Here is a 115,343-nt window from a genome sequence, read left to right on the forward strand (position 1 = left end):
CGCGATGCTTTGGACCATAAATTGTAACGCCATCTACTTCTGATAGTCTCTCTAAAGCATATTGCGCTAATTCATGTTCATGCTTTTCAATATTATGAAGACCGATTTCTTCTAGGAAATCAATTGCCGCACCAAGTCCGATTGCATTACCGATAATCGGTGTACCTGCTTCGAACTTCCACGGAAGCTCTTTCCAAGTAGACTCTTGTAAATCTACGAAATCAATCATTTCACCACCAAATTCAATTGGCTCCATATTGTTTAGCAATTCTTTCTTACCATATAATACGCCGACACCTGTTGGTCCGCACATCTTATGAGCAGATAATGCGTAGAAATCACAGTTTAAATCTTGTACATCCACTTTCATATGAGGTGCACTTTGTGCTCCATCAACGATCATGATTGCACCGTTTTCATGTGCGATTGCTCCGATTTCTTTTACAGGGTTAATCGTTCCAAGTACGTTTGACACGTGCATAATAGAAACAATTTTTGTATTCGGTGTAACTGTTTGACGAACATCTTCTAAAGAAATTGTACCGTCTGGTTGAAGCGGAAGGTATTTTAAAGTTGCGCCAGTTTTCTTCGCAACTTGTTGCCACGGAATGATGTTACTATGGTGCTCCATGTAAGAGATGACGATTTCATCGCCTTCTTTTACATTATCAAGACCATAGCTAGCTGCTACTGTATTTAATGCAGTTGTCGTTCCGCGCGTGAAAATAATCTCTTCCATTGATTTCGCATTAATAAACTTGCGAACTTTCTCACGTGCACCTTCATACGCGTCGGTAGCTTTCGTACCGAGCGTATGAACACCGCGATGCACGTTAGAATTATATTCTTTATAATAACGTTCTAACGTTTCAATGACTTGAATTGGTTTTTGAGAAGTTGCTGCACTATCGAAATAAACAAGTTGTTTGCCGTTCACTTTTTGATCAAGAATTGGAAACTGTTTGCGTATTTCATGAATATTCATTAGCGAACTTTCCTTTCAATTACCTCAACAAGCTGTGCTTTTACTCCTTCAATTGGAAGCTCATTTACTACAGGTGCTAAGAATCCATGGATGACTAAACGTTCTGCTTCGCGTTTTGGAATCCCACGGCTCATCAAGTAGTATAATTGGTATGGATCTACGCGGCCTACTGAAGCTGCGTGACCTGCCATTACATCATCTTCATCAATTAAAAGAATTGGGTTTGCATCACCGCGAGCTTTCTCATCTAACATAAGAACGCGAGAAGATTGTTGTGCATTTGATTTAGATGCACCGTGTTCAATTTTACCAATTCCATTAAAGATAGATGTTGCACTATCTTTTTGTACTCCGTGTTTTAAAATCCAACCTTCAGAGTGTTTACCGAAGTGAACAACTTTAGTTGTAAAGTTTTGTGTTTGGTTACCACGGCCAATTGTTACTGTTTTTGTATCAGCATATGAACCGTCGCCCATTAAGTTCGTAACATTCTCTGAAATTGTGTTTCCGTCATTCATAAGCCCTAAAGCCCAATCAATACGGCCGTCGCGTCCAACAATGCCGCGGCGGTTAACGTAAGTTGTTACGTCTTTTGCTAATAGATCAACCGCACCGAATTTCACTTGTGCGCCTTGTTCCACGATTACTTCTGCTACGATATTTGCAATACCTTTAGCATTTTCATTTGCAACGTAGTTTTCTACATATGTTGCAGTACTGTTCGCATCAGCTACGAATAATACGTGGTTATATACGTTAGCTTCTTCGCCGTCTACTAAGAATACAGCTTGAAGTGGAGTTTCAAGAACAACGTTTTTCGGAACATATACGAATGCACCGCCGTTGATTAATGCAGCATGAAGTGCAGTTAGACGATGCTCGTCTACTTTCACGCCGTCTTTCATTAAATACTTTTGTACTAGTTCAGCATGCTCTGTTGCAGCTGTTACGATGTCTGTAAAAATAACACCTTTTTCTTTCGCTTCGTCTGCTAAAGAAACGAACGCAGTTGTACCAGTACGTTGCACTAATACGCTGTTATTTTCATCGATTAAGTTTTTCACTGCTTCTGGAAGCTCTGTTAAAGAACTTACAGGCTCTTGCTTAGCAGCGTCGCCTTTTCCGATAAAGTCCCATTTTTCAATTTTCGTTTTATCAGGCGTTGGCATTGGAAGTTCAGTTGCTTGTGCAAGAGCTTGTAAGCGGAACTCAGTCAACCAAGCAGCTTCGTTTACTTCGCTTGCGCGCTGACGGATTGTTTCTTGATCGAAAGGTAATGTACCGATTGTCATGTTTATGCTCCTCTCTTACGCTTCTTGCTCTGCTGTTTCGTCTTCAATACCTAATTCTTTTTTAATCCAGTCATAACCTTCAGCTTCTAGACGTTGTGCAAGCTCAGGGCCACCAGATTTAACGATACGACCGTTCATCATAACGTGAACGAAGTCTGGAGTGATGTAGTTTAATAAACGTTGGTAATGCGTAATCATTAGGCAACCGAAATCTTCGCCGCGCATTTGGTTAATACCTTTAGATACAACTTTTAATGCATCGATATCAAGACCTGAGTCGATTTCATCTAAGATTGCAATTTTTGGCTCGATCATCATTAATTGAAGAATCTCATTACGTTTTTTCTCACCGCCAGAGAAACCTTCGTTTAAGTAACGTTGTGCCATTTCTGGATCCATTTCTAGGAATTCCATGTTTTTATCTAATGTACGGATAAATTTCATAAGAGAAATTTCTTCGCCTTCTTCACGACGTGCATTAATTGCAGAACGTAAGAAGTCAGCGTTTGTTACTCCGCTAATTTCACTTGGATATTGCATTGCTAAGAATAGACCTGCTTGTGCGCGCTCGTCTACTTCCATTTCTAATACATCTTCACCGTCGATGATGATGCTACCTTCTGTTACTTCATACTTTGGGTGACCCATAATTGCAGAAGATAAAGTTGATTTACCTGTTCCGTTAGGTCCCATAATTGCGTGGATTTCTCCACCTTTTACTTCAAGGTTTACACCCTTTAAAATTTCTTTGCCATCAATTGATACATGTAAGTCTTTAACCGTTAATGTAGAACCAGCCATCTCAATACCTCCATTAATCCTATATATACATTTTAAAAATTACTAAAACGTTCATATTCTCATTTTATTCTCATTCTAATCTTATATCAAATAAAATGATATCGCAAACGCTGAAAAAATGTAACAATTTTTTCACAAATGTATATAAGTATTTCCCTTGCATCCTTATATGATACACTTTTCTTCTTATATATATAAAGAAAAAAGGACTGGGAATTTCCCAATCCTTTCCTGCACTTATTCATTTACTGGAAGTACAGCACCTTTATATTCTTTATTGATAAAGTCTTGAATTTCTTTTGAATGCAATACGTCTACTAACTCTTTAATTTCTTTTTTCTTCTCGTCACCTTTACGAACTGCGATAATATTTGCATAAGGAGAGTCTGATCCTTCAATTGCAATTGCATCCTTTGTTGGATTTAATTTCGCATCAATTGCGTAGTTTGAATTAATAAATAAAGCATCACCTTCATTGTTTTCGTACAGCTTCGGTGAAAGTCCAGGTTCTACGTCTGTTTTAAACTTTAAATTTTTCGGGTTTTCTACAACATCTTTTACTGTCGCTTTAACAACATCTACACCGTCTTTTAATTTAATAACGCCGCCTTTTTGTAACAACGCTAACATACGGCCACGCTCAGCTACGTTATTACTCATAATAACCGTTCCACCATCTGGAAGATCTTTTAAGCTTTTATATTTCTTAGAATAAATGCCCATTGGCTCTAAATGAATTTTTCCTGCGTTTACAATTTTATATCCTTTTTCTTGAATTTCTTTATCTAAATACGGAATGTGTTGGAAGTAGTTCGCATCAATTTCTTTATCCGCTAACGCTTTATTCGGTAACACATAGTCCTGGAATTTTTTAATCTCTAATTTAATACCCTTTTTCTCTAATATCGGCTGTGCCTTCTCTAAAATAACAGCGTGCGGCACGTTAGAAGCTCCAACAACAAGCTTATTTTCCTCTTTCCCCCCGCAAGCAGCTAATGTAAATACAGACAGTGCTGTAACAACTGACAGTATAATCTTTTTCATATGATGTCCCCTTCTCCCCTATAGTTATGTAGTTAGAAAAAAGAGCCGGCATACACCAGCCCTTCTTCAAACGATTATTCTTTTACAGGAACAACTGCCCCTTTATATTCTTTATTAATAAAATCTTCAATTTCTTTAGAATGCAGCACTTCTATAAGAGCTTTAATCTCTTTTTTATCTTTATCACCTTTACGAACAGCTACTACGTTTGCGTATGGAGAATCATTTCCTTCAATTGCAATCGCGTCTTTTTCTGGGTTTAACTTCGCATCAATTGCATAGTTAGAATTAATTAGAACTGCATCGCCTTCTTTATTGTTATACACTTGTGGTAATAAACCAGGCTCAATATCCGTTTTGAACTTTAAATTTTTCGGATTATCTGCAATATCTTTCGGAGTCGCTTTAACTGGATCTACTCCGTCTTTAATTTTTAAAACTCCTTCTTTTTGTAAAATTGCTAAACCACGTCCATGATCAGCAACAGAATTACTCATAATAATTGTCGCCCCGTCTGGAAGTTCTTTTAAGCTTTTATATTTTTGAGAGTACACGCCAATTGGTTCTAAATGAATTTTCCCCGCTATTTCAAAATCATATTTTTTATCTTTAATTTCTTTTTCTAAATACGGAATGTGCTGGAAGTAGTTTGCATCTAATTCTTTATCCGCTAACGCTTTATTCGGTAACACGTAGTCTTGGAATTTTTTAATTTCTAACTCAATTCCTTTTTTCTCAAGTAATGGCTTTGCCTTTTCTAAAATAACCGCATGAGGTACGTTAGAGGCACCCACAACTAGTTTCTTTTCATCTTTATCTTTCCCACCACAAGCAGCTAGCCCAAAAATCGAAGTTGTAATAAGTGCTGTAAGTAATAATTTTTTCATTTGAAATACCCTCCCGTTTTCATTATCTTTTATCTATCCGAGTCGTTACGCTATCCCCAATTAACTGAATTAAAAATACAACTAGCAATACACAAATTGTCGCAACGATTGTTACATCGTTATTTCCTCGCTGGAACCCTTCTAAATAAGCAAGTGTTCCAAGGCCACCAGCACCAACAACTCCAGCCATTGCTGTATAGCCTACTAAAGCAATTGTCGTTACTGTAATACCAGATACTAATGCTGGTAACGCTTCTGGAATTAATACTTTCAAAATGATTGTGCTTGTTTTTGCTCCCATTGCTTTTGAAGCTTCAATTACACCTTTATCAATTTCACGAAGTGCGATTTCAACCATTCTCGCGTAAAATGGTGCCGCTCCAATAATTAAAGCTGGCAGCGCTGCACTCGCTCCGAGAATTGTTCCAAGAAGAATCTTTGTAAATGGGATTAATAAAATAATTAAAATGATGAATGGTATAGAGCGGAAAATATTGACGAACGCTCCAATCACCGTATTAATCGCTTTATTTTCCCATAAATTATCTTTCGCTGTCATAAAGAGTAATAGTCCTAAAATAAGTCCTAAAACAAATGTGGCAAGCGCTGCGATTGCCGTCATATATAACGTTTCACCAGTTGCTTCTAACATTTGATTCCAATCAACATTTGCGATTAACTTATCCATGTGCAATCACCTCCAGCTCTACTTGATCTTGATGAATTCCTTCTATCGCTTGCTGGATCGCTGTTTCTTCACCATTTAAATGAACGACTAAACTTCCGTAAGAGCCGTTATTCGTTTGTGCGATATTTCCTTGTAAAATGCTAACTTCTATATCACCGCGCTGCATTAACCTTTGAAGTACCGGTCTTTCTACAGCTTCACCGATAAACTGCAAACGAATTACTTTTCCATCTGGATATTTTTCAATTAAGCTTTCAATCGTTTCATTTGTATCTTCAGAATCAGTTAACTGCTGTACAAATCGTTTCGTAATATCTTGCTGTGGATTACGGAACACATCAAGTACAGGGCCACTTTCTACAATCTTCCCTTTCTCCATTACAGCAACACGATTACAAATTTTGCGAATAACGTGCATCTCATGCGTAATCAATACAATTGTTAAGCCGAGACGCTTATTAATATCTAATAATAAATCTAAAATTTGATCTGTCGTTTCCGGATCAAGAGCTGACGTTGCTTCATCACATAAAAGTACTTGTGGATTATTAGCTAACGCTCTTGCAATCCCGACGCGCTGCTTTTGTCCACCACTTAGCTGAGATGGGTACGCATCGCCTCTTCCTTCTAATCCAACAAGATGAATTAACTCATCGACACGTTTTCTTCTCTCCGCCTTATCGACACCTGCAATTTCAAGTGGGAAAGCGATATTTTCACGTACAGTTCGTGACCAAAGTAAGTTGAAATGTTGAAAAATCATTCCGATTTCTTGTCTCGCCTTACGAAGTTCACTTCCAGTAATCGCTGAAATCACACGATTCGCAATTGTAATTTGGCCAGAAGTTGGTTTCTCTAACTGATTAAACAATCGGATTAACGAACTTTTCCCAGCGCCACTATATCCGATAACACCAAATATTTCGCCTTTCTCTATTTGTAAGTTGGCGTTATCTACAGCAGTGACATCACCGCTTTTTGCCTTATATATTTTCTTTACATTCTCTAATAGAATCATGGTGTATCACCCCTTTTTGATTAAAAAGCGCAAGCGGCTCGTTTAGAACAAGAGGGCGTTGGAATCCCAGACGTAGAGGCGCTTTTTGCCTCATAGGAAGGGATGAAACGACCGACTGTTCTAGCCGCTGGAGCTGGATTTCATAAAGATTTTGGATAGACTCCGCATTTTTTTATTTTTGATACGTGTAGTCCATCGTTATAGCTCCTCTTATTATTTGAATGTCCTCCGCATTCAAACAACAAAAAACCTTTCCGCTTCTAGAGAAGCAGAAAGGTTTATATGCGTATATAACAACATTATCCCTCTCTCTCATCTCTCAAAGCATTTGCTTTGCAGGAATTGGCACCATTTCAACATAAGTTGACGGTTGCCGGGCTTCACAGGGCACAGTCCCTCCACCTCTCTTAATAAGAGAAATCAGATTAAATTTTCGTCTGATTTAAAATTTATGAAATTGTCTATATTTTATGAATTGAATTGTATCAATATCCACACGCCGTGTCAACAGAAATTTTCGCAAAAAAAGAAACTTCAGAATTTTAAGCCCCGACTGACATCGGTTTACATATATGAAACATCGATTCAACTAATAACATCGTTCGATACGTTCCAGAATATTGTACCCGTCCATCACTCATTAACGTTTGCAACCTCATATTTCCAGTCACTAATTTTTGTACATCCTCTTCCTCTAAACAAACGATTTGTTCCGTTCCTCTCGCCTCTTTCAAAAGTTCTATATAATCTCTTGAAATTTGTAACGAACAGCATTCATCTCCAAAACGAAAATTAACAGTTCTTTCTCCTTGCCTTAAAAGCGGTTCTAAATGATATTGACCATTAGCGTAATTTACAAATGATTGAAGCAAAGAATATAATTTCATCCTAAATCACATCCCTCATATCACTTTCTATTACATACCATTCCCTCTTATTAAAGAGCAATCCTGTTACTTTCGCTCGACAAATACTGTATCTATCACGCATGTCGACATATTTCCCAAGAAATATGTCGAGGCGGCAAAAACTTTGCCGCCTACTTTAATTCCGTATATAAATATTCAACCGAATGAAATGCATATATTTTCTTCATCAGTGTCCCATTTTCAAAAACAAGTAAACACGGTACACTTTCTATCCCATACTCTTTCGCTAAATGCGGGGCATAATTTAAATCTAACATCCCAATTTTCAAATCTTCAATCGTCATCTCGACGACCGTTAACATCTTCTTTGCTAACTGGCATGTTCCACACATTGGTGTATACACATATAACACTGTTTTTTCTTCATTTCCTATTAGGTCTGTAGCTTCGGCACCTGTCCAATCAATCACTTCTATCATTCCTTACCGTAAATATTCTGTATAAACGTCAATGTCAGCTCCCCATAATACATTTGCTAAATGTGAAGAAGGTGCAGTCGCCACCTCGCGATACGAGCGATCAATATAAATATGCTCTGCTTGCGGAAATTCTTTTCGGAATTGTTTCCTTAACTTTTCTCCTGCATCATCAGCATCCACTAGCACATATACGTCCTTATCAAAAAGTTGATCAATGAGCTCATCCATTTTCGACAAACCAATTGTACCATTTGTACAAACAATTTCCACTGGTTCACGAATAATAGATTCAATCTTTCTTCTATCCGATTTACCTTCTACAATAATGACTTTTTCCACATAAATCATATGTCATCACCCGATCACCATATACTATACAACCTTTAACTTAGTATATAGTATATTCGTTATTTTCATGTTGTTTCCTGTTTATTTTTGCAAAAGAAAAGCGCAAGCGGCTCGTTCAGAACAGGAGGGCATTGGAACTCCTGAACTGGAGGCGCTTTTTGCCTCAAGTGAAGGCGTGAAATGACCGACTGTTCTAGCCGCTGGAGCTAGACAACGAAAAGCGCAAGCGGCTCGCTCAGAACAGGAGAGCATTGGAACTCCTGAACTAGAGGCGCCTTTTGCCTCAAGTGAAGGCGTGAACTGATCGACTGTTCTAGCCGCTGGAGCTAGACAATGAAAAAAGTTTTTTCAAAAACGTTCTCCTATATAATAATTAATATATATGTTTTTAAATTCATTATGTACACAACATAAAAAAGGACAGCACAAAGGCTGTCCTTTTTCTTCGACTATAATTAGTCTTGGTTTGTCATTTCTGCATATTTTTCTGCAGTTAATAACTTCTCAACTTGGCTTGCATCAGAAAGTTCAACTTTAACCATCCATGCACCCTCGTATGGAGATTCGTTAACTAGTTCTGGTTGGTCACTTAATTCTTCGTTTACTGCTACAACTTTACCACTTACAGGTGCGTATAATTCAGAAACTGTTTTAACAGATTCTACGCTTCCGAATGGCTCGTCAGCTTGGATTGTTGCACCTACTTCAGGAAGTTCAACGAATACGATATCGCCTAACTCACCTTGTGCAAAATGAGTAATACCGATAACAACCGCATTACCTTCTGTTTTTACCCATTCGTGTTCTTCAGAGTAACGTAAATTATTTGGAATGCTCATGACTGTACCTCCAGTGAATGTATTAATTATGTAAAAATACCTTATTGGTATTTTTTCCACACACTTTCAAACTGCTCTTCGTTAAAACCAAGTGTCACACTCGTTCCATCTGTTACAATTGGACGTTTAATTAACATGCCATCAGATGCTAAAAGCTCGTACATTTCGTCTTCGCTTGCATCCTTTAACTTATCTTTTAAACCAAGTTCGCGGTAACGCATTCCACTTGTATTAAAGAATTTTTTTAATGGTAATTCACTTTTCTCATGTAAATTACGTAAATCTTCTTTTGACGGTGGATTTTCAACAATATGAATCATCTCATATGCTACATCGTTTGCCTCAAACCATTTCTTTGCTTTTTGACATGTGCCACACTTTGGATATGAATAAAATGTTACTGTCATAAATTCACCTACTTTTTTACTAACCTTTACCTTTATCATATAGAAAACATTTTATTATTTCAAACGATTATTCGCTAAACTTTTACTTATTTCGTGATAATTTTTAATAATCCTGCTAATTTTTCTTATTTTTCCGCCATTTATTAAGAAAAAATAAATATATAATTTTTTAAAACTTTTTTCTCATCCCACGCCGAACATATATCTTAAACAAACGTTTATTTAATTTCATATTTTTCTACCTCAGCCTTTGGAATACGTAGATTCTTTCATACCGAACATATACCTTAAACAAACGTTTGATTAATTTCATGTTTTTCTACCTCAACCTTTGGAATACATGAATTCTTCCATACCGAACATACCTCTTAAACGAACGTTTGATTAATTTCATGTTTTTCTATATCACCGTTGGAAAACATGATTTTCTATACCGAACATATATCTTAAACAAACGTTTATTTAAAAAATAAGAAGCCCTTTTACAGGCTCCTTCATCATCGACTTAAATAGTCCGAAATGGTTTGAAATACTACTATATACATATTATGAATATTTTGATTGGAAACCGTATCATTATATAACCCTATACCCCAATATTGTCCTTCGGGTCTTTCCATATTCACAAAACCTTGCGTATACATCATTGCCCTATCCCTTGGAGCATTGTCAAAATCTAAATCTTTTTCAGTAAAAATCAAATACGGTCTATCTTGTAAACCAATAAAAAACACCGGCTTCTTTAACGATAAAAATAAGTCCGTATACTGTTCCTTTGATGCTTCTTGAAAATATTCTTTCATGACGAGAAAACCATCAACTTTTTCGGATTTCTCCTGCATCTCTTCTAACTTCACGTTTTCAAACTTTATATTTCTAAATGTATCTTTCGGCTTTTCACCAACAACTCCAATGGCGAGCGCTCTCCCGTTATATTCTAATGTATCTCCTTCATTATCCTTGGCACATCCAGTACCCACTAGGCATAACAATATAAAAACTAAGAAATAAAATGAACGCTTCATTTAGCACCCGCCCCCTCTTTTAAGTCAAGTGACAAAAATGTAAGGTGAATTCAAGAAAATGTAAGTAAAATCGATAGCCCAATTGGATTTTCTATATTATAATCAATTGAATTTATTTACATTACTAAAACATAGGAGATTATCATGAAGAAATTTAAACTTTCATCTCTTCTTCCGTTAAGTTATATACTTCTACTCGTACTCGTAAGTCCCCTTTACGATGTATTAAATAAATCTACTGTTCACGCAGTAGATGTCACAACTGTAGTAGATGATTGGATTCCATTTGTGAAAGCATTTATTATTCCTTACTTACTTTGGTTTCCATACTTATACGGTGCACTTATTTATTACTGTTTTGCTGATCGAAAGCAATATTATGTCACTTTAAGTAGTGTAATTCTTGGAAAACTTGCTTGTTTTTCGATTTACTTTTTTTGGCAGACAACTGTACCACGCCCAACCGTTGTTGGAACAGATGTATTTTCCGAACTAGTCCGCTATATTTATAGTATTGATCAACCAGTAAACTGTTTCCCAAGCATTCATGTCCTTACGACATTTGTAATTATGTTAGCTGCCTTTAAGCGTAGAGAACAGCATGCTTTTGAATATTACATTCTTACTTTCTTCGGTACACTTATCATTTTATCAACGCTATTTACGAAGCAACATGCATTTGTAGACGCCATTTCTGGAATGACGCTTGCAAGCGTACTATACTTCGGTGTTCAGCTATTATTAGCAAAAGAAACAGTACGCGTTCCAGTAAAACGAAATCATAAAATGTAAAAAAGCAGACTGTGGCTTCTTCAGTCTGCTTTTCTCTATATTAAGGAGATTTTCAAATTAAGATTGCGGTACAGTCATATCACCAGAGTGAATACGACCTGCTTTTTTAAGAGCGATGTAAAGTATATAAGAAACAGCTACTGGAATGATGACATAAGTGATTATCATCGCTGGGACAACTTCCCATCCTTGGCTGGAAATTAAATTAATTGGTGCGATAAGAGAGCTTAATCCAAGGCCTGCAATTTCTTTCCCTGCTTCCAGGTGGAAAATTAATGCTGATACTGGGCCTACTATAGCGCTGGCGACGACAGTTGGGACGAGAATCATTGGATTTTTAGTAATGTTCGGCAACTGTACTTTTGGAGTACAAAGTGCCTGAGCTAATATGCCACCTAAATTATTTTCTTTCGCTGAAATAACAGAGAATCCGATAAACTGAGCAACACATCCTGCAAGTGCTGCACCACCTGCAACACCATCTAAGCTAAGTGCTATCGCTAAAGCAGCTGATGAAGCTGGAGAGATAAGTAATAGTCCCCAAACTACAGCAATCACGATAGAAGCGATGAACGGGCTACCAGCTGAACTATCTTTAATGAATGCTCCAACTGTATTTAAAACTGGGCTAATATTTTGAGCTAACCAAATACCGACTAAACCAGAACCGAGTATTGCTGCAAATGGAACGAGCATCATATCTAAAGCAGTTTTTCCACTTAATCGTTTACCAATATAAACTGCTAAAGTCGCTGTTAATAATGCACCGATTGGTTCACCTGTTTTAATGATGAGACCAGCTTCAGTAATTGAAATTGAACCGGCTCCAATTGCTCCAGCTACCATCGCTGAGAAAATTACGAGTCCGTTTGCACCGAGCATAAAAGCAATCCCGGCTCCAATTGCTGGTGCCATAAGTGATTTTGCAACAACTCCGATTGTAATAAGTAATGGGATATCAACAATTCTTCCTATATTTTCAATCAGCAAACCAATTCCAAGGGATACGAAAATACCCTGTGCGATTCCGGCTGAAGCTTTAAACACACGAGACATTATATATTCTTTCATTTGTTTCACCTTCTCCTATAATTTAGTAACCAATTGTTTTCATATAATCGCGTAAAACATCGTTTGATTTTGCAAAGCGGCTTTCTTCATCTTCTAATAAGTTCAGTTCTACCACTTCTCTTATACCGTCTCTAGTAATAATTGCTGGTACTCCTGTACAAATATCGTATTCGCCATATTCACCATCTAAAATAGCTGAAACAGCGATAACACGGTGATCATCATTGAAAATTGAGCGAGCAATATAAGCTAGAGAATTTCCGATTCCATAATAAGTAGTTCCTTTACGCTTATAAATTTCCCATCCAGCTTTCGCAGTCTTCTCAACAATTTCATCTAAATCTATTTCACCAAAACGTTCTTTTTGTTCCTCTAAAATTTGCAGAATTGGCTTACCACCAACAGTTACGTGAGACCAAGCAACCATTTGAGAATCCCCATGTTCTCCTAATGAATACCCATGAATACTACGAGGATCTACATGTAACATTTCAGATAAAATTGTTCTTAAGCGAGAAGAATCTAGTGATGTACCTGTACCAATCACACGATTTCTAGGTAATCCAGATACCTTCCACACTTGATATGTAATAATGTCAACTGGGTTCGATGCGAGTAAGAAAATGCCATCAAATCCACTTTCCATTACACCATTTACAACACTTTCCATAATCTTAGCGCTTGCTCCTAAAGTGTCTAAGCGACTTTGTCCAGGCTTCGGCGCTGGTCCTGCTGTAATAATAACAATGTCCATATCTTTGCAGTCTTCATAACTTCCTGCATATACTTTTGTTCTTGTATTTGTAAAGTTAATGCAGTGCGATAAATCCATCGCTTCTCCAACTGCACGTTCATGATTTATATCAATTAACAATAGCTCTTCGCAAATCCCTTGGTTTACAATGGAATACGCACAGCTTGATCCAACTAATCCAGTACCGATAATTGCAATTTTTCTTGTGTTTCTTCTCATAGCAATCTCTCCTAATTGATCATATAATCTATTTTTTTGTTCTTTACACTCTTAATTATAGAGATTCCTACGATAGAAACCATGGATACTTTGTGAATCATTGAACAAACTTTTGTCCTTTTTGTGAATTGTCATATTCAATTTTCGTCATATTTGTTACAACTGGAAAAATATTTATTATGTATTTATTGACATATACAAAACAAAAACGAGCGAATCCATTCGCTCGTTTCATTCATCACACTATTCCGCACTTAATTGACTTTTCAATTGCTCTACAATCATTGGATTCGCAGGTGCTGCCGGTTTGTAATAACTCTTTTGCTTTGCGTATTCATACATATTACGTTGACGCGCCTCATCTTGATTACGAATTTGAATTAACGTTTGATGTAACTGTTCATTATCAGATTGAGAAATATAATTTGCATAACTTGTTAAACTTGAATTTAACCCTGCTAAATAATCATTTACCATATCTTTTTCATTCATTTCTCTCTTCCTCCTATCCTAAAAAAGTCATTAACTGCTGTTTCGTATTTCGTGCATCTTGCGCATCCTTTTGTAGCATTTGTTTCAACTCTGGATCTGTACAAGCCTGTGCATACTGGTCCAATTTGTTAATAATCGTCGCATGACCACCAATTAAATGACGTAAATTTTCTACTTCAAGCTCTGTTAAATTTTGCATAGAACATACCCACCTTTCTTTTTTCATTCGTCATTAGTATTTGGGGTTTTTTGGATTGTATGCATAAAAAAAGTCGCAGTATACAAAGCCTAATTTTCATTTTTTTACACGCTTGTTCGAATATGCAAAATTACATATTTTTAACTTTTATTTTCACATTAAAATATAGGCATATACTATAAAATAATTAACATGAAAATCCCTTTAAAATACTTCTCATTCTTTGCAATTCCACCATTTTTCTTATTCATCATCTCTCGTCTTCTTTTACACCAAATAATAAATTATTAATGAAAGGAGAAATGAACATGAAAACACATGACTTCCTTACAGAAATCCAGAAGGGCTCTGAACCTAATCCATATCAAGATCCTATCGCATTTATTTTCCTTTGTTTTTCCTTAGCCATATACACATTTTTAAAACCAGCAAAATAATATCATCTAGCAAAAAGAGCCTCAAAATTATTTGAGGCTCTTTCTTGTTAAATTCCTTTCCGCTTCTTCAATCGCCCGTTGCATTTGCACTAACGGATCTTTAATCATCTTCCCATGCCCTGTCGCTAATATAGACGGCTTATACTCCAGCAATTTCTGAGCACTCGTTAATGAAACTTCTGCATCCCACGTACCAAACATAGGAAATGGAAAAAGCCAATTTAATTGCCCTGCTACCGCTATCCCGCCTCTCGTTTGAAATGCATCTCCAACAATGAGTGCATCATTTCTCGTGTCTAAAAACGCCATTGATCCCGGTGTATGACCTGGAGCTGCAATCGCTACAAGGGAACCTATTTGATCTCCCTCTTGAAGAAGAATATCTGGAATCGTCTTTATCCTTTTTGACACACTTACTTTTACCTGCGTGTCTGGTTCCCCTAGTTGCAGTGACAAATCCCCTTCAAGTAAACTTGCATCTCTTTTAGAAATATAGACCGGAACATTCGGCAATTCTTGTTTTATAGCATCGAGTGCCCCTATATGGTCATCATGCGCATGTGTAATAACGATATTCGTAATCGGTTTTCCTATTTTTCGAGCCGCTTCTAAAATCTTCTTTGCACAAAATGGTAAAGCAGCATCAATTAAAGTTAATCCTGTTTCTTCTTCAACAAAGTAACAGTTAATCGGAAATAGACGCGGTAAAAATGCGATTTGGTGAACTGTTCCTACTCTTATTAACTTCATCTCCTTTACCTCCATTAAAAAAAGCCGTTTACAAATACATATGTAAAACAGCCCTTTTCAAGAATCCATCGATAAAAAAACCAGCAGCCAAACGGCCACTGGTTCCCCATCATATATTAAACTGTGTAACGCTCATCTTCTAAAATTTTCGCAGCAATTTCACGCTTCTTCGGAATTACGTTAAGTGGCGTGTGGCGAGTTAATTTACGTAATGATGATAACATCATGCGCAGCATGTCGCCGTTTTCAACTGCGATAAGTGTTTCTTTCGCATCTGCTTCGATTTCGTTGAATGCTTCTTGGCAAAATACTTCAGTGTATAACACTTTTTGTTTATTCTTTTCAAGACCAGTTGTTTTAATTGCTTTTTCTGTACGAAGAAGAGCTGATTCCATTGCGTAAAGGTTGCTTACGATGTCAGCGATATTCACAAGAATTTCTTGCTCTTTATCTAATGCTTTACCGTATTTTTGAGCAGCTAATCCAGCTACCATTAAACCGATTTTCTTCGCGTTCTTTACTAAATATTTTTGAAGTGCTAATGGCTCATCGCCTACTTCTTCTGGCATCATCATCATTAACTCTTCTTGTAATTTTTGTGCTTTTTGTAGTAATGGTAATTCACCTTTCATCGCTTTACGTAAGAACGTACCTGGTACGATTAGGCGGTTAATTTCGTTCGTTCCTTCGAAAATACGGTTAATACGAGAATCGCGGTACATTCTTTCAATCTCGTACTCTGCCATAAATCCGTAACCACCGTGAATTTGAACACCTTCATCTACCGTATAATCTAACACTTCAGAACCGAACACTTTATTTAAAGAGCACTCGATTGCATATTCAGCGATAGAAGCTGCTACTGCTTTACCGTCTTTTACTTCTTCTTCAGATAATGTGCTCATGCGGCTTTCGAATAAACCTACTGTACGATATACAGAGCTTTCAGCTGCATATGTTTTCGCTGCCATATTCGCAAGTTTTTCTTGAATTAATGGGAAACGAGCGATTGGTTGTTTGAACTGTTGACGTTGATTTGCATATTGTGCTGAAATTTCTACTGCACGTTTTGCAGATCCAACTGTACCAACACCTAATTTATAACGACCGATATTTAAAATGTTGAACGCGATAATATGACCTTTACCGATTTCACCAAGTAAGTTTTCTTTCGGTACTAATGCATCTTCTAAAATTAATGTACGAGTTGAAGAACATTTAATACCCATCTTCTTCTCTTCAGGCCCTGTAGATACGCCAGCATACTCTTTCTCTACGATAAATGCTGAGAAGTGCTCGCCGTCTACTTTTGCATATACAACAAATACATCAGCAAATGCAGAGTTTGTAATCCATTGTTTTTCACCGTTTAATACGTAATGTGTACCTTCTGCATTTAAACGTGCAGTTGTTTTTGCACCTAATGCGTCAGATCCTGAACCTGGCTCAGTTAATGCATATGCAGCTAATTTTTCACCAGTTGCAAGTAATGGTAAATATTTTTTCTTTTGCTCTTCGTTACCGAATAATACGATTGGTAAAGATCCGATACCAACGTGAGCACCGTGAGTGATTGCAAAACCACCAGCGCGAGAGAATTTCTCTGCGATTAACGCTGAGCTTACTTTATCAAGACCAATTCCGCCGTACTCTTCTGGTACGTCAGCGCCTAATAAACCAAGTTCACCAGCTTCTTTTAAAAGACGCACAGAACGATCAAACTCATGTTGCTCTAAATATTCAAGCTCCGGAAGAACTTCATTTACGATAAATTCCTCTGTCGTTTTTGCAATCATTTTATGCTCAGATGAAAAATCTTCTGGCGTAAACACTTGATCAATTGTAATCTCATCTACTAAAAAGCTACCGCCTTTAACCGCACTTCCTACTGTTTTTTCCATGAAAATTTCCTCCTTCATATTTTCATGAGCCGCTTCTCTCATTTTGAAAGAAGCTGGCTCTCAATTTTTTTTATACCCCTTTGTTGCTTCCATTCTTTGCTTTAGCGTCCTCTTGTTTTGAGCGAGCCACTTCCACTTTTTATCTAATCCAGTTCCAGCGGCTAGAACGTTCGGTGGCTTCACTTCTTCCTACGAGGCAAAAAGCGCCTCTTCGTCTGAAGCTCCATCCCCCTCACATTCTGAGCGAGCCGCCTGCACTTTTTTTATAATCTAGTTCCGGTGGCTAGAACAGTCGGTCGTTTCACCCCTTCCTGTGAGGCAAAAAGCGCCTCTTCGTCAGGGCTTCCAACGCCCTCCTGTTCTGAGCGAGCCACCTGCACTTTTTTTTATAGTAATTCAAACACTCCCGCTGCTCCCATTCCGCCGCCGATACACATTGTTACGATACCGAATTGTTCGTTGCGGCGTTTCATTTCATGAATAAGAGATAGTGTTAGTTTTGCTCCTGTACAGCCTAGTGGATGTCCAAGTGCGATTGCACCGCCGTTTACGTTCACTTTTTCTTCATCTAAACCAAGTTCACGAATAACTTGAATCGATTGAGAAGCGAACGCCTCATTTAGCTCGAATAAGCCGATATCAGATAGTTCTAATCCCGCTAGTTTTAACGCTTTCGGAATTGCAGCAATTGGACCGATACCCATTATTTCTGGTGGTACACCAGCTACTGCAAATGAACGGAATTTCGCAAGTGGCTTCATGCCATCGCTCACTGCTTTTTCACGATCCATTAATAGTACAGATGCTGCTCCATCACTCATTTGTGAAGAGTTACCAGCCGTTACAGAACCACGAACGTTAAATGCTGGACGTAATTTACCTAAAATGTCTAGCGTCGTCTCCGCTCTTACACCTTCATCTTGTGCGAAAATACGTGTTTCTTCTTGCAGTTTGTTGTTTGCTCCAACAGTGCGTAACATTACATCTACAGCTACTGTTTCATCCGCAAAGTTCCCTTCAGCTAACGCTTTTGCTGCGCGCTGGTGACTTCTTACCGCAAAAGCATCTTGCTCTTCACGAGAAATTCCATATTTCACAGCAACTTGCTCTGCTGTATGTCCCATACCCATATAATATTCTGGAGCTGCTTCTACAAGGCGACTATTCGGACGAACAACGTGTCCCATCATCGGAACTAAACTCATTGATTCCGCTCCGCCTGATAATACAGCTTCCGAGTGACCAAGCATAATGCGCTCTGCTCCGTAAGCGATACTCTGTAAACCAGAAGAACAGTAACGGTTAATTGTAATAGCTGGAACATCGTAAGAAAGTCCTGCTAGCCCGCCGATATTACGAGCCATATTTAAACCTTGTTCTGCTTCTGGCATCGCACAACCGAAAATTAAATCGTCGATTGGCCCTTCATAATTCGCACGCTTTAACGTTTCCTTTACTACTAACGCCCCTAGATCGTCAGGACGAACTGTTTTTAATGAACCCCTCTTTGCTTTTCCAATTGGTGTTCTTGCTCCCGCAACAATGACAGCTTCTCTCATGAACGATATCTCCCCTCGTTATTAGTTACGTAATGGCTTTCCTTTTACAAGCATGTGCTGCATTCTTGCTTGTGATTTCATCTCACTTACTAAGCTAATAAATGCTTCACGTTCTACATCTAATAAATACTGCTCATCAACTTCTGTTCCGTACGGCACTTTTCCGCCCGCAATGACATATGCAAGTTTCTTCGCAATGTGAAGATCATGTTCAGAAATGTAACCTGATAAATGCATTGCTTCTGCACCAAGTACAAGCGTTGCATATCCTGTCTCACCAACAACTGGTATCTTTTTACGAATCGGCGCTTTATAGCCCGCTTCATATAAAGAAAGTGCTTTTTGTTTCGCATCATATAGTAAGTGATCACCATTCACACTAATACCGTCTTTATCGCCTAAGAAGTTGTTCGATACAGCTTCTTGTGCTGATGTAGAAACTTTCGCCATCGCTACAGATTCGAATACTTTATTCGCAACTTTTTGTAAGTCGAATTCTACACCGTTTGCCATTTTGTTTAAGTGTTTAATGTATAGCTCTTTGTTACCGCCTCCGCCAGGGATTAAGCCAACACCTACTTCTACTAAGCCCATATATGTTTCGCTAGAAGCTTGAATGCTCGCTGCTGGTAAACAAACTTCTGTACCGCCGCCAAGCGTCATACCATATGGCGCTGCTACAACTGGCTTAGAAGAATACTTAATTTTCGTCATTGCATCTTGGAAGTTTTTCACAACCCACTCAATTTCAAAGTAGTTGTCATCCTGTGCTTCCATTAAGATCATTGCAAGGTTCGCACCAACGCAGAAGTTCTTCGATTGGTTTCCGATAACAAGACCTTTATAATTTTTCTCTACTTCATCAACAGCGTAGTTAATCATTTGCGTAATATCCATACCGATTGCATTACTCTTCGAATGGAATTCTAAGCAAAGGATGCCGTCGCCTAAATCAATTAAGCTCGCTCCGCTATTTTTCTTTAACACACCGTTTTTCGCTTTTAATTGCTTAAGCGAAATTGCTTTTTTGTTACGTTCGATTAGCTTATATTCACCATTGTCGTAATAGTAGCTATCACCATTATCATGTTTATAGAAAGTAGCAAAACCTTTCTCTACCATTTCTTTCACCCAAGCAGGAACATTTGCGCCGTTTTCTTCCATCTTTTGAATGGACTTTTCAACGCCGATTGCATCCCAAATTTCAAATGGTCCTTGCTCCCAGCCGAAGCCCCATTTCATCGCTTGGTCAATTGCAACGATGTCGTCAGCAATTTCTTTATGAAGTTTTGCAGAGTATAAAAGAGTTGGTGTGATAATATTCCATAACAACTCTCCTGCGCGGTCTTTCGCGTATACAAGCGCTTTCAATTTATTCGATAATCCTTTTTCTTGCTTACTTAACTCGATAGATGCAGCTTTTAATTTTTTGCGCGCTTCGTATTCCATCGTTTCTGGATTTAATTCTAAAATTTCTTTTCCTTGCTTTAAGAAGAAGCCTTGACCAGTTTTACTTCCAAGCCATTTTTTATCAAGCATGTCATGCATGAAAGCTGGTACTTTAAATACGTCGCGCTCTTCTTCTTGTACATTTTCATATACGTTATTTGCAACATGTACAAATGTATCTAAACCAACAACATCTAATGTGCGGAACGTTGCGCTCTTTGGACGACCAATTAATGGACCTGTTACAGAGTCAACTTCTCCAATGCTATAACCACGCTTAATCATTTCTTGAAGCGTTACAAGCAAGCCATACGTACCGATGCGGTTTCCAATAAAGTTTGGTGTGTCTTTTGCGATAACAACGCCTTTTCCAAGAACGTCTTCGCCAAATAGTTTCATGAAGCTTAATACTTGTGGATCAGTTTCTTTCGTCGGTATTACCTCTAGAAGTTTTAAATATCGTGGTGGGTTAAAAAAGTGTGTTCCTAAGAAGTGCTTCTGGAAGTCGTCTGAACGACCTTCTGCCATTTTTTCAACGGAAATGCCTGATGTATTTGAACTCACAATTGAGCCTGGTTTACGAACAGTATCTATTTTTTCAAATAGTTTCTTCTTTATATCTAAATTTTCAACTACTACTTCAATAATCCAATCTACATCAGCAAGACGCTCAAGATCATCTTCTAAGTTACCTGCTTCGATCAGTGCTAGATTACCTTTCACTGTCAGAGGAGCTGGTTTTTGCTTTAATAGTTTTTGTACAGCCGTATTACTAAAACGATTTCTCACACTTTTATGTTCTAATGTAAGTCCCTTCGCTTCTTCTTCTTTCGTAAGCGCCGGTGGTACAATATCAAGCAATAATGTCGGAATACCAATATTAGCTAAGTGTGCCGCAATCCCTGAACCCATTACGCCTGAACCTAGAACAGCAGCCTTTTTAATTTGGAACATCCATTTCTCCCCCTATTCTTGAATGAATGCTCATTCAATTTTTCGACATAAGTCGCAATCAATGAGTGAGCCTCTACTAATAAATATATGATACAGTTTGAATTTTCGCAATATATTTATTGATAAAATTTTCTGAAATAAATACTTTTCTTTCATTTGGCTATGCTATACATGTGTATTTTCTTCACTAAAATGCACTTTTCCTTTTTATAATCTGACGAAACTGGAGGAATATATATGGCAAAACTTAAGAAAAACCCTTCAAAAGCTGGAATTAGCGCAGCAAGCGTAACTGGAAATGCAGGTCCGCATAATCACGGTGTGGAAAAAGGGCGTCAAGGTAATAACCAACAATATAAAAAGCATAATATGGGCGAAAAATAACGCTATATTTTTGGGCAGAGAACGTGGCATAATGATTAATGGCTGCTTTTTCTGCCCAATTTATTTGTACATATGGAAAACAAAAGAGGGAACGACGATGAAACGAACAATAATTATGATTGTAATGATCGCCACACTATTTACAGGGATGATTTTCTTCTCTTATGCGCATAGGCAACAAGTTGTAAGAGCAGATCAACCTAACATTACTGGGCAATACGGGATTACAATTGATGCAGACACAGGGGAAATTTTGTATGGAAAACGTGAAGATGAACGCTCTTATCCGGCTAGTATAGCCAAGATGATGACAACTCTTCTCTTACTAGAGAATGTAAAAGAAGATGAAGAAATTACGGTTACAGAGAATGCGATTAAAACAGAAAGTCAAAGTGCAAAGATTAAGCTTCGCGCGGGTGAAAAGTTAAAACGTGATGAGGCATTAAAACTTATGCTTATTATTAGTGCAGACCCAATCGCTGAGTCAATCGCTGAACATATTGCGGGATCAAAAGAAAAGTTTGTGAAAATGATGAATGCTAGAGCGAAGGAACTTGGTACAAAGCATGCGACTTTCAAAAACGCAAGTGGTGCTGATGCACTTGGAAATAAAGTATCACCTTATGACATTGCTATTATTACGAAAGAAGCATTAAAGTATCCAATTGTTTTACAATATATGAATTCAGTAAATACAACTCTACATACTTCCGAACGCTCTCCAAAAATCGCAAACTATGGACGAGAAGAACTATATGACGATCCATATGCGATTGGAAGTAAAAGCGGTTTATCGGCACTCGGAAAATACACAGTCGTAACCGTTGATGAAAAAGACGGTAAACGCGTCATTAACGTCTTGTTATCTTCTACTCGTACACAGCTATACCCTGATACGAAGAAAATGGCGAACTACGCATTTCAGCAATTAAAATAACCAAGGAGTATTTTCTCCTTGGTTATTTTTTGATCATACCTTTTAATACGAACGCAACGTTTGCTGGACGTTCTGCTAGACGACGCATGAAATAGCCATACCAGTCGTTTCCATAAGGTACGTAAACGCGCATTTTGTAGCCTTCTTTTACTAGCTCAAGTTGACGCTCTGTACGAATACCAAATAACATTTGGAATTCAAATTGATCCCTTGGAATATTGTGTTCTTCGGCAAGTTTTTTCGTATATTCAATAATCGCTTCGTCATGTGAAGCAATTGCAGTGTAATTTCCATTTAATAAGTGCATTTTAATAATCTTTTTATAATTGTCATCTACATCTTTCTTTTCCGGGAACGCTACTTCTTCAGGTTCTTTATAGGCCCCTTTTACAAGACGTAAATTAGGATTATAAGCGTTTAAATCTTCCATATCCTTTTCTGTACGATATAAGTAAGCTTGAATAACAGTACCAATATTATCGTATTCAGATTTTAATTGTTTAAAGATATCAATTGTTTTCCCGCAGCGCGTATAGTCTTCCATATCAATTGTAATAAACACACCATTTTCTTTTCCAGCTTCTAAAATACGGCGCATATTGTTCATTACGATTTCGTCAGAGATATCTAATCCCATAGAAGTCATCTTTAAAGAAAGCTGCGAATTAAGACCTTCTCTTCCAATTGCACGAATCGCTTCAATCGATTCGCTAGCCATTTCATTTGCTTCCGCTTCGTTATCAACGAATTCACCTAAATAATCGATTGTTACACAAAGACCTTGCTTATTTAATGCTTTAATTGCAGCTGTCGCTAATTCAATCGTTTCCCCTGCGACGAAGCGACCTGCACCAAAGCGTAAACCGTACTTTTTAGCCAGTTTTGTTAGCGCTTTATTTTTAGATAAGAAAAGAAACGAATTTCGCATTAATTGTTCCATGTAATTCACCCCTATGACTATAATTTATCTGTTTTTTACCCCTCTTCGAAATTATATCACTGTTTAAAATTATTTGATACAAATAATTATTTAGATAATTTATAAAATACTATCAAAACATTTAAAACCCTATATTCTCGTTTGTAAATATGAAGAAAATATTTTTCGACATTCAGAAAAAACGGGTTTACTAGGGAAAAAATGAGCATGCCGAAAATATTCGACATGCTCACAAAACCATTTATATTTCATGTAAATTATATGAGGATATTAATAGCAAAAACTTGAGGTAACATTATCTCAAGCCTCCTTACTTCTCATTTCGCTTCTCATCATTCAGCTTTTTAATATTCGTAATTAACTGTACCATCTCTTCTTTTGCATCTGGATACGTCTCATTCCAATGTTTCACTAAAGCTGGCATCGTCTTAGCCATATAAGAATAAAGTGCCCATTTCTGTACCTGCTCTTTACGCTCTTCGTTGCTCTCTCCAAGTAATAGTTCCGTGTATTTCTCTAGCAAGCCATCAAACTGCTCATTAAACTTTTCACTCATCTTATTTTCCTCCTATATGAAAAAAGCAGCGAAAATCGCTGCTTCTCCTTATAATTTTGATCGAACAGAGTTTAATTTCTTCTCCATCGTGCTTACTTTATCACGACGATCATCGATACGAATTGTTGTCGCAACGCGCTGTGCACCTTTCGTATATGGAACTTCATGCATCTGTTGAATGACTTCTAAAATGACAGGAAGATCTCCTTCAATTACTGTATTCATCGGTGTTAATTGATACTTCACGCGATCAGCATTTTTCTCTAGCACCTTTTGTACTTCTGCTACATATTCACTAACACTTGGATTACCTGTTCCTACTGGAATAATCGATACATCAACAATTGCCATAATAATCTTCCTCCTATAACTGCTTCTTATATATCCATTATCTATTTTACCGAAATCCTCATCATTTTACTAATACGTTACTCTTCTACTTTAAACTGCTCAACCACTCTCTCTAAGTCCTGCATATTCTCTGTCAAACTTTCCATCGTATGAGCTACTTTTTCTAAATGATTCACTTGTGACTCAGTTGCTGCATTTACCTCTTCAGAAACAGCCGCGCTCTCTTGACTTGTGCTAGCAATTGTTTGCATAACTTCTGTAATGTCTTCTTGCTCGTGACCTATGTTATTTACCTCTTCTACAATTTTTCCAACTGATGTACTAATTGTGCTTACAACTGACATAATTGTGCGGAATTCAGCCTCTGCCTCTGTCGTAACTTTTTTTTGTACATCCGCAATGTCTTTCAATTTACTTACAACTTCTACAACTCGTTTTACTTCTAACTGCACATCGCTAATCATTATTGCAATCTCACTCGTTGCCTCTTTTGATTGTTCAGCTAATTTCCGAACCTCTTCCGCAACAACAGCAAAGCCCTTACCTTGCTCCCCTGCACGTGCTGCTTCAATTGAAGCGTTTAAAGCCAGTAAATTCGTTTGATCCGAAAGACCTTTTATAAGTGCCACCACATTTTGAATCGATCCAACCCTTTGCTCTAACTTACCTGATGCTTCTTCCGTATGAACAACGATAGAAGATGATTGTTCTCTTGTACGAACTAAATTCCGCATCGTATTGAGTCCCTGCTTAGATGCTTCTTCCGCCTTGCCGGTCACTCCCTTTATTTCACCAACGGAACTATTCATTTCTTCCATCGACTGCGCCATATTTTCAAGTTGCGCTGAAACCTCCTCTACACTATTAGCAAGAGTAGACGCGCCTCCGCTCACATCATCCATTGCACCTGAAACTTCTCTACTAGCTGCTACAGTTTCATTCGTTAAATAATGCAGATTGTGAGTCGATTGCTGTACTGTCGATACACTATTTTTAATTTTACTTACCATTTCATTCATTTGCTCAACCATATCATTAAAGTGAGTCGTAAGCGTACCAACCTCATCTTTACTTGTCACCTTCATTTGTAGTGTTAAATCACCTTCCGCTACTTTTTGAACGTGATTTGTTAATAGTTGTAATGGTCTTGCTAATCTTCTTGAGAATATATATGATGCAACTATTCCAATTAATAAACTTATACACGCCGTTAAAATAACCGTATTTCTTGTTTCTATTAGTAAGTTATCAATGGACTCTTTCGGATATACAATCCCGATTTTCCATTTCATCTTATCAAACAATTGACTATAGGCTACTACATCTTTTCCGCCTAATGTCGCCGCTGCAAATTTCGTTTCATCTTTATTTAAACTTTTAACAAGTGGTTCTTTCGAAACATCTTTTCCTACCTTCTCTGGGTACACAATGGCAATATTTTTATCATTTATAATAAACATTTCTCCGCCATTATTATATTGAATATTATGGAGTAGCTTTTGAATCGTCCCTAGTGATACATCCATTGCTACAACACCTAACACAGAACCATCTTGCCTGACAATGGCTTTTGAAACTCCAATACTTAACTTACCTGTCGCGATTTCATATTGTGGTTGTCCCCAAATAATCGATTTTGTATCTGCTTCTGACGCTTTATACCAAGGACGACTTGTTGGATCATATCCTTCCGGTACTTTGCCTCCTTCAGCAAGATTTGCGCTCAACGTTTTTTTATCTTTCGTCCCTATGTAGACATCTAAAATATCAGGATGATTCTTTTTAAACCTTGAAAATTCCTTTAAAATAAAACTCTCCTCTTCTGGAGTAACCCCATCTTGTAGCATGTTTTGAATATCATCATGAGTTCCATAATGCCCCATATCTTCTTCAATTCGCTGCATAAATGCAGTTAACTGCTCTGTCACAAGATCCATCGTATTTTCAGAATACTGGTCTAAGGAGTGCGTTTCTTTCTCTTTTTGCAATTGATACACAGCTGTACCTAATATTACAAACATCATAGAAATAAGTACCGAAAATACTACTGCAATTTTTAAACGTAAACTTCTCAACATCTTCCCTCAAGCATCCCCTTCTCGATGAAATTTAATCTTACTAATCACTATATTAAGTATAATAGATAAATCAGAAAGCTCAATCCATATAGTTTAAAAAATTGAAATTTATTCTCATTTCAATTAGCTTAGTTATTATCTCGACACTTGTGTAAAAACAAATAGTTCATTATCCTTAACATATAATCTCATTCGTTCGGAGGGAACTATGCTACAAAAATTCGGTTTCTCACAATATGAAAGCCAAGCTTATGAAGTTGTCGTATCAAGCAATGACCCATTAGATGCAACGACTATCGTTAAACATTCAGGTGTTCCAAAAGCAAAAATATACGAAGTGTTAGCACGACTCATTGATAAAGGGATGGTGATGGATTCTGTTTCTGAAAAGAAAAAATTGTATACAGCATTACCACTCAAGCTAGCAATTGAAAAGTTAACGACAGAATTCCAATCTAATATTAAAGAACTTGAAAATAATATTTCTAAAAAGTCATTTACAGATGACCGCGTTTGGAGTTTAAAAATGCAGTCTTCTATTAAAGTACAAAGTAGGCAACTTATAGAAGATGCGAAAGAATCCATACGCATCTCTGCATGGAATGATACCCTTTTAGAATATCTTCCTTTACTAGAACAAAAAGCAAAACAAGGCGTCCAAGTCGAGTCCCTCATAGTTGGAAAAGTGGAAACAGACTTAGAAAACATGCATTTTTTAATCCCAGCTCAAGAACCTAACGCATTAGAGCGTTACTTACTACTCATCGTTGACGATCGTGAAATTTTATTTGCTGGTGTAGAGCAAGGATCATGGCAAGCGATGAAAACAATGTCACAACCTTTCGTGAAGTTCTTTACGGAGTTCTTCTATCATGACGTTGCACTTGCGAAGATTACAGAGAAGCACCATGATCTCTTTATGGAAGATGAGGAAATTAAGAGTTTGTTGATGAAATTGAGGTATTAATACATTCCTATAGTAATTTCTCACATAAAAAAATCTGTACCAAAAGGAGTTTTACATACTCTTTTGGTACAGGTCTTTTTTATGCCTTCGCTAATTCAATTTTATGTAGTTGGTTTTTCGGATGGTTTTGATTTGTAAATACAGAACGTTCATTTCACGACTTCTTTTGCTCCTTTATCTCCCTCAAAAGCTCAATAATCTTCTCATTTTGCTCTACTTGTTTCTCAGAATTTTGATAGATGAAACGAATCCATCTAAATACAAAAATAATAAGAAATAATGGGACTAAAGAAATTAGAAAACCAATAATTGAAAAATTAGACTCCATATACTATCACCTCGCTATATACTCCCTTCTCCATTTCTCTACTAACCCCTGCAATTTTTCACACAAAAAAGAACCTATCAAATGATAGATTCTTCTTTCGTAAGCTGATTCGAGCGTCCTCTCGTAATAGAGAAAATCGCACAAAGCAGTGCCAATATAATAAAAACGCCGCCTACCCAAGCGTTATATATAACAGATGATTTTTCAATAACAACTCCGCCCACTGTTGAGCCAAGTGCAATTCCTAAATGAAGTGCAGAGTTATTTAAACCTTGCTGAATACCAGCTGATTCTGGTGCAATTTCAATTAAATAGTTTTGCTGTGCTGGCGAAATCGCCCAGCTCAGCATACTCCAAAGCCCCATCATAATGATGAAGAGCGGGAATGAGAATGTCATCATCGGCAACATAAAGATTGCACATGCAAATACGATAATGATGGAAATAATACTTTTCTTCGATCCCCATTTATCAGCAAGCCAGCCGCCAAGGCCACCTCCAAGTACCGCTGCAATTCCGAAAATGAAGTAAAACACACTAATCCAATTTGCTTCAACATGCATCACATCTTTTAAAAACGGTGTTAAATATGCGTATAGCGTTAAATGTCCTGTTAAAAATAAAAATGATGTTAACTGTGCACTTACAATTTTTTTATCCTTTAACGTAGCAATTTGTTCTCTTATTGATAATACCGATGTCGCTGGTACTTTCGTTAAGAACAACGAAATACAAGCAATCGCCATAACCGTTAATATTGAAATTAATACAAATGGTGCACGCCATCCATATGCATTTCCGAGCACAAGACCTAGCGGTACTCCAAGTACGAGTGATCCGCTAATCCCCATAAAAATGATCCCAATTGCACGCGCACGGAAATGTGGCTCTACTACACTAGAAGCAAGTGTTACCGATAGTGCAATAATAAGCGATCCACTCGCCGCACAAATTACCCTTGAAAACATTAACATCTCATAATTCACACTAAATGCCGAAACAATATTTCCAACTAAGAAAATTGATAATGCCATAACATACAATTTTTTTCTTTCAAACTTCCCTGTTAATGCTAATAAAACTGGCCCTGATAGAGCGAATACTACTGAAAATATTGTAATAAGCTGACCAGCTGCGCTAATAGATACTCCTAAATCATTGGCAACTAAATCAAGCGTTCCTCCTATAATTAGCTCAACCGTTCCGACTACGAAAGCCGCAATAGCTAAAATATATACACGAAAATTCAAGTCTTCCCCCACACTTTCTCTTTTGGTTACTACTATTATAGTAACCAAAAGAGAAAGTGGACGCAAGTATAATTTTTTTACAGCAAAAAAGGCAGGCGTATTATACGCCTGCCCTTCAATCATTAAACTCCAGTTTCTTTCTTCTTATTTAAGTACCAATACACCGGAAGTCCAGTAAATACAATTCCAATTGATAAGAAACAACTTACCGGATCATTAATAATCGCACTTCCAAGTACAAATAATGATCCTAAAATCGCAATGATTGGTACAATCGGGAATAACGGTACACTGTATGCACGCTCTTTATTCTTGTTACGCTTTCTTAAAATGAAGACACCAATAAACGTCATTACATAGAAAATATAAATAATGAATACGGAAATCTCAGATAGCTTATTCGGATCACTAATAAGCATTAAAATAATTCCTAATATGATTTCAACAGTAATCGCATTCGCTGGTGTTTTAAACTTCTCATGTGCCTTTGCGATAAACTTAGAAAACGGAAGGTGTCCACGCTCTGCCATCGACATCGGAATACGTGGGAACGTTAAAATCTTTCCATTTAAACAGCCGAAAATAGAAATGATAATACCGATACTAATAATTTTCCCGCCATATTCTCCAAGTAACATGCCTGCAGCTGTCGCTGTTGCATTTTCTCCAAGGTCCACAATTTTCGTTGCTGGTAATACATTTAATAACGCTAAGTTAATTAATACGTAAGCAGCTGTTACAATTAAAATACCAACTGTCATTGCCTTCGGTAATAACTTTGTTGGATTCTTCATTTCTCCGCCAATAGAAGCGAGTAAAATCCAACCATCATAAGCGAATAAAGTTGCTAAAATTGCCATCCCGATACTTTGATTTTCTGATATCGGTACAACTACGTTGAAGATATCACTATTCCCTTTCCAAAACCCTAGCACAACAATTAATATAATCGGAATCATCTTTCCAACTGTCGTAACCGTTTGGACGATGCCCCCATATTTTGTTCCCAAACTATTTATAACGCCTAGGAACACAACTGTTCCAATTGCGATTGGTAAATTCCATACTTTATCTAAATAGAAAAAATTAATCATTAAAGAACTAAAATACAAACCTAACGTTCCAATAATAGCTGGACCATATACAATCGTTTGCATCCAGCCAGATAAATACCCCCAAAAACTTCCGTAAATCTCCTCTAAATACGTATACAACCCACCATTTTTCGGAATTTGCGCCCCAATTTCGGCTACTGTTAAACCACTTGCTAACGTCAACAGACCACCAATTACCCAAGCAAGGATTGCCATATTAGAACTCCCCGAGTAATCTAATACGCTCCCTGGTTTCATAAACACACCAGACCCAATAATAGTTCCTACTACGATAGAAAGTGCTACTGTTAAACCAATTTTGTTTTTCTCATCATGATGCATGCTGCGTATCCTCCTTCCAATTCTAGTGTGATGCAAAAATGAAATAAAAAAACACTCCTCCCTAAAAAAGGGACGAGTGTTGTATTCGTGGTTCCACCCTTGTTTCAATTAGTAAAGTGACACACTTCACCAATTTCTCAAGTCTAAATAACGGTTTTTGCCGGCAAGCAATTACTAGATATCCGTTCACTGCTGCAGTTCAGAGGTGGTAATCGATTTTCCCGTATTAGGAAGCTCACAGCCAAAGGCCTCCCTCTCTGAGAATCGTAAAAAATTGATCATGTCCTCATCATCACTTCTTGATGTCGAATTTTGTAGTTATTGTTCATTATATTGAATTGTTAGAAAAAATCAATATATATTTTATATAACAAAAAAATTTTTCTCTTCTTATATTATAACAGAAGCTATTATATTTCCAATCAAAAGGACCGATTTCCAAATTAAGAAATCGGTCCTAAATATGTACCTTTCGGTTGCCCACACGAAAGATACTACATAATTCAATTATTTATCTTCGCTTTTCATGAACAATTTATGATGTGGCAGATCAACATTCAATTCCGCTAGTTGTTTCTTTTCATTTTCTAGAATCGCTTTCGCTTTTTCTTTCGCCTGGTCATCTAAGTTCGCAAAGATGTCTTCATGCTTTTCTTTCTCAGGAAGTTTCACACCTAATTTTGTTAATTCCTCTTTTGCTTGCTCACGTGTTAGTTTCCCGGATTTTTTTTGCTCTAAAATCGACTTCGCTTTTTCCTTTGTTGCCTCATCTAACCCTGCAAACATATCCTTGTGCTTACCCTTCTCTGGGAATTTCACACCTAATTTTGTTAATTCTTCTTTTCCTTGCTCACGTGTTAGTTTCCCGGATTTTTCTTGCTCTAAAATCGACTTCGCTTTTTCCTTTGTTGCCTCATCTAACCCTGCAAACATATCCTTGTGCTTACCCTTCTCTGGGAATTTCACACCTAGTTTTGTCAATTCTTCTTTTGCTTGCTCATGCGTTAATTTCCCAGATTTCTCTTGCTCTAAAATCGACTTCGCTTTTTCCTTTGTTGCCTCATCTAACCCTGCAAACATATCTTTGTGATTACCCTTTTCTGGGGATTTCACGCCTAGTTTTGTTAATTCTTCTTTCGCTTGCTCACGTGTTAGTTTCCCGGATTTTTCTTGTTCTAGAATCGACTTCGCTTTTTCTTTTGTTGCCTCATCTAGATTCGCAAACATATCTTTACGTTTCTCTTTCTCTGGAAGCTTTACACCTAGTTTCTCTAATTGTTTCTTTGTATCATCCATAATCGTTTTTACTTTTTGTTTTGTAGCGGCATCTAAATCTTTTTTCGCCGTTTTTGTAGGTTGATCCGCTGCTGGAGTATTCGTTGCCGCAAATGCTGGCACACCAATTCCTCCTATAATTCCAAATGATAAAGCACCTGCAATTGCTAAATACCCAACTGTTTTCTTCTTCATAGGAAATTTCCTCCTTCATCTGTCTAAAGCATGTACACTTTCGTATACAATGCCTATAGTAATGCTGGTTTCTTAAAATTTCCTTAACGAGTTAAATAAAATGGAACTTTAATTAGTGGGGGTGTGCATCCTACACTACTCGGATTGGGCTTTTACGGGACAAAAAAACACCGCTCATCACGAGCGGCGTTTATCTAAGCTTTTTGTAATTGTAATTCTTCACGTTCCATTACTTTTCTTAATACAATTGTTTGTGTCATTGTAAATAAGTTACCTGTAATCCAATACAATACAAGTCCTGACGGTGCCGCAATTCCCATAAACAAAATCATCGCTGGCATCATTATTTGCTGTATTTTCAGCATTTGTACTTGCTCTCCAGGCGTTATATTTGATTGGAACACCTTCATTTGAATAAATGTTGTTAACGCTGCGATAATCGGTAATATATGATATGGATCTGCATGTCCTAGGTTCACCCATAAAAATGAAGATGTACGAATCTCTTCAGTTCGGCTAATCGCATAATACAAAGCAGAGAAAATCGGCATTTGTATAAAGATTGGCCAGCACCCAGCTAACGGATTCCAACCGCCTGATTTCATTAGTTCTGACATTTCTTTTTGATACTGCTTTTGTTTTTCAAGATCTTTACCCACATCACCGTATTTCTGTTTCAGCTTCTGTAATTCAGGTTGCATTTTTTTCATTTTCGCTTGGCTACGATATTGCGAAACAGCTAATGGAATCATCGCTGAACGAACAACAAGCGTAATTATAATGATTGCAATCCCGAAGCTAGCTCCAGGTATATGATGAGCAACAAATTGAATCATAAATGAGATTGGATATACGAAATAATGGTTCCAAATTCCCGTACTATGTGAATCAATTGTACCTGCATTACTGCAGCCAGATAAAACAAAAACAAGTAATAATGATAAACTAATGAGCCTAGCTCGGTATGATTTTAACATGTTCATTCCTCCAATGTTTCGTAATTAATTAGCGAAACATTGGTGTATACGGACCTACCTCGTCACTCTCTCCACTCGATTCTTGTCTGCGGACAGAACGAATCATTCCATATTTATAAAAAATAGAAAATAGCGGTACATTTCTTGTACCCTCTTCACACGTATCAACTAGTTTAAACGCTCTCTGTCTACCGTTCGATGCTTGCTGACGCACAAAGCGAGAAACGTTAGCAAGAAAAAAGACTTCTAATAAACAAAGCGCCGTCGTTACAAACGATATATATAGAATTGCATCCTGCAATAAAAATTCCATCGCTTCACATCCTTAATAAAGTCATTTTAGCACATTCAACAAACATTCTCTATTTCCTTTTATTTTCAAAAAAGAATTTTGCATATTTTCTCAAAAAATTATGCTAGAAAACCAATGTATTCGCTTTCTTTAGTATATTCACACGTACCTTTGAATAGGTTTGATTTTTTAGAAATTTATAAAATTTTTGCATTATAATAAAACTATTGCCAGTTTTTGAAAAAAGCTTTATTCTCTTCTTGTAATCAAAAATGAATATGGAGATGAAACATACTATGGGTCAACTAGGAGACGCCGATTACGTTCCCGACACCGCCTTTTTATCCTTCCCAGCAGCTAAAACATTTCACTTAGAATTTATCATACAGTTAGTTGTTATTTTTATAGCTTCTATTTTGTATGCAATTTCTATGAATATGTTTTTTATCCCGCATAATATGATTAGCGGTGGGTTCGCTGGTGTAGGGATGATTATCGGTTATTTAATGCACTACAATATCGGAGCACTTATCTTTTTACTAAACATTCCACTTCTTATTTTAAGTCACTTTTACTTAGGAAAGAAGACAACCTTTTTAACGGCATACTTTGTAGCTGTATCATCTTTAGCGATGAACATTATCCCAGTACACCAAGTTTCAGATGATATTTTGCTGTCTTCTGTATTCGGTGGTGTCATCTGCGGTGCTGCCTCAGGAATCATATTCCGATTTGCTTCTTCAACAGGTGGTTTTGATGTTGTTGGATTGATTGTAGCGAAACATCGCGATGTTTCAATTGGAGCAATCATCTTTGGATTCAACTTAATCTTACTTGTTGCAGCAGGATTTATTTTCGGATGGGATATTACGCTTTATACGTTAATTAGTCGGTTTGTAGTCAGCAAAGTAATTGATGCCGTGCACACAAAACATATTAAATTAACGATAATGACAATTACAGAAAAAGGTGAGGAAATAAAAAGCTCACTATTACATCACGGCATACGTGGCGTAACAATGGTAGATGCTGTCGGCGGCTATACAAACCATAAGAAAAAAATGATTTACACTGTCGTAACTCGCTACGAGTTGGGCGAAATGAAACGTATTATCCGCCAAGTGGATAATAAAGCATTTATGAACATTACTGAAACAGTTGAAATTGTCGGCCGTTTCAAACGTATATAAAAAAGCGCAAGGAACTACAATTCCTTGCGCTTTTTATTTTTTACACTTATTACAAAATCAGATAATTCTATAATTGTGCCCCTAAATGTGTTATAATGAAAGCAGACTTACAAAAAAGAGTATATAGACTTGGAAGTTTCTCTTATTTTTATAAGCAAAAAGAAACGAGCAGTCGGGTATATTTCAGACACCATACACGTAACGGTTTTCCAAAAGCCGTTCATCTTAGTTATTCTTCACTGATCTTTTTATAAAAAGATACGTACAACTAAAATTCACTTCAATATACTATACCTACCTTTTTGACTTCCAAATCATCTTATTACATAAGGAGATGAACATATGAATCAATATATACGATACACACTAGCTGTCCTATTTGCCATCGTCGGCGGTGCAATCTGTTTCTGGACAAACACTGAGCTTGGAGAGAATATCATTTTTAATGGAATCGAAACCCTTGTAAGCGCTTCAATTTTAGGCGGATATATTTTCTTCCTCTTCAATCCAGAAGAAAATGCTCAAAAAACAATGTTATTAACAATGATCGGAATCGTTGGCGGATGTATTTCCTACTCAATGACAAACTATACATTACCACTTCAATTAAGCTCAGCTTTCTTCCACGGTCTATGGACTTGGTTTATCGCATTCTGCCTAGCAGACGTATTCAACCTATTACAAGACCACGAAGAAGAAAATGGTCAACAAATTGAAAGCAACTCTTAAGCTGGAAGATACTCTTCCAGCTTTTTTGTTTGCTATCCCCCCCGCACATACCTATGCTGGTATTACCTGAAATATATCAGCGATTTTTCAAATATATCGACGGTTCGACACAGGATATCGACTTACCGACATCTTTCAACATCCCTAAAGTACAACATACCCTATACCCCAAGCAACTTACTACCGAACTCCACAATCAAAAAGATAACTAAAAGAATCGCAAGTATCTTTAATGCTACATAAGTCACTTTAAAAACAGCATAAATGAGCAAGACTAACAAAATAATCGCTAAAATTTCCATATATAATTCCTCCAAGCTTTGCTCTTCTTATCTCATTTTACTCGCCCCGAACTTTTTATGGAACGGCAGAAGATTACATACAGAAAAGAGGATACCTCACCCATCGTAAGATACCCTCTCCTTCAACTGCTCAAACCATTCTCTCTCTAATTGTAAATATCCTATCTCACTCTTCTCAGCGCTCTTCAATTCTTTATCAGCTTTCCTCATATAAGTGCGTGAAGCTTCTAAATCACCCTCTAAATATTTAACAATTCCTTGTGTGCGGTAATACCCATTTAAGTCCATTTTTGTAATTGCCTTTGCATGTTCCTTCGCTTCTTGCAGGGAAAGATTTCCCTCCTGATACAGTACTTTATATAAAAGATACCAACTATGAAAGCTACTAACGAAAAATTTATTTTCTTTCATTACAGGTAGTTGAACAATTTGTTCTACATACGGTATCGCCCTTTCCATTCCCTCTTGATCAGCTCGGGCATAAAAGACGAGCATAAGTCCACTCATTATCTCGCTTATACTTTTATCCTCTTTTAATTTTTCCTCACTAAGTTCTATTAATCTCTCATCCCAATCTTCCGGTCTTTTGTAACTAAATAACTCACTCGATACTTGAATCGTGTATAAATGCTCTCTAGCCTTTTCATCATCTTTAATTAAAATGAGAAATTGCATACCATCGCTTAGTAGCGTTCCCTTTATTGGAATTGCTGTGACGACAAAGATTGCAAGGTGTAACACTGAAAAGTATAAAAGCATGTGGTAATAACTCACCATATATATGTAACCTGATACAATGCCAAATACGAAACTCGTTAATGGTCCGCTTAAAGTCATCCATGCCCATTTTCTTGAAAGGTTCGGTGTATGTGTGGAAGGCGGCACTAACATTGCAACGCCACCAACATACATCCATATTTTATTTTCTCGAATTCGTATTTTCCCCTTTTCTTTTTGAACAGTAATTGGTCCTACTGCCATAAACTTAAATTTCAAACCGACTATCAAACCACATATTACATGCCCTAATTCATGAATAGCTAACACTAGCAATGCAATCCCGAAAAAGGCCCATATTTCTATAATTTGCTGTACTTTTTCTATTCGAATGAATCCGTATAAAGCGGAGCAAACGAAGGCAACGAATAATGAAAAAGCAGGTCTTCTTAAAATATCCACCGTTTCTCTCCCCTTAATAAATCATCTTTTTATGCATTTCGTACATAAATTTCCCGATATGTAATATCCAAATAAACGAGATTAAGCCAAGCAACACGAAATTGATATCACTAGTCGCTGTATATATAACGGCAGCCCACCAAGCCAACGCCAGTACTGTATTTGTAAATTCATACGCTTTATATCCAGCCTCATGCACAATATGCTTTAACCCCTCATCTGCATTTTTCGTCCACATTTTCATCGATTCCATATATGTTACACCTTGTTCAGGATATAGCTTGTTATAACGATTCTTTGTTATGATCCCGATAATCACTACAATGGTTAAACAGGCAGTAGCAGCTACCAAATTCCAAACTGTAAATGAAACATTTTCGTCATGTATGAGTGCACGTCTACATGTAATAATTGCATATACAAACCATGCCTGCATCACTATATCACCTACACGTAAATACATGATTATAATGCCTAACTTTCTGCCTTGTACGCTCTCTTCTTCATCGCGTGCTTTCGCTAACATACGTGTATTCTTCCAAGTGTAATAAATCATTACTACTCCAAATATCGTACATACCCCTAGTAATATATTCGGTGATAATTTTCTCGGTTCATCCGAAAGCAAATCTAAAGCTATATAAGATGCAAAAAAGCCAAATATCATACTTAATAAAAACTTCCCCAAAATATTGAATTGTTTTTTTAGTCTACTCTCCATCTCCATCTTCATCTTCCTCTTCCCCCTCCACTAACATAAATATCTCCTCCACCGGCGCTCCAAAAATTTGTGCGATTTTTAGCGATAACACAATAGACGGCGCATAATCCCCACGCTCAATTAAACTAATGGTTTGCCGAGATGAACCAATCGCTTTACCTAACTCACCTTGTGATAAACGATGCTTTGCTCTAAATTCCCTCACTCTATTTTGAAGCTTCATGCTTTACCTCTTTTTCATTTATTTAATTAAAATTGTAAATAATATCCTTTCAAATGTCAATTATCATTGTCATTTTGACGTAGATACATGTCAAAAATGAATATATATTATACTAGACATAACGTATATAATAATTTTCAAGAACTACATAATTGAGGTCAACGTAAACTTCCTTATTACTGAAAATAGCACCTACCAAGGTTATAGCACTGGCTTTTCTAGTAAATTTAATAAAGTGAAACTTTAATCAGTGGGGGTTTTGTTCATCCCCCACTGATTATTAGCCCTCACCAATCGGGCTTTTACGGCCGGCAAATAGCGGGATAAATATGAACCTATGTCCATACTAAGCAACGATACGTACGAACTTTCACCTAGTAAAACGGGAACATATTATATAGTAGTGACCGGTTACGGTATCGAGGAAAAAATAAAAGCAAACTGGAAAACACAATAAAAAAGGCAGTGCTCAAAAGCACTGCCTTCCTAAATTTTGACATAGAATGGATTTCATATTAACTTGCGTTTTGTAACAGTACTCGTTTTAACTGTTTGCGGAAACGAATGCCTAGCGTAATTGCTACGATCACGATAACTCCAAAGATAATTTTACCGATATGACCTTCTAGCACCCCAAAAATATCCTGTAAGTTTCCACCTAACCAATAACCACCGATTAAGAAGAATGATACCCAAAACAGAGCACCTGAATAAATTGTAATCGCAAAGCGGCGAAACGGTAAGTTAATGATACCTGCAAAGTATCCTGTAAAATGACGTACACCAGGAATGAAGAAACCAATAAAGATAAGGAAATATCCATACTTATCGAACCACATTCTCGTTAAATCAATTTTTCTTTGTGTTAAAAATACGTACTTCCCGTATTTTTGAACAAAAGGCATACCAAGCTTATTTCCTAAAAAGTATTGGATTGTCATTCCTACACTTGTCCCAATAAAGGATAGGATAATTAAAATAGGTAAACTTAGATCACCCTTCTGTGCTAAAAATCCCGCATATGCTAATGTTGGCTCTCCCGGAAACGGAAGTGCAATATATTCTAACAGCAAACCTACAAGTACTACATAATACCCGTATTGCTGAAATAATTCATGAACCCATTCCATGTCATCTCCCCTTTCATCCACGTACAACTTGTTACTATTATTGTATAAAAAAATTGTCGAAATAACTATCACAATAGCTTACATTTTTATTACATTTTTGTAAGGCTCATGCTAAAGTTTTCTGTTCTTTATTTAATTATATAAATTATCGTTTTAAAACGGGATGACACCTACCTATTACAATGGCTAGAGTCATTAATATACAAATTTTATCCAGTTTTCAGCACTCGAAAATCGCCTCATTTTGTTCTCTATAAAAAACCATAACAAACTCATACTAACTTCATATTAGCTTCATATATGTATTGTAAGATTATATCGGAATTTGTTGAAAACTTTTACTACTATATTACCTAAACATTAAATTGAATAAATATAAATCGCTTTCTGAAAATGAAAAAAGGGAGAATAAGAATGGAAGCTTATAAAATGCACGATTTTATTAATACCAATATTGAATCTCATCCAAATGAAACGATTTTTAATTTACACATATGTGAAACAAATGAATTTGACGTAAGTTTAACAAAATCCACAACGCTATCTTTTGTCGTTTCTAAAAAGAATATTAAAATTGTCACGAAAAAATGGACTAATTCTAATCAAGAAAGCATGATTGGAAAAAGTTATATCATTCCAACGAAAGCGTTTCATTATTTCTTACCAATCATTTCTGAAACAGAAGATGAAATGAACATTCAAGTACAGAGCTTCGGACTATACGGTGAGCTTTTACTAAATGAAAGATTGCTCATTGATAAAAACAACAAACATAATACAAAAATCACTACTTTTTTTGAATCACTAAATGAAAACGTACATCAAGCATTACGAGTATTACAAATTCATTGTATGTAATACTACTAAAATAGTAAAAGGAGAATATCAATGAAAAAATTACTAGTAACTATTATGTTATCGTTAGTTTTTTTAACTGTTCCATATATGTCTGCAGAGGCAGCTTCAACTAACGAACAACTTATCGTTGACACGAAATTAAATAAAATGGATTTCTATCAAAATGGAAAGCTTATAAAAAGCTTCACTGTCGCTACTGGCAAAACAGCAACACCTACACCGAAAGGTACTTTTCAAGTGGTAAACAAAATTAAAAACCGTCCTTATTATACAGGCAAAATTAAAGGCGGCGACCCACGCAATCCACTTGGTGACCGTTGGCTCGGATTAAATATGGCAGGAACTTATGGAACAACTTATGCTATTCATGGAACTAACAATAATCAAGCAATCGGAAAAGCGACAACACTTGGTTGTATTCGTATGTATAACAATGATATACACTGGTTATTTGAGCGTATTCAGCAGCAAGCTACTGTCACTGTAAAATAACCTAAGAACACGATTTACGTGTAGCCAAGAATTTTATATCTTGGCTTATTTTATTTATTCAAATACAGTAGCAAAACAACTGTATTTACATATATAATGAGAATAGATTGTGTCAAATAACATCAAAACATTGATAAACATGGATATTAAAATTATACAGTTATAATATTTTATAAATTTTACAATACATACTATAATAGAACTACTGTAATTCTGAAATATTCAGTTTCTCTAAACAATTCCCCTTGCTGCTTTCATGATTATTTTATAGCGGGGGCTTATTATATGTATAAACAATTTGAGTCATCCGAAAAATGATGAATTCGAATATTTCAGTAAAAAGCGTTATTTAGGAGGTGTTACTATGACGCATATACTGGTGATTGAAGACAACCCAGATATACAAGAACTTATTCGTGAATTTCTAATGGCACAAAACTTTACCGTTGATGTCGTTGGCGCTGGCACAGAGGGTATTCTTCTTTTCCAAAAAAATTCATACGACCTTGTCCTCCTTGATGTAATGTTACCAGATATAGATGGTTATAGTATTTGTAAAATTATGCGTGGACAGTCTGATGTACCAATCATTATGTTAACAGGCTTACATAATGAAGAGAGTGAAATTAAAGGGTTTGAGTTGGGCGTTGATGACTATATTACGAAACCGTTCCATTACACGGTATTTATTAAACGCGTAGAAGCTGTATTAAGAAGGACAACAACGAAGGAAGCCGAAACTGCAACTATACTACAATTCCATGAATTGATGTTAAATTCTACAGCATATGCGGCTTATGTTCATGGTAATCAAATTGAACTAACAACTAAAGAATTTGAGATTATATATACGTTGTTACAAAATCGAGGAAAAGTATTATCAAGAAGTGATTTGTTAAATAAGGTATGGGGCTATGAACATTATGGTGATGTAAGAGTTATAGATACACATATTAAAAATTTAAGGAAAAAATTAGGGATTACTTATATTAAAACGGTGAAAGGCATTGGCTACAAAATCGAAGCATAGTAAGGATAACATCACCAAAAATATTTTCATCAAAACCCTATTGTTTTGTGTTCTTTTATCAATTTGTCTTTATCAAATCATTTATTTTCTAGCTTTAAACTATGATAAAGGGCGTTATGCGAAAAACCCTGAAACTCAAACTGCGGAACATGCGGATTCAGTTACGAAAAACGAACAAAATAAAAGAGAACAGAATAAAGCTGTTTCAGAGGGTAGCATTTCAAATTTCCAGTCATCTATTATAGATTTCAAAACACTCTCTACGGCTATTAATCATCTTTTGCAACCTAGCCAAACTACAAAAGCAAAAGAAAATATAGCAAATCTTTCGGAGGAAAGTAACAAAACTGAATCACATACTAAAGCGGAACAAATAGCCGCTAACACTGATTCCTTACATACACAAAATGCAGCAAAGAAAACAAACGAAACACATGATAATCCTAGTTTAGCAGAGATAATGCAACAATTAGCTCCAAATATTGGTGCAACAATGCTTGCATTATCTCTGCTCGGTTCTTTAGTTTATGCCAAACTAATTGCCAAACCTTTTCAATATATGAGTGATACTTTAAAAGATATTATAAATCTGGACTTTTCAGATCAACAATCACCTAACAAAAATACAGATCAAACAGATTTTAATTTGCAAGTAGCCGCTTCACAAGTCCCAACCATTGTGAAGAATCTACATGAAACAAATACAGATTTACGAAATGAGCTCAAGAAAGAACAACAATTAGAACAATCTCGCAAAGAATTTATGTCTATGGTATCCCATGAATTAAAAACACCTATCGCAGCCGTTATGGGCCAACTAGATGGCATGATTCACGGAATCGGTGCATACAAAGATAGAGACAAATACTTAAAACGTTCCTACGAGATGATGCAGGATATTAACGTATTAACGGAAAATATGTCAGAATTATCCAAAATGCAAAATCCTCAATTCAAACCGAATTTAGAAGTTATTTCGCTATCTAACATCATTGAGGACGTTATAAAGAAAGTAGATTATTTTATATCTGTAAAGCAATTAAATGTTCAATCTAATATTAAGCAAGACGTACAAATTTTAGCTGATCCTAAATTTATTCAAACTGCTATTTTTAATATTATTTCAAATGCAATTCACTATACAATCGATCATCAGCATGTATATATAAAGCTTTATGAAAAACCGAACGGTTACGCATTAGAAGTATTAAATACAGGTTCACAAATTGATGAGGACAAACTCGCTCATTTATTTGAGCCTTTCTATCGCGCTAATCCTGGAAACAACGGTTTAGTACAAGGTAGCGGTCTTGGATTATATATTGTAAAACAAATACTAGATAAACATCAGTTTCCTTATGGAATACAAAACACACCTCAAGGTGTAAAATGCTCAATTGTCTTTCCAAAAGCAATGTAAACTACTACTATAATTTCATACCCCAAACTCATACTTCGTATGAGTGGCGGAATTTTGTAGAGTCTCTGACTCTGTTTCGTTCGCCCGTTGTCCTTATTAGGATAACGGGCGTTTTTTATTTATCCCGCTATTTTGGGGCATTAAAACTCCCACCTCAAAATTCGGCTGGAGCAAAGAAGTTAGGTGGGAGTCGGGCTAATAATCAGTGGGGGATGAACAAAACCCCCACTGATTAAAGTTTCACTTTATATAAGGAGGTTTTCACATGGAGAAATTTAAGTATTCATTACTAGTTTTATTCGGCGCTTGTAGCTACGGCGTACTTTCAACTATTTTTAAACTCGGATTCATCGAAGGATTTTCATCACCCCAACTACTAGGAGGGCAATATGTCTTCGGATGGATTGGACTCCTTTTACTCGTTCTGTTCTTTTCACGTCATAAAGTATCAAAAAAACAATTCTTTTCGTTACTAACAGTCGGCACAACAATGAGTATGACAGGTATTTTCTATGCTATTTCCGTAGAAGAATTGCCAGCCTCTATCGCTGTCGTTTTACTCTTTCAGTTCACTTGGATTGGTGTAGTCATCGAAGCGCTTGCGAACCGGACATTCCCAAGCCGTGAGAAAGTTATATCTATTATTATTTTATTTACTGGTACATTGTTTGCTGGTGGAGTATTTGAAGGTCTTGGACAAAACTTTTCTACGAAAGGTATTATTTTCGGACTATTAGCTGCCGTCTCTTTCTCATTCTATGTATTTGTAAGCGGGCGCGTTGCTACAGATGTTCCGCCTTATACGAAAAGCTTTCTTATGACGACGAGTGCTACTCTTATTGTATGCTTATTTTTCCCGCCTACCTTTTTAACAGATGGTACCTTACAAGCAGGCCTATGGAAATATGCTTTCTTCCTTGGACTGTTCGGGGTTATTATACCTGTCATTTGTTTTTCAATTGGGGTACCAAAAGTAGGAACAGGACTTGGTACAATATTAGGTGCAGCTGAATTACCAACAGCCATTATCGCTTCTATTACACTTGTTCATGAAGTTGTATCGCCAATGCAGTGGATTGGGATTGTGGTTATATTACTCGGTATTTTCACACCACAACTACTTACTGCTAGGAAAGAAAAAAAACATAATCGTGTGCATAGTGCGTGAAAACATCAACTTGTATATAAATGTGAATAAAGTTACGATATGTTAAACTTTATTTCTACCTTCAAAATAACATATGATATTGCGGCTATTATTCTCGTAATCCTTGCTGTGCTTTTCTTTTTAAAAGATAAGAAAGAGGGTTATACAGCATAACAAAAGACCTTTCATTTATCCCGCATTAACGGGCATTAAGACCCCCACCTCAAAATTCAGAGAAAGCAAAGAATTTAGGTGGGGGATCAACTGCCCGTAAAAGCCCGATTGGTTCAACTAATAATCAGTGGGGGATGAACAAAACCCCCACTGATTAAAGTTTCACTTTATTTGAAAGGTCTTTTCCTTATATTTCACTTTATCGCTCCATATAACTTCTCTACCTCATGTTCAATTTGTTTTACATCGATTCGCTCAAATAATGGCTGCACATTATCAATTCGGTTTGGCAACGTATTTTGAGGTTCCCAATTTACTTTAACACTCGATAATGTATTTCTAACTCTTTCACTTGAAAACGGTAAAAATGGTTCAAGCAGTTGTGCAAAGTTTGCTATCAGGTAAACACAATTATAAATTGTTTCCTCACATGGAACTGGGTCCTCTTCTCTTTGTTTCCAAGGCTGCTTTTCATCAAAGTATTTATTTGCAAAGCGTACTGCATCAAATATTGTTTCTAGTGCCACCTTAAATTTAGTTTGTTCAATCGCCTCTCCTACACTTTTATATAGTCCTTCTACCTTATCTCTCAGCTCTATATTAATATTTGCTTTTGGCACAATGCCATCATAATACTTTTCAATGAACTTCAACGTCCGGTTCACAAAGTTCCCGTATGCGCCTAATAGTTCACTATTATGACTGTAAATGAATTCACGCCATGAAAAATCAGTATCACGATTTTCTGGTGCATTTACTGTTAAAAAGTAACGAATAGAATCTGGATTATAGCGTTCCAATATATCAGGTACCCATACTGCCCAGTTTTTACTTGTCGATAACTTTCTTTTTTCTACTGTTAGATACTCATTCGAAACGATATGACGCGGGATCGCTTCTTCTCCTATTCCAAGTAATACCGCTGGCCAAATGATTGAATGAAACGGAATATTATCCTTACCATGTACATAATATGTTTTCGCATCTCTATCCCAAAACTCTTGATCAGCTTTCTCTGTTTCTTCAGCCCAGTGTTTACTCGCTGAATAATATCCTGTCACCGCTTCAATCCATACGTAAATTTTCTTATCTTCATATCCTTTCACCGGAATTGGTACCCCAATTGGTAAATCACGTGATACTGCCCTATCTTGTAATCCTTCCTTTAAATATCTCTCTGTTAATTGAATTGCATTGTCGCGCCATGTTCCTTTCTGCTTTGCAATTTCTACAGCCTCTTTAATTTGTTGTTGAAATTTATGCAATGCAAAATAGAAATGCTCTGTTTCCTGTACTGATGGCGTACTACCACATAACTTACATTTCTTTTCTAACAAATCGAGTGGATCTAAAATAGCGGAACAGGCATCGCATTGATCGCCCCTTGCTGCTTCATGGCAATGCGGACAAATACCTTCTACATATCGATCCGGTAAAAATTGCGTACACGCTTCGCAATAAGCTTGCTCAACTACTTTTTTATAAATATAACCTTCTTCTAATAGACGTAAAAAGACTTTTTGAACAGTTTCATGATGATGCTCACTATCTGTACGTGTATAGTAATCATACGTAAAACCAAGATTATGAAAACATCGCTCGAATTCTTCATGATATTGATCAGCTATTTTCTTTACTGTAACCCCTTCTTGTTTCGCTCTAATTGCAATCGGTGTTCCATTACAATCACTTCCTGAAACATACAAAACATTCTCACCTTTAGCCCGGTAATAGCGCGCTAAAATATCTCCTGGTAATAAACTAGCGATATGCCCAAGATGCAACGAACCATTTGCATACGGCCAAGCGCCTCCAATAAAAATACTCATCTTATATTCCTCCTTTAAAATATAAAAAGCCCCACCCCTATCTTAAAAAAGATAAGGGCGGGGCTGGATAAACAGTCGCGATACCACCTTATTTCGTCAGTTATTCACATAACTAACCTTAACAAGTACGGAGCTATATGCTCTTATACTGTGGTTTTGATAACGAGTACCAACTCTCGTCGCCGCCTACTATTATCACTTGATAAGTTCAGGACGAAGCTCAAAGGCCATTGTTCAAATGAATATTCTTGCTTCTTCTCAGCTACCGAAGCTCTCTGGAAAGAATGGTTTCATTCTACTTTTCCTTTTCAATGCTTTTATGTATAACACGTATTTTACGACTTAATAACAGAAAAATCAAACTTTAATTCAAAAAGAACAGGAAATCTCATTCTCCCGCCGAATAAATATACGTTCACAAAAGGAGTGATAACATTGAATCAAAAGCAACTAAGCACGATAAATGAAAGAAGCTGGAATACAGCTGCTTATGAAGCTTGGACAAATCGCCACGGGGCGCCAGAGGATTATGCGAAAAAGCTCATGGAAGATCCCGTGCGCGAGGTAGATCATTATTTACCCTACATACAATCTCCAAAAGGAAAGCGTATTATTAATTTACTCGGATCAAAAGGAAACAAGGCGGTTGCTCTTGCTCTTTTAGGAGCCGATGTAACAGTTGTAGACATTTCAGCAAGTAATGCTAAATATGCAACCGAACTAGCCGAAGCTGCTGACGTCTCTATTCAATATATCGTTTCCGATGTACTAGATTTAAATCTATCCCAATCATTTGATATCGTATTACTGGAACTTGGCGTGCTCCATTACTTTTTAGACTTAAAGCCACTCTTTCATATAATCTCTCACTTACTAAAACAAGATGGGACATTTATACTGCGTGACTATCATCCCGTTTATACAAAATTATTAGGAGTAGATCATCCATCATTTCGAGCAAATGGAAATTATTTTGATGAGGAACTTATTGAAGATGACGTAGCTTACAGTACTCTCCTTACGGAATCACAGAAATACGCTTTACCGAGAACAAAAATTAGGCGCTGGACACTAGGAGAAGTTATTACAGCAATGGCAGAAACAAATTTCAAGGTTGAAAAATTGATTGAAGAACACGGATCTCATCAAAGGTGGGTCTTCCCTTCTACTTCACCCGAAGGAATTGAAGAACGCATACCCGGTCTATATACATTAATTGCGACAACATGCAAAAAAGGATCCCTTCACGGATAGGATCCTTTTTGTTGCATGCTTACGCATATAAGTTGAGGTTGGAGATTACCATAATTCTGTAGAATAGGACACAAGATATTTCAACATTCGTCTCTGACTTACGTCGTCAAAAAGGGGTATGACCAACATAACGAAGAGTAATGTTCAGTTGATAGTGATAATCGTTATCAACTAATTAGAAGTATACAGGATGTTATTTCGAATTACAATAGTATTTCTTATTTTTATTTAAGAATTTTTGATATATAAATATATCCATTTTAATAATATTCACTTCTACTCATCTACCTATTTCCATTATCTTCTATAATTTTTATTGACCAGATTAATACCTTCATAATAAAGAGGGATTACTTTTCAGCCCGCTTTTTTCACGTTAAAATATATCTTTCTCTCTCTTCCTCTGTCTGCTATAATGCCTAAAGGAAAGAAGAAAGCTTTGTTCCTTTAGGAGTAAGGCTTTCTTTTAATTCGTTATATGAATTAATCCTAATACTAAGATTTGAAAAAGGAGGCTTTTTTATCATATGAATTTTATTAGCATTCGAAAAAAATTAATGTTCATGATGGGAACGATTTGCGCTTTATTTGGCATCGCATTAGCTTTTATTTTATTCTTTGCTGTTGACCAATCTCATAAAGCTGAAGCACTACAAAAAGATATTTCCCCTCTTGCAACAGAATTAAAAGAACGTGGAGACGCGTATCAAGTACAACTTTCAGCTTTAAGAGGTTATTTACTGCAACACGATCAAGTCGAATTAGACAAGTTTCATGAAATGAGTAAGCTTCTTGAAGATAATAAAGCACAACTTCTTTCTAACCCTAATGTATCCCAATCTGTAAAAGATACTATGGAACTAGGTTCTACTTGGAGAAAATTTGTTGAAGAAAAAGTTTTCTCTCTTGCAAAAGAACAAAAATGGGAAGAAGCATTACAACTTGCTTCTTCAGAAAATGGTACTGTTTATAAAGTTATTGGTGACTTCACAAACTATAGCAACGAACAAGCTAAGTTACGTGAACAATCCATTGAAAAAATTGATCAATCTTCACTGCTAATTGAATATATTGTTTTCTTATCACTTGTTATATGTATTATTGTTGCACTCATTCTTGCATGGTGGTTCTCTGGCAAGCTTGTTAAACCAATTGAACAAATTGATACGAAATTAAAAGAATTAGCTTCTCAAGAAGGTGATTTAACAGCACGTCTACAAGTAAATAGCAATGATGAAATCGGTGCAATTGCCACATCATTTAATAACATGTTAGAAAACTTGCAGCATATCATTAATCGTGTTCAAAAAACTTCTGTGGAAGTACAAAATGCTTCCGAAAACATGCTAGAAAAGACCAATACATCGCGTGATGCAACAATAAAAGTTCAAAGCTCGATGTCCAATTTAAATGCCAGCATCCAATCACAAACTTCTAGTATGGAAGAAAGCTCGACTGCAATGGATGATATGGCAATGAGTGTTCAGCGCATTGCAGAATCTGCTTCTTCTGTAGCCGAACTAGCTGTAGCCACGTCAGAACACGCTAACGACGGAAGTACTGTTATTCAAAAATCTATTTCGCAAATGACGACGATTCATGAAGCAGTAAATGCTACATCAGAAGTGGTCGAACGTCTAATCACTCATACGAAATATATTGATGCAGCTGTACAATCTATTTCCAATATCGCTGAACAAACAAATCTACTTGCTTTAAATGCTTCTATTGAAGCGGCTCGTGCCGGTGAACAAGGAAAAGGATTTGCTGTCGTAGCTGATGAAGTTCGTAAACTTGCTGAACAATCAAAAACAGCGGCAACAGATATTAACCAGTTGCTACATCAAATTCAAAATGATACAAAAACTGCTAGCTCTATGATGTCTCAAGGTCGCTCTGAAGCATTTGAAGGTATTAACGTCATTCGTGAGGCAGGCTCTTCTTTCTCAACAATCGTCGGTCAAGTGAATACAGTGTCTACTCAAATCCAAGACATATCAGCAACTGCTGAAGAAATGGCCGCAAGTGCTGAAGAAATGAATGCTTCACTTAATAACATCGCTTCAATTTCTAATGAAGTTTCAAGTGAGACTGTCGCAACAGCACAATTCGCTGCACAGAAAGTCGTTGTTATGAATGAAATGACCCTAACTGCAAAACAAATGAAACAAACAGTTGAAGAATTAGATCAGCTTGTATCTCATTTTAAAACTGAATAGCTTTCCAAAAAAATATTCCTCCTTTCAAGGGAGGAATATTTTTTTGAGCTCATTTCCTGTACTTTATACGCATATCCATTATAATGAGAATCGATATCATTAATATTTAGGGGGTGCTACACATGTCACAACAAGCATTTGAAGAAAAGTTATATGCGAACTTAGAAGCTGTTATTGACCCTGAATTAGGTGTTGATATTATCAATCTCGGATTAGTTTATGACGTTACAGCAGATGAAAATAATAATGCTGTCATTACAATGACAATGACTTCTATCGGTTGTCCAATGGCTGGCCAAATCGTATCAGACGTTAAAAAAATATTATCAACGAACGTACCCGAAGTAAATGAAATAGAAGTAAAAGTTGTATGGAATCCGCCATGGACAAAAGAACGTATGTCACGTATGGCGAAAATCGCATTAGGTATTCGTGACTAAATAAGGAAAAGACCTGACAATCCAGTCAGGTCTTTTTCTCTTATTATTTTACTCCTACAGCATCATAAGCTTTCGTTACAGCTTGTACAGCTTTAGAGTTTTTACCGTATAGATCCTCTGCTGATTGAAGTGCAGCTTGACGCATCATTTTGAAATCAGAGTTTGCAGTTAAATATTTTGTAAGAGCACGATAGTAAATTTTTTCTGTTGCTTCACGGCCCACTCCAGTTACTTTCACATTGTAATGTGTGCCGCCCTCAGACACTAAATACGCCGCCTTATTGTTAATACTACTGTTAATATGAACGCCGCCATTATCAGCTGTTCCAGTATAACGTTTATTGTAATGATCTGGGTAACCTTCACCAGGTTTTAATGGGTTTGGAATAGATGCTGGATCCTTTAGAGAACGAAGTGCATCTCCAGGTTTACCAGGTGTATAAATATCAGCACCTAAATCCCAGCTCTTCTTCTCAACCATGACACCCATGATATCAGATAACGATTCATTTAACGCTCCTGATTCATTTTTATATACAAGGTTTGCTGTATGTTCAGTTACAGCATGCGTTAATTCGTGGCCAATAACATCTAGCCCTGCTGATAATGGAATAAATGTCTTACCATCTCCATCACCATACATCATTTGCACACCGTTCCACGCTGCGTTATTCCAAGATTCACCTACGTGAACAGTAGAAATAAGTCTCGCACCTTTATCATCGAAAGAGTTACGGTTAAATGTCTTTTTATAGTAATCATATACTTTTCCTGCATTCACATGCGCATCAACTGCCGCTTTATCTTCGAAGAACTTAGATTTACTTACAACTTCTTCTCCTGTATATCCAAGAATTTGTGAGAAGAAATTAAACCAGTTTTCATCCATATTCTCTGCATCAAATGTATGGACACCTTGACCTCGTGTACCATCAAATAAGTTGAACGCTCCTGTTTTCGTATCTTGAGCAATTTCAAATGATTGTCTAGCCCCTAATACTCCGTAACCAAATCCAGTAACGTGATCTACAGCATTATATTTCTCAATAACATTTCCATTTGTTGCATCAACAAAATAATGCCAATATCCTGGAGCTGGTTTCGAAACCGACGCTTTTACAAGATATGCAAGATAGTATTGACCATCTTTTTCATACACATATAAATCTTTTTTCACACCATCATAATTCTTTACTTTACCAATTTCTTTCTCAATATTAGCTTTTGCAATCGTTTCTGCTTGTTCCGCACTAATACTTGCAGATGCAGGAATATTTTTATTATCTAAATTTGGAATAACTTGTCCGAAAAATGCTTTTACATTATTCTCTTTATCAAGCGTAACCGTTTGATCTGAACCATACACAGGAATGTTATTATGCTTCTCAACTAACTTCACATGTGTTGTACCAGACTCAGCATCTTTTTCTTCACCAACGATATTGAAATGCTTATCAATATTTCCTGCTAGTTTAAACATATCCTTCTTGCTCTCTAAATATTGAAATACTGTCTCTTTTTTATCTAGACCTTCTGGCGCTTTCCATTCTTCACCTATGTAAGCTGGTGTTTTGAACTCTTGGTGATACTGGATTTTTTGCTCTTCTGCTTTCGTCGTAGTTGCTCCAAATGCCCCAAACCCACTTGCGATAACAGTTAACGCTAATGCTGATGAAATTACTTGCTTTTTCAATCTAACACTCCCCATTCCCCTAAGAATTTTTGACACACTTATTACAATTCTAAATACTTATTCGTATACCTGTTTTTAAACATTGAGAAAGTTTTTTCTGATAATTCAACTCACCAAAAAGAGGACATCGTTTTTCGATGTCCTCTTTCCTATAACTTTTCATTCCGCTATTTATATACTGAACAACCCACTGATTAAAACTTCACTTTATTGCATTTTCATTTCAATTGCTAAATAGTGAGATTTTTCTTTCGCTTGAATGCGAATATCTGCTTCTACAGCCTCCGCTGCATCACGCATTACGAGTGTTTCACCGTTTACAACGCTACTACCTTCAATTTGTACAAGGTATAATTGGCGTCCTTCTTGAACAGGGAAATGAATCTCTTTACCAGCCTCTAATGATAAAGAATATAAATTTGCATCTTGGTGAATATGAATTGGTGCATCTCCATCAGAAGGAGATACCATATGGAACCACTCATTTTCACGTTTGCTCCAATCAAATTTAAACTCACCATAGTTCGGTTTATGACCATCGCGGTCTGGTAAAATCCAAATTTGCAATAAACGTAATGTTTCACTTCCTAAGTTATGCTCACTGTGAAATACACCAGTACCTGCACTCATATATTGAACATGCCCACGCTCAATTGTCCCGCGGTTCCCCATACTATCTTCATGTGTTAATTCACCATCTATAACGTAAGAGATAATCTCCATATCACGATGCGGATGCATATCAAAACCTGTTTGTGCCGCTATTAAATCATCATTCATAACACGTACTGCTCCAAAATTCATGTTGTTTGGATTATAATAATTTGCAAAAGAAAAATGAAAATGTGTATTTAACCAACCGTGATTTGCTCTTCCCATATTTTTATGATCAACTTTTCTAAACATACCCTTCACCTCATATTATCTCGAAATCGAGATATTTATTTTTAATTTTATTACTGCAACTTCTTCAGTAATTCTAATAATTGTTTTTGTTCTTCTCTATTTAACTTATCAAATTGCTCTGCTTGAAATGTTTCTTGCGGCGGGACTATTTCTTCATATAGAACCTTTCCCTTTTCTGTTAATGAAATATATTTCGTCGTACCTTCTTGTTCACGCTGAATCCAATCTAGTTGCTCCATCTTATTTAAAAGCTGAGTAACATTTCCTTTCGTAACAAACAACTTATTTCCAAGTTCTTGCTGCGTTAAACGATCGTGTCCTCCAATTTGAACTAATACATCAAACTGAGCGGCAGATACATTCCACTTTTTCAAATGCTGATTTGTCTCACGAATACTTCTATTATAAAAGCGTGATAAACGAAACCATAATAGTAATCCAAGTTTTTCCTCTGCTTTCATTCCATCACCTCGCTCATTTGATACTATTAGTTTAGAACTAAACTTAATAAAGGTCAACAACTTATTTTTAATTAGCAACAAATAAAAAGCACAGTGATTTTTCTCCACTATGCTTCAGATTAAATTTCTATTTTTGTATTCATCTAGCTTCCTCTCCGCGAAATGCCTCGCATCTTTCTCGATCCATCTTTCTTCGTATAGTTCATGTCCAACATATAGTACATCGTCCTTATGCTGCATCGCATGCCTGAATTCATGCAATAGCGTTTTGAGCACTTGCTCATACTCTTCCCACATACAAACGAAAATTAATTGTTTTTCTTTATGATAAAAACCACCTACCGGGAATAAAAACTCCTCTTCTTCTTCTCCTAATGATAAAAGTACATTATTCGCATCACACGTATCACAAAAAATAACTGGCGTTGCACTTACTTCAATAAGAGAAAACAAATCATTTCTTAACTTTTTGACATCCCAAGGAAGCTCCGAATCCAACACATACCAATTCTCAACTTGTTGATATACATTTTGAAACTGGAGTTCCATTTCTCTATAATCCCCTTTCCAAACTCCCTTTTCCTATATGTATGCCACAATATGGTAAATATTAAACATACTCTTTCACACTTTAAAAAATGACAATAAAAAAGAATCTATGTCAGCATAGATTCTTTTTCCGTAATCACTTTTTTTTCATCATTTTTTTTAATATAAAATAACCAATTGCACAAACAATAGCAGCAAGCGCAAAATATTTCACATATGGCCCAGCTACTTTATTAATACTTTCCCACTCTGATCCTAATTTAAAGCCTAAATAGACAAATACAATTGACCATGGAATAACAGCTAATGTAGTTAGCGTAATAAACTTAGCATGTGACATTTTCGCAATACCTGCTGGTATCGAAATAGCATGACGCACAACGGGAATAAAACGTGCGGTAAAGATAACACCAGTTCCATAACGATTAAACCACGCTTCCGCATAATCAATATGTTTCTTCTGAATCAAAATATATTTTCCATATCGCTCAAGAACAGGTCTTCCTCCGTATCGACCGATCCAATAAATAAATAGCTGTGCGATTACACCGCCAATCGTACCGAACGCAACAGCACCCCAAAATGTAATGCTTCCTGTTGATACTAAATAGCCTGCATAAGACAATACGATTTCACTTGGAATAACCTCTAACATCAATCCAAGCATAATTCCCCAATAACCAAGTCCTTCTAGAAAAACTAAAACTGAATGAATCAACTCTCCTAACATCATTTACCTCGCTTTACTGTTTTCATTGCAAAAAATAAAAGTACAAGCGGTAAATATCTTGTACTTTTATTTTTTAAAATTTAGTTTGCCTTCGTATCCCACTTAAAGATTTTATTTAAAAATTTATATACATTCTTTGACTCTTTCGTTAGAAGCGGACCTAAAATAGACAGTATAAGCACGTATAGTGCTGAGAATGGTTTCAATACTGACATTAAACCACCGGCTATACCGATATTGGCCATAATGATGGAAAACTCTCCCCTTGAAACGATTGTTAATCCAATATTTGTTGAAGCTTTATGAGATAATCCAGCTTGTCGTCCTGCAATCATCCCTGCTACAAAGTTTCCGATTATCGTCAGAAGTACAGCACCTAACGTTAACCATATCGCTCCGCCCAATGAGAACGGATCTATACTTAATCCGAAACTGAAGAAGAAGATAGCTCCGAAAAAGTCTCTAAATGGAACAACAAGATGTTCAATTCGATCACTATGCTCTGTCTCAGAGAAAACTAACCCTAAAAGAAGTGCCCCGATTGCTTCTGCAACGTGAATTGTTTCTGAAAAACCAGCAATAAAGAACAACGAAGCAAATACTACAATAATAAAGATTTCATCAGAACTAATATTGAGCAATTTATTTAATAACGGCGTAGCCTTTCTAGCTACTACGAAGAATAGAAGCATATATCCTAAAGCAATTCCAATTGAAGTGAGAGCACCTAAGAACGAAGCGTGATCCCCGAGGACTAAGCCAGAAACTACTGATAAATATACAGCAAGGAATATATCTTCAAACATAATAATTCCTAAAATTAATTCGGTTTCATTATTACCAGTTCTTCTTAAATCAACTAACACTTTTGCAACGATAGCACTAGAAGAAATCGTAATAATACCCGCAATAATTAAGATTTCTAGTAACGGGAATCCCATTATAAATCCGTATAATAATCCAAGTGAAAAGTTAATTAAAATATAGATTGTTCCGCCAATAGCAATCGAACGTCCAGATTTAATTAGTTTTTTCATCGAAAACTCTAGCCCTAGATAGAACAGAAGGAACAGAACTCCAATCCTTCCAAGAAAGGAAATTACACTTGCACTTTCAATAAATTTGAGATCGATAACACCTATTGTCGGCGCATGCGGTCCTACTAACATACCAAGAACGATTAGAAAAGGAATTACTGAGAATTTAAACTTTCCAGCAATTACCGCCGCAATTGCTACTAAAACTAAAGCTGTACCAACTTCAAAAATTAAAGTATCCATCTAGTCAGTCCCCCTATTCGAAAGTAATTCATTAATAATTTTTTTAATTTCTTCTCTCTCACCTGAGACTACAAGCATATCTCCTTCTTCAATCACCGTGTCTGGCCCTGGATTAAATAGCTTTTTCATGTTCTTTTTCATAACTGCAATTATCGTTACGCTATATGTTTTTCTTATTTCAAGATCACCAATTGTTTTTCCAATTGCTGAAGCTGCATTCTCCACTTTGAACCACTCAATCGCTAAACCTTCAAAGACCATTTCAACATTTTCTAACGCCCTAGGCTTATATACCATCCCGCCTAATATTGCTGCAATTTGTCTTGCCTCTGAGTCACGCAATGAAATACTTGAGATGCTTTCTTCATGGTCTGTATCAAAATGATACATTTCTCTACGCCCATCATCATGAATGACAATCACCATTTTTTCGTTACCTTTCGTAACGATTTGAAACTTATAACCAATACCTGGAAGTTCACTTTCTCTTATATTCATACTAGTTCCTCCTCAACAATAAATAATTTTTTATTTGAATTTTCTGTTTTTCTGTCTTTTCTTCAACCAACTAATTTTAGAAATTCTAACCAGTCAGGATATCTGTGATTTGGAAATCTTTTATTGTAATAATAAGTGGCTCCTAAAAAGATACTTAAAGATGTAATGATGAAAAATAAATTACTTCTCATTTTCAAACTCTTAAGACTTACTTTCAATAAAGATTCTTCTTTCAAATTATCCCCTCTTTCTCGCTTTAAATTTAGTTTTTTAAAATGTAAATAATTCTAAAAATATTACGATGTGACATAATCATAACACGAAAAGCATTTAAGTAACATCATTTTTTAGAAAAATTGATTCTGGTATATTTTTTGCATATAATTTTCTTATTACGAAAAAAAGGAAGTGTATTATAATGGTTGATATCTTTAGCAGATTCCTTGAGGTAACGAATAATATTTTATGGTCATATATTCTTATTGCAATGCTAATCGGCTTCGGTCTTTATTTCTCTTTCAAATTAAAATTTGTCCAAATTACTCATTTCGGTGATATGGTCAGTTTAATTAGTAAAGGATTTAATCGAAAAGAAAAAAAGAAAGATAGCATCTCTCCATTCCAAGCATTTTGCTTAAGTGCAGCCGCACGCATTGGTATCGGGAACTTAGCTGGTGTAGCACTAGCAATTTCAATGGGAGGACCTGGTGCAATATTTTGGATGTGGTTTATCGCGATTCTCGGTGCAGCTACTAGTTTTGTAGAATGTACGCTCGCGCAAATTTATAAAGTAAAAGATGGTCGTGGTTTCCGTGGTGGCCCTGCTTACTATATGGAAAAAGGTTTAAATAAACGTTGGATGGGGATTTGGTTTTCACTTCTCATTACAGTTGCGTATGGATTAATTTTCAATTCAGTACAAGCAAATACAGTAACAATAGCGTTTGAAAATGCTTTTGGATTAGAGCGAACAATCGTAGGAGCTCTACTAGCTTTACTAGTTGCAGTTATTATTTTTGGCGGTATTAAGAGCATTTCACGTATTACAGAGATGATTGTTCCTCCAATGGCAATCGTGTATATTGGTGTGGCTATTTTTGTCGTTATTAAAAACTTCAATATGTTACCAAGCATTTTCCTAGAAATATTTAACGGTGCATTCGGTTTAGACCAAGCCATCGCTGGTGGTATTGGAGCAGCAATCAAGTTCGGAATTCAGCGCGGTTTATTCGCGACAGAAGCAGGTATGGGTAGCTCTCCTAACGCAGCTGCAACATCAGATGTATCTCACCCTGTAAAACAAGGGCTTGTTCAAGCATTAGGTGTTTTCGTAGATACATTCTTAGTATGTACATCAACGGCATTTATCGTATTATGTTCTGGACTTTACAAAGGATCAAATTTAGAAGGTATTGAATTAACACAACAAGCATTAAGTTCACAAATTGGACCGTGGGCAAGCACTTTCTTAGCGATTATTATTTTCCTATTTGCTTTCAGTTCTTTACTAGGAAACTACTATTATGGTGAAACAAATATCGCATTCATTAAAGAAAGCAAAACATGGTTACTGATTTATCGTGTTGCAGTTGTCGGAATGGTTTTCTTCGGATCAATCGCTGCCCTTCAAACAGTTTGGAGCTTAGCTGATTTCTTTATGGGACTAATGGTATTCACAAACTTAATTGCCATCTCATTCCTTAGCAAATTTGCCTACGCAGCATTAGTAGACTATATAAAACAAAAGAAACAAGGAAAAGATCCTGTTTTCCTTGCAAGTTCTATTCCTGGCTTAAAGAATACAGAGTGCTGGGATGGACAGGATGTAGAAGAAAAGAAACAGGCTGTGTAACAAATAAAAGCGGAGGCGGCTCGTTCAGAATCGCAGGGCACTTCAAGCTCTCGACCTTGAAGCGCTTTTTGCTTCGAGCGAGAGAGCGAAATGACCGGAGATTCTAGCCGCTGGAGCTATATATCATTAAAAACCCCCTATTACTTCACAGTAATAGGGGGTTTTTATATACAACAGTTCATAATTTGTTCAAATTAATTCCAACAAAAGGGTTGATTTATACAAATTACTAGATTATAATAATTATAAATTAGTAATTCGTATAACATAATAACTCAAGAGGAGATTGATCATAATGAATACACAAGTAATCGAAGCATTAAACAAACAAGTAGCAAACTGGAGCGTTTTATTTACAAAACTACACAACTTCCATTGGTACGTAAAAGGACCTCAATTCTTCACACTACATGAAAAATTTGAAGAGCTTTACACAGAATCAGCTACTCACATCGATGAAATTGCAGAACGCATTTTAGCAATTGGCGGCAAACCAGTAGCAACAATGAAAGAATACTTAGAACTATCTTCTATTCAAGAAGCAGCTTACGGAGAAACTGCAGAAGGAATGGTCGAAGCAATCATGAAAGACTACGAAATGATGCTAGTCGAACTAAAAAAAGGCATGGAAATCGCTCAAGAATCTGACGACGAAATGACATCTGACCTACTACTAGGCATCTACACAGAACTAGAAAAACACGCTTGGATGCTACGTGCATTCTTGAATCAATAATATATTAAAAGCGGAAGCGGCTCGTTCAGAACAGGAGGGTGTTGGAACTCCTGATTCCGAGGCGCTTTTTGCCTCGAATGAAGGAGTGAAACAACCGACTGTTCTAGCCGCTGGAGCTGGATACAATTAAAAGCGCAAGCGGCTCGTTCAGAATGTGAGGAGGATGGAGCTTTTGACGTAGAGGCGCTCTTTGCCTCGCAGGAAAAAGCGAAGCCACCGAACATTCTAGCCGCTGGAGCTGGATACAACTAAAAGCACAAGCGGCTCGTTCAGAACAGGAGGGCATTGGAGCTCCTGACGAAGAGGCGCTTTTTGCCTCACAGGAAGGCGCGAAATGACCGACTGTTCTAGCCGCTGGAGCTGGATACAACTAAAAGCGCAAGCGGCTCGTTCAGAATGTGAGGAGGATGGAGCTTTTGACGTAGAGGCGCTCTTTGCCTCGCAGGAAAAAGCGAAGCCACCGAACATTCTAGCCGCTGGAGCTGGATACAACTAAAAGCACAAGCGGCTCGTTCAGAACAGGAGGGCATTGGAGCTCCTGACGAAGAGGCGCTTTTTGCCTCACAGGAAGGCGCGAAATGACCGACTGTTCTAGCCGCTGGAGCTGGATACAACTAAAAGCGCAAGCGGCTCGTTCAGAATGTGAGGAGGATGGAGCTTTTGACGTAGAGGCGCTCTTTGCCTCGCAGGAAAAAGCGAAGCCACCGAACATTCTAGCCGCTGGAGCTGGATACAACTAAAAGCACAAGCGGCTCGCTCAGAACAGGAGGGCATTGGAGCTCCTGACGTAGAGGCGCTTTTTGCCTCACAGGAAGGCGCGAAATGACCGACTGTTCTAGCCGCTGGAGCTGGATACAACTAAAAGCACAAGCGACTCGCTCAGAGTCGCTTTTTTCTATGGGGTAATCGCACAGAAATTATATCAGCGATTCCATCAAATTTATCGGCGATTTTTGCATTATATCGGCGATTTCGTCAAATTTATCAGCGATTTTTCCAATATATCGACTTACCGACAAATCACGACAAAAATAGCACTCCCCTCCACTATTTTTATCAATATATTACAATCTCTTTTATGTTAAAATATAGGAAACACCCTTTAGTAATTAGATCCAAAAAGCTTTTCCAAGTTCATCATTTACTACTTAAATGACGGGAGTGGTTCAGTTGAAAGACTACTTAATTAGAGCATTTTTCGCGTTAATAACAGTTGGGATTCTCTTACTCATAGCTAATATTTTCAATATACGTGTCGAGGTTAAAGACTATGCTTTCCTCGTTGTTGTAGCAATTGGTGGTGGCTGGGGTGGCTGGTACCTGTATAAGAAACAAAATAATAAAAGTGATAAAGGCATTCCGAAATAATATGGAATGCCTTTATTCTATATTACATAATTAAGCTTAAACCACTAATAAAAGCAGTCCCAAAAAACATCATAAAAACCCATATTCTATGGTAAATAAAAAGAATTCATTTTGAATATAGAAATAGTCCAAAATCTTGCATAACAGAGGTATGCCCCATTTGCCGCAACATTGTGGCTATATTCCCACGGTGATATGCTCCGTGGGTGACGACGTGTAGTATTGTTTCAGAAACCGTCGTATCCAGGTGCCCAGCATATGGATTATCAACCTCAAACACTTTTTCATAATCTTGTTGACTACTTAAAAGTTCTTTATATCGTTTAGATAATTCATAAAAACTAGTTTCCATTTCCTCAATATTTTTTGTTTCCAGCTGTTCTTTCAATTGGTCTGTGTGTACCATTGCATCACTCATGCTTTTACCAGAAATAATCTCAAGCCAGGCTAAATCTGTGAGGTATATGTGAGACATTACTTTTGCCACCGAAGAAAAACCACTCTTAACTTCCTTATGGAAAATGTCTTGCGGTAGTTCTTTTAAGCGATTTAAAATAACTTCATTTGCCCATAAGTGGTAGTCATACATTTTTAATACAGAATGCCCCATGATTATTTCTCCTCCAATTTTCATTTTAATGATTAGATTATGATACATAGCTGATTAAAAATCCCCAAAGGATTACATCTATAAAATTCATTCTGATTTCGATTAAAAAAACCTCTATTAACTTCATAAAAAACATTCCCTATCTTCCACAATCTGACCCTTTAACGGAACAATTCTATGTCACTCAATAATTCCTTATTCACCTTTTATTCAGATGTTCTTTTTTTAAGTCAGCAAAACATACCTCCATCTACTTCCCCTCTTCCAACGATTTCACATCTCACTATCAATATATTTAACCAAATTAAAAACACATGTCTTTTTAAAATGAATTTACATGTTCTTCCAAAAATCTATATAAAAAACAAAGTAATCAAAATGATAAAGGCATTCCAAAGTAATATGGAATGCCTTCCTTGTTATTTCCGTTTATAGTAAATAATGAAATTTAGACCACTTATCAAAACAATCCCAATAAACATATTAGAAGACTGCAAATCTCCGCCTAAACTATACTCATCAGCAATAAATCCTAACATAACAAGTGTTATCGCCGAAACACCGATACACAATACCGAAATAAACCAAAGTGAAAACTCATTAATAAGCTCTTTCTTCTGTCTTAAAATAATTAGCATAACAAGAATAGATGCTGCTAAAATACTTTTAAAAACAGGACGTAAATACACAAACTCCTCCATCTATTTCTCCTTTTCAAAAAAACATTATATCGCAACATTAACATATTTAACCAAATTAAAAACACATGTCTTTTCAAGATAAAATGACATGTGTTTCCAAAATCCACTATAAAAATGCACTATGATAATTGCTTCCACTTAGTCCCCAAAACAGGACGCTCGTAATTTTGGATTTTATGAATTAATTCGTCAGCCGTCTCAGCTGAAACGATTAACTCTTTATTCGATGGGTTCATAAAGCCTTCTTCAGCTGCGCGTTCAACCATTTGCAGAATTGGTCCGTAAAAGTCTTTAATGTTCAATAAACCAACTGGCTTATCATGTATACCAATTTGTGACCAACATACAACTTCAAATAATTCCTCAAACGTTCCGTATCCACCTGGTAATGCAATGAAAGCATGCGCAAGCTCTGCCATTTTCGCCTTACGCTCATGCATCGTTTCTACTTCAATTAATTCTGTTAGTCCTGTATGAACAATTTCACCACGGAATAAACCACGCGGCATAACACCTGTTACACGTCCACCTAGGCGAAGAACTTCATTTGCCACTTCTCCCATTAATCCAACGCATGAACCGCCGTATACAAGCTCATAATCGTTCTCAACAAATATTTTCCCTAACTCTATTGCCTGCTCTTTAAATTCTGGTCTCTCCCCTAAATTTGAACCTGCAAACACACAAATCTTTCTCATCCCTACACCTCGAAACTATATATTGTTATGATACAATGGGTATTGTACAACATATTGAAGGGATGAGAAAGAAATGGATATCGTCGCATTTCAAAGATGGGTTGAGGAATTTTACGAAAAACGAAGCTGGTCACAGTATAATTCCTTTATTCGCTTAAATTTCTTAACTGAGGAAGTTGGGGAAGTTTCACGCGTTGTTCGCGCAATTGAAATCGGTCGTGATCGCCCTGATGAACAAACAAAAACACAAGATGAGCTAAAACAAGAACTAAAAGAAGAACTTGGTGATGTCCTATCTAATCTTATTATTCTTTCACAAAAATATGATTTGGATTTACAAGACATTATGGAAACACACGTCACAAAGCTTTCAAAAAGGTTCGAAGTATCTAAATGAGAATATTATCAATTGTGATATAATGTTCTTGTCAAAATAATAAGGGGGATTTTATGTTATCTAAAAAATTGCACGACGCACTAAATGAACAAATGAATTTTGAATTTTACTCTGCCCACGCTTATATGGCAATGGCTGCTTACTGTACAGCGGAAAGCTACGATGGATTCGCTAACTTTTTCCTTGTACAAGCTGAAGAAGAGCGTTTCCACGCAATGAAACTTTACAACTACATTAATGACCGTGGTGAGCGCGCTATTATTACTGGGTTTGATCATCCTAATAACGAATATGAGTCTGTATTGAATGCTTTTGAAGTCGCACTTGAGCACGAGCGTGAAGTAACGAAGCGCATTTACAACTTATCTGATATTGCGTGGGATGAGCGTGAACACGCAACAATTACCTTCTTAAAATGGTTCGTTGACGAGCAAGTAGAAGAAGAAGCTTCATTCGATAGCATCATCCAAAAATTAAAACGTATTACAAGCGATTCAAACGCACTGTTTATGCTAGATGCTGAATTAGAGAAACGTACTTTTACGCCTCCAGCTGAATAATATTTTGATCACCTTAATGAATGTATTAAGGTGATTTTTTTATTTTCTCTCTAGCTTAAAATCACCTTAAATTTCCTTGTATTTGACATAGTACCAATAAGGAAATGGTATTATTTTCAATATAAAGTGAAACTTTAATCAGTGGGGTTTTGTTCATCCCCCACTGATTATTAGTTGAACCAATCGGGCGTTTACGGGCAGTTGATCTCCCACCTAACTTCTTTGCTCCAGCCGAATTTTGAGGTGGGAGTCTTACTGCTCGTTAATGCGGGATAAAATAATATACGAGGAGAGAAAAAATGAATCAGCGTGTAGAAGCTGTTGATGCAATCCGTGGTTTCGCTTTGTTTGGTATTTTACTTGTCAATATGACCTTAATTCAATTTGGATTCTTCGCCAGTGAAAAACCAACTTACATATTTGGAAAACTTGATGAAGGTGCTAATTGGTTTATTCAATTTTTCGGCACCCACAATTTCATGTCCCTATTCTCTTTTTTATTTGGTCTTAGTATTATTTTGTTGCAAAAAAGTATTATTGCGAAAGGAAAAAAATTCTTCCCCACATACATAAGACGTATTATCATTCTTTTACTACTAGGCTACATTCACGGCACCTTTGTTTGGGAGGGAGATATTTTATTTGCCTACGGGGTTATCGGGATTTTCTTAATGATGTTCATCAATCGAAAACCGAAAACATTGCTCATTTGGGCATCTATTTTACTAGCACTCATTATGCTCGCATCTTACCAATCGGAATCAACATCGAACCCCTATGATGATCTCGCACCTTATACCGAAAAGGAACATAAGGTCCATGAGACTGGAAGCTATATGGATCATGTCAACTTTAGACTAACTGAAAATCCTTTTGATTATATGGGGATTAACGGTGTATTCGGATTAGTTTTCATATCAGTTTTCGCAATAATTTTTATGTCTCCACTTTTCTTACTCGGAATGTATGTGGGGAAAAAGGGCTGGCTATTTGAGGTCGATCAACATATACCTACTGTTAAAAAAATTTGGCTTATCACTGGGATTTTCTCTTTTACAATTAAAATCTTAGCTATATTCGTGAAACATCCGATTTTAATTATGTTACAAGATAGTCTTACACCAGTAACCATGACCTTCTTTTACGGAAGCACGATTATTTTATTATTCCATTACAAAAAGGTAGCGCATTTACTAGCATACATGGCGAACATGGGAAAAATGTCGGTTAGTAATTACTTAGCGCAATCTATTATCACAACAACTATTTTTTACGCATATGGATTTGGCTTATATGGTAAAATTGGCTATTTCTTTGGTATTCTTTTAACCATTGGAATTTATACGATTCAATTATTCGTTAGTACCTATTGGCTACAGAAATACCGAATGGGGCCTGTGGAATATGTGTGGAGACTGGGAACTTATTTAGAGAGACCACGGTTTAAAAAAGACTTGGATAAAGCAAGTTAAACAAAAAGTCGTTTATCCTCCCTAAGTGAGAGATAAACGACTTCTTTGTTATTTATTAAAGCATAACCCCAACGATAACCGCTGATAATATACTTACTAACGTTGCACCGTATACAAGTTTTAATCCGAATGAAGATACAACGTTTGATTGTTTTCCATCGATACTCTTCGTTGCACCTGCGATAATTCCGATAGATGAGAAGTTCGCAAATGATACAAGGAAGATTGATAAAATACCTACTGTACGAGCTGATAACTCACCAGCTACTTTTCCTAGATCAAGCATCGCAACAAATTCGTTCGTTACTAATTTCGTTGCCATAATTTGTCCTGCTGTTAGCATTTCTGATGTTGGAATGCCCATTACGAATGCTAATGGCGAGAAGATATATCCTAAAATGCTTTGGAATGTGATTCCGAAAATTGAATCGAACACACCGTTAATTGCTGTAATTAATGCTACGAAACCGATTAACATCGCCGCTACTGTTACAGCGATAGAGAACCCTAGCATAATATATTCGCCTAACATTTCAAAGAATGTTTGTTTCTTATCTTCTTGTAATTCTAAAATGTCATCTTCTTCGCTCACATCATATGGATTAATAATATGAATGATAATGAATCCACTAAATAAGTTTAGTACAAGTGCTGTTACTACATATTTTGGATCAATCATCTTCATATAAGAACCAACGATTGACATCGATACTGTTGACATTGAAGATGCACAAAGTGTGTATAAACGATTTTTTGGTAATTTACTTAATTGATCTTTTACTGTAATAAATACTTCACCTTGGCCGACAATTGCCGCTGCTACTGCGTTATATGATTCAAGTTTTCCTAAACCGTTAATTTTACTTAATACGAAACCGACTGCACGAATGATAATCGGTAAAATTTTTATATGTTGTAAGATCCCAATTAGTACTGCTAAGAAAATAATTGGTAATAATACTGTTAAGAAGAATGGTGCTTGTCCATCATTTGCTAGACCACCAAATACGAAATTAACCCCAGCTTCCGCAAATTTTAAAATAGCTCCAAATCCATCTGCAATCCCTTTTACTAATACAAATCCGACCTTTGTATTTAGTAAGAAATACGCAAGTACCAATTGAATGACAAGCATAACTGCAATTGGTTTATATTTAATTTTCTTACGATCTGAACTTATAAGAAACCCTAGTACAAATACTACAAGTAAACCGACTAGAAACATTACTAACTTCATATGTGAATCCTCCACTTCCATGAGTTATCAGTCGTATAACGAATGACGTCTGACTATTGGTGTTAAAAAAATATGAACCCTTAAAATATTTTGAACTGTCTTCTAAAATCAGTAAGCGTTTACATAAATTGCAATTTATAACAGGTAGTCTCTTCTTTTCTACCGTATTTAACGTCTGAAATGGATACCACCTACAAATCAAATTGTAAGCGTTATCTAATTGAAATGCAATATAAATTTTAAAAGATTTTTATATGTTAATATATTCCTAACTGATTGGTTTTTTTATGTAAATTCACTATAAAAAATAGCCCTAGCTATGAGCTAGGGCCATCCTTTTTATAACATAACACCAACGATAATCGCCGATAAAAGACTTACTAATGTCGCACCGTATACAAGTCGTAATCCGAATGATGAAACAACGTTTGATTGGTTTTCATCAATCCCTTTCGTTGCACCTGCAATAATTCCGATAGATGAGAAGTTTGCAAATGATACAAGGAATACAGAAAGAATACCGACTGTACGAGCTGATAAATCACTAGCTACTTTTCCTAGATCAAGCATCGCAACAAATTCGTTCGATACTAATTTCGTTGCCATAATTTGTCCCGCCGTTACCATTTCTGATTGCGGGATTCCCATTACGAATGCTAATGGAGAGAAAATATATCCTAGAATAGCTTGGAATGTAATACCGAACACTGAATCAAACAAGCTATTGATTGCTGTAATTAATGCTACGAAACCAAGTAACATTGCTGCTACCGTAATCGCAATCGTGAAACCAAGCATAATATATTCGCTTAACATTTCAAAGAACGACTGTTTTTTCTTATTTTCTAACTTCAGTGTATCTTCTTCTTCCGTAATATCGTACGGATTAATAATATGAATAATAATGAAACCACTAAATAAATTTAATACAAGTGCTGTTACTACATATTTTGGCTCAATCATTTTCATATAAGAACCAACGATCGACATCGATACTGTCGACATGGAAGATGCACATAGTGTATATAAACGATGTTTGGGGATTTTACTTAATTGATCTTTTACTGTAATAAATACTTCTGCTTGTCCAACAATTGCAGCCGCTACTGCATTATATGATTCTAATTTTCCTAAACCATTTACTTTACTTAGCATAGTACCAATAGCACGAATAAATATCGGTAAAATTTTAAAGTGTTGCAGAATTCCGATTAACACTGCAAAGAATACGATTGGTAATAAAGCTGTTAAGAAGAATGAAACCTCTCCTTTATTAACAAGACCACCAAATACGAAAACGATTCCAGATTCCGCATATCCAAGAAGTGCTCCAAATCCATCTGAAATTCCTTTTACTAAAATATAACCAATTGGCGTATTTAATAAGAAATACGTTAACGCTAGCTGAATAACAAGCATAATCGCGATTGGTTTATACTTAATCTTCTTACGATCAGAACTTATAAGAAAACCGAGTACGAATACAACAAGTAATCCTACAAGAAACATAACAAACTTCATTAATAAAATCCTCCATTTAACTCTTCTTTAATGTTGAACGTCTGACCATTAGAAATACGAAATAAACCGAACTTTCCATTTACCCCTAAAACCATAGAAATGATTATAAAAAGTCGTCTAATCTCTTATTCTAAAGCCATTAACCATTCTAACACAAATTACAACTCACATCTGCATTTTTCTTTAAAAAAATTACATTTTATTATAAAATGCTCATTAATGTTCGTCTTTTACCTCTCTCCTTATTTTATTACTACAAAAAAAACGAGCATCAAATTTCTCTGATGCTCGTTCCTTTTGTATTATACAGCTTTTTCTTTATCTGCTACTGCTGGCTTGTCCCAGCACTCTGTATTGTTTAAACCTGGAATAGACTCCGCATAAAAGACTGGATCTTTTCCTTGTTTCTTTTGCTTTACGTAATCTGATAATGCCGCGAAAGCGTACTTTGAAAGGAATACAATTGCAACTAAGTTAATAACAGCCATAATACCCATGAATAAATCTGCTAAGTCCCAAACAATTTGAATTGTTGCTACAGAACCTAACATAACCATACCAAGTACCGCAATTCGATAAACATTTAATAGAACTTTACTTCCATTTAAAAATTCAATATTTGTTTCACCATAGTAGTAGTTACCTACCAATGAACTGAATGCAAACAAGAAGATTGCAACTGCTACAAATATAGATGCCCATGGTCCGATATGCTGACTTAACGCCTGCTGCGTTAATTGAATTCCATTTAGATCAGCTGCACCCGGTACATCTGATAAAAGAATGATAAATGCTGTACAACTACAAATTAATAATGTATCTGTAAATACCCCTAAAGTTTGAATGAAACCTTGTTTAACTGGATGTGTTACGTTTGCAGTCGCAGCTGCGTTCGGCGCACTACCCATACCAGCCTCATTTGAAAATAATCCACGTTTTACTCCTAGTAAAATCGCAGCTCCTAATCCCCCGCCCACTACTTCTTTAATTCCGAAAGCATGTAAGAAAATCTCTTTAAATACATGCGGAATTGCCGTAATGTTTGTTACAACAACAAATAATGCCACTGCTACATAAATAATTGCCATTACCGGAACAATCATTTCAACCGCGCGAGCAATTCGTTTCACTCCGCCGAAAATAATGATTGCAAGTAAACCAGCCATAAACAGACCCACAAGTCTACTATCCATTTTAAATGCGCCATCAAAAGCTGCCGCTACTGTGTTTGACTGCACGGCATTGAAAATCAATCCGAAACTCACTGTTATTAGAACAGAGAAGACAACCCCTAGCCAGCGTTTCTTCAAGCCTTTTTCCATATAATACGCCGGGCCACCGCGGAATGCATTCCCATCTTTTACTTTATAAATTTGCGCTAATGTGCTCTCTACAAATGCAGAAGCACCCCCAATTACCGCGATTAACCACATCCAAAATACAGCACCTGGACCACCTGCTGAGATTGCAATAGCTACACCAGCTAAGTTACCAGTCCCTACACGAGAAGCTGTACTCATACAAAATGCTTGGAATGATGATACACCACTTTTTTCTTTTTGCGCTTTTCTTGTCTTTGAACTCGCCCCGTCCCCAAGTAGGCGAATCATTTCTCCGAAGTAACGAATTTGAACAAATTTCACACGAAACGAAAAGTAAAGTCCTAATCCAATTAACATCGCAATAATGATATATGACCAAAGGACATTATTTATATCCCCAATTACATTAGTTAAAAAATCCATACTTGTATTGCCCCCTCTTCCTAACAATAAGAAAATTATATTCTAAAAACTTTTGGTAATCAAGAATTTTCGACAAAAGATGTTAGGTTTTATTACATAGAAATGTTAACTCATGTGACATATATGTTTTTTCTATAATGTACAACGGTAACTAGCGTACGCATTATTTGGATCCAATCCATCATTTCTGCATTTAATTTCTACAAATAATGAAAAGTGATTCCTTATCACTTTTTACCCTCCAGATTCTTATTACAATAAAAAAACGAGCATCGAATTCATCTCGATGCTCGCCTTTTCATTACACTGCTTTTTCTTTATCTGTTACCGCTGGCTTATCCCAACACTCTGTGTTCGTTAAGCCAGGAATAGAATCTGCGGTGAAGACCGGATCTTTCCCTTGTTTCTTTTGTCTTACATAGTCTGCCAACGCAGCATACGCAAATCGACCAAGAAGCGTAATCGCAATTAAATTTGTGATTACCATTAATCCCATAAATAAGTCTGCCATATTCCATACAACTTGAAGTGTCGCAACAGAACCGAATAATACCATTCCCACTACCGCAATACGGTAAATTGTTAACCAAGTTTTACTTTGTTTAATGAATTCAATATTCGTTTCACCATAATAGTAGTTTCCTAGAAGTGAACTAAATGCAAATAGGAAGATAATAATCGCTAAGAAGCTACTTGCCCATGGGCCAATTTGTGAGCTTAATGCATTTTGCGTTAGTTCAATACCTTCTAAATTTGTTGCTTTATATGCACCAGAACATAGTACGATAAATGCTGTTGATGTACATACTAAAAATGTATCTACTAATACTCCAATTGTTTGAATAAATCCTTGTTTAGCTGGATGTGTTACATCCGCTGTTGCAGCCGCATTCGGTGCACTACCCATACCTGCTTCATTCGCAAATAATCCGCGCTGAATACCAAACTTCATCGCAGCACCAATACCGCCACCTACAGCTGAATCTAAACCAAATGCACCTTTAAAGATTTCTGTAAACATATCCGGTATTAAATAATAATTTTTAATAACAACGAAAATAGCTACTGCAATATAAACAATTGCCATCGGCGGAACAATCATTTCTGACATACGCGCAATACTTTTCACACCACCAAAAATAATAACCCCAACCAATACCGCAAGTACAATCCCTACAACATAACGCTCAATACCAAATGCATTTTTAAATGCTAATGTAACTGTATTTGCTTGTACTGAGTTGAAAATTAAACCGTAACTAATTGTAATAAGGATAGAGAACCAAATTCCCATCCAACGTTTATTTAAACCTTTTTCCATATAATAAGCAGGACCACCACGGAAGCCACTGCCATCTTTTATTTTATAAATTTGCGCAAGCGTACTTTCTACGAAACTTGAAGACGCCCCGATAATCGCAATAACCCACATCCAAAATACTGCTCCTGGTCCTCCCATAGAAATAGCTAACGCTACACCAGCTAAGTTCCCGATTCCAATACGAGCTGCTGAGCTCATACAAAAAGCTTGGAAAGAAGATACACTGCCCTTCTTACGTGTCTTTCCAGTTAATCCATCACTCATTAATCGAATCATTTCCCCTAAATGAGTAATTTGTACAAATTTTAATTTAATAGAAAAATAAAGACCTAAACCAATTAACATTGCAATAAGAATATATGACCAAAGAATTGTATTCGTCGATGAAACAAATTGTTCTAAAATATTCATATAATGCCCCCCCTTTTATTCATAAATCGAATTATATTCAAAAAATATTCAAAAATCAACATTTTTCGACACCTTACAACTTCCAAATATTAGGGTCCACCTGCAAATACAATGCTCTTTTCTGACTCTACTTTCACTAGCTGCGCATACTAAAATAAAAAAATAATTTCATAAACAACACCATTGACAAAACCATAAACCTGTAACTATAATGATTACATCGAGTTGTAACAATCGTAATTACACTAAATTCATTCATTTTCACATACACACTTTAACAAAACACTTTGGAGGGATTCATTATGAAAATCGGAATTATCGGAGCAAGCGGAAAAGCTGGAAGTCGTATTTTAAAAGAAGCATTAGATCGCGGTCACGAAGTAACTGCAATTGTAAGAAATGCTGCAAAAATTACAGAAGAAAACGTAGAAGTTTTAGAAAAAGATGTATTCTCTCTTACATCTAACGACCTAGGAGCATTTGATGTAGTTGTAAATGCATTCGGCGCTCCAGCAGGACAAGAACATCTTCATGTAGATGCAGGAAATGTACTAATTGAAGCTATGAAAGGTGCACCTAATACGAAATTACTTGTAGTCGGCGGCGCTGGTAGCTTATTTGTAGACGAAGAAAAAACAACACGTGTATTTGATACACCAGGTTTCCCAAATGAATACCTTGCAACTGCTCAAAACCAAGGTAAAAACTTAGAAATCTTACAACAAACAAATGATATTACTTGGACATTCATCAGCCCTTCTGCACTATTCGCATTAGGAAAACGCACTGGCTCTTACAAAGCTGGTAAGGACAACCTTCTTGTTAACGCAAAAGGTGATAGCTACGTAAGTTACGAAGATTTTGCAGTAGCAGCACTTGATGAAATCGAAAATCCAAAACATGTAAACGAACGCTTCACAGTTGTTTCTGAAGCTGAGTAATAAAAAAAGCTCGTAAACATAGTGTTTACGAGCTTTTTTCATCATCTGTTATATTGATTCGGTTTATGTGGTTCATTTGGTGTATAGGGTTTATTTGGTTTATTTGGTTTATTTGGTTTATTTGGTTTATTATCATGACCATTTGCTTTTTTCCAACTTACAGCTAATTCTGGACTTGTTTTCTCTTCACTACGCTCAAGTAATACAACCGCATTTTGAATAGTCGGTGTACCTTTATGTGCAATTCCTTGTAATTTCGTTAAATTGCCTGATACTTTAAAGCTAAATCCACCCGCTGGCGTTTGTTTCGGAATTAAAATGCGGAATTTCTCTCCTACATTAAATTCTGTTTTTGCCTCGCCTTTTTCATTTACGAACTTCGCGCCTTCTGGTGCGCCAGTTGCTTGTACTTTATAAGTTCCACTTTTAGCGTTTGTTTGCACTGTATATAAACCAGTTTCAAAAAACTCATCTTTTAATACTGCTTCTTGTTCTTCTGTAGGAGTTACACTCATCGTAATTTCTTGTAGTTCTTCACTAGCACTTGCTTTTGCAACTATATCTTTCGTTACTTTTTCTACATTTTTATTACGGAAATCTAAATCATTAATATCAATTTGTTTTAACGCATTCCACACCGCAAGCTGCGTTGCGTAATGTGCATCTCTCCAATCAGAAACACCTAATTCTTGCGGACTCTTTTGTGGGTATCCGTTTAATAGTACGCGGTACACGTTAATATCCACTTTACCCATTTCAGGTAAATCTTGACCACTTGGCGATTTTAAATCTACATTTAAGCAAAAAGCAATTTTTCCATCTGCTGTTTTAATAAGCTCTGTTCGAATTGGTTTCTTCTTTGACCTACTGTAACTCCAATCCATTTGATACTTCGTATGGTCCATAACTTCTGCGAATGCTTTTTGAAGTGGGAATAATAAGTTCGCAAATACAAATAAAACACTCAAAAAAGTGGCCATTATCTTGAACGATCGTTTTATATTCATGTCTACAACCCCTTATAAAATAACAAATTTACTACTGTTTATTATTTAGTTAGAACATTTTTTTATGCATAGACAAAATAAAAAAGAGCGCAAACTTTTTGCACTCTTTGAACTTACCTCTATTAGAAATCAAAGTTATCCGGATCTGGACCGACGCGGTGGTTTTCATTTAAAGCATCAATCTTTTCCATATCTTCTTTTGTTAGCTCAAAATTGAAAATATCTGCGTTTGCAATAATGCGGTGTTCTTTCGTTGATTTCGGAATCGTTACAACTTCATTTTGAAGATCCCAACGTAAAATGATTTGAGCTGTTGTTTTTTCGTGTTTGTCTGCAATTTCTTGTAATGTTTCATTATCTAATAACTGACCTTGCATAAGTGGTGACCATGCTTCCATTTGGATACTTTGTTCTTTACAGAAAGCTTGTAGTTCTTTCTGCGTTAAACGCGGGTGATACTCTACTTGGTTAATCATCGGCTTAATTTCCGCACCTTCCATTACATCCTTCAGATGATGGATTTGGAAGTTACTTACGCCAATTGCACGCACGCGTTCTTCTTTATAAAGTGTTTCTAACGCTCTCCACGAATCTTTATATTTCCCTTCAACAGGCCAATGAACAAGATATAAATCTAAATAATCTAGTTCTAATTTTTTTAAGCTCTCTTCATATGCAGCAAGTGTCGTTTCATATCCTTGATCTGCATTCCACACTTTTGAAGTAATGAATAAATCTTCTCGAGAAATTCCTGCTTCTTTTATACCAGCGCGAATTCCTTCACCTACTGCTTTTTCATTTCCATAAATCGCCGCTGTATCAATACTGCGGTATCCAGCTTTAATCGCCGACTTCACAGCCTCTACAAGTTCTGGTCCATCTTCTACTTTAAACACACCTAAACCGAACCAAGGCATTTCTACACCGTTATGCAATACTGTTTTACTTTGTAAATGTTTCATTTTATTTTCTCTCCTTTATTTTGCTTGATCTCTTTTTTCTAATGCCATACTCCAAGCTGTTAAAATAACAGCGCCTACTACCATAATGCCGCCTACCCAAGCTGTATGAATTAACCCTAACGAGTTCGTTACAATACCGCCTAAATAAGCACCGAGGGCAATCCCTGCGTTAAACGCTGCGATATTCATTGCTGATGCCACATCGACAGCGCTCGGTACGAATCGTTCAGCCAAAATAACGACATATACTTGTAGTCCTGGAACATTCATAAACGCGAATAACCCCATAAAAATAATTGTGATAAGCCCCGCTACTTGAAACGGCGCTGTAAATGTTAGTACGAATAATACAATTGCTTGAATAAAGAACATGTAAAATAGTGCTCGAATTGGATTATGATTCGATAATTTTCCACCGACCATATTCCCAATCGCAATTGCAATCCCGTACACTAACAAAATGATTGTAACGGTACTCGATTTAAATCCTGTTACTTCTTGTAATAGCGGAGATAAATACGTAAATGTTACGAATGTTCCTCCGTATCCTAATGCAGTAATGACGAAAACAAGTAAGAGTCTTCCGTTCGTGATAAGTTTGAATTGATCACGAAATGATACTCGTGTACCCTTTTTTAAGTTAGACGGAATTAGCATGCTGTTTGAGATTAAGGCAACGATTCCAATTACTACAATTACCATAAATGATGCTCTCCAGCCAAATTGTTGACCAATAAACGTTCCAATTGGTACACCTGTAATCGTCGCAACGGTTAAACCAGTAAACATAAATGCTATTGCACTAGCACGTTTATTCTCTGGTACAAGTGCAGCCGCAATTGTGGATCCGATCGACATAAAAACGCCATGCGCAAATGCAGAGACAACCCTCGCGATAAGTAACACAGTAAAACTCGTTGCTACCGCTGCAATTCCATTACCGATAATAAAGACAATCATAATCCACATTAATAACGTCTTTCGCGACATACTAGCAGTTAGCGAAGTTAAAACAGGAGCACCGAATGCTACTCCTAACGCGTATAAAGAAACGGTTAAACCCGCTGTTGTAACAGAAACATGTAAATCCTCCGAAATAGATGGTAATAAACCGACGCTAATAAACTCGGTTGTACCAATTCCAAACGCACTAATTGCTAGCGCTAATAAAGCAAACATACTTCTTCGATTCGTCTGAACAGCCGAAGAAGATACTGTATATGAATTCAATTGAACTCCTCCTTAATACGAGAAATCCAATCATAATAGTGTGATAAAAAGGCCTTTTTATCTTCTACAAAAATAACTTTACTGCTCATAAATGCTATTATGAATGGCTTCACTCTTTTTTTGAAGAACGCACTTTAAAGTACGATAGGTACCAAAAAGTAACATAGGCACTTTTTAGTACCGTACTACTCATTTCCCTCTTACGTATGCTATTATGAAACATATTCAACACGATAAAAAGTACGTACTTTAAAGTGCTATAGGCACTAAAAAGTAACATTTAACTTATTTAGCTTCTTTTGTTGAAGAACTGAAATTCACATTCATCAAAGGAGATTTTCATATGAAGAAATATAATATTCCTGTTGAGGCGACTTTAGAGGTTATCGGTGGCAAATGGAAAGTCGTTATTCTTTGCCACTTAACGAAAGGTACGAAGAGAACGAGTGAACTAAAACGGTTAATGCCTGGTATTACACAAAAGATGTTAACACAGCAATTACGTGAGTTAGAAGAAGACGGAGTTATTCAAAGAAAGGTATACAATCAAGTACCGCCAAAAGTAGAATATTCTCTTACTGACTACGGATGGTCTTTAGAATCCATTCTCGATTCTCTTTGTACTTGGGGCGAATGCCATCTTGAAAAAAGCGGCAACACATCAATGCTACTTACAGAGGATGAACAATAAAAAAAGGAAAAAATGAACATAAATTTGTCCGTTTTTTCCTTTTTCCATTTATATATAGGTACATTTTTAAGATAGATAAAATAATTTATGCGCTTTCATTCCTTGCCATTACTAGGTTACAGGCTCAATATCAAATAATTAGGAATCATTTTTATGTTAACATACGTGTATATAGTATATAATATAGGATATATATTATATACACTTTCCGATAAGGGAACTTTCCATTATGCGGACAAGCCATGTATCGGACAGTTCATAAATAATAGGTAAGACGTTATGGTTTTAAATTTATGTTTTCAGCCTACTTGCTGTCATAAATTTAAAGGCATTTTATTGTGTTTTGTGAAACTTTGTATAAAGTTTCATAACCGTTTACTATCTTGCCTATCAAAAATAAAAGTATTGCTATCGTAAAGGAGAATTGGAGATGCCAGAAACTATGACTCAAACAAAGCCAGAACAAGAAACTGTACAAATTTCTGCTAGCCAAGGACAACTTGATGTACTTGATCAGTTGTTAAAACCTGAGGTACAAGAATCATTAACAACACTAGTAGAGCAGCTTCCAAAATTAACTGAGCTTGTTAACATTTTAACTAAGTCTTATGACTTCGCTCAAACTGTTGCTACTGATGAAGTATTAAAAAACGACACTGTTAGTGCAATCCAAGAACTTGTAGAACCTGTAAAAGATACAGTGAAAAGCATGGCTGCAACTGCTATCGAAGCGAAAGATCGTGCTGATGAAAGCAACGAAGTTATCGGCCTGTTCGGTCTATTAAAATTACTAAAAGACCCACAAGCACAAAAAATGTTCCGCTTTGTGAACGCATACCTTCAAGTTAGTGCAGAACGTAATAATAAATAATTTAACTTATAACAACAATTAGTAAAGACGGGGGATAACATACTATGTCAAAACAAATTGTCATCTTAGGCGCTGGTTATGGCGGTCTTCTTGCCGCTTTAAACGTACGTAAATACTACAGCAAATCAGAAGCACAAGTTACAGTGATCAACCAATATCCAACACACCAAATCATCACTGAACTACACCGCCTTGCAGCTGGTAACGTTGCTGAGCAAGCAATTGCAATGCCACTTACAAAGCTTTTCAAAGGTAAAGACATCGATCTTAAAATTGCAACAGTTGAGTCATTCTCAGTTGATAGCAAAGAAATCAAACTAGCTGGTGGCACTACGCTATCTTACGATGCACTTGTAGTTGCTTTAGGAAGTAAAACTGCTTACTTCGGTATTCCAGGACTAGAAGAAAACAGCATGGTATTAAAATCTGCTGCTGATGCAAACAAAATCTACAAACACGTTGAAGACCGTATTCGTGAATACGCGAAAACGAAAAACGAAGCTGATGCTACAATCGTAATCGGTGGTGGCGGATTAACTGGCGTTGAGCTAGTTGGTGAGCTTGCTGACATTATGCCTAAACTTGCAAAAAGCCACGGCGTAAATCCAAAAGAAGTTAAACTTCTTCTTGTTGAAGCAGGTCCGAAAATCCTTCCAGTATTACCAGACCACTTAATCGAACGTGCAACTGCTAGCTTAGAAGCACGCGGTGTTACATTCTTAACAGGTCTTCCTGTAACAAACGTTGCTGGTAATGAAATCGACTTAAAAGACGGTCAAAAAATCGTTGCTAACACATTCGTTTGGACAGGCGGCGTACAAGGTAACCCATTAATTGGTGAATCAGGTCTTGAAGTAAACCGCGGTCGTGCAACAGTTGATGCGCACCTACAATCTACTTCTCACAAAGACGTATTCGTTGCTGGAGATAGCGCTGTTGTCTTCGCTGCAGACGGTCGTCCATACCCACCAACTGCACAAATCGCTTGGCAAATGGGTGAGTTAATTGGATACAACTTATACGCAGCACTAGAAGGCAAAGCATTCGAAGAGTTCGCACCTATCAACTCTGGAACACTTGCTAGTCTAGGACGTAAAGATGCTGTTGCTACAATCGGAGCAAGCAATACTCCACTTAAAGGTTTACCAGCATCATTAATGAAAGAAGCAAGTAACGTTCGTTACTTATCACACATTAAAGGTCTATTCAGCTTAGCTTACTAATCTGAATATAAGCCCGAATCATGCCCTGCATGGTTCGGGCTATTTTTATCCGTAATTTTCTCTAACTTATTTATTCGGCAAAAGAATAATATAACCCTCTTTAATTATCAAAATATACTGACTTTTTTGTGTCGAAATTGTGTATATGAAAAGAGCAGAAGTAGATATCTTCCCTACTTCCACTCTTTCACAAGAACTATTCTCCTAATTCCACTAAGCTGTAGTTCTTCTTCCCTTTGCGAATAATAATAAATCTTCCATCAAATGAATTTTCTACAGTAACATCAGCGCCTACATCCGTTACTTTTTCACCATTCATAGATATAGCCCCATTATTAATATCTTCACGCGCTTGACGTCTAGAAGGTTCAATTCCTAAATCAACTAACCACTCTACAATGTTTTTCGTCTCTTTTGAAGACTCAAATGTCGGCATCTCTTTAAATCCTTGTTCAATTTCATCAGCTGTTAACGATTTAATATCTCCGCTAAATAACGCAGCTGTAATTTTCACAGCCTGCAAAAATGCCTCTTCTCCATGAACGAATTTCGTCATTTCTTCTGCTAATACTTTTTGCGCTTCACGTTTATGAGGCTCTGTTTCTACCTTCGCTGCTAATTCATCAATTCTCTCTTTCGTTAAGAACGTAAAGTATTTCAAGTATTTAATTACATCACGGTCATCTGTATTCACCCAGAACTGGTAAAATTCAAACGCTGTTGTCTTTTCCGGATCAAGCCAAATAGCACCACCTGCTGATTTACCAAACTTCGTACCATCTGATTTTAATAATAATGGAATCGTTAATCCGAATACTTTCGCCTCATGACCTTCTAATTTACGAATTAAATCTAAACCGCTCGTAATATTTCCCCATTGATCACTACCACCGATTTGTAATTGAACATCTTCTTCTTTGTATAAATGATGGAAGTCCATTGCTTGCAAAATTTGGTACGTGAACTCTGTAAATGAAATTCCTGTATCTAAACGACTTGCGACAATATCTTTTGCTAACATGCTATTTATGCTAAAGTTTTTTCCGTAATCACGTAAAAACTCGATAATGTTTATTTTATGTGTCCAGTCATAGTTATTTACCATCTTCACTTCGCTATTCCCGCCGAAATCAAATAGCTTTTTCATTTGCGCTGTTAACGCATCTACATTATGCTGGACTACTTCTAACGTTTGCAATTGGCGCTCTGATTGACGACCACTCGGATCACCAATTGTTCCTGTTGCCCCGCCGATTAAAATAACAGGATGATGGCCAGCTAATTGGAATCTCTTCATCATCATAAAAGGAATCAAATGTCCGATATGCATACTATCGCCAGTCGGATCCACTCCGCAGTATAGTGAAATCTTTTTCTCTTCTACTAACTTACGTAAACCTTCTTCATCTGTCTGTTGATTCACAGCACCGCGCCATTCTAATTCATCAATAATATTCATCTTTTGTCATCCCCCTTATTTTTTAAAAACAAAAAGTCCCTATGTCTACGATAGACATAGGGACGATTATTCACCGTGTTACCACCCAGTTTGCATAAATAGCATAGCTATTCATACCACTCTTAGCAATAATATCGATTGCTATTCCGCTTAGCATTACCTAAGATACTCCAGAGTGTAATTCACAAGTTTGTTTGTGCTAGGTTCCACCAACCCCTAGCTCTCTTTGATAACAGTGACAAACTGCTACTGGGCTCTTTCAACGTATATTTTATTTGTTAAATTATTAGCCATTATATTGAATCGAAAACAAATTGTCAACAATATCCAAATGTTATTTCGAAATAATTCATACTTTTATACGTTTTTTTCTTCAAAGGTTACTGTAGATCTTCTCCAATAATCCTTACTTCTCGCTCTAATTTCACACCGAATTTTTCTTCAACTGTCTTTTGTACGAAATGAATTAAATCAATGTAATCTTGCGCAGTTCCGTTATCAACATTCACCATAAATCCAGCGTGTTTTAAAGAAACTTCCACTCCTCCAATTCGCTTACCCTGCAGTCCTGATTCTTGAATAAGCTTACCCGCAAAATTATTTGGTGGACGCTTAAATACACTACCACATGAAGGATACTCTAACGGTTGTTTTGATTCACGCTTAAACGTTAAATCATCCATTTTTTCTTTGATTTCTTCACGCACACCTTCTTCAAGTTCAAACTTCGCTTCAAGAATAATGTAATGATTGTTCGCAAATACACTCTTACGATATCCAAATTCAAATGCATCTTTCGTTAAAGTGCATAGCTCTCCATCACCTGTCATTACAACTGCTTCTGTTAATACATAAGCTACTTCACCGCCATATGCACCAGCATTCATATATAACGCTCCACCAACTGAACCTGGAATACCACAAGCAAACTCAAGTCCTGTTAAATTGTGATCCAATGCAATTCGTGACACATCAATAATCGCTGCACCACACCCCGCAACAATCGTTGTCCCCGTTACAGTAACACCTGTAATATGAATTAAACTTACTGTAATCCCGCGAAGACCACCGTCTTTAATAATGACATTCGAACCGTTTCCTAAAAACGTAACTGGAATATTATGTTGATTCGCATACTTGATAACTTCTTGAATTTCAACATAATTTGTAGGCGCAACGAACACATCTGCTTTTCCGCCAACTTTAATATGCGTATGATTCTTCAGCATTTCATCTTGCTTCACATGACCTTCAGGCAATACTGTACTTAAATATTTATAAACCTCTTGCATATTCATTTTACGATTCCTCTATTTCTATAATCTTTTTATCCCGCTATCCACGGGCCCATAATATCCCCACATACATGAAATAAACCTAAAGTGGTGGATACAGTGTACCTAAAATCAATTCGAGACACCTATAAACCTCTTACATTATAAGAGGTGCCACTCATATTAAAATATATATCGCGTAATAAAGCAACCCAAATAGGCTACTAAACTTGACATGTAACTATATAGACAACAAATTGTAAAATATATAACTTTTACAAAACACTATCCCTCATTATCTTACTATACCATACGAAAGAAAAATGGTATTATTTTGTAATCTTTACTTTACTCACATCCATAAAAAAAGAGCACATCCCACAGAATGTGCCCTTTCTATACTCATTAAATTATTTTTCGTTCTCTTCTTTTTCCTTATCAAACCATAATAGCTCATCGTCATCAACTTCACCATTATAATTGATTAGAATCTCTTCTCCCGCTTTTATATCTTTGTAAGCAAAGAAGTTAAACGTATGATTCTCAAAGACAATATCATACGTTGCATTCGGATTATATGCATGATTAAATAACATGCCGTATCCTAAAAGGAATGCCGTATGATTTACCCCATACTCAAATGCGTAGTCAGCAAGTAACGTTTTCTCAATGTGTTCATGCTGTTCATTCGGATAAGAGATAACTGGTGCTGAGTGTATCAACTCACCCTTTTTAATATCACGAGTTGCAAATACACCTCTATTAAATTCTCCATCACTAAGTTCAGAAGTCTTAACTTCAATCATATGTGTCACCTATATATTTCTTTCTTCGAAGTATTTTTCTCCTTAAGCTTGGCAGAAAACGCGGAGAAAAGCAATTAAATTCCTACCAAGTATAAAAAGGGCACATTATTGTGCTCTTTTTAGGTGATATTCTATGAAGCCCCGCGCATCAATTATTTCAATTTAAATACCGCACTAACTGGGTTATGATCACTATTTTCAAACTTTAAGTCTTTCCCTTGTACATTTACAATTTCAACATTCGGTGAAACCATAAATCCATCAATAATAGTGACAAAGTTTTCATCTTCCACATATTTCTTCACATCATCCCTTACCGTCATAACAGATGGATCTACAGCCCATTGAAATCCTCCATCCGCAAAGTCCTTTGGTAACTCTACTAGCCATTCAGGGCGCTCTTTCACAAACTTAGGATCACTTAATTGAACATTAGAAAGTAACTGGTTCCAATCCCCACCTAATATTACGTAATCACCATTTTGATAACACTTGTTCATATATTCTTTTAAATACTCTGCTTGTTGCTTTCTAATTTTTCCGCCCTCATCATAAGCAGATAAATGTACATTTACGAGCCTAACATACTTCCCATTATTAACAGGGATTTTATGTTCAACAATCGCTCGATCTAAATCGAATAAACGCTTCGGCCAAGGCTCCATTCCGGGTAGTTGGAACCGCGTTGCTGTTTGAACTGTATATTTAGAAAATGTACTTAATCCGCCCTCAGCATATCCCAGCGGTTTTGTGACTGGGACAGGAACCCACTTAGTATCGTAGTTCTTCCCAAATGACGAAGCATAATCAGATAATCCTTTTTTCAAAAACTCATGCTCATTTACATCAAATGATCGGTGGGATTTTATATCAACTTCTTGTAACAATGTAAAATCGCTATTCTCATTTTGTAAAAATGAAAGCATATTTTTTAAGTTTATTTCAGTCTGTTCTTTACTACTCGAACCAGAACCTTTTCCACCGTCCATAAAGAAGTCTTGATCCTTATCTAATCCAGCATATCCAATATTAAATGTTGTAACTTTAAATTCATTTCCTTGCTGCAGTACACGCTCTTTGTTATTTTCAACCTTTACGTCTAAAACATTCGCTGGCTGCTCTTTTGTAAGTGTCATATAAGCTAAAAATCCACCTAGAATACCAGCTACTATTAAAATAAATATTAATACTATTTTTAAAAATTTCTTCAAAACACATGACCCCTTTTTTTGTAAAATAACATTTTATTTTTCTGTATTTTCAGTTAAATAAAGATAGATTAAAGACACAAGAAATATTTTACCATAAAGAAAAATTCATATCATTATATTTAGCTAACAAATAATCGTTGTTTCTCTCACTGCAATTATCTTGAAATTCAATCATAACATTTAAGAAGACAAGACTGTAAAGCAATTACAATCCACAACAGAGAAATTCCAACTTCAAAGAATATACAGATCCTACTTTTCGTTAACATATTTATTGGTAATCCAAAATAATATTTAGTACACTATAAATAGAACTTATAGGCGATGGAGTTCGCCGTAAATGCGAATTAGCTAATGACTCCTACCAGTATGACTACTGGTAGGAGTCTATTTTTTTTGAGTAAACTATTAGAGAGGTGAAGAAATTGAAATATATTATTGTTGGCATAGCTGGTATATTCGGAGCTCTTTCCCGTTATTATTTAGGTTTTACTATCGATACGCTTTGGCATCATGTATTACCACTCGCTACATTAACGATTAACTTAATTGGCTGTTTCTTACTTGCTTTGCTAACCACCTATATCGCTCGGTTAAACATCTTATCCTCCGAGGTTATTACCGGAATTGGAACCGGGTTTATCGGTTCATTTACGACATTTTCAACATTCAGCGTAGAAACTATACAGTTAATCAATCATTCATATTTTGGTATCGCATTTTTATATGTATCATGCAGTATGCTAGGCGGTCTAATTATGTCTGGTCTTGGCTATAAACTTGGAGATTTTTTACTACAAAAACACCTTGAGGAAGGTGAAATATCATGATTAACGCTTTATTAGTAGCAACAGGAGGATTCTTCGGTGCCATTACACGATTTGCAATTAGTAATTGGTTTAAAGAAAGAAATAAAACTTCATTTCCAATTGCTACATTCCTCGTTAATATAACCGGAGCATTTTTACTCGGATATATAATTGGCAAAGGGATAACTACAAGCTGGCAATTATTATTAGGCACAGGATTTATGGGCGCCTTCACTACATTTTCAACGTTTAAATTAGAATCTGTTCAGCTTTTCAGCCGCAAAAAATTTGGCGTACTATTTCTATATTTAAGTGCTACTTATATGATTGGTATCATCTTCGCATTCCTTGGGATGAAGTTAGGTGGAATATAAAAAAAGCGACTCTTTTACCGGTCGCTTTCTTTCATAAAAAGTATGTTGCACCATATGGAATTGAAAACAAACCAGCTGGATACACATCATAATGTATACTTTGCACAGGAAGCTGTGAATACGACATATACTGGCTCTGCATCATTTGCGCTACTTGTGCTTGTTGTTGCATTTGAATGGCCTGATGCACTGCCTGAATTGTCATCTGTGCCCCGGCCACTGTAATAGCTGGTCCTACTTGTCTTCCAATGTAAAAATAATGGTTCATCATTATTCAGCTCACTTTTTATTTTTCTTCCATATCATATGTCTCTATTTCATAGTAAGTGTTTTATCGCTCTTGCTTTTTTCGAAACATCGAGAAAAGTACTACAAATAAGATCGCAATAATCCCACTAAAGGCAAACAAATACGCTAATGGAATTAAGTAAAATGGTTCCACTAAAGTTCCATCTGGCTTCACTTCAGAACCAATTATATTAAACATAATTATACATAACACTCCTAGAAATATCGGACTAGACGCCAATAAATACTTTTTCTTCATCATAACTCCTCCTTTTTATACTCTAAAATGTCACCTGGCTGACACTCTAAAGCTTCACATATCTTCTCTAAAGTTGAGAATTTAATTGCTTTTGCTTTTCCATTTTTTAATATCGAGACATTCGCCATTGTAATTCCTAATTTCTCAGATAGCTCTGTCACACTCATTTTTCTTTTCGCTAACATTACATCGAGATTTACTACAATCGTCATAACAGAGCACCTCAAATCGTTAAGTCATTATCATCTTTTATTTCACTTGCTTTTCTAATTAAATGAGAAAGTAAGGAAGTAAAAATAGATATAACGACCGAGAAGAATAAAATAAGTAACAGAATAACTAAAACGCTCGTATGATACCTTCCAGCTACAAAAATATATAGTAATGCTCCGATATATAAAACCCCTTCAGTCATCGATAAAATACTAATCCTCTTTAATCGATTCGCATTTTTCACAGTAAAGGATTTGTCTGAAGCAATCTCTGAACATATTTTCCACCCTAAAAATAAAGCGCTGAAAAATGGAATTCCTGTGATCCAAATGAACAGTACGAATGGCTTATATAGTCCCTTCAAACTTTCTGAAGATAACAATACCGCTCTTCCCGTTTCTGGCCCAATATATATGCAGAACAATAAACCAAAACATCCGCAAAGAATGATAATTAACTTTAACCATAATGACAATTCGTTTTGTTTCACAAAAATCCCCTCCTGAACTAACAGCATTTATCTATCGCTGTTTTTTCAGCTTTGAAGTGATAAATCCAACTAGCAACATACCAATACCACTAAAGAACAATAGGTAGCTTACCGGTACTAGGAAAAAGAAAGGTTCTACTAGAAGCCCATTATCCGCCACTTTACTAGTTGTACCGTGTATTAATAAACAGGTAACTCCTAACGATATTAGTACGATAGCTAATAAAAAGTTATTTTTCATAATATATTCTCCTTTAATTTCATAATTAATTTTTCCGCATTCCTTTTGCTACCCTCATAATAAGCCCGACCACATTATAAGTCAACAACTATTTATCGTTTTGCAATAAATAGTTGTTGTTTTGAACAACAACAACAAAAAAAAAGACTATAGACAATCATTATCTATAGCCTCTTCACTCTAAAATATTCTTTTTGGAACATACACATTCTTATCGCATTATGATAGTTGCCATCAACGAAGAACTCATCTTGAAGCTCACCTTCTACTATAAATCCGACCTTTTTATAAACGTGTACAGCTTTTTCATTCTCTTTATCGACAACTAAATATATTTTATGCATATTTAATACGGAAAAAGCGTAATCCATTGCTAAACGCGTTGCATCAGCTGCATAACCGTAACCTTGGTAACTCGGGTCAATAATAATTTGGAATTCAGTTCTACGGTGAATATAATCGATTTCTACTAATTCGACCAATCCAACCATCTCATTATCTTTCTCAACGATAAATCGGCGCTCACTTTGATCATGTATATGTTTATCGTATAAATCCTGCAGCTCCACAAATGCCTCATATGGCTCTTCAAACCAATACGACATAATATGCGCGTTATTATTAAGTTCGTGTACAAACTTTAAATCTTCCCGTTCTAAAGGACGTAATTTTAATTCCTGACTCATTTCCATAACCTCCAAAGTAAAAGAAACCTCTTCACTTAATTTCTCAATTTTTTTCGATTTCAAACGTCCTACTTACATTGTAAACTTTCAAGTAACTTGAAGGTCAAGGTGTAAAAAATAGTGCAAACTTATGCCTGCACTACTACTCTTTCTTCAAATCCCTCATATTGGATATGTATAAAGCAATAACTAAAACGAGAATAGACCCTGCATATAACAACGTCTCAACCGGTTCATCGTGAGACACGATAATTAATCGAATTAAAGCCGTAATCCCGATATAAATAAAATAACGTAACGGGAAATGATAATTTGATTTAAAATACTTAATAATTAATGCGATAAACTCGAAGTATAAGAAGTAGACAATGATGCTTTCAACTAACTTATACGGTGTGTATTTCTTCGCTGAAAATATGTATTGAATAAACGTGATTGTCTCATTAATTAAAAAGATAGATAAAACAATGGATAATATAATTAGAGCTATATTTAATATCCATTGTAAAACACTCGCAATAAAATGATCGATGTTAAATGATTTCATTTTCTCTTTAAACTCCCCTTCGTATAAGTACTTGTTCATTATAACAAACTTACAATTATAGGAGTGTTAAATCAAATATGATCGTCCTCTTTCACTAGCACTTCACCATTAGGATATCTTTGCTTAATATAGTCGCTTCCCCAATCGCAAAGTACTTTTAAAACTTCTTTTAATGATTGTCCCTGTTTCGTAAGAGAATACTCAACTTTCGGTGGTACTTGATTGTATACTTTTCTAGACACAAGCCCATCTTTTTCAAGCTCTTTCAATTGCTCAGTAAGCATTTTTTGCGTAATACCAGTGACCAATCGTTTTAACTCGCCCGTTAATGCGGGATAAAAATCAAACGACTTTATTATCTCTATACAAATAGAGATTAGCAAATAATGTTACTATAACCTCAAAAAAAGAAATCTTATTTTAACTTTCCTATCGATAGGTTAACACGATAATTCCCGTACTTTAATAGTCGTCCTAGAAAGTTATCCAATTCTTCATTAGAAGCGAAATGTGTTTTTAATAAATAACACCCCTCACCACTTATACGGTGTACTTCAGAAATTCCTTCTTCTCCTTGAAAGAAATTCATAAACTCTTGATGATTAGCTGTTGTTACGAACAAAGTAACAAATGCAGTCACTACTTGTCCTAATTTGATTCGGTTTATTGCGATTGTGTATTGCTCAATAATCCCTAAATCCTCTAACCTTCGAATTCGATTTCCTACAGCCTGCCCCGTCATATGTATTTTCTGACCAAGTTCTTTCCATTGTATTCTTGAGTTTTCTCCTAATAATTTTAGTATCTCAAAATCTGTTTGATCAATGATATAAACCAATCCTTTCACCGTGAAAGTAGAAAGCCAGAAAGTGTTTCGCCAGCTTATTCTGCTTATCGATACAATTCACTATACTTAGTTTATCCTCTTACATCACATTATTTATCAGTTATATTCACTTATAACATAGAGGACGCAACAAAAAAATACATCTAGATTTAAAGGAGGTTACAAATATGTTATTACAAGAAATCCTATCGTTCAATGAACAATTTGTAGAAAATAAGGAATACGCTCCTTGTGAAGCGACAAAAATGCCTAAAAAACGTATGGTTGTTGTTTCTTGCATGGATGCTCGTTTAATTGAGCTACTTCCAAAAGCTTTAGATATACACGATGGTGATGCAAAAGTTATCAGAAATGCAGGTGGTAAAATTGCTTCTCCTTTCGATAGTGTTATGCAAAGTGTTGTAGCATCAGTATATGATCTAAATGCAGATGAAATATTTCTTATCGGACACCATAGATGTGGTGCAAGCCAAACTAATCCAAAAGGAACACTTCAAAAAATATTAGATCGCGGAGTAGCTTCACCAGAAATTTTATCAGCAATTGAATATGCTGGTGTTGACCTTGAAAAATGGTTATTTGGATTCGATGATGTCTGTGACTCAACTCAAGCTAATGTTGATTTAGTAAGAAATCATCCACTTATTCCAAAAGATGTTCCTGTACATGGTCTAGTTATTGATCCTCACACAGGCAAATTAGATTTAGTAGTTGATGGATATAAAAAATTAAATGGTATGGAACATTAATTATTACTTAAATGAAGGGAAGTTATTAGATATGAATAGACAAGAAGCTACGCAAAAAATTATGGAAGCAAAAATCGCAAAAGGTTTAACATGGGAAGAAATTTCAAAAGTAAGTGAAAACTCTGAGACTTGGGTTGTAACAGCATTATTAGGACAAGCTACAATGACACGTCCGGAAGCAGAAAAAATTGGTAAACTATTAGAATTAGATGAAGAAGTAGTTCAGGCATTAACAGTAGTTCCACTTCGAGGTCAAGTAATGCAAATGCCTCCTACTGACCCAATCTTATATCGATTATATGAAATGATGTTACAATACGCACCAACTCTTAGAGAATTAATCTTAGAAAAAGCTGGCGAAGGTGTAATGAGTGCAATTAACTTCAATCTAGGTGTGGATACACAAGAAGATCCAAAAGGTGGCGATCCTCGTATCGTTATTACACTTAACGGGAAATTCTTACCGTTCCGTACATGGTAATTAATTAAAAATCTATCTATATAACTAAAATGATTTTATAGATTTACAAAATCCATCCTTTTTAATCTAACTATATAGAAAGGGTGGATTTTTACTATGAGATTCTTTTTCGGCAAAGGAGACTAATATGAATAAAAAACACTTTAATACGAGCTTTAGTATTCTACAGTGGTTTGTGTTTCTATTAGCAAATGCAATTGCATTGCCTATCATTATTGGTGGCATATTCCATTTATCAATAGAAGATATTTCAACATTAATGCAACGAACTTTTTTAGTTGTAGGAGTAAGTTCATTTATACAAGCATGGTTTGGGCATCGCTATCCCATAGCGGATGGGCCAGCCGGTTCATGGGTAAGTATATTTGTCATATTGGGACAAGTCGCTATGCATCAGGGACAAAGTGCAAAGGATGTATTACAACTTTTAGAAGGCGGATTAATTATTGCAGGTATATTACTCTTCGTCCTTGGTATAACAGGGCTTGTGCATCGAATCTTACATTTATTTACCCCTTTAGTTACAGGAACTTTTCTTTTAATATTATCTCTTCAGCTTAGTGGTGTGTTACTAAAAGGAATGATGGGATTACAAGGAGCTGTAACTCATCCTGATTATACAACGGCTACTATTGCGCTCTTTGTTTTTGCCCTTATTACTTTCTTATCAATTAAAGGGAAAGGATGGATGAAAAGTTACGCTGTGTTACTTGGCATTTCATTTGGTTGGCTTTTGTATGCTGTATTAGGAAAATCATCTCATATGCCTTCACACACACCGTTAGTTAAGTTACCAGAGATATTCGCTTGGGGTATGCCTAGATTCGATATTGGAATGACTCTAACTGCAACTTTATTTACATTTCTTTTAGTTGCAAATACGATTACTGCTGTTTCAGCTGTAAAACAAGTGGCTCCGTTATCTAAAGAAAATGAAAAGCAAACATTGAACCGTGGTGTGTGGGCCGGAGGTATATCACATATTATCTCGTCGTTGTTCTCTACAATTGGAATTGTACCATTACCTGCATCAGCAGGATTTATTCAACTAACAGGACAAAGAAAAATGAAGTCGTTCCTTATAGCAAGTCTTATATTAGCAGGAATTTCTTTTATTCCTTCAATTGTAAACTTTATATCATTGCTACCAGGTCCTATTGCTAATGCCGCACTTTTAGCAACATTTGTCCAAGTAATAGGCATTTCATTTCAATCCATTTTACGTGAAGAATTAAATCAACGCCGATTAACTATATTAGGAATTTCATTATTAATCAGTTTGGGAATAATGTTTCTTCCAGAAAGTACATTTAGCGGAATTCCTTCTTCCTTACAATATGTTTTAAGTAATGGATTACTTGTGGGTACCATGCTTGTCATTCTATTGGAACAGTTTTGGAAAGAGTAAAATTTGTGACTAAGTAAAAAAGCGCCCTGCTTACAGGGCGCCTTTTTATACCTAATGACTAATACTAGCAGTTGGGTATAATGTTGTTCCTCCAATTGAAACTTTTATTTCATTTGTTAATGGAACATTTTGTTCATTAATAATTGTTCTCCACCATTCCCATGCAAGACCAGTACATTCTCTTGCTACGATTTTTATATTTTTTGAATTTGGTGGAAGAGGGATAACTGTAGAGTAATGAGCCGTTTTGTCTTTGCCGCTACCATCCCATGTTTTATGTGTTAGTACTTCTTTACCATTTTGATCAAATGTGAATTCATCCCAAGATACATCAAATTGCGCAACGTAAGCACCGTAATGATCCAGTGTCATTTTAGCACTTGAATATTCTGTAGTTGTCGTCTCGATATAATCTGTATTGTTATGAACAGCAGCAGTTGCATTATCTTTTAAAAAAGTACTTGTATATGAAATTGGGTATGCTGGATTTTTAAGACTTAATTCAGCATTATCTTTAATGATATTTCGGATTTCATTGAAATCTTTAGTAACAACCTTGTTATGCTCTTTCGCATCTCCGCCTAATACTACAGCAGTAAAGGTACTTTCTTCAAAAATATCTTTGTACTGTCCATTCGTTTCGACGCTGTTATTCTTAAGTAAGGCTTTAAAAGCAGCTTGTACATCTTTGCTCTTAGATGTTGTTTCTAATTTTACATAAACAGTTCTACCATAAGCTACATTTGAGACCATAACAGGTGGGGCCGAATTACTTACACCTTTACGAGTTAACTCACCAAAAGTAACACTATTATCAAAAAGATCTGATGGATTGTTAGGTAGTTCAGCACTTACGGTATAAAATATTTGCTTATATGCCGCTACCATCACTTTTTTCTCTCCATTTGCAATCGCATTAAAATCAATGTTTAGACTGTTATCAAGATATTTAGCGTTAACGTTAAGGGCACTTGCGATTTGTGATTTACTATAAACCATAGATTCTGTATACTGCATTCTTGCAGGTAACGTATGTGTTTTAGAATACTTTTCATTCCAAGTAGATACTAAATCATCTACTGCTCCAGCCACATTACCATATGTCGGATTTTGGACAGTAATTGTATTTTCTTTTCTCATGCCAGGTAAGTCTATACTAATATTCAAAGGCTTTCTCTTAGCCACTAATAAACTCGGTTGATTGTCTGCAAAAGCTTTATTTGCAAGTTGTACCGCTCCTGGATACGTACGATTCACCACAGAATCAATAATCGAAATATCGACTGGTGAAGTTGTAAGTGATTTTTTCTCGCGTTCCACTACTACAAATTTACCATTTGAATTGATACTTTCTTTCGGAACAAAACTCTCTACCTTATCACCATTTACAGCTAAAACCTCTTGATTATTATATTTAAGATTTGCTATACCAGTATCAATGCCACTAGCATTTTTGGTTACATCAGTTGTATTACCTGCTTGTGTTTCTGCGAAGGAAATAGATGAATAATTAATAGTGCATAGACTAACTAATAAACACGCAAGGAACTTTCTTCTTTTAGTGTTTTTCTTAATATTCAGAAAAATCACTCCATTCTTTTTTTAGTAAGATATGATAATGATTGATAAATGATAGCTAACTAATAAACCTACATAAATGCTTTCAAAAGTTCTTGAATTAACGGGATTACGCCACCTACAAATTTCAAAACTGCCATTGCGATTTCCATATTTTTTCCTCCTTTTTTATTGCTACGAAAATGTGATTTATCTTTATGCCCTCATTATAGTGACCCCTTACACTTTTATCAATACACTCTTATATGCAATATTACATACAAAAAAAACAAGCTGAATTCTTATAAAAAGTTATACAGAGATAATTTTTTCGTTTGGTAAATACTTGAAAATACGAAGCGTTCCTTTGCATTTCATGAGTAATTTACAAGTTTATTGTTGGAAGCATCGCAGGACCGGAAGTAATGAAATACATGCAGGACTGTTACGAGCAGCCAGAAATATTAAGAGTTATCATGGGCAACCGCATTAAAAAAAGCTGCTGCCTATAAAATACAGACAGCAACTTCAACTAGAGTAGCTGGCATGATTTACACAAGCTACAGTATTTTTTTGACATACTCATTTTTCACATTTTGTAACTAATAAACAGCGATTGGCCCATAAGGACCATTGATAATTTCAATTTTCGTTTCAAAAATATCTGTTAAAATTGTTGGGTCCATAACCTCTTCTACTGTTCCAAAAGCAGCAATTTGTCCATCCTTCATAGCACAAATTTTATCCGAATATTTGGCTGCAAAATTTATGTCATGCATAACAGTCAAAATTGTTCTTCCAAATTCATTAGCTGCACGTCTCAAATGCTCCATCATTTGAACAGAACGAGCAACATCAAGGTTGTTCAGAGGCTCGTCCAAAAGTACATATTCAGTCTCTTGGCACAATACCATCGCTACATATGCCCTTTGTCTTTGACCACCAGAAAGCTCATCTAAATATCTATTCTCTAAATTAGTTAAATCTAGAAAATCGATATATTTAGAAATAATAGCTTCATCCTCTTTAGTTAATCTTCCCTTTGAATAAGGAAAGCGCCCAAATCCAACTAATTGTCTAACAGTAAGCCTAGTTACAAAATGATTCTCTTGTCGCAATATAGTCAAAACTTTTGCTAGGTCTTTTGATTTGGATTCAGAAACATCCATATTTGCTACCTGAATTTGGCCTTCATCCATATCTAAAAGTCTGCCAATCATCAAAAGTGTCGTTGACTTTCCAGCTCCATTTGGTCCAATTAAAGAAGTAAAGCCCGCTTTTGGTATTTCAATATCCAAAGGTCCTATTTTTACCTTATCAGTATAGAACTTTTTAACATTATCAATTTTTATCATAAAGCCCTCTTCCTTAAAACTATAGTTAAGAATGTTATTCCACCAAATAATTCGATAATAACTGAAACTACACCTTGAGCATGGAATACATGATACATTAAAAAGTATGCACTCGTCATTATTAAAAATCCTATTGCAAAAGCCATTGGAAAAATATATCTATGATCATACGTTGACGCCGCCTGATAACTCAAAGTTGCTACTAAAAAGCCGTAGAAAGTAAGTGGCCCAATTAGAGCTGTTGAAATGGACATCAAAATAGCAACTAATACAAGCGTATAAATTACACTAGGTTGATATTTAACTCCAAAAGAAGTAGCAACATCCTTTCCTAGTGACAAAACATTCAAATTCTTAGAATGTGCAAAAATTAATACTGCTACAATTATGATCATAGGAATTACAATAGGAAAATATGCAGGATCTGCATGATTAACAGAACCAAATAATCTCGCTTGTAAAATATCAAATTCTGAAGGCGCAAGTAGTTTCCTCATGAAAGTTGACGCAGAATTTAGCCCGGTACCAATAATAATTCCAACTAAAAGCATAAGTTGTAAATTCCCGTATTTACCGGAAAGTAACCATCCATAAAGTATCAAACTCATAAAGACCATAACAACGACTTGAAATAAAAATGATCCAATTCCATTAAAATTTATCAATGCACTAGCACCAAAGAAGAATATTGTACTCGTTTGAATTGCTGAATAAAGTGATTCGAAACCTAAAAGCGAAGGAGTAATAATCTTATTATTCGTAATAGATTGGAAAGCAACTGTCGACAAGCTATGGCAAACTGCAGCAATAATCATTGCAACAATAGCTACTATCCTTCTCTTAACAACTGGGATAAAAGAAGGTGAATCTATCGGAACTGGATTGTTATAAACTAAAAGTCCATATGAAGAAAGAAGACCTAAAGCAATCAATGTTATCAGTAAAATCCAATAACGTCTTGCTTCCTTCTTAGAACGAAAAGCACTAGCTGATCTATTTTCATTATGAAGGCTAGAATCGATTTCGACATTTTCTTTATTTTTATATTCTAATGTGATCATCGTAGCCTCCTTGGTTTTCTTTGCCTCAATAAAATAGTAATAAACACGACTGCTCCCACTGTTGCAAGTATTAAAGAAACAGGTACTTCAAAAGGCTTTATAATTGTTCGAGAAATGATGTCACAGGCAGTTATTGTCCCCATTCCGATCACGCACACCCAAGGTAAATTACTCCTAAGATCATCACCTCTAAACATTGAAACAATATTTGGAACAATTAATCCCAAGAAAGGTAAGTGTCCAATAACAGCTGCAACAATCCCAACTGCAACAGAGATAAGGCCAGTCCCAAAAAGAACAATTCTATTGTAATTAACTCCAAGGCTTGTTGCGACATCTTCTCCTAGTCCAGCTAAAGTCAATCTATTAGCATACATAAAAATAAGCAAAGTAATGATAACAATCAGCCATAAATATTCATATCTTCCAACCTGAACGTTAGCAAATGAACCTACAAACCAAGTTTCAATACTTTGCGTCATTTGAAAAAGGAGTCCCAAAAAAGTAGACACTGCAGAAATAACTGCTCCAAGCATCAATCCAATAATCGGGACAATTAAAGACGAACGAAGTTTAACTCTTCTTAAAAATAAAAAGAAAATCATAGTTCCTATAAAAGAAAAAATGATTGCACCAGTCATTCTTTGAACTAAAGTCGGGGCAGGAAATAATAAATATACAAAAAGCAGGCCTAAGCCTGACCATTCAATAGTCCCCGTTGTAGTAGGTTCAACAAAACGATTCTGTGTAATGAGTTGCATTACGAGTCCTGCCATCGCCATTGCAGCACCAGTAAGCATTAATGCAACTGTTCTCGGAACACGAGTTATGAAAAACATCTCCATTCCGTCCTCTTGTCCGCGTATATCATAAACTCCAGTAAACAGTGATATAATCCCTAAAATTATAACAACTATAATCGCTATTATAAAAGGTTTTGTCCATAATTTATTGTGATTATAAAACTGGGGTTGAGAAGTATTCTCAACCCTAGAAATTATATTTTTTGACACTGTTTCGTACTCCTTTACACTACTTAGCTAAAGTTTTTGCAATATTACCAAATAACTCTATGTAAGTCTGAATTGATTCATTTGTGTAAGTATCTTCTGGTGCATAAACAACCTGTTTTTTAGAAACAGCAGTTGTGTTTTGAAGAGCAGGTGATTTAGAAATAACATCTTTAGCAGGAGCTGAAGTAGCTGCATCAGATGTTGCAGCATCACGATCTAATACGAAAAGCCAATCAGGATTTGTTTGTGCAATAGCTTCAACAGAAACGTCATCACCTTTATGACCTGCAGTAGAATTTGAAACTTCTAGTGCTGGAACCCAACCGAAAATTTCATACATTGGTCCCCAAACACGACCAGAGTGAGGAGCAGCAAAACCAATATTCCCACCAGTAACAATAACACTCATAACTTTATCTTTTCCATTATAAGCAGATTTTGCAGTTTCAATAGATTTATCAAAATCAGCTACTAATTGTTTAGCTTCTTTATCTTTATCAAAGATTTTTCCTAAAGTAATTGTAGAACTTTTAAGTCCATCTACTAAATTTTTCCCAGGCGTAGTAGATTTCTCAGAAACATCAACATTAAGATCAATAACAGCTGCATTTGGCACTAATTTTTTGATTTCTTCGTAATGGCCAGCAAATCTTTGACCAACGATTACAAGTTCAGGGTTTGCAGCTGCTATAATTTCAAGATTTGGTTCGCGGTGATTTCCAATATTTTGAACTTTACTATCCTTTACATATGCTGAATCAGCAGGCATTACATCCTTTGGAGCTGCCGCTAATTTAATTCCCCAATCAGCTAAAGTTTCAAAAGTTCTATTATCTAAAGCAACTACATTCTTTGGATTTACAGGGACTTTAACAGTTCCATGGGCATCAGTGATTTCAACCGTCTTCGGCTTATCACTACTATTACCTTTATTAGCCTTTGAAGTTTCCTTACTTGAATCTGAGCAAGCTACTAACATTAAAGTGAAAACTGCTAGAATACTCACTAATTTTAAAAGCATAGATTTTTTCATAAATATACTCCTTATAATGTGATTTATTTCGAAAATGATAAAGTCCATAGATTGAATTAGATAGTAACTTTTATTCACCCAAATCGCTATTGATAATCATTTTCATTTGAACATCCTGTTAATTAGTATAGTCATTAATTATGTGAAAATCTTGTGAATGATGTGAGTTAATAAGATTAAACATAAATTGGATACGGCCTCAACTAATTCACGCTAGATTCGTCCCCTCCACACTAACCAATAGATGGGCACCTTATAAACCATGATTTCTCCTACAAAACACGCCCATTAATAGCTAATATTTTCATAATCCATTGCCTGATAGAAATATTCTTTTATAGTTTCCGTCTTTTAATATTTCTCAGAAACTATTTGATTATCAGATTTCATAGAAAAAACGAGTAAAACTGAATGAAATAGTTTACTCGTTTTTCTATTATGCTGGATATTGTTTATTATGACAAACTGTACTTGACCTATTATCTTATTTTTATCATTCAATCATTGAATAGCCCCTGCCATGTATCGTTTGAATATACCTGTCTTTCTTCTCGCACTTTAACTTTTTTCTTACATACCCAATATATAAGTCTACTACATTTGGATTTACTACTACGTTAAATCCCCAAACCTGATTCAAAAGCATTTCACGGCTCAATATTGTATTTTTATTCTTGATTAAAAATACAAGTAAATCATACTCGCGCTTAGTAAGCGAGAGATTTTTACCACCTTTTTTCACAATATTGCTAGATGCATCAACAAAGAGATCTTTAAACTGAAAAAAGTTTGTCTCATTTTGCTGGATACAGTCACTTCTCCTTAAAATAGCTTGAACCCTTGCTACTAATTCTTCTTTCACAAATGGTTTTCTTATATAATCATCCGCTCCTGCTTGTAACCCTGCTATGCAATCCTTACTAGAAATATTGTCGGTCACAATAATGATCGGTGTCGTTTTAACAAGTCGTATTTGTCTGCAAATTTCTGGTCCCGATATACTTAATGAATCCCAATCCAATATGATAATATCCCAATCTTGTTCATATATTATATTTAAACCTTGGTTTTCATTGTGAAGTTTTAAAATGAAATAGCCTTCTTGCGTTAGACCGCTTACGATTTTCTTTGCAAAAGACCGTTCATTCTTAATTACTAACACCTGCTTCACCGATGGTTCACCTCTACTTCAATATAACTTAGTTAGATAAAAAATTATCCCAAAAAAAATAATTTAAGATTTATAAATTTTAAATTCCTAAAAAATCCGTTATAACAGCTTATTAGGAGAACTCTATATAATCTTACAATAGATATGGATGAAAACACAAAATATATGAAGATTTAAATAAATATTATTTAATCATTAAGGAGCAGCTATAGTACCTACCTGCTTATCATCAATAACTATTTCTTCATTTTCTGTTTCAGGGGTACCGCCCCATCAACTTAAGCATTTTATAAAATCACAAAACAAAAAGAACCATAACCCCGCCAATCTGGCAAAGTTATGGTTCATATCATACAAAATAAAAAACCACCAAATATGTATTGGTGGAGACGGTGGGAGTCGAACCCACGTCCAAAAATATCGGCACTTAAGCTTCTACGAGTGTAGTCGATATATTAGCATTTCGCGAACTCTTCGGCCTATCGACAGGCTTCCAAGTTGCTAGTCTGATTGTTCTCTTCCTTCGCCCTCAGACGGCGAACTCCGGCGTAGTCCACTTAGTTTGAGTCCCTTACCCTACCACATGGACGATGGAGGGAGGAACCTTTAGTGCAATTAAGCAGCTAAAGAAAGATTGTTTTGTTTGCCAATTATAGGCTTTGACGTTTTAACGAGGCCGATCCCCTCGACTCGCAACCTAAGCTCGAACTATCCCTGTCGAATCCGTAACGTCCCCATGATAAAAATGGAGCATACGAAGAAATATCGTGATAGCTACTAAGAGCTGTTTTTCAATGTGCAACAATCTTACATAAGTTATTATATCATACGCGCGCCGTTTTACAAATGTAAATATCTGTATTACATCTTTTGACGATCACGGAACACGCGTGCAATTTCACGTTTAGCTTCTTTCTCTTTTAAATCGTGACGCTTATCATATTGCTTCTTACCTTTTGCTAAACCAAGTGCCATTTTCGCAAATCCATTTTTCAAATAGATTCTAACTGGAACTAATGCATATCCTGTTTCTTTTGCGTAACCTGCTAGCTTATCAATTTCTTTTTTATGAAGAAGTAACTTCCTTGTACGTAGCGGATCGTGATTGAAACGATTCCCTTGTTCATATGTATTAATATGCATATTATGAACCCATACTTCACCGTTATGTATACGTGCAAACGCATCTTTCAAGTTCACGCGTCCAGCGCGAATCGACTTAATTTCCGTTCCTTGAAGGACAAGCCCTACTTCGTATGTTTCTTCGATGAAATAATCATGAAATGCCTTTTTATTTTGTGCAATAACCTTACCTGTACCTTTTGGCATATAACGTCCCTCCTCTATTTTTACCATTGTAACAAATGTAAACAAAAAGCGAAAGTGGCTCGCTCAGAATGTGAGGTGGATGGAGCTTCTGACCTTGAGGCGCTCTTTGCCTCTCCGGGAAGAAGCGAAGCCACCGAACATTCTAGCCACTGTAGCTAGATTCAACAAAAAGCGAAAGTGGCTCGCTCAGAATGTGAGGTGGATGGAGCTTCTGACCTTGAGGCGTTCTTTGCCTCCTGGGAAGAAGCGAAGCCACCGAACATTCTAGCCACTGTAGCTAGATTCCAACAAAAAGCGAAAGTGGCTCGCTCAGAATGTGAGGTGGATGGAGCTTCTGACCTTGAGGCGTTCTTTGCCTCCTGGGAAGAAGCGAAGCCACCGAACATTCTAGCCACTGTAGCTGGATTCAACAAAAAGCGAAAGTGGCTCGCTCATAATGCGAGGTGAAGCCACTCTTTTCTTACTTGCGCTTTTTCTTTTTCTTCTTGAATCCTGGTACATTTTCAAAGAATCCTTTTTTCTTCTTGCCATTACTATTACTATTACTATTACTATTACTATCTTTTTTCCCTGGCTGACTAGCGGATGTGGATGCTGATGCTTTTCCTTGGCCACCACGATCAAACTTTCTTCCTGTGCCGCGTTCGCCACCGCGCTCATTACTGCGCTCGCTACGTCCACCGCGTTTCTTTCTGCCTGTTCTTGGCTGTTCAATCACAACTGGACGATCTTTGAACTTACGACGAGGTGTGCCTTTCATGCCAACGATTTCAAAGTCGATTGCGCGCTCGTCTTTATTTACGTTAATAACACGAATTGTAATTTCGTCACCGATGCGGAATACGTTACCTGTACGTTCCCCAATCATCGCAAAATGTTTTTCGTCATAACGGTAGTAATCATCTGTTAAATAGCTAACGTGTACAAGACCTTCAATTGTATTTGGAAGCTCTACGAATAAACCGAAGTTTGTTACAGAGCTAATCATACCGTCATACTCTTCACCGATCTTATCAAGCATATATTCTGCTTTTTTCAGTTCGTCTGTTTCACGCTCAGCTTCAACAGCACGGCGTTCCATATTAGAAGAGTGCTCTGCAATCTCAGGTAAGTTTTCACGCCATTTCGCTTGCGTTTCGTTGTCGACTTTACCGTTAATGATATATTCACGAATTAATCTATGAACAATCGTATCTGGATAACGACGAATTGGCGATGTAAAATGCGTGTAGAACTCAGTTGATAAACCGAAATGTCCTAAGCTCTCCGAATCGTAACGTGCTTGCTTCATAGAACGAAGCATAACTGTTGAAATGACTATTTCTTCCGGCTGACCTTGAACCATTTCAAGAATTTGTTGCAACGCACGAGGATGTATTTCATTCGCACGTCCTTTTACTGCATATCCGAAGTTTGTTACAAACTCGAAGAAACGCTCAAGCTTATCTTCTTTCGGATCTTCATGGACACGGTACATAAACGGTACGTTCATCCAGTGGAAATGCTCCGCTACTGTTTCGTTCGCAACAAGCATAAACTCTTCAATTAACTTCTCTGATACAGAACGATCACGCATGACAACATCAGTAGGTTTTCCTTCTTCATCTACTAGTACTTTCGCTTCTTTAAAGTCAAAGTCAATCGCACCACGGCGCATACGTTTTTCACGTAAAATTTGTGCTAACTGCCCCATTTCTTTAAACATTGGCACTAGCGGCTCGTAACGTTCAATTAGTGCTTCGTCTTCATCTTCTAAAATGCTTCTTACGTCAGCATACGTCATACGCTCTGTCGTTTTAATTACACTTTGGAAAATCTCGTGTTTTACAACATCACCTAGATTGTTGATTTCCATTTCACAAGATAGTGTCAGACGGTCTACTTTCGGATTTAATGAACAAATACCGTTAGATAAACGATGCGGAATCATCGGAATTACACGGTCTACAAGATATACACTCGTTGCTCTCTCCGCTGCTTCAACATCAATTGGAGAACCTTCTTGAACGTAATGACTTACATCCGCAATATGAACGCCAAGCTTATGGTTACCGTTCTCAAGCTTCGTTACTGTAACAGCGTCATCTAAGTCTTTCGCATCCGCGCCATCAATTGTAACAATCATTTGGTCACGTAAATCACGGCGATCTTTTATATCTTCTTCTGAAATCGTTTCTGGTACACTGTTTGCATGCTCCATAACTTCTTCAGGGAACGCTAAAGGTAAATGATGTTTATGAATGACAGATAAAATATCTACTCCTGGGTCATTTTTATGACCTAGAATTTGAATAACTTCACCTTCTGCGCTTAAACGGTTCTCTGGGTAGCCCGTAATTTTCACAACTACTTTATGACCTTCTACAGCGCCCATAGATGCACTTTTCAAGATAAAAATGTCACTTGTCCAGCGTTTATTATCAGGTATAACAAACCCAAAGTTCTTTGACTCTGTATATGTACCAACTAGTTCCTTCGTTCCACGCTCTAAAATACGAACAATCGCGCCTTCTTGGCGTGATCCACTTGATTGCGCGCTAACACGTGCTAATACTGTATCACCATGAAGTGCACCATTTAATTCTGTAGGCGGGATGAAAAGATCATCATCTCCTGTTTTCTTCTCTTCTGGAACAACGAACGCAAAACCACGTGCATGCCCAATTAATTTACCGCGTACTAAATTCATTTTTTCTGGAAGACCGTAGCGGTTACTACGTGTGCGGATAACAAGCCCCTTCTCTTCCATCATTACAAGTGCCTTTACAAAATCTTTAAAGCCCTCAGAGCCTTCGATTCCAAATGCCGATTCTAATTCTTGTATCGTTAACGGTTTATACGCTTCTTCCCTCATAAATAATAACAACTTATCAATATGTTCTTGCATGATTTCTTCCAAGCAGAAATACCTCCTTTAAACCCTTATATTATTTAGTGTATCCGAAAGATGGGGGATGTATAAAGTGAAACTTTAATCATCTCCCAATGATTTTTTACAGCTTTCATAAAGTGTAACTTTAATCAGTAAGGTTTTGTCCCTCCCCACTGATTATTAGCCCACACCAATTGGGATAATAAATTCCCTTATGAAAAAAAGAGGCAACTAGATCTTACCAATCTAGTTGCTCCAAGAAGTTATATACATCCTCATGTAGCACATCACGTTCTTTATCAAGTGTAATGACATGCGTAGAGTCTTCATACCATTTAATGTCTTTTAACGTAGATTCTACACCGTTATAAATAATGTTAGCACTATCTGTATTAATCATCTCATCATGACGTGCTTGTACAACGAATGTTGGAGCATAAATCATATCAACATTATTGCGTACGTCACGAATCAACTCCTGTAATGCTTTTAATGTATTCATTGGTGTCTGTTTAAATTCAAACATTTCCTGCTCAATTCGTTCTGGTGATTTTTGCTCACGCTTTTTATATTCGCGGGCATATGCCAATATACCTTGGTACATAATTTCTTCACTTTTAATGTACATCGGTGCACACATTGGTACAACACCTAAAATCGGTAATGTATAAGCAAGTTTTAATGAGAATACTCCGCCTAATGATAATCCAACCGCAGCTATTTTCTCGTAACCTTGATCTTTTAAATGCTGGTAGGCATTCATTACATCTTTCCACCAGTCTTCAGGGCCTGTATGAACAAGCTCTTGTGGTGGTACGCCGTGTCCTTTATAAATTGGCGCATGACAAGTATAGCCTTTCTTCTCTAAGAAACGCCCTAGCATGCGTACGTCAGCTGAGTTCCCTGTGAATCCATGTAATAATAAAACAGCGCGGTCTCCACCTTCAAATGTAAATGGTTTCGGAGATGCTAATTTCATCATGTACTTCTCCTCTTTCTCTTCTGTAATCTAGTCGTATTCTTTCTATTCTTAGTGTACCATATTTATAATTCTATAATCTAATTAGAAACTTTTTTTGAATAACAAATCAAAAAAAGAAGAACCATTAGCATAATCCGCTAACGCTTCTTCTTTTACTTTTATAAGTTTAAGTACGTAACAGCAATTGTTAGTACAAAGAACAACACAGCTAAAACAACTGTAACACGGTTTAATACCGCTTCGATTCCACGTGCTTTTTGCTTACCAAATAATTGCTCTGCACCGCCTGAAATTGCACCTGAAAGGCCTGAGCTATTACTAGACTGCATAAGTACCATAACAATCATTAAAATCGATACAATAATAAGTAAAACTGATAATAACGTATGCACTTGGCGTACCTCCTACAAAGATTCAGTTATTTTAAATGTAGCATAAATCCTATAGAAAAGCGAGAGCTATAGAATCACTCTCGCTTTTCTTCTATTACATGAACATCATTGCGAATAACGGTCCAAGCAAACATGTCAAAATTGCTGTTAATGTCATTGTTACCGATCCAATAACACCTTCATGCTCATTATTTTTCATCGCTCTCATAACACCCATAATATGAGACGCACATCCAAAGCCAATCCCTCTACCAACTGAGTTTGTAACACGGCTCCATTTTAATAAAATTGGTCCTGAAATCGTTCCAGTAATACCTGCGATAACGACGAAGGCAGCTGTTAAGGACGGGACACCACCAACTTGTTCAGACACACTCATCGCAACTGGCATTGTCACTGATTTTGGTAAAGAAGATAAAATTAAGCTTTTATCTGTTCCCATAAGTGTGGCGATAGCCAAATCACTTGCAATAGCAACTGTTGTACCTACTAATACCCCACCAGCAATTGGTACAACATATTTTTGCAGAACATGACGTTGTTTATAAAGCGGGATTGCAAATGCTACAACACCTGGTCCGAGTAGCTTCGCAATCCAGCCACCACCACTTTCCATATAATTTTGATATGGTATATCAAGCATTATAAATAAGAAAGCCATTAATGCTGTTGCAACAAGCATTGGAATGGTAAATGGTGTTGGAAATAATTTGTAGATTTTTTTAGATAATTGATATAATAGCACCGTAAAAAGAACCCAACCGATTCCGATTAATATTTGGCTCATTGTGTCTCTTTTTCCTTTCTATTCGCAAGATATTGTCCTGTATGTCCTGCGACAATAATAATTAAAAACGTACTCGCTACAACTGTAATGAAAAGAGAAATTCCTTTACTCATAAAAAAAGCACCGTAATTCATTAAGCCAAGCGTTGGCGGAATTAATAAAAACGGCATAATAGCAACGAGTGTTTCTGCTCCTAAATCAAACCATTTCACTGGAAGTACTTTTAGGCTAAGAAAAACAAGCAGGAGGAACATCCCAATCAAACTTCCTGGAATCGGAATATTCAACATTTCTTGCACCCAATTTCCAACCATATAAAATACATAAAGAGCAGAAATTTGGACAAGAATCTTTGTAAGTTTCATGTTCATCATCCCTCATGTTTATACGATCTTCTGTTAATATCCTTATCATAGTATAAATTGTAAAAACCTGCAATTTATCAAATCGACAACGAAAACCCACTATATTATACGCTTACACCCTTGATACGACTGCGTTTCCGAATGTATTTTACGTCAAAAACCTTGACCTAATATATAAAGTTTATATATTCTGAATTTTGGTGGTTATTATTTTAATAAAATAAAATCCTTCACTCCATTTTTATTCTGCCTTCTCTCGTCAAACCTCTATTCAATCATTACTACTATGGATATTACGAAAAAATTTTACCCCAATTAAAAGGCTGCCCTTTTCATGACACGATACCGATATTAGCTTTACTTGATAATTCTATGTTTACCTACTACAAATCACCAATTACCGTCATGACCAAATCTTACGCTCAAGGAGCAAGCATCGGTGATTTCCGCTCTTTAGTAGGATCAAGCCCATTCACCAATCGGCCCTCGCAGCAAATTGCTATCGATTTTGATTATAATCTCTTCTTTAAATACTTCATGTCACTTATGACGGACGAACAGTTTTAGCAAAAAAAAAAACAGACCGTGATTTCTCACGGTCTGTCGTTATTTTCTACAATTATCGTTTGATGTTGTAGAAAGATTGTAAACCAGCGTAAACAGCGATTTCGCCTAGCTCGTCTTCGATACGTAATAATTGGTTGTACTTAGCAATACGGTCAGTACGGCTCATAGAACCAGTTTTGATTTGGCCAGCGTTAGTTGCAACTGCGATGTCAGCGATTGTAGCATCTTCAGTTTCACCAGAACGGTGAGATACAACTGCTGTGTAACCAGCACGTTTAGCCATTTCGATTGCTTCGAAAGTCTCAGTTAAAGTACCGATTTGGTTAACTTTAATTAAGATTGAGTTAGAGATACCTTTTTCGATACCTTCAGCAAGTTTTTGAGTGTTAGTTACGAATAAATCGTCACCAACTAATTGTACTTTATCACCGATACGCTCAGTTAATAATTTGTGACCATCCCAGTCGTTTTCGTCTAGACCATCTTCAATAGAGATGATTGGGAAGTCTTTGCAAAGCTCTTCGTAGAAATCAACCATTTCTGCAGAAGTTAAGCCAGTACGGCCTTCGCCTGCAAGGTCATATTTACCAGTTTCTTTGTTGTAGAACTCAGAAGAAGCAACGTCCATTCCTAAGAATACGTTCTCGCCAGCTTTGTAACCAGCTTTTTCGATAGCTTCGATGATTACTTCTAATGCTTCACGGTTAGAACCAAGGTTTGGAGCGAATCCACCTTCGTCACCTACTGCAGTGTTAAGACCTTTGTCATGTAATACAGCTTTAAGTGCATGGAATACTTCAGCACCCATACGGATTGATTCTTTGAATGTTGGAGCACCAACTGGTAAGATCATGAACTCTTGGAAGTCAACGTTGTTATCAGCGTGAGAACCACCGTTGATGATGTTCATCATTGGAGTTGGTAATTGTTTTGCATTGAATCCACCAAGGTAACGGTATAATGGAAGACCTACGAAGTCAGCTGCTGCGTGAGCTACTGCCATAGATACACCAAGGATAGCGTTAGCGCCTAGTTTACCTTTGTTTGGAGTGCCATCTAATTCGATCATAGCACGGTCGATACCAGCTTGGTCAGTTACGTCGAAACCAACGATTTCTGGAGCGATTGCTTCGTTAACGTTGTTTACTGCGTTCATAACACCTTTACCAAGGTAACGAGATTTGTCACCGTCACGTAATTCTACTGCTTCGTGCTCACCAGTAGATGCACCACTTGGTACGATAGCGCGTCCGAATGCGCCGCTTTCTGTGTAAACTTCTACTTCTACAGTTGGGTTACCACGAGAGTCAAGGACTTCGCGAGCATAAACATCAATAATTGTTGACATAATAAATTCTCTCCTTTTTATATAAGCAAATTATTTAATAATTGTTTTACCTGTCATTTCTTTCGGTTGTTCCACATTTAAAAGTGTAAGCATTGTTGGGGCGATATCTCCTAAAATACCACCTTCACGAAGCTCTACATCATTTTTTGTAACGATGAAAGGAACCGGGTTAGTTGTATGAGCTGTCATTGGGCCACCATCAGCAGTTAACTCCTGATCAGCATTACCATGGTCAGCAGTAATAAGTGCTACACCATCTTTTGCAAGAATCGCTTCTACAACTTTTCCTAAACATTCGTCAGTTGCTTCTACTGCTTTAATTGTTGGTTCCATCATCCCAGAATGGCCAACCATATCACAGTTTGCAAAGTTAAGAATGATAACATCATGTTTATCATTTTCGATGTCATTTACTAAAGCGTCCGTTACTTCATAAATGCTCATTTCAGGCTTCAAGTCATACGTTGCAACCTTCGGTGAGTTAATTAAAATACGCTCTTCTCCTGGGAATTCAGCCTCACGGCCACCGCTAAAGAAGAATGTAACGTGCGGATACTTTTCAGTTTCCGCGATGCGAAGTTGCTTTAATCCCGCTTGCGCAACAACTTCACCTAATGTGTTATCAAGGTTCATTGGCTTGAATGCCACGTAACCATCTACAGTTTCACTGAAATGTGTCATACAAACGAATTCAGGAATGTGAGGTACTTTTTCACCACGATCGAACTCACGGAAGTCTTCGTTTGTAAATACACGAGCAATTTGAATTGCACGGTCTGGACGGAAGTTATAGAAGATAACTGCATCATCATTATTGATTGTTGCAACTGGCGTGTCATCTTCGTTAACAATTACAGACGGCAATACGAATTCATCATAGATACCATTTGCATAAGAGTCTTCTACACACTCTTCTGCTGATTTATAAGTAGGGCCTTCACCATTCACCATAGCACGGTAACATTTTTCTACGCGATCCCAACGCTTGTCACGGTCCATGGAGTAATAACGACCAGAGATAGTCGCGAATTGTCCTACTCCTGTTTCTTTAATTACTTCATTTGTTGCATCGATATAACCTTTTGCTGTTTGTGGTCCAACATCGCGGCCATCTAGGAATGCATGGATATATACTTTCTCCACACCTTCTTTTGCTGCTAAGCGAAGAAGAGCAAACATATGGTTCATGTGACTATGCACACCACCATCAGAAAGTAAACCGAATAAATGAAGAGCAGTACCTTTTTCTTTCACGCTTTTAATTGCATTTTGGAAAGTTTCGTTCTGATCGAACTCACCTTCACGAATTGCAACGTTTACGCGTGTTAAGCTTTGATATACGATGCGGCCTGCACCGATATTTAAATGACCAACCTCAGAGTTACCCATTTGACCTGCTGGAAGACCTACTTCCTCACCACAAGCTGTAAGCGTTGTGTGAGGGAATTTGTTCCAGTAACCATCAAAATTAGGTTTCTTAGCTTGTGCTACAGCATTCCCGTAAGTTTCTTCACGTAGTCCGAAACCATCAAGAATGATTAAAGCTGTTGGCTTTCTCATTTTACCGCCCCCAGAAGACCTAAGAACGAAGCAGGCTCTAAGCTAGCACCGCCAACTAAAGCGCCGTCGATGTCAGATTGTGCCATATACTCTTTAATGTTTTCTGGTTTTACGCTACCGCCGTATTGAATACGAACAGCTTCTGCAGCTTCTGGAGAAACAGCTTCTGCAACAACTTTACGGATGTGCGCACATACTTCATTTGCATCTGCAGAAGAAGAAGATTTACCTGTACCGATAGCCCAGATTGGCTCATAAGCGATAACAGTTACTTTAACTTGCTCTTCTGTTAAACCTGCAAGTGCTTTTGTTACTTGACCTGCTACTAGATCAAATGTTTTTCCGCTTTCGCGCTCTTCTAAAGTCTCACCACAACAAACGATTGGTGTTAAACCATGTTCAAATGCTGCAAGAGTCTTTTTGTTTACTGATTCGTCTGTTTCAGCAAACATTTCACGACGCTCAGAGTGGCCAAGTACTACGTAGCCTACTTTTAAGTCGCTAAGTGCTACTGGGCTAATTTCGCCAGTGAATGCACCATTTTTTTCGAAGTGCATGTTTTGTGCACCTACTTGTAAGTCAGTTCCTTCAGTATTCGCTACTAAGCGCTCTAAGAATAGAGCTGGCGAGCAAACTACTGCATCAACAGCTGAAGCTGCTGGGATTTGACCTTTAACTTCCTCTACGAAGCTAACTGCTTCAGCTAGAGTTTTATTCATTTTCCAGTTACCTGCGATAATTGGTTTACGCATGCTTTGCACCGTCCTTTTTCTTTGGCTGCTACTTATTTGTCGTTAAGACAAACTACACCTGGAAGCTCTTTGCCTTCCATGAATTCTAATGACGCACCGCCGCCAGTAGAAATGTGGCTCATTTTATCAGCCATACCGAATTTTTCAACAGCTGCTGCAGAGTCACCACCGCCGATAACAGAGTATGTATCTTCTGCATCTGCTAATGCTTGTCCTACTGCTTTTGTACCTTCTGCGAATGGAGTCATTTCGAATACACCCATTGGTCCATTCCATACAACAAGCTTAGAGTTTTTAATTACATCTGCATAAATTTCACGTGTTTTAGGACCGATGTCCACGCCTTCCCATGTAGAAGGGATAGAGTCGATACCAACGATTTGAGTTGTTGCAGTTTCAGAGAATTCCTCTGTGATTACAACATCAACTGGCATATAGAAGTTTACGCCTTTTTCTTTTGCAAGTTGCATAAATTCTTTAGCTAGTTCAATTTTGTCGTTTTCACATAGAGATAGACCAATTTCATGACCTAAAGCTTTAACGAATGTATAAGCAAGTCCGCCACCGATGATTAAGTTATCTACTTTGTCTAATAGATGACGAATTACACCGATTTTATCTTTTACTTTCGCACCACCAATGATAGCTGTAAATGGACGTTCTGGGTTAGAAAGTGCTTTACCTAATACATCTAACTCTTTTTCCATTAATAAACCAGATACTGCTGGTAGGTAGTCTGCGATTCCTGCTGTAGAAGCGTGAGCACGGTGAGCTGCACCGAATGCATCGTTTACGAAGATATCAGCAAGAGCTGCAAATTCTTTCGCAAGTTCTGCATCGTTCTTTTCTTCGCCCGCATAGAAACGTACGTTTTCAAGAACTAATACGTCGCCTTCGTTCATTGCTGCAACCATTTCTTGTGCAACTGGTCCGAATGCTTCGTCCGCTTTTTTAACATCTTTACCAAGAAGCTCGCCTAAACGTGCTGCTACTGGAGTAAGACGTAATTCTTCTACTGCTTGACCTTTTGGACGGCCTAAATGACTTGCTAAAATTACTTTCGCACCTTGCTCTACTAAATATTGAATTGTAGGAAGAGCTGCACGGATACGAGTTTCATCTGTAATTTTGCCTTCTTTCATAGGTACGTTGAAATCAACGCGGCAAAATACACGCTTACCTTTTAAATCTACGTCACGAATTGATTTTTTGTTCATTGGATTTCCCTCCGACTACTAGTTAGGATTGACAAAACCCATTCAAAAGCTTAACACATTTGCTTCTAAAACGAAAGAAGAGAGAGAGGGAACAAACCCTCTCCCTCGTTTTGTCATTGATTGCTTATATACTTAAGAATTAAAGACCTTTAGAAGTCATGTATGCAGCTAGGTCTACTACGCGGTTAGAGTAACCAGTTTCGTTATCGTACCAAGAAAGTACTTTAACCATGTTACCTTCCATTACCATTGTAGATAATGCATCGATTGTAGAAGAATCTGTGCAACCGTTATAGTCGATAGATACTAATGGCTCTTCGCTGTATCCAAGGATACCTTTTAATTCGCCTTCAGAAGCTGCTTTGAATGCTGCATTTACTTCTTCAACTGTTACTTCTTTGTCAAGTTCAACAACTAAGTCAACTAGAGAAACGTTAGCAGTTGGAACACGTACAGCGCCACCGTTTAATTTACCTTTAAGTTCTGGTAATACTAATGCTACAGCTTTAGCAGCACCAGTAGATGTTGGGATCATGTTTTCAGCTGCTGCACGAGCACGACGTAAATCTTTGTGTGGTAAGTCTAAGATTTGTTGGTCGTTAGTGTAAGAGTGAATTGTTGTCATCATTCCGCGTTTTACGCCGAATTTTTCGTTTAATACTTTAGCGAATGGAGCTAGACAGTTTGTAGTACAAGAAGCATTAGATACTACGTTGTGGTTAGCTGCATCGTATTCTTCGTGGTTAACACCCATAACTACAGTGATATCTTCGTCAGAAGCTGGAGCTGAGATGATAACTTTCTTAACTGATCCACCTAAGTGTTTCTCAGCGTCTGATTTTTTAGTGAAACGGCCAGTAGATTCTACTACTACTTCTACTCCGTAGTCGTTCCATGGTAATTGAGCTGGGTCACGCTCAGCGATAACTTTAATTTCTTTACCGTTAACAATGATGCTGTTTTCGTTAGCAGATACTTCTGCATTTAAAGTTCCGTGAACTGTATCATATTTTAAAAGGTGAGCTAATGTTTTAGCATCTGTTAAGTCGTTGATTGCTACTACTTCTACCTCAGAGTTGTTAAGAGCTGCGCGGAATACGTTACGTCCGATACGTCCAAATCCATTAATACCAATTTTAGTCATTTAAATTTCCTCCTTGGGGGATTATATTAAAGGGTATTACCCTTTGTTAATTGTTTTGCTGCACCTTCATCTGTAATTAGAATTGAAGTGTGCCCTTGCTTTATTACAGCCTGTATTGCTTTTGCTTTTGAAGAACCTCCAGCGACTGCGACAACGTGAGATACATGTTGTAAATCTTCAAGTTGCATACCAACTGTTCTTACTTTATGAACAACATTTCCTTGTTCATTAAAGTAGTAACCGAAAGCTTCGCCAACTGCTTCGCTTGCCTGAATCTTTAACCAATCTGCTTCTGAAGTATTTCTGCGACGTGCCATTGTTAACGCATCACCGATTCCATGAATGACGATATTGGAAGATCGAATCAACTCAAGAACTTCTTTCACGGAGGGCTCTGTTACAATAGACGCATATGCTTCGCTACTAACGTGATCTGGAACATACAATAAGCGATAATTACTCATCGTATTTTGTGCCATTTTGGCGCAAATGGTATTGGCTTCTAACTCAACACCTTCTCCAATTCCACCACGTGCTGGGACAAATAGCATATGTAAATCCTTGCAATCAAGTTGCATCATGTCCGCAGCAGCAGCTAGCGTAGTTCCTCCAGCCACAGCAACGATATTATTCGCTGTCAGACGGTCTTTTATACAAGTCACACAAGCACGGCCCATCTCCAGTTTGACCCAAGGTGATTCATCACTATCACCAGGGACAACGAAAACTTCATCCAAGTCTAATGTTTCCTTAAGTTGTTTTTCTAAAACCTTTAACCCGGAAATTTCTTTCATAAAGTCTTCCAAAGCGAGAACTAAAGCTGTTCCTTCTTCTGTCAAAGTCATTCCAGAAGAAGCGACGTGAACTAAGTTTTGTTCTTTCAAAACTTGAACTTCACTTCGCAATACTCGTTCTGTCATACCGAGACTTGCAGATAAGTTTCTTCTTCCAATCGGCTGCATAAGCCTAATGTACTGAAGTACTTGCATTCTCGTTTGCATAACAGGTAGCAGATCAGGTAATAATTTTTTTGTGTTCTGAATCCATGAGCGCATATCTTTTCTCCTCACTACATCGGTTCATTTCCCTTCGTGGTCACTTTATGTCCCGTAGTGACATTTTGTGTCCCACTTAGATTAAAAAAATAATCCCTGCTACGTGTATTATTGTAACAGGAGACAGAAACTTATTCAACTCTTAACTGCATTGTTTATATAGTTTATTATGACACCTTTGTGAATGTTACCATATTCTACTTGTCTCCCGCCTATTTCTACAACAGGAATCATTAGATGGTATTTCTCTAAAAGGTCATTATCTTCATATATATCTATTTCCTCAATTTGAAAAGAATATTCACATTGTACTTCCTTTAAAATTTGTTTCGCCTTCACGCAAAGACCACAATCTTTTTTTGTATATAGTACAACTTTCATCTTCTTCACCTATCCAATTGTTTTTCTTAGAGACGAAGCAGGAATATGCATTTGTTCTCTATATTTCGCAACCGTTCTGCGAGAAATAACGATCTCATGCTCTTCTTCTAATAATTTTGAAATCTTTTGATCCGAAAGTGGCTTTTTCTTATTTTCTGCTCCAACAAGCGTTTGAATGAATTGTTTCACACGCTTTGTAGAAATCGCCTCATCTTCCGTCGTAGAAATAGAATTACTAAAGAACGATTTCATCTCAAATAAACCATGCGGCGTTTGCACATATTTATTACGCGTCGCACGACTAATTGTAGACTCATGCACACCTAACTCTTCCGCCACCTCTTTTAAAGCAAGTGGTTTTAAATACTCTGGACCTTTCCAGAAGAAATCATGCTGTTTTTCCATAATAATATTCATCACTTGTAAGAGTGTTTGTTTTCTCTGTTTCAAACTGCGCATAATCCATTGCACATGCTGATACTTCTCCGATACGTAAGAAGCCACTTCACTTTCACTATTATTTAGTAACGCACTATACTCAGAGTGAATTTCAATTCTTGGCATATTTCTCTCATTCATCTGTAAAACGAGATGATCGCCATCTTTTTTTACCGCCATATCAGGCACAATATAAAGTGGTTTATCAGAAGAAAATGCAAGACCTGGTTTCGGCTGTAATGATGTAATACAGTTCACCGCATCCTGTAATTCCTCGTTAGTACACTTCAACACTTGAACGAGCTTTCGCCAATCTTTCTTAACGAAATAATTAAAATAATCATCTATAATTTCTTCCGCTAAACCATTTCTTCTTTGTAAGCGCTTCAATTGGATTGATAGACATTCCTGAATATTACGCGCACCTACCCCTGCTGGCTCTAACGATTGAACAAGCTCCACAGAACGGTCCACTACATCAATTGGCGCAGAAAGAAGCTCTGATAACTCTTCATTTGTTTCTTGTAAATAGCCATTTCCATCCATGTTCATAATAATGAAAGAAGCTGCTTTTCGCTCTTCTTCATCTATTTTATAATACTGTAGTTGATTTAATAAATGTTGCTGAATCGTTGTAGAATCCACACTGTAGATTTCCATTTGATTCTCGACTTGTTTGCCGGTACTTTTACTTGTGTTAGAGCTCTTTTTCTTCTCCCTCTCGAAACCACCTAACTCAATAAGGGGATTCTCTAACGATTGCTCATATAAAAACTCCGATAATTCTTGTACATTATACTGGAGCATTGTAATCGCTTGCCTTAACTCTTGTGTCATTGCCAAACGTAAGCTTTGTTCTTGTAAAAGACTTGCCTTCAAACTAATCTCCCCCTTGTTTCTATTGTACAATAAGTTTGGTAAAAGGAGAATCCTATCGCAGACACCCATTCCAAAATATTATTAATTTATATGTATTAATGAGATTTACATCTTACAACCGAAAAATGAATAATATTGAAAGAAAATAATAACGCATAAAAATTATTACCACATACTAATAGTAATTCTTATAACCAGATATAACAAGAGAGAAATAAAAAAAGTCCTAACCTACAAAATGTAAGTTAGGACCTTTTGACGCGCCCAGAGGGATTCGAACCCCCGACAGACGTGGTACCGGAAACCACCGCTCTATCCGACTGAGCTATGGGCGCATGATAAAATTTTATAAACCGTTTATTATCAAGGTTTTAAGCCTTCTTCTATTCCGCTTTTCCACATTTAATTTCTTGCGAAAAACCTCTAATAGAAGTGAAATACAACAAGTAAATACCTGCTTATTTTCTTCTCATAATAATAGCAATAAAATCCATCTAAATCAATAAAAATATCCCCTTAATCCTTTATATACCTTAGCTAGGAGCCTATAAAACATGTCCTTCCCCTAAATTTTCCAATCATAAATTCACCCAAACCCACAAATTATAATCTTTGAATTGATATTCCAAAGGGGGCTTCATTCAATGACTGTAATTACAAAACTAAAGCAAACTGTTTCTGGATTAAAAAGTGCACAAGCTAGCTTAGAGGGATTCGCTCTTGATACGGATAACCAACAAGCAAAGCAACTTTTCCAAACAGCTGCGCAGCAAACACAAACAATTATCGATTCTTTAAACCCGCGAGTTGAAGAAGTCCAGCAAGAAGAACCACAATACACACAGCAATAACCAAAGGTGCCATTGTATCTAATGGTACACAATTTGAGAAAAAGGGTGATATGCAATCATCCTTTTTCTCTCACATTACATAATGCAATAGAAATGGAATGATTATAATGCGAAAACTTGGAATCATAACCGCGTTATTTATGCTCCTATTCGGTTCACTTACCGGATGTGATAATAGCCCGTTAGATAAAAAGGTAAAAAAAGAAGAAGCAAAACGAACGGAAGAAGACAAGGGCCCTAAGTTAACAAAAATGAGTACAGAATCCTTTAATCAATCTATATCGCAAGAAGCTAAGAAAAAAGCTCTCGCTATGGAGGGAATTATAGAAGCTACCGCCGTTAATACAAATTTAGATCTTTACATAGCCGTCAAGCCTGAACATCACGAAAGATTTGGTTTAAAACCTTTACGAAGTAAATTAAAAAAGAAGATAAGTGATGAAAACCCTACTTTCGATATTCGTGTAAGTACAGACAAAAAGATTTTTATGCTCATAGAAGAACTTGAAAACAAAATTAAGAAAAAGAAAGTAAGTAAAGATGGCATCAAAAAACAATTGAAACTCATTCAATCAGAAATGGGATCTAATATTTAAGCTTTCTAAAAGAGAAGGAAGGATTCAAATGTCTAGTAAAGATAAAAACTTAACACCTGTACAACAAGAATATAAAAAATTCGAACAACAGCGCGAACCGAAGCGTCCCGTTTTAAAAAATTGTATTAAAGCTTTTTTCGTCGGGGGATTAATTTGTCTAATAGGCCAACTGATTTCCACTTTTTATATTACCTATTTTGATTTCACTGAACGCTCTGCCGGGAATCCTACCGTTGCAACTCTTATTTTTATCTCCATGCTACTGACTGGATTTGGCGTCTACGATCGTCTTGGGCAATTTGCTGGTGCTGGTACCTCAGTACCTGTTACTGGATTTGGTAACTCCGTTATTGCCGCATGTATTGAACATCGTACAGAAGGATTCGTTCTCGGCGTTGGGGGTAACATGTTTAAACTAGCAGGATCGGTCATCTTATTTGGCGTATTTTCAGCTTTCGTCATCGCTCTTATTAAAACGATTCTCTTTCAATGGGGAGGGCTATAAATGTTACAAGGACACCGAACATGGGTATTCGAAAACAAACCAGTTATCATTTCAACAGGTGTAGTCGGCGGCCCATTTGAGGCAAATGGAAAAATCCCTGAAGACTTTGATACCCTGCATGAAGATTTATGGCTCGGACAAGATTCCTATGAAAAAGCACATAAAATTTTGTTTGAAGAGGCTTGTAGCCGTGCTACAGAAAAAGCCAGACTTAGGAAAGATGATATTCAATTCGTACTCGCCGGAGATTTAATTAATCAAATTACTCCTACAAGCTTTGCTTGCCGTACACTTGGCACTCCTTATCTCGGATTATTTGGTGCTTGCTCTACTTCTATGGAAGGTTTAGCACTCGGTGCAAGTATCGTAAATGCAAAAGGCGCAAAATATTTATTAACCGGAGCTTCAAGCCATAACGCTGCCGTGGAAAAACAATTTCGTTATCCAACTGAATATGGTGGTCAAAAACCTCCTACGGCCCAGTGGACAGTAACCGGTGCGGGCGCAGCTATTTTAAGTGATACAGGACATGGCCCAAAAGTAACTTCCGCCACAATTGGGCGCATTGTTGATATGGGGTTAACTGATCCATTTAATATGGGAGGTGCAATGGCCCCTGCTGCTGTCGATACAATTGAAGCTCATTTAAGAGAAAGAAATCTCGATGCATCTCACTATGATTTAATCGTAACAGGCGACCTCGGACATGTTGGACGCGAAATTGCTTATGACTTACTACATAAACATGGGACAAAAGT

At 36.5% G+C, this 115,343-nt stretch carries 121 protein-coding genes, 1 tRNA gene, 1 other RNA gene, 1 pseudogene, 2 riboswitches and 3 other annotated features (2 of these 129 cut by a window edge); of the genes and pseudogenes, 35 read left to right on the forward strand and 89 right to left on the reverse strand.

Going from position 1 to position 115,343, the window contains the following annotated elements; all coding sequences use genetic code 11:
* From sufS to EXW56_RS23955, 13 genes are all read right to left on the reverse strand, one after another.
* Positions 1-985 carry the 5' portion of a cysteine desulfurase SufS gene (gene sufS, locus EXW56_RS23895; protein WP_002112661.1) on the reverse strand. Its footprint begins 236 nt before the window's first position, so the window shows 985 of its 1,221 coding nt (coding positions 1-985); it begins with the start codon at positions 983-985; the stop codon falls past the left edge of the window.
* A complete protein-coding gene (gene sufD / locus EXW56_RS23900; RefSeq protein WP_002089372.1) occupies positions 985-2,277 on the reverse strand; it encodes a Fe-S cluster assembly protein SufD in 1,293 nt (430 codons plus the stop codon). Before sufD ends, sufS begins: the two co-directional genes overlap by 1 nt.
* Positions 2,278-2,292: 15 nt before the next feature.
* On the reverse strand, positions 2,293-3,078 hold the full coding sequence (gene sufC / locus EXW56_RS23905; protein ID WP_002112662.1) for a Fe-S cluster assembly ATPase SufC: 786 nt from the start codon (positions 3,076-3,078) through the stop codon (positions 2,293-2,295).
* 237 nt (positions 3,079-3,315) lie between these two features.
* On the reverse strand, positions 3,316-4,122 hold the full coding sequence (metQ, locus tag EXW56_RS23910) for a methionine ABC transporter substrate-binding lipoprotein MetQ (RefSeq protein ID WP_002198948.1): 807 nt from the start codon (positions 4,120-4,122) through the stop codon (positions 3,316-3,318).
* A gap of 74 nt (positions 4,123-4,196) precedes the next feature.
* Positions 4,197-5,009, reverse strand: a complete 813-nt coding sequence (metQ, locus tag EXW56_RS23915; protein ID WP_002167437.1) for a methionine ABC transporter substrate-binding lipoprotein MetQ — start codon at positions 5,007-5,009, stop codon at positions 4,197-4,199.
* A gap of 22 nt (positions 5,010-5,031) precedes the next feature.
* Positions 5,032-5,697: a methionine ABC transporter permease gene (locus tag EXW56_RS23920; protein WP_002198947.1), complete on the reverse strand. Its 666-nt coding sequence runs from the start codon at positions 5,695-5,697 to the stop codon at positions 5,032-5,034.
* The gene (locus EXW56_RS23925) at positions 5,690-6,715 is read right to left on the reverse strand and encodes a methionine ABC transporter ATP-binding protein (RefSeq protein ID WP_215557666.1); all 1,026 of its coding nucleotides are present in this window, start codon (positions 6,713-6,715) and stop codon (positions 5,690-5,692) included. The genes EXW56_RS23920 and EXW56_RS23925 overlap by 8 nt, the downstream gene beginning before the upstream one ends.
* A gap of 309 nt (positions 6,716-7,024) precedes the next feature.
* Positions 7,025-7,132, reverse strand: a riboswitch (SAM riboswitch).
* A 125-nt stretch (positions 7,133-7,257) separates the two neighbouring features.
* Positions 7,258-7,602: a hypothetical protein gene (locus tag EXW56_RS23930; RefSeq protein ID WP_002068015.1), complete on the reverse strand. Its 345-nt coding sequence runs from the start codon at positions 7,600-7,602 to the stop codon at positions 7,258-7,260.
* Between the two features lie 152 nt (positions 7,603-7,754).
* Complete coding sequence (locus EXW56_RS23935) at positions 7,755-8,063, reverse strand: thioredoxin family protein (protein ID WP_087945836.1); 309 nt, start codon at positions 8,061-8,063, stop codon at positions 7,755-7,757.
* A 3-nt stretch (positions 8,064-8,066) separates the two neighbouring features.
* Positions 8,067-8,411 carry a toprim domain-containing protein gene (locus EXW56_RS23940; protein ID WP_002159991.1) on the reverse strand — a complete coding sequence of 115 codons (345 nt, stop codon included), beginning with the start codon at positions 8,409-8,411 and terminating at the stop codon, positions 8,067-8,069.
* A 455-nt stretch (positions 8,412-8,866) separates the two neighbouring features.
* Entirely contained in the window at positions 8,867-9,250 is a 384-nt protein-coding gene (gcvH, locus tag EXW56_RS23945) for a glycine cleavage system protein GcvH (protein WP_000026895.1), read from the reverse strand.
* A 41-nt stretch (positions 9,251-9,291) separates the two neighbouring features.
* Positions 9,292-9,657, reverse strand: coding sequence for an arsenate reductase family protein (locus EXW56_RS23950; RefSeq protein ID WP_002129756.1), 366 nt, complete (start codon positions 9,655-9,657; stop codon positions 9,292-9,294).
* Positions 9,658-10,154: 497 nt separating this feature from the next.
* Positions 10,155-10,682, reverse strand: a complete 528-nt coding sequence (locus tag EXW56_RS23955; protein WP_215597020.1) for a hypothetical protein — start codon at positions 10,680-10,682, stop codon at positions 10,155-10,157.
* Between the two features lie 144 nt (positions 10,683-10,826).
* On the opposite strand from EXW56_RS23955, the gene EXW56_RS23960 reads away from it, so the two are divergent.
* Entirely contained in the window at positions 10,827-11,474 is a 648-nt protein-coding gene (locus EXW56_RS23960; protein WP_002198944.1) for a phosphatase PAP2 family protein, read from the forward strand.
* A 57-nt stretch (positions 11,475-11,531) separates the two neighbouring features.
* Here EXW56_RS23960 and EXW56_RS23965 read toward each other — a convergent pair whose 3' ends face one another.
* The 4 genes from EXW56_RS23965 to EXW56_RS23980 all read right to left on the reverse strand — a co-directional run bounded on the left by EXW56_RS23965 (position 11,532) and on the right by EXW56_RS23980 (position 14,209).
* The gene (locus EXW56_RS23965) at positions 11,532-12,545 is read right to left on the reverse strand and encodes a PTS sugar transporter subunit IIC (RefSeq protein ID WP_002198943.1); all 1,014 of its coding nucleotides are present in this window, start codon (positions 12,543-12,545) and stop codon (positions 11,532-11,534) included.
* 22 nt (positions 12,546-12,567) lie between these two features.
* Positions 12,568-13,518, reverse strand: coding sequence for an L-lactate dehydrogenase (locus tag EXW56_RS23970; RefSeq protein WP_033716664.1), 951 nt, complete (start codon positions 13,516-13,518; stop codon positions 12,568-12,570).
* 243 nt (positions 13,519-13,761) lie between these two features.
* Complete coding sequence (locus EXW56_RS23975; protein WP_002198940.1) at positions 13,762-14,010, reverse strand: spore coat protein; 249 nt, start codon at positions 14,008-14,010, stop codon at positions 13,762-13,764.
* Positions 14,011-14,023: 13 nt separating this feature from the next.
* A complete protein-coding gene (locus EXW56_RS23980) occupies positions 14,024-14,209 on the reverse strand; it encodes a hypothetical protein (protein WP_002112687.1) in 186 nt (61 codons plus the stop codon).
* Between the two features lie 308 nt (positions 14,210-14,517).
* Here EXW56_RS23980 and EXW56_RS27870 point away from each other — a divergent pair, with 308 nt between their 5' ends.
* A complete protein-coding gene (locus tag EXW56_RS27870) occupies positions 14,518-14,646 on the forward strand; it encodes a hypothetical protein (protein ID WP_002112689.1) in 129 nt (42 codons plus the stop codon).
* A 27-nt stretch (positions 14,647-14,673) separates the two neighbouring features.
* Here the strand turns inward: EXW56_RS27870 and EXW56_RS23985 are convergent, their stop codons facing one another.
* The 4 genes from EXW56_RS23985 to EXW56_RS24000 all read right to left on the reverse strand — a co-directional run bounded on the left by EXW56_RS23985 (position 14,674) and on the right by EXW56_RS24000 (position 21,259).
* On the reverse strand, positions 14,674-15,396 hold the full coding sequence (locus EXW56_RS23985; RefSeq protein ID WP_002198939.1) for an MBL fold metallo-hydrolase: 723 nt from the start codon (positions 15,394-15,396) through the stop codon (positions 14,674-14,676).
* Positions 15,397-15,512: 116 nt separating this feature from the next.
* On the reverse strand, positions 15,513-17,297 hold the full coding sequence (locus tag EXW56_RS23990) for an acyl-CoA dehydrogenase family protein (RefSeq protein ID WP_088074187.1): 1,785 nt from the start codon (positions 17,295-17,297) through the stop codon (positions 15,513-15,515).
* A gap of 386 nt (positions 17,298-17,683) precedes the next feature.
* Positions 17,684-18,856 (reverse strand): acetyl-CoA C-acetyltransferase, encoded by a 1,173-nt coding sequence (locus tag EXW56_RS23995; protein ID WP_098988214.1) that lies wholly within the window; start codon positions 18,854-18,856, stop codon positions 17,684-17,686.
* Between the two features lie 21 nt (positions 18,857-18,877).
* Positions 18,878-21,259: a 3-hydroxyacyl-CoA dehydrogenase/enoyl-CoA hydratase family protein gene (locus EXW56_RS24000; RefSeq protein WP_215557668.1), complete on the reverse strand. Its 2,382-nt coding sequence runs from the start codon at positions 21,257-21,259 to the stop codon at positions 18,878-18,880.
* Between the two features lie 237 nt (positions 21,260-21,496).
* Between EXW56_RS24000 and EXW56_RS24005 the strand changes: the two genes are divergently transcribed.
* The gene (locus EXW56_RS24005) at positions 21,497-21,643 is read left to right on the forward strand and encodes a YuzL family protein (RefSeq protein WP_001096344.1); all 147 of its coding nucleotides are present in this window, start codon (positions 21,497-21,499) and stop codon (positions 21,641-21,643) included.
* Between the two features lie 97 nt (positions 21,644-21,740).
* The gene (locus EXW56_RS24010; RefSeq protein ID WP_002198936.1) at positions 21,741-22,580 is read left to right on the forward strand and encodes a D-alanyl-D-alanine carboxypeptidase family protein; all 840 of its coding nucleotides are present in this window, start codon (positions 21,741-21,743) and stop codon (positions 22,578-22,580) included.
* A 22-nt stretch (positions 22,581-22,602) separates the two neighbouring features.
* On the opposite strand, the gene EXW56_RS24015 is transcribed toward EXW56_RS24010, so the two are convergent.
* The 4 genes from EXW56_RS24015 to EXW56_RS24030 all read right to left on the reverse strand — a co-directional run bounded on the left by EXW56_RS24015 (position 22,603) and on the right by EXW56_RS24030 (position 26,505).
* Complete coding sequence (locus EXW56_RS24015; protein ID WP_002112697.1) at positions 22,603-23,520, reverse strand: proline dehydrogenase family protein; 918 nt, start codon at positions 23,518-23,520, stop codon at positions 22,603-22,605.
* Between the two features lie 310 nt (positions 23,521-23,830).
* Positions 23,831-24,076, reverse strand: a complete 246-nt coding sequence (locus EXW56_RS24020; protein ID WP_001290599.1) for a YusU family protein — start codon at positions 24,074-24,076, stop codon at positions 23,831-23,833.
* Between the two features lie 48 nt (positions 24,077-24,124).
* Positions 24,125-24,427 carry an MTH1187 family thiamine-binding protein gene (locus EXW56_RS24025; protein ID WP_001018862.1) on the reverse strand — a complete coding sequence of 101 codons (303 nt, stop codon included), beginning with the start codon at positions 24,425-24,427 and terminating at the stop codon, positions 24,125-24,127.
* Between the two features lie 77 nt (positions 24,428-24,504).
* Positions 24,505-26,505, reverse strand: a complete 2,001-nt coding sequence (locus EXW56_RS24030) for a methyl-accepting chemotaxis protein (protein WP_070129137.1) — start codon at positions 26,503-26,505, stop codon at positions 24,505-24,507.
* Positions 26,506-26,713: 208 nt separating this feature from the next.
* On the opposite strand from EXW56_RS24030, the gene EXW56_RS24035 reads away from it, so the two are divergent.
* Positions 26,714-27,472 carry a TrmB family transcriptional regulator gene (locus tag EXW56_RS24035; RefSeq protein ID WP_215597021.1) on the forward strand — a complete coding sequence of 253 codons (759 nt, stop codon included), beginning with the start codon at positions 26,714-26,716 and terminating at the stop codon, positions 27,470-27,472.
* A gap of 154 nt (positions 27,473-27,626) precedes the next feature.
* On the opposite strand, the gene EXW56_RS24040 is transcribed toward EXW56_RS24035, so the two are convergent.
* The 6 genes from EXW56_RS24040 to EXW56_RS24065 form a co-directional block, all read right to left on the reverse strand.
* Entirely contained in the window at positions 27,627-27,800 is a 174-nt protein-coding gene (locus EXW56_RS24040; protein ID WP_215597022.1) for a hypothetical protein, read from the reverse strand.
* Between the two features lie 77 nt (positions 27,801-27,877).
* Entirely contained in the window at positions 27,878-29,173 is a 1,296-nt protein-coding gene (locus EXW56_RS24045; RefSeq protein WP_098988210.1) for an MFS transporter, read from the reverse strand.
* Positions 29,173-30,486: an APC family permease gene (locus EXW56_RS24050; RefSeq protein WP_215597023.1), complete on the reverse strand. Its 1,314-nt coding sequence runs from the start codon at positions 30,484-30,486 to the stop codon at positions 29,173-29,175. Before EXW56_RS24050 ends, EXW56_RS24045 begins: the two co-directional genes overlap by 1 nt.
* A gap of 65 nt (positions 30,487-30,551) precedes the next feature.
* Positions 30,552-30,788: a binding site (T-box leader), on the reverse strand.
* 205 nt (positions 30,789-30,993) lie between these two features.
* Positions 30,994-31,956: a hypothetical protein gene (locus tag EXW56_RS24055; RefSeq protein WP_215597024.1), complete on the reverse strand. Its 963-nt coding sequence runs from the start codon at positions 31,954-31,956 to the stop codon at positions 30,994-30,996.
* A 194-nt stretch (positions 31,957-32,150) separates the two neighbouring features.
* Positions 32,151-32,933 carry a membrane protein insertase YidC gene (locus EXW56_RS24060; protein ID WP_215557673.1) on the reverse strand — a complete coding sequence of 261 codons (783 nt, stop codon included), beginning with the start codon at positions 32,931-32,933 and terminating at the stop codon, positions 32,151-32,153.
* Positions 32,934-32,961: 28 nt separating this feature from the next.
* Positions 32,962-33,246 carry a hypothetical protein gene (locus EXW56_RS24065; RefSeq protein WP_002112708.1) on the reverse strand — a complete coding sequence of 95 codons (285 nt, stop codon included), beginning with the start codon at positions 33,244-33,246 and terminating at the stop codon, positions 32,962-32,964.
* Between the two features lie 275 nt (positions 33,247-33,521).
* Here EXW56_RS24065 and EXW56_RS24070 point away from each other — a divergent pair, with 275 nt between their 5' ends.
* Both EXW56_RS24070 and EXW56_RS24075 read left to right on the forward strand, forming a co-directional pair.
* Positions 33,522-34,415: a YitT family protein gene (locus EXW56_RS24070; RefSeq protein WP_000530031.1), complete on the forward strand. Its 894-nt coding sequence runs from the start codon at positions 33,522-33,524 to the stop codon at positions 34,413-34,415.
* 342 nt (positions 34,416-34,757) lie between these two features.
* Positions 34,758-35,144 carry a DUF3938 domain-containing protein gene (locus EXW56_RS24075; RefSeq protein WP_002112709.1) on the forward strand — a complete coding sequence of 129 codons (387 nt, stop codon included), beginning with the start codon at positions 34,758-34,760 and terminating at the stop codon, positions 35,142-35,144.
* 161 nt (positions 35,145-35,305) lie between these two features.
* Here EXW56_RS24075 and EXW56_RS24080 read toward each other — a convergent pair whose 3' ends face one another.
* The 5 genes from EXW56_RS24080 to EXW56_RS24100 form a co-directional block, all read right to left on the reverse strand.
* On the reverse strand, positions 35,306-35,446 hold the full coding sequence (locus EXW56_RS24080) for a DUF3985 family protein (protein WP_002198929.1): 141 nt from the start codon (positions 35,444-35,446) through the stop codon (positions 35,306-35,308).
* A gap of 96 nt (positions 35,447-35,542) precedes the next feature.
* On the reverse strand, positions 35,543-36,625 hold the full coding sequence (locus EXW56_RS24085) for a M50 family metallopeptidase (RefSeq protein ID WP_002112711.1): 1,083 nt from the start codon (positions 36,623-36,625) through the stop codon (positions 35,543-35,545).
* Positions 36,626-36,638: 13 nt separating this feature from the next.
* Positions 36,639-37,346, reverse strand: coding sequence for a DUF3169 family protein (locus EXW56_RS24090; RefSeq protein WP_002112712.1), 708 nt, complete (start codon positions 37,344-37,346; stop codon positions 36,639-36,641).
* Positions 37,336-37,569 carry a helix-turn-helix transcriptional regulator gene (locus EXW56_RS24095; RefSeq protein WP_215597025.1) on the reverse strand — a complete coding sequence of 78 codons (234 nt, stop codon included), beginning with the start codon at positions 37,567-37,569 and terminating at the stop codon, positions 37,336-37,338. Before EXW56_RS24095 ends, EXW56_RS24090 begins: the two co-directional genes overlap by 11 nt.
* Positions 37,570-38,084: 515 nt before the next feature.
* The gene (locus EXW56_RS24100; RefSeq protein ID WP_002159967.1) at positions 38,085-38,699 is read right to left on the reverse strand and encodes a DedA family protein; all 615 of its coding nucleotides are present in this window, start codon (positions 38,697-38,699) and stop codon (positions 38,085-38,087) included.
* 414 nt (positions 38,700-39,113) lie between these two features.
* Between EXW56_RS24100 and EXW56_RS24105 the strand changes: the two genes are divergently transcribed.
* The 5 genes from EXW56_RS24105 to EXW56_RS24125 all read left to right on the forward strand — a co-directional run bounded on the left by EXW56_RS24105 (position 39,114) and on the right by EXW56_RS24125 (position 43,667).
* Positions 39,114-39,557: a DUF3978 family protein gene (locus tag EXW56_RS24105; RefSeq protein WP_215597026.1), complete on the forward strand. Its 444-nt coding sequence runs from the start codon at positions 39,114-39,116 to the stop codon at positions 39,555-39,557.
* A 30-nt stretch (positions 39,558-39,587) separates the two neighbouring features.
* Positions 39,588-40,049: a L,D-transpeptidase gene (locus EXW56_RS24110; protein ID WP_002198925.1), complete on the forward strand. Its 462-nt coding sequence runs from the start codon at positions 39,588-39,590 to the stop codon at positions 40,047-40,049.
* 364 nt (positions 40,050-40,413) lie between these two features.
* On the forward strand, positions 40,414-41,079 hold the full coding sequence (locus tag EXW56_RS24115; RefSeq protein ID WP_002198924.1) for a response regulator transcription factor: 666 nt from the start codon (positions 40,414-40,416) through the stop codon (positions 41,077-41,079).
* On the forward strand, positions 41,057-42,499 hold the full coding sequence (locus tag EXW56_RS24120; protein ID WP_215597027.1) for a sensor histidine kinase: 1,443 nt from the start codon (positions 41,057-41,059) through the stop codon (positions 42,497-42,499). The genes EXW56_RS24115 and EXW56_RS24120 overlap by 23 nt, the downstream gene beginning before the upstream one ends.
* Before the next feature lie 265 nt (positions 42,500-42,764).
* Positions 42,765-43,667, forward strand: coding sequence for an EamA family transporter (locus tag EXW56_RS24125; protein ID WP_215597028.1), 903 nt, complete (start codon positions 42,765-42,767; stop codon positions 43,665-43,667).
* 347 nt (positions 43,668-44,014) lie between these two features.
* On the opposite strand, the gene metG is transcribed toward EXW56_RS24125, so the two are convergent.
* Complete coding sequence (metG, locus tag EXW56_RS24130; RefSeq protein WP_215597029.1) at positions 44,015-45,649, reverse strand: methionine--tRNA ligase; 1,635 nt, start codon at positions 45,647-45,649, stop codon at positions 44,015-44,017.
* Between the two features lie 50 nt (positions 45,650-45,699).
* Positions 45,700-45,970: a binding site (T-box leader), on the reverse strand.
* A 114-nt stretch (positions 45,971-46,084) separates the two neighbouring features.
* Between metG and EXW56_RS24135 the strand changes: the two genes are divergently transcribed.
* The 3 genes from EXW56_RS24135 to EXW56_RS24145 all read left to right on the forward strand — a co-directional run bounded on the left by EXW56_RS24135 (position 46,085) and on the right by EXW56_RS24145 (position 49,562).
* Positions 46,085-46,903, forward strand: a complete 819-nt coding sequence (locus tag EXW56_RS24135; RefSeq protein ID WP_002198920.1) for a class I SAM-dependent methyltransferase — start codon at positions 46,085-46,087, stop codon at positions 46,901-46,903.
* A 527-nt stretch (positions 46,904-47,430) separates the two neighbouring features.
* The gene (locus EXW56_RS24140) at positions 47,431-49,122 is read left to right on the forward strand and encodes a methyl-accepting chemotaxis protein (protein WP_002198919.1); all 1,692 of its coding nucleotides are present in this window, start codon (positions 47,431-47,433) and stop codon (positions 49,120-49,122) included.
* A gap of 122 nt (positions 49,123-49,244) precedes the next feature.
* A complete protein-coding gene (locus EXW56_RS24145) occupies positions 49,245-49,562 on the forward strand; it encodes a metal-sulfur cluster assembly factor (protein ID WP_002159958.1) in 318 nt (105 codons plus the stop codon).
* Between the two features lie 43 nt (positions 49,563-49,605).
* Here the strand turns inward: EXW56_RS24145 and EXW56_RS24150 are convergent, their stop codons facing one another.
* From EXW56_RS24150 to EXW56_RS24180, 7 genes are all read right to left on the reverse strand, one after another.
* Positions 49,606-51,255 carry a M4 family metallopeptidase gene (locus EXW56_RS24150; RefSeq protein WP_199661766.1) on the reverse strand — a complete coding sequence of 550 codons (1,650 nt, stop codon included), beginning with the start codon at positions 51,253-51,255 and terminating at the stop codon, positions 49,606-49,608.
* A gap of 207 nt (positions 51,256-51,462) precedes the next feature.
* Positions 51,463-52,161 (reverse strand): pirin family protein, encoded by a 699-nt coding sequence (locus EXW56_RS24155; protein WP_215597030.1) that lies wholly within the window; start codon positions 52,159-52,161, stop codon positions 51,463-51,465.
* 50 nt (positions 52,162-52,211) lie between these two features.
* A complete protein-coding gene (locus EXW56_RS24160) occupies positions 52,212-52,622 on the reverse strand; it encodes a MarR family winged helix-turn-helix transcriptional regulator (RefSeq protein ID WP_215557678.1) in 411 nt (136 codons plus the stop codon).
* Between the two features lie 114 nt (positions 52,623-52,736).
* Entirely contained in the window at positions 52,737-53,171 is a 435-nt protein-coding gene (locus EXW56_RS24165; protein WP_002198916.1) for a DUF3920 family protein, read from the reverse strand.
* 136 nt (positions 53,172-53,307) lie between these two features.
* Positions 53,308-53,901: an undecaprenyl phosphate transporter UptA gene (locus EXW56_RS24170; protein WP_002112738.1), complete on the reverse strand. Its 594-nt coding sequence runs from the start codon at positions 53,899-53,901 to the stop codon at positions 53,308-53,310.
* 80 nt (positions 53,902-53,981) lie between these two features.
* Complete coding sequence (locus tag EXW56_RS24175; protein WP_002159952.1) at positions 53,982-55,181, reverse strand: cation:proton antiporter; 1,200 nt, start codon at positions 55,179-55,181, stop codon at positions 53,982-53,984.
* Positions 55,182-55,679 (reverse strand): cation:proton antiporter regulatory subunit, encoded by a 498-nt coding sequence (locus EXW56_RS24180; RefSeq protein ID WP_215557681.1) that lies wholly within the window; start codon positions 55,677-55,679, stop codon positions 55,182-55,184.
* 418 nt (positions 55,680-56,097) lie between these two features.
* On the opposite strand from EXW56_RS24180, the gene EXW56_RS24185 reads away from it, so the two are divergent.
* The 3 genes from EXW56_RS24185 (at position 56,098) to EXW56_RS24195 (ending at position 59,635) form a co-directional block, all read left to right on the forward strand.
* On the forward strand, positions 56,098-57,531 hold the full coding sequence (locus tag EXW56_RS24185; RefSeq protein WP_002198914.1) for an alanine/glycine:cation symporter family protein: 1,434 nt from the start codon (positions 56,098-56,100) through the stop codon (positions 57,529-57,531).
* Positions 57,532-57,826: 295 nt separating this feature from the next.
* A complete protein-coding gene (locus EXW56_RS24190; RefSeq protein WP_002198913.1) occupies positions 57,827-58,267 on the forward strand; it encodes a Dps family protein in 441 nt (146 codons plus the stop codon).
* A gap of 1,170 nt (positions 58,268-59,437) precedes the next feature.
* Positions 59,438-59,635 (forward strand): hypothetical protein, encoded by a 198-nt coding sequence (locus tag EXW56_RS24195; RefSeq protein ID WP_098167509.1) that lies wholly within the window; start codon positions 59,438-59,440, stop codon positions 59,633-59,635.
* A 106-nt stretch (positions 59,636-59,741) separates the two neighbouring features.
* On the opposite strand, the gene EXW56_RS24200 is transcribed toward EXW56_RS24195, so the two are convergent.
* From EXW56_RS24200 to EXW56_RS24210, 3 genes are all read right to left on the reverse strand, one after another.
* A complete protein-coding gene (locus EXW56_RS24200) occupies positions 59,742-60,245 on the reverse strand; it encodes a DinB family protein (protein WP_002112749.1) in 504 nt (167 codons plus the stop codon).
* Between the two features lie 419 nt (positions 60,246-60,664).
* Complete coding sequence (locus EXW56_RS24205) at positions 60,665-60,946, reverse strand: hypothetical protein (protein ID WP_215557683.1); 282 nt, start codon at positions 60,944-60,946, stop codon at positions 60,665-60,667.
* Positions 60,947-61,065: 119 nt separating this feature from the next.
* On the reverse strand, positions 61,066-61,629 hold the full coding sequence (locus EXW56_RS24210) for an LOG family protein (RefSeq protein ID WP_215597591.1): 564 nt from the start codon (positions 61,627-61,629) through the stop codon (positions 61,066-61,068).
* Positions 61,630-61,717: 88 nt separating this feature from the next.
* Between EXW56_RS24210 and EXW56_RS24215 the strand changes: the two genes are divergently transcribed.
* The 3 genes from EXW56_RS24215 (at position 61,718) to EXW56_RS24225 (ending at position 64,073) form a co-directional block, all read left to right on the forward strand.
* Positions 61,718-62,041, forward strand: coding sequence for a MazG nucleotide pyrophosphohydrolase domain-containing protein (locus tag EXW56_RS24215; protein ID WP_215557684.1), 324 nt, complete (start codon positions 61,718-61,720; stop codon positions 62,039-62,041).
* A gap of 53 nt (positions 62,042-62,094) precedes the next feature.
* The gene (locus EXW56_RS24220) at positions 62,095-62,601 is read left to right on the forward strand and encodes a ferritin (protein WP_002112754.1); all 507 of its coding nucleotides are present in this window, start codon (positions 62,095-62,097) and stop codon (positions 62,599-62,601) included.
* A 299-nt stretch (positions 62,602-62,900) separates the two neighbouring features.
* Complete coding sequence (locus EXW56_RS24225) at positions 62,901-64,073, forward strand: DUF418 domain-containing protein (RefSeq protein WP_215597031.1); 1,173 nt, start codon at positions 62,901-62,903, stop codon at positions 64,071-64,073.
* Between the two features lie 55 nt (positions 64,074-64,128).
* Here EXW56_RS24225 and EXW56_RS24230 read toward each other — a convergent pair whose 3' ends face one another.
* From EXW56_RS24230 to EXW56_RS24245, 4 genes are all read right to left on the reverse strand, one after another.
* Entirely contained in the window at positions 64,129-65,310 is a 1,182-nt protein-coding gene (locus EXW56_RS24230) for a NupC/NupG family nucleoside CNT transporter (RefSeq protein WP_002198910.1), read from the reverse strand.
* A 339-nt stretch (positions 65,311-65,649) separates the two neighbouring features.
* Positions 65,650-66,831 (reverse strand): NupC/NupG family nucleoside CNT transporter, encoded by a 1,182-nt coding sequence (locus tag EXW56_RS24235; RefSeq protein WP_002112759.1) that lies wholly within the window; start codon positions 66,829-66,831, stop codon positions 65,650-65,652.
* A 302-nt stretch (positions 66,832-67,133) separates the two neighbouring features.
* Positions 67,134-68,576: an alanine/glycine:cation symporter family protein gene (locus EXW56_RS24240; RefSeq protein WP_002198909.1), complete on the reverse strand. Its 1,443-nt coding sequence runs from the start codon at positions 68,574-68,576 to the stop codon at positions 67,134-67,136.
* A 301-nt stretch (positions 68,577-68,877) separates the two neighbouring features.
* Positions 68,878-70,308 carry an alanine/glycine:cation symporter family protein gene (locus EXW56_RS24245; RefSeq protein ID WP_002198908.1) on the reverse strand — a complete coding sequence of 477 codons (1,431 nt, stop codon included), beginning with the start codon at positions 70,306-70,308 and terminating at the stop codon, positions 68,878-68,880.
* Positions 70,309-70,610: 302 nt separating this feature from the next.
* On the opposite strand from EXW56_RS24245, the gene EXW56_RS24250 reads away from it, so the two are divergent.
* Positions 70,611-71,249, forward strand: a complete 639-nt coding sequence (locus EXW56_RS24250; RefSeq protein ID WP_002198907.1) for an NAD(P)-dependent oxidoreductase — start codon at positions 70,611-70,613, stop codon at positions 71,247-71,249.
* A 41-nt stretch (positions 71,250-71,290) separates the two neighbouring features.
* Here the strand turns inward: EXW56_RS24250 and EXW56_RS24255 are convergent, their stop codons facing one another.
* The 3 genes from EXW56_RS24255 to EXW56_RS24265 form a co-directional block, all read right to left on the reverse strand.
* Positions 71,291-72,256: a thioester domain-containing protein gene (locus EXW56_RS24255; RefSeq protein ID WP_215597032.1), complete on the reverse strand. Its 966-nt coding sequence runs from the start codon at positions 72,254-72,256 to the stop codon at positions 71,291-71,293.
* Positions 72,257-72,378: 122 nt separating this feature from the next.
* Complete coding sequence (locus EXW56_RS24260; protein ID WP_002198905.1) at positions 72,379-73,218, reverse strand: aldo/keto reductase; 840 nt, start codon at positions 73,216-73,218, stop codon at positions 72,379-72,381.
* Positions 73,219-73,233: 15 nt separating this feature from the next.
* Positions 73,234-74,397, reverse strand: a complete 1,164-nt coding sequence (locus EXW56_RS24265) for an MFS transporter (RefSeq protein WP_215558630.1) — start codon at positions 74,395-74,397, stop codon at positions 73,234-73,236.
* 394 nt (positions 74,398-74,791) lie between these two features.
* Here EXW56_RS24265 and EXW56_RS24270 point away from each other — a divergent pair, with 394 nt between their 5' ends.
* From EXW56_RS24270 to EXW56_RS24280, 3 genes are all read left to right on the forward strand, one after another.
* Complete coding sequence (locus tag EXW56_RS24270) at positions 74,792-75,139, forward strand: winged helix-turn-helix transcriptional regulator (RefSeq protein ID WP_002198903.1); 348 nt, start codon at positions 74,792-74,794, stop codon at positions 75,137-75,139.
* Positions 75,140-75,569: 430 nt separating this feature from the next.
* Positions 75,570-76,010 carry a DUF1641 domain-containing protein gene (locus EXW56_RS24275; protein WP_002159941.1) on the forward strand — a complete coding sequence of 147 codons (441 nt, stop codon included), beginning with the start codon at positions 75,570-75,572 and terminating at the stop codon, positions 76,008-76,010.
* Positions 76,011-76,054: 44 nt separating this feature from the next.
* Positions 76,055-77,233, forward strand: a complete 1,179-nt coding sequence (locus EXW56_RS24280; protein ID WP_002112768.1) for an NAD(P)/FAD-dependent oxidoreductase — start codon at positions 76,055-76,057, stop codon at positions 77,231-77,233.
* A gap of 196 nt (positions 77,234-77,429) precedes the next feature.
* Here EXW56_RS24280 and tyrS read toward each other — a convergent pair whose 3' ends face one another.
* The 4 genes from tyrS to EXW56_RS24300 all read right to left on the reverse strand — a co-directional run bounded on the left by tyrS (position 77,430) and on the right by EXW56_RS24300 (position 81,983).
* The gene (gene tyrS, locus EXW56_RS24285; RefSeq protein ID WP_002198902.1) at positions 77,430-78,692 is read right to left on the reverse strand and encodes a tyrosine--tRNA ligase; all 1,263 of its coding nucleotides are present in this window, start codon (positions 78,690-78,692) and stop codon (positions 77,430-77,432) included.
* A gap of 55 nt (positions 78,693-78,747) precedes the next feature.
* Positions 78,748-78,964: a binding site (T-box leader), on the reverse strand.
* Between the two features lie 108 nt (positions 78,965-79,072).
* Positions 79,073-79,990 (reverse strand): UDP-N-acetylmuramate dehydrogenase, encoded by a 918-nt coding sequence (gene murB / locus EXW56_RS24290; protein ID WP_002198901.1) that lies wholly within the window; start codon positions 79,988-79,990, stop codon positions 79,073-79,075.
* Between the two features lie 386 nt (positions 79,991-80,376).
* Positions 80,377-80,772: an SET domain-containing protein gene (locus tag EXW56_RS24295; protein WP_000573650.1), complete on the reverse strand. Its 396-nt coding sequence runs from the start codon at positions 80,770-80,772 to the stop codon at positions 80,377-80,379.
* A 152-nt stretch (positions 80,773-80,924) separates the two neighbouring features.
* On the reverse strand, positions 80,925-81,983 hold the full coding sequence (locus EXW56_RS24300) for an endonuclease/exonuclease/phosphatase family protein (protein ID WP_002112772.1): 1,059 nt from the start codon (positions 81,981-81,983) through the stop codon (positions 80,925-80,927).
* Between the two features lie 311 nt (positions 81,984-82,294).
* A riboswitch (Fluoride riboswitch) is annotated at positions 82,295-82,354 on the forward strand.
* Positions 82,355-82,408: 54 nt separating this feature from the next.
* Between EXW56_RS24300 and crcB (EXW56_RS24305) the strand changes: the two genes are divergently transcribed.
* A complete protein-coding gene (gene crcB / locus EXW56_RS24305) occupies positions 82,409-82,813 on the forward strand; it encodes a fluoride efflux transporter CrcB (protein WP_002198900.1) in 405 nt (134 codons plus the stop codon).
* Entirely contained in the window at positions 82,810-83,166 is a 357-nt protein-coding gene (gene crcB / locus EXW56_RS24310) for a fluoride efflux transporter CrcB (RefSeq protein ID WP_002198899.1), read from the forward strand. Before crcB (EXW56_RS24305) ends, crcB (EXW56_RS24310) begins: the two co-directional genes overlap by 4 nt.
* 31 nt (positions 83,167-83,197) lie before the next feature.
* On the opposite strand, the gene EXW56_RS24315 is transcribed toward crcB (EXW56_RS24310), so the two are convergent.
* From EXW56_RS24315 to EXW56_RS24355, 9 genes are all read right to left on the reverse strand, one after another.
* Positions 83,198-83,437 (reverse strand): DUF3947 family protein, encoded by a 240-nt coding sequence (locus tag EXW56_RS24315; RefSeq protein WP_002198898.1) that lies wholly within the window; start codon positions 83,435-83,437, stop codon positions 83,198-83,200.
* Positions 83,438-83,497: 60 nt separating this feature from the next.
* Positions 83,498-83,713 (reverse strand): DUF3955 domain-containing protein, encoded by a 216-nt coding sequence (locus tag EXW56_RS24320; RefSeq protein ID WP_002112777.1) that lies wholly within the window; start codon positions 83,711-83,713, stop codon positions 83,498-83,500.
* On the reverse strand, positions 83,713-83,925 hold the full coding sequence (locus EXW56_RS24325) for a helix-turn-helix domain-containing protein (protein ID WP_002112778.1): 213 nt from the start codon (positions 83,923-83,925) through the stop codon (positions 83,713-83,715). The genes EXW56_RS24320 and EXW56_RS24325 overlap by 1 nt, the downstream gene beginning before the upstream one ends.
* 11 nt (positions 83,926-83,936) lie before the next feature.
* A complete protein-coding gene (locus tag EXW56_RS24330; protein WP_215597033.1) occupies positions 83,937-84,416 on the reverse strand; it encodes a DUF2975 domain-containing protein in 480 nt (159 codons plus the stop codon).
* A gap of 31 nt (positions 84,417-84,447) precedes the next feature.
* Positions 84,448-84,657 (reverse strand): DUF3955 domain-containing protein, encoded by a 210-nt coding sequence (locus EXW56_RS24335; RefSeq protein WP_002198896.1) that lies wholly within the window; start codon positions 84,655-84,657, stop codon positions 84,448-84,450.
* Positions 84,658-84,821: 164 nt separating this feature from the next.
* On the reverse strand, positions 84,822-85,343 hold the full coding sequence (gene speG, locus EXW56_RS24340) for a spermidine N1-acetyltransferase (RefSeq protein WP_002112781.1): 522 nt from the start codon (positions 85,341-85,343) through the stop codon (positions 84,822-84,824).
* 142 nt (positions 85,344-85,485) lie between these two features.
* Positions 85,486-85,890 (reverse strand): phosphate-starvation-inducible protein PsiE, encoded by a 405-nt coding sequence (gene psiE / locus EXW56_RS24345; RefSeq protein ID WP_002198895.1) that lies wholly within the window; start codon positions 85,888-85,890, stop codon positions 85,486-85,488.
* 71 nt (positions 85,891-85,961) lie between these two features.
* Positions 85,962-86,273, reverse strand: a complete 312-nt coding sequence (locus EXW56_RS24350) for a winged helix-turn-helix transcriptional regulator (RefSeq protein ID WP_215597034.1) — start codon at positions 86,271-86,273, stop codon at positions 85,962-85,964.
* 32 nt (positions 86,274-86,305) lie between these two features.
* A complete protein-coding gene (locus EXW56_RS24355; RefSeq protein WP_002096214.1) occupies positions 86,306-86,737 on the reverse strand; it encodes an Lrp/AsnC family transcriptional regulator in 432 nt (143 codons plus the stop codon).
* Positions 86,738-86,904: 167 nt separating this feature from the next.
* Between EXW56_RS24355 and EXW56_RS24360 the strand changes: the two genes are divergently transcribed.
* The 3 genes from EXW56_RS24360 to EXW56_RS24370 all read left to right on the forward strand — a co-directional run bounded on the left by EXW56_RS24360 (position 86,905) and on the right by EXW56_RS24370 (position 89,375).
* Positions 86,905-87,486: a beta-class carbonic anhydrase gene (locus tag EXW56_RS24360; protein WP_002198892.1), complete on the forward strand. Its 582-nt coding sequence runs from the start codon at positions 86,905-86,907 to the stop codon at positions 87,484-87,486.
* A 31-nt stretch (positions 87,487-87,517) separates the two neighbouring features.
* Positions 87,518-87,967, forward strand: coding sequence for a cyanase (cynS, locus tag EXW56_RS24365; RefSeq protein WP_001081567.1), 450 nt, complete (start codon positions 87,518-87,520; stop codon positions 87,965-87,967).
* Positions 87,968-88,094: 127 nt separating this feature from the next.
* Positions 88,095-89,375 carry a purine/pyrimidine permease gene (locus EXW56_RS24370; protein ID WP_215597035.1) on the forward strand — a complete coding sequence of 427 codons (1,281 nt, stop codon included), beginning with the start codon at positions 88,095-88,097 and terminating at the stop codon, positions 89,373-89,375.
* 51 nt (positions 89,376-89,426) lie between these two features.
* Here EXW56_RS24370 and alo read toward each other — a convergent pair whose 3' ends face one another.
* The 13 genes from alo to EXW56_RS24435 all read right to left on the reverse strand — a co-directional run bounded on the left by alo (position 89,427) and on the right by EXW56_RS24435 (position 103,301).
* Positions 89,427-90,965, reverse strand: coding sequence for an anthrolysin O/cereolysin O family cholesterol-dependent cytolysin Alo (gene alo, locus EXW56_RS24375; RefSeq protein WP_002198889.1), 1,539 nt, complete (start codon positions 90,963-90,965; stop codon positions 89,427-89,429).
* 569 nt (positions 90,966-91,534) lie between these two features.
* Positions 91,535-92,287, reverse strand: a complete 753-nt coding sequence (locus tag EXW56_RS24380) for an iron ABC transporter ATP-binding protein (protein ID WP_000590058.1) — start codon at positions 92,285-92,287, stop codon at positions 91,535-91,537.
* Complete coding sequence (locus tag EXW56_RS24385) at positions 92,284-93,348, reverse strand: iron chelate uptake ABC transporter family permease subunit (protein WP_215597036.1); 1,065 nt, start codon at positions 93,346-93,348, stop codon at positions 92,284-92,286. Before EXW56_RS24385 ends, EXW56_RS24380 begins: the two co-directional genes overlap by 4 nt.
* Positions 93,345-94,361: an ABC transporter permease gene (locus tag EXW56_RS24390; RefSeq protein WP_002129872.1), complete on the reverse strand. Its 1,017-nt coding sequence runs from the start codon at positions 94,359-94,361 to the stop codon at positions 93,345-93,347. Before EXW56_RS24390 ends, EXW56_RS24385 begins: the two co-directional genes overlap by 4 nt.
* Positions 94,362-94,380: 19 nt before the next feature.
* Complete coding sequence (locus tag EXW56_RS24395) at positions 94,381-95,394, reverse strand: siderophore ABC transporter substrate-binding protein (protein ID WP_215597037.1); 1,014 nt, start codon at positions 95,392-95,394, stop codon at positions 94,381-94,383.
* Positions 95,395-95,887: 493 nt separating this feature from the next.
* Positions 95,888-96,565, reverse strand: a complete 678-nt coding sequence (locus EXW56_RS24400) for a response regulator transcription factor (protein WP_002159919.1) — start codon at positions 96,563-96,565, stop codon at positions 95,888-95,890.
* Between the two features lie 381 nt (positions 96,566-96,946).
* Positions 96,947-97,301: a transfer-messenger RNA gene (ssrA, locus tag EXW56_RS24405) on the reverse strand.
* A 125-nt stretch (positions 97,302-97,426) separates the two neighbouring features.
* Positions 97,427-97,894, reverse strand: coding sequence for an SsrA-binding protein (gene smpB / locus EXW56_RS24410; RefSeq protein ID WP_002034685.1), 468 nt, complete (start codon positions 97,892-97,894; stop codon positions 97,427-97,429).
* 460 nt (positions 97,895-98,354) lie between these two features.
* Positions 98,355-100,781 (reverse strand): ribonuclease R, encoded by a 2,427-nt coding sequence (rnr, locus tag EXW56_RS24415; protein ID WP_435868471.1) that lies wholly within the window; start codon positions 100,779-100,781, stop codon positions 98,355-98,357.
* A gap of 223 nt (positions 100,782-101,004) precedes the next feature.
* The gene (locus EXW56_RS24420; RefSeq protein WP_165497462.1) at positions 101,005-101,745 is read right to left on the reverse strand and encodes an alpha/beta hydrolase; all 741 of its coding nucleotides are present in this window, start codon (positions 101,743-101,745) and stop codon (positions 101,005-101,007) included.
* A gap of 161 nt (positions 101,746-101,906) precedes the next feature.
* Positions 101,907-102,140 carry a preprotein translocase subunit SecG gene (secG, locus tag EXW56_RS24425; RefSeq protein ID WP_002112793.1) on the reverse strand — a complete coding sequence of 78 codons (234 nt, stop codon included), beginning with the start codon at positions 102,138-102,140 and terminating at the stop codon, positions 101,907-101,909.
* A 94-nt stretch (positions 102,141-102,234) separates the two neighbouring features.
* Positions 102,235-102,927, reverse strand: a complete 693-nt coding sequence (locus EXW56_RS24430) for an LrgB family protein (RefSeq protein ID WP_002112794.1) — start codon at positions 102,925-102,927, stop codon at positions 102,235-102,237.
* Positions 102,924-103,301, reverse strand: a complete 378-nt coding sequence (locus EXW56_RS24435; RefSeq protein ID WP_171902574.1) for a CidA/LrgA family holin-like protein — start codon at positions 103,299-103,301, stop codon at positions 102,924-102,926. The genes EXW56_RS24430 and EXW56_RS24435 overlap by 4 nt, the downstream gene beginning before the upstream one ends.
* 246 nt (positions 103,302-103,547) lie before the next feature.
* Here EXW56_RS24435 and EXW56_RS24440 point away from each other — a divergent pair.
* Positions 103,548-103,859, forward strand: a pseudogene (locus EXW56_RS24440) (nucleoside hydrolase); the annotation flags it as partial.
* Between the two features lie 52 nt (positions 103,860-103,911).
* On the opposite strand, the gene eno reads toward EXW56_RS24440, so the two are convergent.
* The 9 genes from eno to EXW56_RS24485 form a co-directional block, all read right to left on the reverse strand.
* Positions 103,912-105,207: a phosphopyruvate hydratase gene (gene eno, locus EXW56_RS24445; RefSeq protein WP_002112796.1), complete on the reverse strand. Its 1,296-nt coding sequence runs from the start codon at positions 105,205-105,207 to the stop codon at positions 103,912-103,914.
* A 30-nt stretch (positions 105,208-105,237) separates the two neighbouring features.
* The gene (gene gpmI, locus EXW56_RS24450; RefSeq protein ID WP_002112797.1) at positions 105,238-106,767 is read right to left on the reverse strand and encodes a 2,3-bisphosphoglycerate-independent phosphoglycerate mutase; all 1,530 of its coding nucleotides are present in this window, start codon (positions 106,765-106,767) and stop codon (positions 105,238-105,240) included.
* The gene (gene tpiA / locus EXW56_RS24455; RefSeq protein WP_002144919.1) at positions 106,764-107,519 is read right to left on the reverse strand and encodes a triose-phosphate isomerase; all 756 of its coding nucleotides are present in this window, start codon (positions 107,517-107,519) and stop codon (positions 106,764-106,766) included. Before tpiA ends, gpmI begins: the two co-directional genes overlap by 4 nt.
* 32 nt (positions 107,520-107,551) lie before the next feature.
* Positions 107,552-108,736: a phosphoglycerate kinase gene (locus EXW56_RS24460; protein WP_002198882.1), complete on the reverse strand. Its 1,185-nt coding sequence runs from the start codon at positions 108,734-108,736 to the stop codon at positions 107,552-107,554.
* Between the two features lie 139 nt (positions 108,737-108,875).
* Positions 108,876-109,880 carry a type I glyceraldehyde-3-phosphate dehydrogenase gene (gene gap / locus EXW56_RS24465; RefSeq protein ID WP_002112805.1) on the reverse strand — a complete coding sequence of 335 codons (1,005 nt, stop codon included), beginning with the start codon at positions 109,878-109,880 and terminating at the stop codon, positions 108,876-108,878.
* Positions 109,881-109,906: 26 nt separating this feature from the next.
* Positions 109,907-110,935: a gapA transcriptional regulator CggR gene (cggR, locus tag EXW56_RS24470; protein WP_002112806.1), complete on the reverse strand. Its 1,029-nt coding sequence runs from the start codon at positions 110,933-110,935 to the stop codon at positions 109,907-109,909.
* A 135-nt stretch (positions 110,936-111,070) separates the two neighbouring features.
* Positions 111,071-111,316 carry a glutaredoxin family protein gene (locus EXW56_RS24475; protein ID WP_002144911.1) on the reverse strand — a complete coding sequence of 82 codons (246 nt, stop codon included), beginning with the start codon at positions 111,314-111,316 and terminating at the stop codon, positions 111,071-111,073.
* A gap of 9 nt (positions 111,317-111,325) precedes the next feature.
* On the reverse strand, positions 111,326-112,633 hold the full coding sequence (rpoN, locus tag EXW56_RS24480; protein ID WP_002198881.1) for an RNA polymerase factor sigma-54: 1,308 nt from the start codon (positions 112,631-112,633) through the stop codon (positions 111,326-111,328).
* Between the two features lie 259 nt (positions 112,634-112,892).
* Positions 112,893-112,968 (reverse strand) — tRNA-Arg (locus tag EXW56_RS24485).
* Between the two features lie 309 nt (positions 112,969-113,277).
* On the opposite strand from EXW56_RS24485, the gene EXW56_RS24490 reads away from it, so the two are divergent.
* From EXW56_RS24490 to spoVAD, 4 genes are all read left to right on the forward strand, one after another.
* Positions 113,278-113,484, forward strand: a complete 207-nt coding sequence (locus EXW56_RS24490) for a DUF1657 domain-containing protein (protein ID WP_000216167.1) — start codon at positions 113,278-113,280, stop codon at positions 113,482-113,484.
* A gap of 107 nt (positions 113,485-113,591) precedes the next feature.
* A complete protein-coding gene (locus tag EXW56_RS24495) occupies positions 113,592-114,080 on the forward strand; it encodes a YhcN/YlaJ family sporulation lipoprotein (RefSeq protein ID WP_098988200.1) in 489 nt (162 codons plus the stop codon).
* A gap of 28 nt (positions 114,081-114,108) precedes the next feature.
* A complete protein-coding gene (gene spoVAC, locus EXW56_RS24500; RefSeq protein ID WP_002198879.1) occupies positions 114,109-114,585 on the forward strand; it encodes a stage V sporulation protein AC in 477 nt (158 codons plus the stop codon).
* Positions 114,586-115,343: the 5' portion of a stage V sporulation protein AD gene (gene spoVAD / locus EXW56_RS24505; protein WP_002198878.1), read on the forward strand. It continues 259 nt past the right edge of the window; only the first 758 of its 1,017 coding nucleotides appear in the window; it begins with the start codon at positions 114,586-114,588; its stop codon lies beyond the right edge, outside the window. It begins immediately after the preceding gene.

Source organism: Bacillus mycoides, assembly GCF_018742245.1.
GTDB classification, from domain to species: Bacteria; Bacillota; Bacilli; order Bacillales; family Bacillaceae_G; genus Bacillus_A; species Bacillus_A cereus_U.

What these genes read in the sequence shown, in the direction of transcription:
- sufD (WP_002089372.1), bottom strand. Translation starts at nt 2,277, where the DNA reads ATGACAATCGGTACATTACCTTTCGATCAAGAAACAATCCGTCAGCGC.
- sufC (WP_002112662.1), bottom strand. Translation starts at nt 3,078, where the DNA reads ATGGCTGGTTCTACATTAACGGTTAAAGACTTACATGTATCAATTGAT.
- metQ (WP_002198948.1), bottom strand. Translation starts at nt 4,122, where the DNA reads ATGAAAAAGATTATACTGTCAGTTGTTACAGCACTGTCTGTATTTACA.
- metQ (WP_002167437.1), bottom strand. Translation starts at nt 5,009, where the DNA reads ATGAAAAAATTATTACTTACAGCACTTATTACAACTTCGATTTTTGGG.
- EXW56_RS23920 (WP_002198947.1), bottom strand. Translation starts at nt 5,697, where the DNA reads ATGGATAAGTTAATCGCAAATGTTGATTGGAATCAAATGTTAGAAGCA.
- EXW56_RS23925 (WP_215557666.1), bottom strand. Translation starts at nt 6,715, where the DNA reads ATGATTCTATTAGAGAATGTAAAGAAAATATATAAGGCAAAAAGCGGT.
- EXW56_RS23930 (WP_002068015.1), bottom strand. Translation starts at nt 7,602, where the DNA reads ATGAAATTATATTCTTTGCTTCAATCATTTGTAAATTACGCTAATGGT.
- EXW56_RS23935 (WP_087945836.1), bottom strand. Translation starts at nt 8,063, where the DNA reads ATGATAGAAGTGATTGATTGGACAGGTGCCGAAGCTACAGACCTAATA.
- EXW56_RS23940 (WP_002159991.1), bottom strand. Translation starts at nt 8,411, where the DNA reads ATGATTTATGTGGAAAAAGTCATTATTGTAGAAGGTAAATCGGATAGA.
- gcvH (WP_000026895.1), bottom strand. Translation starts at nt 9,250, where the DNA reads ATGAGCATTCCAAATAATTTACGTTACTCTGAAGAACACGAATGGGTA.
- EXW56_RS23950 (WP_002129756.1), bottom strand. Translation starts at nt 9,657, where the DNA reads ATGACAGTAACATTTTATTCATATCCAAAGTGTGGCACATGTCAAAAA.
- EXW56_RS23955 (WP_215597020.1), bottom strand. Translation starts at nt 10,682, where the DNA reads ATGAAGCGTTCATTTTATTTCTTAGTTTTTATATTGTTATGCCTAGTG.
- EXW56_RS23960 (WP_002198944.1), top strand. Translation starts at nt 10,827, where the DNA reads ATGAAGAAATTTAAACTTTCATCTCTTCTTCCGTTAAGTTATATACTT.
- EXW56_RS23965 (WP_002198943.1), bottom strand. Translation starts at nt 12,545, where the DNA reads ATGAAAGAATATATAATGTCTCGTGTGTTTAAAGCTTCAGCCGGAATC.
- EXW56_RS23970 (WP_033716664.1), bottom strand. Translation starts at nt 13,518, where the DNA reads ATGAGAAGAAACACAAGAAAAATTGCAATTATCGGTACTGGATTAGTT.
- EXW56_RS23975 (WP_002198940.1), bottom strand. Translation starts at nt 14,010, where the DNA reads ATGAATGAAAAAGATATGGTAAATGATTATTTAGCAGGGTTAAATTCA.
- EXW56_RS23980 (WP_002112687.1), bottom strand. Translation starts at nt 14,209, where the DNA reads ATGCAAAATTTAACAGAGCTTGAAGTAGAAAATTTACGTCATTTAATT.
- EXW56_RS27870 (WP_002112689.1), top strand. Translation starts at nt 14,518, where the DNA reads ATGAAAACACATGACTTCCTTACAGAAATCCAGAAGGGCTCTGAACCT.
- EXW56_RS23985 (WP_002198939.1), bottom strand. Translation starts at nt 15,396, where the DNA reads ATGAAGTTAATAAGAGTAGGAACAGTTCACCAAATCGCATTTTTACCG.
- EXW56_RS23990 (WP_088074187.1), bottom strand. Translation starts at nt 17,297, where the DNA reads ATGGAAAAAACAGTAGGAAGTGCGGTTAAAGGCGGTAGCTTTTTAGTA.
- EXW56_RS23995 (WP_098988214.1), bottom strand. Translation starts at nt 18,856, where the DNA reads ATGAGAGAAGCTGTCATTGTTGCGGGAGCAAGAACACCAATTGGAAAA.
- EXW56_RS24000 (WP_215557668.1), bottom strand. Translation starts at nt 21,259, where the DNA reads ATGTTCCAAATTAAAAAGGCTGCTGTTCTAGGTTCAGGCGTAATGGGT.
- EXW56_RS24005 (WP_001096344.1), top strand. Translation starts at nt 21,497, where the DNA reads ATGGCAAAACTTAAGAAAAACCCTTCAAAAGCTGGAATTAGCGCAGCA.
- EXW56_RS24010 (WP_002198936.1), top strand. Translation starts at nt 21,741, where the DNA reads ATGAAACGAACAATAATTATGATTGTAATGATCGCCACACTATTTACA.
- EXW56_RS24015 (WP_002112697.1), bottom strand. Translation starts at nt 23,520, where the DNA reads ATGGAACAATTAATGCGAAATTCGTTTCTTTTCTTATCTAAAAATAAA.
- EXW56_RS24020 (WP_001290599.1), bottom strand. Translation starts at nt 24,076, where the DNA reads ATGAGTGAAAAGTTTAATGAGCAGTTTGATGGCTTGCTAGAGAAATAC.
- EXW56_RS24025 (WP_001018862.1), bottom strand. Translation starts at nt 24,427, where the DNA reads ATGGCAATTGTTGATGTATCGATTATTCCAGTAGGAACAGGTAATCCA.
- EXW56_RS24030 (WP_070129137.1), bottom strand. Translation starts at nt 26,505, where the DNA reads ATGTTGAGAAGTTTACGTTTAAAAATTGCAGTAGTATTTTCGGTACTT.
- EXW56_RS24035 (WP_215597021.1), top strand. Translation starts at nt 26,714, where the DNA reads ATGCTACAAAAATTCGGTTTCTCACAATATGAAAGCCAAGCTTATGAA.
- EXW56_RS24040 (WP_215597022.1), bottom strand. Translation starts at nt 27,800, where the DNA reads ATGGAGTCTAATTTTTCAATTATTGGTTTTCTAATTTCTTTAGTCCCA.
- EXW56_RS24045 (WP_098988210.1), bottom strand. Translation starts at nt 29,173, where the DNA reads ATGATTGAAGGGCAGGCGTATAATACGCCTGCCTTTTTTGCTGTAAAA.
- EXW56_RS24050 (WP_215597023.1), bottom strand. Translation starts at nt 30,486, where the DNA reads ATGCATCATGATGAGAAAAACAAAATTGGTTTAACAGTAGCACTTTCT.
- EXW56_RS24055 (WP_215597024.1), bottom strand. Translation starts at nt 31,956, where the DNA reads ATGAAGAAGAAAACAGTTGGGTATTTAGCAATTGCAGGTGCTTTATCA.
- EXW56_RS24060 (WP_215557673.1), bottom strand. Translation starts at nt 32,933, where the DNA reads ATGTTAAAATCATACCGAGCTAGGCTCATTAGTTTATCATTATTACTT.
- EXW56_RS24065 (WP_002112708.1), bottom strand. Translation starts at nt 33,246, where the DNA reads ATGGAATTTTTATTGCAGGATGCAATTCTATATATATCGTTTGTAACG.
- EXW56_RS24070 (WP_000530031.1), top strand. Translation starts at nt 33,522, where the DNA reads ATGGGTCAACTAGGAGACGCCGATTACGTTCCCGACACCGCCTTTTTA.
- EXW56_RS24075 (WP_002112709.1), top strand. Translation starts at nt 34,758, where the DNA reads ATGAATCAATATATACGATACACACTAGCTGTCCTATTTGCCATCGTC.
- EXW56_RS24080 (WP_002198929.1), bottom strand. Translation starts at nt 35,446, where the DNA reads ATGGAAATTTTAGCGATTATTTTGTTAGTCTTGCTCATTTATGCTGTT.
- EXW56_RS24090 (WP_002112712.1), bottom strand. Translation starts at nt 37,346, where the DNA reads ATGGAGAGTAGACTAAAAAAACAATTCAATATTTTGGGGAAGTTTTTA.
- EXW56_RS24095 (WP_215597025.1), bottom strand. Translation starts at nt 37,569, where the DNA reads ATGAAGCTTCAAAATAGAGTGAGGGAATTTAGAGCAAAGCATCGTTTA.
- EXW56_RS24100 (WP_002159967.1), bottom strand. Translation starts at nt 38,699, where the DNA reads ATGGAATGGGTTCATGAATTATTTCAGCAATACGGGTATTATGTAGTA.
- EXW56_RS24105 (WP_215597026.1), top strand. Translation starts at nt 39,114, where the DNA reads ATGGAAGCTTATAAAATGCACGATTTTATTAATACCAATATTGAATCT.
- EXW56_RS24110 (WP_002198925.1), top strand. Translation starts at nt 39,588, where the DNA reads ATGAAAAAATTACTAGTAACTATTATGTTATCGTTAGTTTTTTTAACT.
- EXW56_RS24115 (WP_002198924.1), top strand. Translation starts at nt 40,414, where the DNA reads ATGACGCATATACTGGTGATTGAAGACAACCCAGATATACAAGAACTT.
- EXW56_RS24125 (WP_215597028.1), top strand. Translation starts at nt 42,765, where the DNA reads ATGGAGAAATTTAAGTATTCATTACTAGTTTTATTCGGCGCTTGTAGC.
- metG (WP_215597029.1), bottom strand. Translation starts at nt 45,649, where the DNA reads ATGAGTATTTTTATTGGAGGCGCTTGGCCGTATGCAAATGGTTCGTTG.
- EXW56_RS24140 (WP_002198919.1), top strand. Translation starts at nt 47,431, where the DNA reads ATGAATTTTATTAGCATTCGAAAAAAATTAATGTTCATGATGGGAACG.
- EXW56_RS24145 (WP_002159958.1), top strand. Translation starts at nt 49,245, where the DNA reads ATGTCACAACAAGCATTTGAAGAAAAGTTATATGCGAACTTAGAAGCT.
- EXW56_RS24155 (WP_215597030.1), bottom strand. Translation starts at nt 52,161, where the DNA reads ATGTTTAGAAAAGTTGATCATAAAAATATGGGAAGAGCAAATCACGGT.
- EXW56_RS24160 (WP_215557678.1), bottom strand. Translation starts at nt 52,622, where the DNA reads ATGAAAGCAGAGGAAAAACTTGGATTACTATTATGGTTTCGTTTATCA.
- EXW56_RS24165 (WP_002198916.1), bottom strand. Translation starts at nt 53,171, where the DNA reads ATGGAACTCCAGTTTCAAAATGTATATCAACAAGTTGAGAATTGGTAT.
- EXW56_RS24170 (WP_002112738.1), bottom strand. Translation starts at nt 53,901, where the DNA reads ATGTTAGGAGAGTTGATTCATTCAGTTTTAGTTTTTCTAGAAGGACTT.
- EXW56_RS24175 (WP_002159952.1), bottom strand. Translation starts at nt 55,181, where the DNA reads ATGGATACTTTAATTTTTGAAGTTGGTACAGCTTTAGTTTTAGTAGCA.
- EXW56_RS24180 (WP_215557681.1), bottom strand. Translation starts at nt 55,679, where the DNA reads ATGAATATAAGAGAAAGTGAACTTCCAGGTATTGGTTATAAGTTTCAA.
- EXW56_RS24185 (WP_002198914.1), top strand. Translation starts at nt 56,098, where the DNA reads ATGGTTGATATCTTTAGCAGATTCCTTGAGGTAACGAATAATATTTTA.
- EXW56_RS24190 (WP_002198913.1), top strand. Translation starts at nt 57,827, where the DNA reads ATGAATACACAAGTAATCGAAGCATTAAACAAACAAGTAGCAAACTGG.
- EXW56_RS24200 (WP_002112749.1), bottom strand. Translation starts at nt 60,245, where the DNA reads ATGGGGCATTCTGTATTAAAAATGTATGACTACCACTTATGGGCAAAT.
- EXW56_RS24205 (WP_215557683.1), bottom strand. Translation starts at nt 60,946, where the DNA reads ATGGAGGAGTTTGTGTATTTACGTCCTGTTTTTAAAAGTATTTTAGCA.
- EXW56_RS24215 (WP_215557684.1), top strand. Translation starts at nt 61,718, where the DNA reads ATGGATATCGTCGCATTTCAAAGATGGGTTGAGGAATTTTACGAAAAA.
- EXW56_RS24220 (WP_002112754.1), top strand. Translation starts at nt 62,095, where the DNA reads ATGTTATCTAAAAAATTGCACGACGCACTAAATGAACAAATGAATTTT.
- EXW56_RS24225 (WP_215597031.1), top strand. Translation starts at nt 62,901, where the DNA reads ATGAATCAGCGTGTAGAAGCTGTTGATGCAATCCGTGGTTTCGCTTTG.
- EXW56_RS24230 (WP_002198910.1), bottom strand. Translation starts at nt 65,310, where the DNA reads ATGAAGTTAGTAATGTTTCTAGTCGGTTTACTTGTAGTATTTGTACTA.
- EXW56_RS24235 (WP_002112759.1), bottom strand. Translation starts at nt 66,831, where the DNA reads ATGAAGTTTGTTATGTTTCTTGTAGGATTACTTGTTGTATTCGTACTC.
- EXW56_RS24240 (WP_002198909.1), bottom strand. Translation starts at nt 68,576, where the DNA reads ATGGATTTTTTAACTAATGTAATTGGGGATATAAATAATGTCCTTTGG.
- EXW56_RS24245 (WP_002198908.1), bottom strand. Translation starts at nt 70,308, where the DNA reads ATGAATATTTTAGAACAATTTGTTTCATCGACGAATACAATTCTTTGG.
- EXW56_RS24250 (WP_002198907.1), top strand. Translation starts at nt 70,611, where the DNA reads ATGAAAATCGGAATTATCGGAGCAAGCGGAAAAGCTGGAAGTCGTATT.
- EXW56_RS24255 (WP_215597032.1), bottom strand. Translation starts at nt 72,256, where the DNA reads ATGAATATAAAACGATCGTTCAAGATAATGGCCACTTTTTTGAGTGTT.
- EXW56_RS24260 (WP_002198905.1), bottom strand. Translation starts at nt 73,218, where the DNA reads ATGAAACATTTACAAAGTAAAACAGTATTGCATAACGGTGTAGAAATG.
- EXW56_RS24265 (WP_215558630.1), bottom strand. Translation starts at nt 74,397, where the DNA reads ATGTTTGCTTTATTAGCGCTAGCAATTAGTGCGTTTGGAATTGGTACA.
- EXW56_RS24270 (WP_002198903.1), top strand. Translation starts at nt 74,792, where the DNA reads ATGAAGAAATATAATATTCCTGTTGAGGCGACTTTAGAGGTTATCGGT.
- EXW56_RS24275 (WP_002159941.1), top strand. Translation starts at nt 75,570, where the DNA reads ATGCCAGAAACTATGACTCAAACAAAGCCAGAACAAGAAACTGTACAA.
- EXW56_RS24280 (WP_002112768.1), top strand. Translation starts at nt 76,055, where the DNA reads ATGTCAAAACAAATTGTCATCTTAGGCGCTGGTTATGGCGGTCTTCTT.
- tyrS (WP_002198902.1), bottom strand. Translation starts at nt 78,692, where the DNA reads ATGAATATTATTGATGAATTAGAATGGCGCGGTGCTGTGAATCAACAG.
- murB (WP_002198901.1), bottom strand. Translation starts at nt 79,990, where the DNA reads ATGAATATGCAAGAGGTTTATAAATATTTAAGTACAGTATTGCCTGAA.
- EXW56_RS24295 (WP_000573650.1), bottom strand. Translation starts at nt 80,772, where the DNA reads ATGATTGAAGTTAAGACTTCTGAACTTAGTGATGGAGAATTTAATAGA.
- crcB (WP_002198899.1), top strand. Translation starts at nt 82,810, where the DNA reads ATGATTAACGCTTTATTAGTAGCAACAGGAGGATTCTTCGGTGCCATT.
- EXW56_RS24315 (WP_002198898.1), bottom strand. Translation starts at nt 83,437, where the DNA reads ATGATGAACCATTATTTTTACATTGGAAGACAAGTAGGACCAGCTATT.
- EXW56_RS24320 (WP_002112777.1), bottom strand. Translation starts at nt 83,713, where the DNA reads ATGAAGAAAAAGTATTTATTGGCGTCTAGTCCGATATTTCTAGGAGTG.
- EXW56_RS24325 (WP_002112778.1), bottom strand. Translation starts at nt 83,925, where the DNA reads ATGACGATTGTAGTAAATCTCGATGTAATGTTAGCGAAAAGAAAAATG.
- EXW56_RS24335 (WP_002198896.1), bottom strand. Translation starts at nt 84,657, where the DNA reads ATGAAAAATAACTTTTTATTAGCTATCGTACTAATATCGTTAGGAGTT.
- speG (WP_002112781.1), bottom strand. Translation starts at nt 85,343, where the DNA reads ATGAGTCAGGAATTAAAATTACGTCCTTTAGAACGGGAAGATTTAAAG.
- psiE (WP_002198895.1), bottom strand. Translation starts at nt 85,890, where the DNA reads ATGAAATCATTTAACATCGATCATTTTATTGCGAGTGTTTTACAATGG.
- EXW56_RS24360 (WP_002198892.1), top strand. Translation starts at nt 86,905, where the DNA reads ATGTTATTACAAGAAATCCTATCGTTCAATGAACAATTTGTAGAAAAT.
- cynS (WP_001081567.1), top strand. Translation starts at nt 87,518, where the DNA reads ATGAATAGACAAGAAGCTACGCAAAAAATTATGGAAGCAAAAATCGCA.
- EXW56_RS24370 (WP_215597035.1), top strand. Translation starts at nt 88,095, where the DNA reads ATGAATAAAAAACACTTTAATACGAGCTTTAGTATTCTACAGTGGTTT.
- EXW56_RS24380 (WP_000590058.1), bottom strand. Translation starts at nt 92,287, where the DNA reads ATGATAAAAATTGATAATGTTAAAAAGTTCTATACTGATAAGGTAAAA.
- EXW56_RS24385 (WP_215597036.1), bottom strand. Translation starts at nt 93,348, where the DNA reads ATGATCACATTAGAATATAAAAATAAAGAAAATGTCGAAATCGATTCT.
- EXW56_RS24395 (WP_215597037.1), bottom strand. Translation starts at nt 95,394, where the DNA reads ATGAAAAAATCTATGCTTTTAAAATTAGTGAGTATTCTAGCAGTTTTC.
- smpB (WP_002034685.1), bottom strand. Translation starts at nt 97,894, where the DNA reads ATGCCAAAAGGTACAGGTAAGGTTATTGCACAAAATAAAAAGGCATTT.
- rnr (WP_435868471.1), bottom strand. Translation starts at nt 100,781, where the DNA reads ATGCAAGAACATATTGATAAGTTGTTATTATTTATGAGGGAAGAAGCG.
- EXW56_RS24420 (WP_165497462.1), bottom strand. Translation starts at nt 101,745, where the DNA reads ATGAAATTAGCATCTCCGAAACCATTTACATTTGAAGGTGGAGACCGC.
- EXW56_RS24430 (WP_002112794.1), bottom strand. Translation starts at nt 102,927, where the DNA reads ATGAGCCAAATATTAATCGGAATCGGTTGGGTTCTTTTTACGGTGCTA.
- EXW56_RS24435 (WP_171902574.1), bottom strand. Translation starts at nt 103,301, where the DNA reads ATGATGAACATGAAACTTACAAAGATTCTTGTCCAAATTTCTGCTCTT.
- eno (WP_002112796.1), bottom strand. Translation starts at nt 105,207, where the DNA reads ATGTCAACAATTATTGATGTTTATGCTCGCGAAGTCCTTGACTCTCGT.
- gpmI (WP_002112797.1), bottom strand. Translation starts at nt 106,767, where the DNA reads ATGAGAAAGCCAACAGCTTTAATCATTCTTGATGGTTTCGGACTACGT.
- tpiA (WP_002144919.1), bottom strand. Translation starts at nt 107,519, where the DNA reads ATGCGTAAACCAATTATCGCAGGTAACTGGAAAATGAATAAAACTCTA.
- EXW56_RS24460 (WP_002198882.1), bottom strand. Translation starts at nt 108,736, where the DNA reads ATGAACAAAAAATCAATTCGTGACGTAGATTTAAAAGGTAAGCGTGTA.
- gap (WP_002112805.1), bottom strand. Translation starts at nt 109,880, where the DNA reads ATGACTAAAATTGGTATTAATGGATTTGGACGTATCGGACGTAACGTA.
- cggR (WP_002112806.1), bottom strand. Translation starts at nt 110,935, where the DNA reads ATGCGCTCATGGATTCAGAACACAAAAAAATTATTACCTGATCTGCTA.
- EXW56_RS24475 (WP_002144911.1), bottom strand. Translation starts at nt 111,316, where the DNA reads ATGAAAGTTGTACTATATACAAAAAAAGATTGTGGTCTTTGCGTGAAG.
- EXW56_RS24490 (WP_000216167.1), top strand. Translation starts at nt 113,278, where the DNA reads ATGACTGTAATTACAAAACTAAAGCAAACTGTTTCTGGATTAAAAAGT.
- EXW56_RS24495 (WP_098988200.1), top strand. Translation starts at nt 113,592, where the DNA reads ATGCGAAAACTTGGAATCATAACCGCGTTATTTATGCTCCTATTCGGT.
- spoVAC (WP_002198879.1), top strand. Translation starts at nt 114,109, where the DNA reads ATGTCTAGTAAAGATAAAAACTTAACACCTGTACAACAAGAATATAAA.